The 115343-nt window shown below is 62.6% G+C and carries 99 protein-coding genes, 2 tRNA genes and 11 pseudogenes (1 of these 112 only partly in view); 33 read left to right on the top strand and 79 right to left on the bottom strand.

Annotation, left to right across the window (positions count from 1 at the left end; all coding sequences use genetic code 11):
* From IPK59_01450 to IPK59_01430, 5 genes are all read right to left on the bottom strand, one after another.
* Positions 1–471: the 5' portion of a segregation/condensation protein A gene (locus IPK59_01450; GenBank protein ID MBK8157513.1), read on the bottom strand. The gene continues 468 nt to the left of window position 1, outside the view; only the first 471 of its 939 coding nucleotides appear in the window; its start codon is at positions 469–471; its stop codon lies off the left edge, out of view.
* Positions 471–1145, bottom strand: coding sequence for a site-2 protease family protein (locus tag IPK59_01445; GenBank protein ID MBK8157512.1), 675 nt, complete (start codon positions 1143–1145; stop codon positions 471–473). The genes IPK59_01450 and IPK59_01445 overlap by 1 nt, the downstream gene beginning before the upstream one ends.
* A 98-nt stretch (positions 1146–1243) precedes the next feature.
* Entirely contained in the window at positions 1244–2248 is a 1005-nt protein-coding gene (gene nagZ / locus IPK59_01440; protein ID MBK8157511.1) for a beta-N-acetylhexosaminidase, read from the bottom strand.
* A gap of 24 nt (positions 2249–2272) precedes the next feature.
* A complete protein-coding gene (locus IPK59_01435; GenBank protein MBK8157510.1) occupies positions 2273–3454 on the bottom strand; it encodes an SPOR domain-containing protein in 1182 nt (393 codons plus the stop codon).
* A gap of 129 nt (positions 3455–3583) precedes the next feature.
* The gene (locus IPK59_01430) at positions 3584–4777 is read right to left on the bottom strand and encodes a deoxyguanosinetriphosphate triphosphohydrolase (protein ID MBK8157509.1); all 1194 of its coding nucleotides are present in this window, start codon (positions 4775–4777) and stop codon (positions 3584–3586) included.
* 234 nt (positions 4778–5011) lie between these two features.
* On the opposite strand from IPK59_01430, the gene erpA reads away from it, so the two are divergent.
* Positions 5012–5353, top strand: a complete 342-nt coding sequence (gene erpA / locus IPK59_01425; protein MBK8157508.1) for an iron-sulfur cluster insertion protein ErpA — start codon at positions 5012–5014, stop codon at positions 5351–5353.
* Positions 5354–5368: 15 nt separating this feature from the next.
* A pseudogene (gene xth / locus IPK59_01420) lies at positions 5369–6162 on the top strand (exodeoxyribonuclease III).
* Positions 6163–6238: 76 nt separating this feature from the next.
* Here xth and IPK59_01415 read toward each other — a convergent pair.
* Positions 6239–6963: pseudogene (locus tag IPK59_01415) on the bottom strand (phosphocholine cytidylyltransferase family protein).
* A 249-nt stretch (positions 6964–7212) separates the two neighbouring features.
* On the opposite strand from IPK59_01415, the gene IPK59_01410 reads away from it, so the two are divergent.
* Positions 7213–7288, top strand: a tRNA-Asn gene (locus tag IPK59_01410).
* A gap of 51 nt (positions 7289–7339) precedes the next feature.
* Here the strand turns inward: IPK59_01410 and IPK59_01405 are convergent.
* Positions 7340–8121: pseudogene (locus IPK59_01405) on the bottom strand (class II glutamine amidotransferase).
* Between the two features lie 16 nt (positions 8122–8137).
* Complete coding sequence (locus IPK59_01400; protein MBK8157507.1) at positions 8138–8710, bottom strand: cysteine dioxygenase family protein; 573 nt, start codon at positions 8708–8710, stop codon at positions 8138–8140.
* 203 nt (positions 8711–8913) lie between these two features.
* On the opposite strand from IPK59_01400, the gene IPK59_01395 reads away from it, so the two are divergent.
* The 3 genes from IPK59_01395 to IPK59_01385 all read left to right on the top strand — a co-directional run bounded on the left by IPK59_01395 (position 8914) and on the right by IPK59_01385 (position 10296).
* The gene (locus IPK59_01395; protein ID MBK8157506.1) at positions 8914–9351 is read left to right on the top strand and encodes a hypothetical protein; all 438 of its coding nucleotides are present in this window, start codon (positions 8914–8916) and stop codon (positions 9349–9351) included.
* A gap of 112 nt (positions 9352–9463) precedes the next feature.
* The gene (locus IPK59_01390) at positions 9464–9805 is read left to right on the top strand and encodes an EamA family transporter (protein ID MBK8157505.1); all 342 of its coding nucleotides are present in this window, start codon (positions 9464–9466) and stop codon (positions 9803–9805) included.
* The gene (locus tag IPK59_01385; protein ID MBK8157504.1) at positions 9802–10296 is read left to right on the top strand and encodes a GNAT family N-acetyltransferase; all 495 of its coding nucleotides are present in this window, start codon (positions 9802–9804) and stop codon (positions 10294–10296) included. The genes IPK59_01390 and IPK59_01385 overlap by 4 nt, the downstream gene beginning before the upstream one ends.
* Positions 10297–10313: 17 nt before the next feature.
* Here IPK59_01385 and IPK59_01380 read toward each other — a convergent pair whose 3' ends face one another.
* From IPK59_01380 to IPK59_01295, 18 genes and pseudogenes are all read right to left on the bottom strand, one after another.
* Positions 10314–11576, bottom strand: coding sequence for a diaminopimelate decarboxylase (locus IPK59_01380; protein ID MBK8157503.1), 1263 nt, complete (start codon positions 11574–11576; stop codon positions 10314–10316).
* A gap of 114 nt (positions 11577–11690) precedes the next feature.
* Complete coding sequence (locus tag IPK59_01375) at positions 11691–12620, bottom strand: phosphotransferase family protein (protein MBK8157502.1); 930 nt, start codon at positions 12618–12620, stop codon at positions 11691–11693.
* A 14-nt stretch (positions 12621–12634) separates the two neighbouring features.
* A pseudogene (locus IPK59_01370) lies at positions 12635–15055 on the bottom strand (FAD-dependent oxidoreductase).
* Between the two features lie 127 nt (positions 15056–15182).
* Positions 15183–15896, bottom strand: a complete 714-nt coding sequence (locus IPK59_01365) for a DeoR/GlpR transcriptional regulator (protein MBK8157501.1) — start codon at positions 15894–15896, stop codon at positions 15183–15185.
* 47 nt (positions 15897–15943) lie between these two features.
* Entirely contained in the window at positions 15944–17920 is a 1977-nt protein-coding gene (locus IPK59_01360; GenBank protein MBK8157500.1) for an ABC transporter permease subunit, read from the bottom strand.
* Positions 17917–18891: an ATP-binding cassette domain-containing protein gene (locus tag IPK59_01355; protein MBK8157499.1), complete on the bottom strand. Its 975-nt coding sequence runs from the start codon at positions 18889–18891 to the stop codon at positions 17917–17919. Before IPK59_01355 ends, IPK59_01360 begins: the two co-directional genes overlap by 4 nt.
* Before the next feature lie 92 nt (positions 18892–18983).
* Positions 18984–19951 (bottom strand): annotated as a pseudogene (locus IPK59_01350) (ABC transporter substrate-binding protein).
* A gap of 229 nt (positions 19952–20180) precedes the next feature.
* Positions 20181–20522, bottom strand: a complete 342-nt coding sequence (gene grxD, locus IPK59_01345; protein ID MBK8157498.1) for a Grx4 family monothiol glutaredoxin — start codon at positions 20520–20522, stop codon at positions 20181–20183.
* A 187-nt stretch (positions 20523–20709) separates the two neighbouring features.
* Positions 20710–20946, bottom strand: coding sequence for a BolA family transcriptional regulator (locus tag IPK59_01340; protein MBK8157497.1), 237 nt, complete (start codon positions 20944–20946; stop codon positions 20710–20712).
* 19 nt (positions 20947–20965) lie between these two features.
* Positions 20966–23170 carry a phosphoribosylformylglycinamidine synthase subunit PurL gene (gene purL / locus IPK59_01335; GenBank protein ID MBK8157496.1) on the bottom strand — a complete coding sequence of 735 codons (2205 nt, stop codon included), beginning with the start codon at positions 23168–23170 and terminating at the stop codon, positions 20966–20968.
* A complete protein-coding gene (gene purQ, locus IPK59_01330) occupies positions 23167–23856 on the bottom strand; it encodes a phosphoribosylformylglycinamidine synthase subunit PurQ (protein ID MBK8157495.1) in 690 nt (229 codons plus the stop codon). Before purQ ends, purL begins: the two co-directional genes overlap by 4 nt.
* Before the next feature lie 3 nt (positions 23857–23859).
* Positions 23860–24102, bottom strand: coding sequence for a phosphoribosylformylglycinamidine synthase subunit PurS (purS, locus tag IPK59_01325; GenBank protein MBK8157494.1), 243 nt, complete (start codon positions 24100–24102; stop codon positions 23860–23862).
* Between the two features lie 83 nt (positions 24103–24185).
* On the bottom strand, positions 24186–24950 hold the full coding sequence (locus IPK59_01320) for a phosphoribosylaminoimidazolesuccinocarboxamide synthase (protein ID MBK8157493.1): 765 nt from the start codon (positions 24948–24950) through the stop codon (positions 24186–24188).
* 161 nt (positions 24951–25111) lie between these two features.
* Positions 25112–26080: a hypothetical protein gene (locus IPK59_01315; GenBank protein MBK8157492.1), complete on the bottom strand. Its 969-nt coding sequence runs from the start codon at positions 26078–26080 to the stop codon at positions 25112–25114.
* Positions 26077–26661, bottom strand: a complete 585-nt coding sequence (locus IPK59_01310) for a DUF1007 family protein (protein MBK8157491.1) — start codon at positions 26659–26661, stop codon at positions 26077–26079. The genes IPK59_01315 and IPK59_01310 overlap by 4 nt, the downstream gene beginning before the upstream one ends.
* 6 nt (positions 26662–26667) lie before the next feature.
* Complete coding sequence (locus IPK59_01305; protein ID MBK8157490.1) at positions 26668–26958, bottom strand: hypothetical protein; 291 nt, start codon at positions 26956–26958, stop codon at positions 26668–26670.
* A gap of 38 nt (positions 26959–26996) precedes the next feature.
* Positions 26997–27926: a zinc ABC transporter substrate-binding protein gene (locus IPK59_01300; protein MBK8157489.1), complete on the bottom strand. Its 930-nt coding sequence runs from the start codon at positions 27924–27926 to the stop codon at positions 26997–26999.
* Between the two features lie 97 nt (positions 27927–28023).
* The gene (locus IPK59_01295) at positions 28024–28773 is read right to left on the bottom strand and encodes an NRDE family protein (protein ID MBK8157488.1); all 750 of its coding nucleotides are present in this window, start codon (positions 28771–28773) and stop codon (positions 28024–28026) included.
* A 144-nt stretch (positions 28774–28917) separates the two neighbouring features.
* Between IPK59_01295 and IPK59_01290 the strand changes: the two genes are divergently transcribed.
* Positions 28918–29247: a DUF1476 domain-containing protein gene (locus tag IPK59_01290; protein ID MBK8157487.1), complete on the top strand. Its 330-nt coding sequence runs from the start codon at positions 28918–28920 to the stop codon at positions 29245–29247.
* A gap of 6 nt (positions 29248–29253) precedes the next feature.
* On the opposite strand, the gene IPK59_01285 is transcribed toward IPK59_01290, so the two are convergent.
* Positions 29254–30108, bottom strand: coding sequence for a GNAT family N-acetyltransferase (locus tag IPK59_01285; GenBank protein MBK8157486.1), 855 nt, complete (start codon positions 30106–30108; stop codon positions 29254–29256).
* On the bottom strand, positions 30074–31372 hold the full coding sequence (locus tag IPK59_01280; protein ID MBK8157485.1) for an adenylosuccinate lyase: 1299 nt from the start codon (positions 31370–31372) through the stop codon (positions 30074–30076). The genes IPK59_01285 and IPK59_01280 overlap by 35 nt, the downstream gene beginning before the upstream one ends.
* A 170-nt stretch (positions 31373–31542) precedes the next feature.
* Between IPK59_01280 and IPK59_01275 the strand changes: the two genes are divergently transcribed.
* Positions 31543–33507: an FAD-dependent oxidoreductase gene (locus tag IPK59_01275; protein MBK8157484.1), complete on the top strand. Its 1965-nt coding sequence runs from the start codon at positions 31543–31545 to the stop codon at positions 33505–33507.
* Positions 33508–33514: 7 nt separating this feature from the next.
* Entirely contained in the window at positions 33515–34564 is a 1050-nt protein-coding gene (locus tag IPK59_01270) for an AbrB family transcriptional regulator (protein ID MBK8157483.1), read from the top strand.
* Here IPK59_01270 and IPK59_01265 read toward each other — a convergent pair.
* The gene (locus tag IPK59_01265) at positions 34544–37945 is read right to left on the bottom strand and encodes an MFS transporter (protein ID MBK8157482.1); all 3402 of its coding nucleotides are present in this window, start codon (positions 37943–37945) and stop codon (positions 34544–34546) included. The genes IPK59_01270 and IPK59_01265 overlap by 21 nt on opposite strands.
* A gap of 115 nt (positions 37946–38060) precedes the next feature.
* On the opposite strand from IPK59_01265, the gene IPK59_01260 reads away from it, so the two are divergent.
* Positions 38061–40073: a molybdopterin-dependent oxidoreductase gene (locus IPK59_01260; protein MBK8157481.1), complete on the top strand. Its 2013-nt coding sequence runs from the start codon at positions 38061–38063 to the stop codon at positions 40071–40073.
* A 1-nt stretch (position 40074) separates the two neighbouring features.
* Here IPK59_01260 and IPK59_01255 read toward each other — a convergent pair.
* From IPK59_01255 to IPK59_01245, 3 genes and pseudogenes are all read right to left on the bottom strand, one after another.
* A pseudogene (locus IPK59_01255) lies at positions 40075–42533 on the bottom strand (FAD-dependent oxidoreductase).
* 10 nt (positions 42534–42543) lie between these two features.
* Complete coding sequence (locus IPK59_01250; protein MBK8157480.1) at positions 42544–43419, bottom strand: phosphotransferase family protein; 876 nt, start codon at positions 43417–43419, stop codon at positions 42544–42546.
* Between the two features lie 257 nt (positions 43420–43676).
* Complete coding sequence (locus IPK59_01245) at positions 43677–45578, bottom strand: HAMP domain-containing protein (GenBank protein MBK8157479.1); 1902 nt, start codon at positions 45576–45578, stop codon at positions 43677–43679.
* Positions 45579–46363: 785 nt separating this feature from the next.
* Between IPK59_01245 and IPK59_01240 the strand changes: the two genes are divergently transcribed.
* Both IPK59_01240 and gcvA read left to right on the top strand, forming a co-directional pair.
* Positions 46364–46543, top strand: a complete 180-nt coding sequence (locus tag IPK59_01240; GenBank protein MBK8157478.1) for a hypothetical protein — start codon at positions 46364–46366, stop codon at positions 46541–46543.
* A gap of 204 nt (positions 46544–46747) precedes the next feature.
* Entirely contained in the window at positions 46748–47671 is a 924-nt protein-coding gene (gcvA, locus tag IPK59_01235; protein ID MBK8157477.1) for a transcriptional regulator GcvA, read from the top strand.
* A 1-nt stretch (position 47672) separates the two neighbouring features.
* Here gcvA and IPK59_01230 read toward each other — a convergent pair.
* The 10 genes and pseudogenes from IPK59_01230 to IPK59_01185 all read right to left on the bottom strand — a co-directional run bounded on the left by IPK59_01230 (position 47673) and on the right by IPK59_01185 (position 59777).
* Positions 47673–49189, bottom strand: a pseudogene (locus IPK59_01230) (GMC family oxidoreductase).
* A 93-nt stretch (positions 49190–49282) separates the two neighbouring features.
* Positions 49283–50191 carry an NAD(P)-dependent oxidoreductase gene (locus IPK59_01225; protein ID MBK8157476.1) on the bottom strand — a complete coding sequence of 303 codons (909 nt, stop codon included), beginning with the start codon at positions 50189–50191 and terminating at the stop codon, positions 49283–49285.
* An 11-nt stretch (positions 50192–50202) separates the two neighbouring features.
* Positions 50203–51205 (bottom strand): annotated as a pseudogene (locus IPK59_01220) (fumarylacetoacetate hydrolase).
* Between the two features lie 19 nt (positions 51206–51224).
* A complete protein-coding gene (locus IPK59_01215) occupies positions 51225–52184 on the bottom strand; it encodes an ABC transporter permease (GenBank protein MBK8157475.1) in 960 nt (319 codons plus the stop codon).
* On the bottom strand, positions 52181–53119 hold the full coding sequence (locus tag IPK59_01210) for an ABC transporter permease (GenBank protein ID MBK8157474.1): 939 nt from the start codon (positions 53117–53119) through the stop codon (positions 52181–52183). Before IPK59_01210 ends, IPK59_01215 begins: the two co-directional genes overlap by 4 nt.
* Positions 53120–53121: 2 nt before the next feature.
* Positions 53122–54594 (bottom strand): sugar ABC transporter ATP-binding protein, encoded by a 1473-nt coding sequence (locus IPK59_01205; protein MBK8157473.1) that lies wholly within the window; start codon positions 54592–54594, stop codon positions 53122–53124.
* Between the two features lie 22 nt (positions 54595–54616).
* Positions 54617–55630, bottom strand: coding sequence for an ABC transporter substrate-binding protein (locus IPK59_01200; protein MBK8157472.1), 1014 nt, complete (start codon positions 55628–55630; stop codon positions 54617–54619).
* A 25-nt stretch (positions 55631–55655) separates the two neighbouring features.
* Entirely contained in the window at positions 55656–56486 is an 831-nt protein-coding gene (locus IPK59_01195; protein MBK8157471.1) for a FadR family transcriptional regulator, read from the bottom strand.
* 209 nt (positions 56487–56695) lie between these two features.
* Positions 56696–58819 (bottom strand): mechanosensitive ion channel family protein, encoded by a 2124-nt coding sequence (locus tag IPK59_01190; GenBank protein ID MBK8157470.1) that lies wholly within the window; start codon positions 58817–58819, stop codon positions 56696–56698.
* Positions 58820–58832: 13 nt separating this feature from the next.
* On the bottom strand, positions 58833–59777 hold the full coding sequence (locus IPK59_01185; protein MBK8157469.1) for a LysR family transcriptional regulator: 945 nt from the start codon (positions 59775–59777) through the stop codon (positions 58833–58835).
* A gap of 144 nt (positions 59778–59921) precedes the next feature.
* Between IPK59_01185 and IPK59_01180 the strand changes: the two genes are divergently transcribed.
* Together IPK59_01180 and IPK59_01175 are read left to right on the top strand one after the other, a co-directional pair.
* Entirely contained in the window at positions 59922–60620 is a 699-nt protein-coding gene (locus tag IPK59_01180) for a pirin family protein (GenBank protein ID MBK8157468.1), read from the top strand.
* Between the two features lie 46 nt (positions 60621–60666).
* Positions 60667–61767, top strand: coding sequence for a L,D-transpeptidase family protein (locus IPK59_01175; protein MBK8157467.1), 1101 nt, complete (start codon positions 60667–60669; stop codon positions 61765–61767).
* Here the strand turns inward: IPK59_01175 and IPK59_01170 are convergent.
* Positions 61764–62264: a host attachment protein gene (locus IPK59_01170; GenBank protein ID MBK8157466.1), complete on the bottom strand. Its 501-nt coding sequence runs from the start codon at positions 62262–62264 to the stop codon at positions 61764–61766. The two genes, IPK59_01175 and IPK59_01170, sit on opposite strands and share 4 nt — an antisense overlap.
* Before the next feature lie 107 nt (positions 62265–62371).
* On the opposite strand from IPK59_01170, the gene IPK59_01165 reads away from it, so the two are divergent.
* Positions 62372–63925, top strand: a complete 1554-nt coding sequence (locus tag IPK59_01165) for an AAA family ATPase (GenBank protein ID MBK8157465.1) — start codon at positions 62372–62374, stop codon at positions 63923–63925.
* A 38-nt stretch (positions 63926–63963) separates the two neighbouring features.
* Positions 63964–64951, top strand: a pseudogene (locus IPK59_01160) (zinc-dependent alcohol dehydrogenase family protein).
* Here the strand turns inward: IPK59_01160 and IPK59_01155 are convergent.
* Together IPK59_01155 and IPK59_01150 are read right to left on the bottom strand one after the other, a co-directional pair.
* Positions 64948–65541: a hypothetical protein gene (locus IPK59_01155; protein ID MBK8157464.1), complete on the bottom strand. Its 594-nt coding sequence runs from the start codon at positions 65539–65541 to the stop codon at positions 64948–64950. The pseudogene IPK59_01160 and the gene IPK59_01155 sit on opposite strands and share 4 nt — an antisense overlap.
* Before the next feature lie 71 nt (positions 65542–65612).
* Positions 65613–67108 (bottom strand): annotated as a pseudogene (locus tag IPK59_01150) (thymidine phosphorylase family protein).
* Positions 67109–67258: 150 nt separating this feature from the next.
* On the opposite strand from IPK59_01150, the gene phnN reads away from it, so the two are divergent.
* Positions 67259–67816: a phosphonate metabolism protein/1,5-bisphosphokinase (PRPP-forming) PhnN gene (gene phnN / locus IPK59_01145; GenBank protein ID MBK8157463.1), complete on the top strand. Its 558-nt coding sequence runs from the start codon at positions 67259–67261 to the stop codon at positions 67814–67816.
* Between the two features lie 4 nt (positions 67817–67820).
* On the opposite strand, the gene IPK59_01140 is transcribed toward phnN, so the two are convergent.
* Positions 67821–68483, bottom strand: coding sequence for a phosphoribosyltransferase (locus tag IPK59_01140; protein ID MBK8157462.1), 663 nt, complete (start codon positions 68481–68483; stop codon positions 67821–67823).
* A gap of 426 nt (positions 68484–68909) precedes the next feature.
* On the opposite strand from IPK59_01140, the gene IPK59_01135 reads away from it, so the two are divergent.
* The gene (locus IPK59_01135) at positions 68910–69200 is read left to right on the top strand and encodes a hypothetical protein (protein ID MBK8157461.1); all 291 of its coding nucleotides are present in this window, start codon (positions 68910–68912) and stop codon (positions 69198–69200) included.
* A gap of 65 nt (positions 69201–69265) precedes the next feature.
* The gene (locus tag IPK59_01130; GenBank protein MBK8157460.1) at positions 69266–70387 is read left to right on the top strand and encodes a pentapeptide repeat-containing protein; all 1122 of its coding nucleotides are present in this window, start codon (positions 69266–69268) and stop codon (positions 70385–70387) included.
* A gap of 74 nt (positions 70388–70461) precedes the next feature.
* Here IPK59_01130 and IPK59_01125 read toward each other — a convergent pair whose 3' ends face one another.
* Positions 70462–70599, bottom strand: coding sequence for a hypothetical protein (locus IPK59_01125; GenBank protein ID MBK8157459.1), 138 nt, complete (start codon positions 70597–70599; stop codon positions 70462–70464).
* 234 nt (positions 70600–70833) lie between these two features.
* Between IPK59_01125 and IPK59_01120 the strand changes: the two genes are divergently transcribed.
* From IPK59_01120 to IPK59_01105, 4 genes are all read left to right on the top strand, one after another.
* A complete protein-coding gene (locus IPK59_01120; protein MBK8157458.1) occupies positions 70834–71196 on the top strand; it encodes a transporter substrate-binding domain-containing protein in 363 nt (120 codons plus the stop codon).
* A gap of 113 nt (positions 71197–71309) precedes the next feature.
* The gene (locus IPK59_01115; protein MBK8157457.1) at positions 71310–71525 is read left to right on the top strand and encodes a hypothetical protein; all 216 of its coding nucleotides are present in this window, start codon (positions 71310–71312) and stop codon (positions 71523–71525) included.
* A gap of 17 nt (positions 71526–71542) precedes the next feature.
* A complete protein-coding gene (locus tag IPK59_01110; protein ID MBK8157456.1) occupies positions 71543–71713 on the top strand; it encodes a hypothetical protein in 171 nt (56 codons plus the stop codon).
* A gap of 282 nt (positions 71714–71995) precedes the next feature.
* The gene (locus IPK59_01105) at positions 71996–72871 is read left to right on the top strand and encodes an OmpA family protein (protein MBK8157455.1); all 876 of its coding nucleotides are present in this window, start codon (positions 71996–71998) and stop codon (positions 72869–72871) included.
* Between the two features lie 44 nt (positions 72872–72915).
* On the opposite strand, the gene IPK59_01100 is transcribed toward IPK59_01105, so the two are convergent.
* The 5 genes from IPK59_01100 to IPK59_01080 form a co-directional block, all read right to left on the bottom strand.
* Positions 72916–74142 carry an NAD(P)-binding domain-containing protein gene (locus tag IPK59_01100; protein ID MBK8157454.1) on the bottom strand — a complete coding sequence of 409 codons (1227 nt, stop codon included), beginning with the start codon at positions 74140–74142 and terminating at the stop codon, positions 72916–72918.
* 240 nt (positions 74143–74382) lie between these two features.
* Positions 74383–74458: transfer RNA gene (locus tag IPK59_01095), tRNA-Glu, on the bottom strand.
* Between the two features lie 141 nt (positions 74459–74599).
* On the bottom strand, positions 74600–76450 hold the full coding sequence (ilvD, locus tag IPK59_01090) for a dihydroxy-acid dehydratase (GenBank protein MBK8157453.1): 1851 nt from the start codon (positions 76448–76450) through the stop codon (positions 74600–74602).
* Between the two features lie 102 nt (positions 76451–76552).
* On the bottom strand, positions 76553–77596 hold the full coding sequence (locus IPK59_01085) for a low specificity L-threonine aldolase (GenBank protein ID MBK8157452.1): 1044 nt from the start codon (positions 77594–77596) through the stop codon (positions 76553–76555).
* Positions 77597–77616: 20 nt separating this feature from the next.
* Positions 77617–77892 (bottom strand): hypothetical protein, encoded by a 276-nt coding sequence (locus IPK59_01080; protein MBK8157451.1) that lies wholly within the window; start codon positions 77890–77892, stop codon positions 77617–77619.
* 47 nt (positions 77893–77939) lie between these two features.
* Between IPK59_01080 and IPK59_01075 the strand changes: the two genes are divergently transcribed.
* Both IPK59_01075 and rpoH read left to right on the top strand, forming a co-directional pair.
* The gene (locus IPK59_01075; protein MBK8157450.1) at positions 77940–78920 is read left to right on the top strand and encodes an RluA family pseudouridine synthase; all 981 of its coding nucleotides are present in this window, start codon (positions 77940–77942) and stop codon (positions 78918–78920) included.
* Positions 78921–79100: 180 nt separating this feature from the next.
* On the top strand, positions 79101–79997 hold the full coding sequence (gene rpoH, locus IPK59_01070) for an RNA polymerase sigma factor RpoH (GenBank protein ID MBK8157449.1): 897 nt from the start codon (positions 79101–79103) through the stop codon (positions 79995–79997).
* Positions 79998–80207: 210 nt separating this feature from the next.
* Here rpoH and IPK59_01065 read toward each other — a convergent pair whose 3' ends face one another.
* From IPK59_01065 to IPK59_01050, 4 genes are all read right to left on the bottom strand, one after another.
* Positions 80208–80714, bottom strand: a complete 507-nt coding sequence (locus IPK59_01065) for a YHS domain-containing protein (protein ID MBK8157448.1) — start codon at positions 80712–80714, stop codon at positions 80208–80210.
* Between the two features lie 179 nt (positions 80715–80893).
* Positions 80894–81517 carry a pyridoxamine 5'-phosphate oxidase family protein gene (locus tag IPK59_01060; GenBank protein ID MBK8157447.1) on the bottom strand — a complete coding sequence of 208 codons (624 nt, stop codon included), beginning with the start codon at positions 81515–81517 and terminating at the stop codon, positions 80894–80896.
* 29 nt (positions 81518–81546) lie between these two features.
* On the bottom strand, positions 81547–82014 hold the full coding sequence (locus IPK59_01055; GenBank protein MBK8157446.1) for a nuclear transport factor 2 family protein: 468 nt from the start codon (positions 82012–82014) through the stop codon (positions 81547–81549).
* 98 nt (positions 82015–82112) lie between these two features.
* Complete coding sequence (locus tag IPK59_01050) at positions 82113–82658, bottom strand: peroxidase-related enzyme (GenBank protein ID MBK8157445.1); 546 nt, start codon at positions 82656–82658, stop codon at positions 82113–82115.
* 129 nt (positions 82659–82787) lie between these two features.
* On the opposite strand from IPK59_01050, the gene IPK59_01045 reads away from it, so the two are divergent.
* Complete coding sequence (locus tag IPK59_01045) at positions 82788–83708, top strand: LysR family transcriptional regulator (GenBank protein ID MBK8157444.1); 921 nt, start codon at positions 82788–82790, stop codon at positions 83706–83708.
* 148 nt (positions 83709–83856) lie between these two features.
* Here IPK59_01045 and IPK59_01040 read toward each other — a convergent pair whose 3' ends face one another.
* The 4 genes from IPK59_01040 to IPK59_01025 form a co-directional block, all read right to left on the bottom strand.
* On the bottom strand, positions 83857–84363 hold the full coding sequence (locus IPK59_01040; protein ID MBK8157443.1) for a hypothetical protein: 507 nt from the start codon (positions 84361–84363) through the stop codon (positions 83857–83859).
* Between the two features lie 21 nt (positions 84364–84384).
* Positions 84385–85581: a hypothetical protein gene (locus IPK59_01035; GenBank protein MBK8157442.1), complete on the bottom strand. Its 1197-nt coding sequence runs from the start codon at positions 85579–85581 to the stop codon at positions 84385–84387.
* Positions 85578–86417: a hypothetical protein gene (locus IPK59_01030; protein MBK8157441.1), complete on the bottom strand. Its 840-nt coding sequence runs from the start codon at positions 86415–86417 to the stop codon at positions 85578–85580. The genes IPK59_01035 and IPK59_01030 overlap by 4 nt, the downstream gene beginning before the upstream one ends.
* A gap of 266 nt (positions 86418–86683) precedes the next feature.
* Positions 86684–87163, bottom strand: coding sequence for a DUF992 domain-containing protein (locus IPK59_01025; GenBank protein ID MBK8157440.1), 480 nt, complete (start codon positions 87161–87163; stop codon positions 86684–86686).
* Between the two features lie 185 nt (positions 87164–87348).
* Between IPK59_01025 and IPK59_01020 the strand changes: the two genes are divergently transcribed.
* Positions 87349–88791, top strand: coding sequence for an aromatic amino acid lyase (locus tag IPK59_01020; protein ID MBK8157439.1), 1443 nt, complete (start codon positions 87349–87351; stop codon positions 88789–88791).
* Positions 88788–89246 (top strand): MaoC family dehydratase, encoded by a 459-nt coding sequence (locus IPK59_01015; protein MBK8157438.1) that lies wholly within the window; start codon positions 88788–88790, stop codon positions 89244–89246. Before IPK59_01020 ends, IPK59_01015 begins: the two co-directional genes overlap by 4 nt.
* 20 nt (positions 89247–89266) lie before the next feature.
* Here IPK59_01015 and IPK59_01010 read toward each other — a convergent pair whose 3' ends face one another.
* Positions 89267–89875, bottom strand: a complete 609-nt coding sequence (locus IPK59_01010) for a Crp/Fnr family transcriptional regulator (GenBank protein ID MBK8157437.1) — start codon at positions 89873–89875, stop codon at positions 89267–89269.
* Between the two features lie 369 nt (positions 89876–90244).
* Between IPK59_01010 and IPK59_01005 the strand changes: the two genes are divergently transcribed.
* Positions 90245–92236 (top strand): PAS domain S-box protein, encoded by a 1992-nt coding sequence (locus IPK59_01005; protein MBK8157436.1) that lies wholly within the window; start codon positions 90245–90247, stop codon positions 92234–92236.
* Positions 92237–92268: 32 nt separating this feature from the next.
* Positions 92269–92598, top strand: coding sequence for a hypothetical protein (locus tag IPK59_01000; protein ID MBK8157435.1), 330 nt, complete (start codon positions 92269–92271; stop codon positions 92596–92598).
* Here IPK59_01000 and IPK59_00995 read toward each other — a convergent pair whose 3' ends face one another.
* From IPK59_00995 to IPK59_00980, 4 genes are all read right to left on the bottom strand, one after another.
* Positions 92599–93894 (bottom strand): adenylosuccinate synthase, encoded by a 1296-nt coding sequence (locus IPK59_00995; protein ID MBK8157434.1) that lies wholly within the window; start codon positions 93892–93894, stop codon positions 92599–92601.
* 16 nt (positions 93895–93910) lie between these two features.
* Positions 93911–95059: an ATP phosphoribosyltransferase regulatory subunit gene (locus IPK59_00990; GenBank protein ID MBK8157433.1), complete on the bottom strand. Its 1149-nt coding sequence runs from the start codon at positions 95057–95059 to the stop codon at positions 93911–93913.
* A gap of 176 nt (positions 95060–95235) precedes the next feature.
* Positions 95236–96039, bottom strand: coding sequence for a PhzF family phenazine biosynthesis protein (locus IPK59_00985; GenBank protein ID MBK8157432.1), 804 nt, complete (start codon positions 96037–96039; stop codon positions 95236–95238).
* Between the two features lie 39 nt (positions 96040–96078).
* On the bottom strand, positions 96079–96318 hold the full coding sequence (locus tag IPK59_00980) for a DUF1127 domain-containing protein (protein MBK8157431.1): 240 nt from the start codon (positions 96316–96318) through the stop codon (positions 96079–96081).
* A gap of 112 nt (positions 96319–96430) precedes the next feature.
* Between IPK59_00980 and IPK59_00975 the strand changes: the two genes are divergently transcribed.
* The 3 genes from IPK59_00975 to IPK59_00965 are packed head-to-tail and all read left to right on the top strand — an operon-like array spanning position 96431 to position 98907.
* Positions 96431–97828, top strand: coding sequence for a PLP-dependent aminotransferase family protein (locus tag IPK59_00975; protein MBK8157430.1), 1398 nt, complete (start codon positions 96431–96433; stop codon positions 97826–97828).
* 4 nt (positions 97829–97832) lie between these two features.
* Positions 97833–98570: an AzlC family ABC transporter permease gene (locus IPK59_00970; GenBank protein MBK8157429.1), complete on the top strand. Its 738-nt coding sequence runs from the start codon at positions 97833–97835 to the stop codon at positions 98568–98570.
* A gap of 10 nt (positions 98571–98580) precedes the next feature.
* Positions 98581–98907: an AzlD domain-containing protein gene (locus IPK59_00965; protein MBK8157428.1), complete on the top strand. Its 327-nt coding sequence runs from the start codon at positions 98581–98583 to the stop codon at positions 98905–98907.
* On the opposite strand, the gene fabZ is transcribed toward IPK59_00965, so the two are convergent.
* The 14 genes and pseudogenes from fabZ to IPK59_00895 all read right to left on the bottom strand — a co-directional run bounded on the left by fabZ (position 98904) and on the right by IPK59_00895 (position 115289).
* Positions 98904–99365, bottom strand: coding sequence for a 3-hydroxyacyl-ACP dehydratase FabZ (gene fabZ / locus IPK59_00960; protein MBK8157427.1), 462 nt, complete (start codon positions 99363–99365; stop codon positions 98904–98906). The two genes, IPK59_00965 and fabZ, sit on opposite strands and share 4 nt — an antisense overlap.
* A 91-nt stretch (positions 99366–99456) precedes the next feature.
* Positions 99457–100023 carry an OmpH family outer membrane protein gene (locus IPK59_00955; protein ID MBK8157426.1) on the bottom strand — a complete coding sequence of 189 codons (567 nt, stop codon included), beginning with the start codon at positions 100021–100023 and terminating at the stop codon, positions 99457–99459.
* Positions 100024–100074: 51 nt separating this feature from the next.
* Positions 100075–102402 (bottom strand): outer membrane protein assembly factor BamA, encoded by a 2328-nt coding sequence (gene bamA / locus IPK59_00950; GenBank protein MBK8157425.1) that lies wholly within the window; start codon positions 102400–102402, stop codon positions 100075–100077.
* A gap of 49 nt (positions 102403–102451) precedes the next feature.
* The gene (rseP, locus tag IPK59_00945) at positions 102452–103588 is read right to left on the bottom strand and encodes an RIP metalloprotease RseP (protein MBK8157424.1); all 1137 of its coding nucleotides are present in this window, start codon (positions 103586–103588) and stop codon (positions 102452–102454) included.
* 47 nt (positions 103589–103635) lie between these two features.
* A complete protein-coding gene (locus tag IPK59_00940) occupies positions 103636–104853 on the bottom strand; it encodes a 1-deoxy-D-xylulose-5-phosphate reductoisomerase (GenBank protein ID MBK8157423.1) in 1218 nt (405 codons plus the stop codon).
* Positions 104844–105779: a phosphatidate cytidylyltransferase gene (locus IPK59_00935; protein ID MBK8157422.1), complete on the bottom strand. Its 936-nt coding sequence runs from the start codon at positions 105777–105779 to the stop codon at positions 104844–104846. Before IPK59_00935 ends, IPK59_00940 begins: the two co-directional genes overlap by 10 nt.
* A complete protein-coding gene (uppS, locus tag IPK59_00930) occupies positions 105763–106434 on the bottom strand; it encodes a di-trans,poly-cis-decaprenylcistransferase (GenBank protein ID MBK8157421.1) in 672 nt (223 codons plus the stop codon). The genes IPK59_00935 and uppS overlap by 17 nt, the downstream gene beginning before the upstream one ends.
* A 103-nt stretch (positions 106435–106537) precedes the next feature.
* On the bottom strand, positions 106538–107095 hold the full coding sequence (gene frr / locus IPK59_00925) for a ribosome recycling factor (GenBank protein MBK8157420.1): 558 nt from the start codon (positions 107093–107095) through the stop codon (positions 106538–106540).
* Positions 107096–107121: 26 nt separating this feature from the next.
* Entirely contained in the window at positions 107122–107928 is an 807-nt protein-coding gene (locus IPK59_00920) for a UMP kinase (protein ID MBK8157419.1), read from the bottom strand.
* A 156-nt stretch (positions 107929–108084) separates the two neighbouring features.
* Positions 108085–109008, bottom strand: coding sequence for an elongation factor Ts (locus IPK59_00915; protein ID MBK8157418.1), 924 nt, complete (start codon positions 109006–109008; stop codon positions 108085–108087).
* A 108-nt stretch (positions 109009–109116) separates the two neighbouring features.
* Positions 109117–109878, bottom strand: coding sequence for a 30S ribosomal protein S2 (gene rpsB, locus IPK59_00910; protein ID MBK8157417.1), 762 nt, complete (start codon positions 109876–109878; stop codon positions 109117–109119).
* Between the two features lie 659 nt (positions 109879–110537).
* Entirely contained in the window at positions 110538–110903 is a 366-nt protein-coding gene (locus IPK59_00905; protein MBK8157416.1) for a hypothetical protein, read from the bottom strand.
* Between the two features lie 45 nt (positions 110904–110948).
* Positions 110949–114381 (bottom strand): annotated as a pseudogene (dnaE, locus tag IPK59_00900) (DNA polymerase III subunit alpha).
* A gap of 194 nt (positions 114382–114575) precedes the next feature.
* The gene (locus tag IPK59_00895) at positions 114576–115289 is read right to left on the bottom strand and encodes a hypothetical protein (protein ID MBK8157415.1); all 714 of its coding nucleotides are present in this window, start codon (positions 115287–115289) and stop codon (positions 114576–114578) included.
* Positions 115290–115343: the final 54 nt, after the last annotated feature.

Genomic DNA, 115343 nt, shown 5'->3' with positions numbered 1-115343 from the left:
CAGGCGCTGCAGCTGGAACGCCAGGGCGGCCGCCAGCTCGACGCCGCTCGGTTCGCCATCGGCCGGCGGCTCAGGCAGCAGCAGCCTTGATTTGAGGTAAGCCAGCCACGCCGCCATGACCAGATAATCGGCCGCCAGTTCGAGGCGCAGCTTCCGTGCATGGTTGATGAAGGCGAGATACTGATCGGCCAGTTCCAGGATCGAGATCTTCTTCAGATCGACCTTCTGGTCGCGGGCCAGGGCCAGCAGGATATCGATCGGCCCTTCATAGCCATCGAGGTCCAGGCGCAGCTCGGCGTCGTCATTTGCGGCAACCGGGGGCAATTCCTCGCCTTCGTCCGGCGCTGTCGGCTGGTCCCCGGATTCCGGGCCGCTTTCAGGGGTGATTTCTTCGCCTGGCACGGCCGTGCCCTCGGCGACAATCGGTGTCTCCGGCGCATCCGTCTCGTCGTCGGCGGTCCAAGGCGCCATCAGCTTTTCAGCCCCGTCAGGGTTGCGATAAGTTGCACGAGATAGTCGGAAGCCGGGCCCAAGAGCCAGCCCAAAGTATTGAGATCCACGCCCAACTGATTGCCGATCATCGGCAGGATGAAGATGAGGGCAAGCAGGATGAACATGCCGTAGCGTTCGGTGCGGTAGAAGGGCCGCGCCAGCGACGGCGGCAGCAACCCGGCGAGCACCCGCCCACCATCCAGCGGTAATAAAGGCAGCATGTTAAAGACTGCCAATATCACATTGAGAATGATGGAATTTAGCAGGGTGAGATGCGCCCACTCCGCCACGCCCGACGGCGCCAGATCGACCACATGCAGCAGCAAGGCCGAGATGATCGCCAAAGCAAGGTTCGTCCCTGGACCGGCCGCAGCCACCAGGATCATGTCGCGCCGGAAGTGCTTCAACCGGCGAAAATTGACCGGCACCGGCTTGGCGTAACCGAACATGAAGGGCGAATGCAGGAAGAACAGCATGGCCGGCAGCAGGACCGTCCCCACGGGGTCGACATGCTTCAAGGGATTGAGCGTCACCCGGCCGAGCTTGTAGGCCGTGTCGTCGCCCAGGCGCCAGGCGGCGAAACCGTGCGCGGCTTCATGCAGCGTTATGGCCAGCAGCACGGGCAGCACCCAGGTGGAGGCCACCCGGATCATCTCGCCGATATCGGCTTCGTTCACAGCAAAACTCCTAGAATGAGCGGTTCCGCCGATATGATATGCGCCCGCGTCGATTCCAGGCTAATCATTCAATATCAGGCCATTAGCGCGGAAAGCTCTTCTGCAAGATCAGCCAGATCGAAATCGGGCTCGGCATTGAGGCGCTTTTGGCCTTGTTCATATCGGGCGAGTCCGACCGCTGACAAGGGCTTTGCACCGCGGACGACCAGCTCCATCTCGGCCATGTCCCCATTGCAATGGAGCACCACGTCGCAACCTGCCTCCAGGCTGCTCTGGGCGAGCTCGTCGAGACCGCCTTTGAGCGCCTTCATGGAAAGATCATCGGACAGGAGCAGCCCGGCAAAGCCGATCTCGCCGCGGATGATCTCGGCGATTACTGTGGGGCTCAGCGTCGCCGGTTGTGCTGGGTCGAGGGCGGTGTAGACGATATGGGCGGTCATCGCCCAGGGAATGTCGTGGAGCGCCCGGAAGGGCACGAAATCGGTGTCCACCAGGGTGTCGAAATCCGTGTCGACCCGGGGCAGTTCAAAATGGCTGTCGACCGCCGAGCGGCCATGCCCGGGGATGTGCTTGATGATCGGCATCACCCCGCCCGCCAGCAGCCCCTCCGCCGCCGCGCGGCCGAGATCAGCGACCAGGAACGGATCGGTGCCGAAGGCCCGGTCGCCGATGATGTCATGGGCACCCACCGCGCGCACATCGACCAGCGGCGCGCAATCGACATTGATGCCGAGTTCCAGCATCTCGCCGGCCATCAGCTCATGATTGAGACGCACGGCCTGCGCGGCCCGGGCGCGATCCTGTGCCGCGATGGCGCCAAAGCGATCGGCTGCCGGCGGATGCCGCCAATGCGGCGCTTTGAGGCGCGCGACGCGGCCACCCTCCTGGTCGATGAGGATCGGCGCGTCCGGCCGCCCCACGCAATCGCGGAGATCCCGGGTCAGGCGCCGCACCTGCTCGGGCTCGATCAGGTTGCGGGCAAAGACAATGAAGCCAAGCGGATCCGTGGCTTTGAAGAACGCCCTCTCCGCCGCCGTCAGTTCCGGACCGGCGCAGCCTAGAATCGCCGCCAATGGCATTGTCGCTCTCCCCGATGTATCGCTTTAGGTAGCGACGATACACGCTTGATTTTTTTGCTTTAATTGGCCGCAAACTTCTTTCGCCGCGGCCTTGTCCTGGAACGGACCAGCCTGGATGCGGAAGAACACCTCGCTGGCCGATTTCTCGAACCTCTCGACATGGAGGCTGAGCCCGCCCAGAACGTCCGGGTGCAGCTTCTGGAGCCGCGCCCATTCCGTCTTGGCGGCCTCTTCCGTCTTGACCGCGGCAAGCTGGATCCGCGCATTGCCGCTGACGCCTGGCTCGGCAGTAGCCGTTTGGGTCGGTGCCGTTTCAGCGACGGGCACCTCGGCCACAGGTGCAGGCTCAGCGACGGCCGGCGTGGTGTCCTCAGATGCCGGCGCGGCGGCAGGATCGGTCGCAGGCACTGTGCCTGCATTGTCCACAGCCGCGGTATCAGTCGGCGCAGGCACGGTGGGAATGGCATCGACGGCTGGCGCCGTGACCGTCGGGATGGTTGTCTCGGCAGCGGGCGCCGTGACCGCCGGGACCTCGGGTTCAGGCACCACCGGCGGGGTCGCCGGCTGTTCCGGCGCCGGCAGGACTGTTTCGCCCTCGACTGGTGCCGCAGAGTTCTCGCCATTAAGGATGGCGACATCCTGGTTCGGCACGTCGAGGCCGCCCTCGTCGGCGGGTTTCACCTTTTCGGGCGTCGCCTCGGCCGTCACGACCGGGATCGGTTCATTACTGTCGTCACCGCCACCGCTGAGATACCAGAACCCGGCCAAGGCAATGACCAGCACGCCACCTGCCAGCAGGCGATTGCGCAGGCGGCGCTTGCGATGCGCCGCTTCCGCATCCGCATCCGGGAGATCGGCCAAGGGCGGCGGCGTGGTGCCGATACCGGCCAGGAGATCCGGCTGCTCGGTGGACTTGAGGCCAGTCATGCGCGCAAACGGCGTGTCCAGCATATCGCCGCCGGATTTCCCCTGGTTGAGCGCCATGCTGGGATCCGGCGCCTCTAGCCCCGGTCCCACGTCGAACAAGGGTTCCGGCGCCGTCAGGATGGGTTCAGGCTCGCGCGCGACCTGCTGCGGCTCAGGCGCGGGCGCATGGCCAGGAGCGGGCGCGCTCGGCGGCGTCGGGGCAAGCTCACCGCGCAACCGGCTGAGCGCTGCTGCGACATTGGCTTGGATCTGATCTGGCCGGGGTGGTTCCGTCGTCATCTAACGCTGTCCTTGACGCCATTCATGCGCGACGGGAAAAACCGCGCCGCAATGACGAATCAAACCAGTTTTATCCCGAGTCGGTCAAGACAAAGGCCTGTGATGGCTTGGGTTAAGATATAGATTTGCTTAGGATTTTTCTGAAACAACCATGCTGCCGGGCAGCAGCCGGGCATGGGTTTCAAGGGCGAATTTGTCGGTCATGCCTGCGATGTAATCGGCCACTACCCGCGCACGCTGGCGGCGGTCCGTGCTGGTGGCCTCCCGCGACCATTCCGATGGCAGCAGATCGGGCTGATCGAGATGCAGCCGAAAGAGATCCGCGACCACCTCCTTGGCATGGGCCATGGTCCGGTTGATTCGTTCATGCCGGTACATGCGCTCGAACAGAAAGCGCTTGAGTCCGATGTCATGTCCACGCATCTCAGGCGAAAAGGCGATGATCGGTTCGTCGCGCTGGCGGACATCAACGGGCGACAGCAGATGGCCAGCCGCGATCCGCCGCTGGCTCTCGGTGAGCACATCGCTCACCATCACATTGATCATGCGACGCACGGCTTCATGGATGAGCCGCGTCGTCTCAAGCCCCGGATAGATCTTCCCCACCTCGGCAAAGACCGGTCCTGCCAAGGGCACGTCCGCAAGATCCTCGACCGCGAACAGTCCGGCGCGGAGACCATCATCGATGTCGTGATTGTTGTAGGCGATGTCGTCGGCCAGGGCCGCGACCTGGGCCTCGGCGCTCGCGAACCCATCCAGTTCCAGCGACCATTCCGCATCGAAATCGGCAATCGTCTGCGGCACGCCATGGGCGAGGCTGCGCGCCCCTGCCCGGCTTCCCGTCAACGGCCCGTTATGCTTGACGATGCCCTCCAGCATTTCCCAGGTGAGGTTCAATCCGTCGAACAGCGCATAGCGCCGCTCCAGGCTGGTCAGCACACGGAAGGTCTGCTCGTTGTGATCAAACCCGCCCAGTTCCACCATGCAGGCATTGAGCGCCTCCTCCCCGGCATGACCGAAGGGCGGATGGCCAAGGTCATGCGCCAGCGCCAGCGCCTCCGCCAGATCCTCGTTGAGGCCCAGCACCCGCGCGATGGTACGCGCGATCTGCGCCACTTCCAGGCTGTGGGTCAGGCGCGTCCGGTAATGGTCCCCCTCGTGATAGACGAAGACCTGGGTCTTGTGCTTCAGGCGCCGGAACGCCGCCGAATGCACCACCCGGTCGCGGTCGCGCTGATAGACCGAGCGCATCGGGCTTTCCGTCTCGGCCAGGCGGCGGCGGCGACTCTGCTGCGGGTCTGAGGCATAGGGCGCAAGTTGCATGGCGGCGACCGTATCAGGCGATATCCCGGCTTGCCACCAGGATTGGATGCCGATCTTGATATGGCCGCCCCTGCCCCTTGATCAGGCTGGACAAATGGCCACCGAGGGGAAAAAACACAAGCGGGGGAAGGGCATAGATGCCAGCCATGCAGGACAGGCGTTTGACATTCTTGGGCAACGCCCTAAATACTGCCTCAACCGATGAAACCTACTGAAGTGACCCCCATGGGCAACATGATCGAAGCACCGCACCAGGTGACCGTCAGCGACAATGCGGCCAAGCGCATCGCCACCCTAATCCAGATGGAAGGCGACGCGGATTTGATGCTGCGCCTCTCGGTCTCGGGCGGCGGCTGCTCGGGCTTCCAATATGGGTTCTCCTTCGACAAATCCCAGCAGCAGGACGACCGCGTCTTTGAACGCAACGGCGTCAAGGTCGTGATCGACGACACCTCGCTTGAACTGCTGGCCGGCGCCGAGATCGACTTTGTCGAAGACCTGGTCGGCGCCTCGTTCCAGATCCGGAACCCGAACGCCTCCTCAAGCTGCGGCTGCGGCAACTCCTTCTCCGTCTGACCGCCGTCTTCTCCAGTGAAGATCGCGACCTTCAACGTCAACTCGCTGCGCGCGCGTCTCGCCAACGTGCTCGACTGGCTGCGTGACGAGAAGCCGGACGTGGCCCTGCTGCAGGAAATCAAATGCAGCGACGCGGAATTTCCGCGCTTAGAAATCGAGGCCCTCGGCTATCACGCCCAGGCCCTCGGCCAGAAGAGCTATAACGGCGTCGCCATCCTATCGCTGACACCGTTAACGGTCACGCAACGAGGTATGCCCGGCGACGATACCGATGAGCAGGCGCGCTACCTTGAAGCCATCGTCGATGTGCCGGACGGCAAGCGCTGGCAGAAGCTCCGCGTGGCCACGATCTATCTCCCCAACGGCAACCCGGTCGAGAGCGAGAAGTATCCCTACAAGCTCGCCTGGATGGAGCGCTTGCGCCGCCACGCGGCCGAGCTTCTGAAACTGGAAGAGCCGACGGTGCTGGGCGGCGATTACAACGTCATCCCGACCGACAAGGACGTCTACGATCCGGTCGCCTGGGCCGGCGATGCGCTCGCCCTGCCGCAGACCCGCGCCAAGTTCCGCGAGATTTTGAACCTCGGCTACACCGAGGCCTTCAATCTCCTCCACCCCGAAGGCCATCGCTACACGTTCTGGGATTATCAGGCCGGCGCCTGGTCGCGCGACCACGGCCTGCGCATTGATCACTTGCTGCTTTCGCCGCAGGCCGCCGACTGCCTCGAAGCCTGCGAGATCGACAAGAAGCCCGCGCGAAGGAAAAGCCCAGCGACCACACCCCGATCTGGTGCGAACTGAAGTTGTAAAGCTCACGCAGTTCTAACTCGTGGATGGTCCGCCTGCGCAGACCATGACAAGTTGTAGTTGGTACCAAACGAGTTTCTAGAACTCCGTCACCAACTGCGACACCCGCTCATGGTCGGCGGGGAAATCCACCTCGCCCCAGAGCTTGCCTTCGATGCTGCAGGTCTCGACCTGGTGATGCTCGGCGATCTGGCCGATGGCGCGGAGGTACCACCACTTCACACCTTCCGGCGTGTACATCAGGCTATCCAGCGTGTCGGTGAATAGCTTCGGGCCTTCTCCACGGAACAGCAGCATGCCGATCGATTCACCGTTTGTGCGTTCCGGCGGCAAAGTCTTTCCGATCTCGAGGAGGCGCGTGCCCTTGAGGTGCACTTTCATATCGTCGGAGTCATACGACTCCTTCTTGTCGATGGTGACGGTGATGGGCGCCTTGGGGCTTGCCATCAGGGTCTGGAAGATCTGCGGCTCGATCACGGTATCGCCGTTGAGGATGACGAAATCGCTGGCCATCTCATGGCGCGCCATCCAGCAGGAGGCGAGATTGTCGGCAAGCTTGTAGAACGGGTTGTAGATCGTGCGGATCTTGAGCTTGGGGCTCTCCAGCTTCTTCAGCAGGTTGACCACATCCTGCGCGTGATAGCCGACCACCACCGCGATCTCGTCGACGCCGCCTGGGTCAGCGCCCAGATCTGCCATTCGATGAGCGTCTTGTCGCCGAGCGGCAGCAGGCATTTCGGCCGACCTTCGGTCAATGGCAACAGACGCGAACCCTGGCCCGCGCTCAAAATGACGGCCTTCATGGAAACTCCGATGGCTAGCTTTGCCCAGGCCGAACGCCCGGGCATCTGGATGGCGCCGGAGAATCGTGAATGTGGCGCCTGCTGTCAACCCCTGGCGGTCCTGGGTGTGACAATTGGCGCCGCCAAAAATGGTCGTGGAATCAGGCGGTTGACGATGCGATACGGCCGAAAGAAAGCTGTTGGCATCGGGCCGGGGCTTCTGCTATATGCTGGCCCATCGCGCCGGACCGCAAGGCCCAGGCAGCGTATTCCTCGATAGCTCAGTTGGTAGAGCGTCGGACTGTTAATCCGCAGGTCGCTGGTTCGAGTCCAGCTCGAGGAGCCAATTCACTACGGCGCGCCCCAAAGGCGCGCCGTAGTCGTTTGGCCCCCCCATTCAGGCGGAAAGCGCTGGCCTGAACGGCACCATGTCGACCCGCACATTGCGCTCGGTCACCAGCATCTGGCCGGCCGGCACTTCGTGCCAGCAGCGCTGGTCGTCATCGAGCGGCTCCGAGACGATCAGCAGCTGATCGTCCTCATAGCGCCAATAGAGCGAGGTGGCGTCTCGTCGGTGGCAAAGCGAATGGCATAGATCGAGGCGCCATCCGTCACCACCGAGGTAAAGCGCAGTGGCTCGCCGATATCGGCCGCCTTCATAATCTCGACCACCGCGCCCAGCGTGCGCTGGATGGCATTAACCGGATCGGTGTCGAGGCCCATCGACAGCATCAGATAGAAGATGAGCTCGCTATCCGTCGTCCCCAGCCGGTGGACATAGAAACTGTCATCGACCAGGGCTTCGATGCGCCGCCGGATGCGGTCATATCCGCCGATCTGCCCGTTATGCATGAACAGCCATTTGCCGTGGCTGAACGGATGGCAGTTGGCGCGCGAAGTGGCTGTGCCGGTCGAGGCGCGCACATGGGCAAGAAACAGGCCCGAACGGATCTGATGGGCGATCGAGCGCAGATTGGCATCGTTCCAGGCCGGCAGGATGTCGCGGTATGTCCCCGGCACCGCGCGCTCCGCATACCAGCCGATGCCGAACCCGTCGCCATTCGTGGTGACATGGCTCTGGCGCGCCCGCATGCTCTGATGGATGAGCGAGTTCTCGGTTTCGAAGATGATGCGGTCGAGATAGATCGGGTCGCCGCAATAGGTCAGCCATCGGCACATGAGTTGCTGTTCTCCTTCAACCGGCACTTTCGTAATGCGGCACCTCGATGAGGCGGCGCGTGCCGGCGGCGACGTCGTAGATGTGAAACGAATCCATGTTGCGCCCATAGAGGTGCAGGCTGACACACATCTGCCGCTCGTCCGGCACGCCGGTCATGTGGATATGATCCGGATTGGGCACGAAGCTCGATATCGCCGAGGGGCACAGCAGCGTGACACCACCGCGCTTGAGGCCGATGCCGCTGTCGCCGTGGATCTCGCCCGCAACAGACATGTAGGCGCGCTCCTCCAGCATGCCGCGCACCACACCGACCACACCCCAGCTGCCATGGTCATGCACCGGCGTCCATTGGCCGGGCAGCCAGACGAGAGCAAAGAGCGAGAGCTCCCCCTTCGGACAGATATAGATGGCATTGCGCGCATAGTGATCCGGGTCGGATCTGTAATGCTCGTCCGAGAGAAACGCGTCGGCATCCTTGATCAGCTCATGCATCAAGGGTGCTATGGCCGTGACCCGGTCCTGCGGCGCCGGCATGCTGGCGACCACGCCATTGCATGCGGCGATAAAGTTGGTCAGAGACTCATGCATCACATACCCCGGATGGGCCCGTTCCGTGCCGGGCTAAGCGTTCCTTGCCCGGCAATTTGAAGAACCGCCCTGATTCACGCAAGCTTATATGTAAAATAGTTAACGCGATATCAAAGGGATAAGCCGCCTCGCCCCCTGGAGGGCGTCTGGCACGGGACATGCTTCTGAATTGCCAGGAAACTCACCCATCCGAGGCTACCGCCATGCGCATCGCCCATCTGTCCCTCCTCCTGCTGCTCGGCACAGGCGCCTGCACCTCGACCGATCTGCTGGCGAAGCCCGACATCACCGCCCGTCTCGACCAGACCCCGGAGGTGATGGCGAACTGCCTCACCACGGCCCTGGCCAATGAATTCCGCGGCACGATGCCCGACCTCCTCTTCTTCGGCCCGAAGGCCGAGATCAGCGTGTACGCCCCGCGCGGCGGCCTCATCGCCTTCATGACGGTCGAGCCCCATCCCAACAACAAGTCGATGGTGAAATTCTACAACGGTGACCTCTATTGGCCGACCCATCAGGTGAGCGGCATGTTCCCGGACATGGCTCGCGACAATTGGCACCGCGCCGACGCCGCGATCCGCGCCTGCGCCCCCGTCGCCGCCCAAGTGCCGAGTGATGCATTTGCGGCCCCGGCCAGCTGAGTCCCGTCCACTGGAACCCAGGCGACCTCATCCTCGGTTGCAGCGCGAGGCCCGATCAGTCAGGATCGGGCACGCAGCACCGGGTGGGGAGAAAGCCGTGATCGGCAAGGAAATGCTGGCCGCCTTGGGCCTCTATGTCGTCATTCTGTCGTCCGGCCAATTGCTGTTCAAGAAGGCAGCGCTGAGCACCGGCACGATCAGCGCCCTCGCCGACGTGCGGATGCTGTTCCAGAATTACTGGCTCTGGCTGGCGCTTATTCTCTATGGCGTCGCCACCGTTTTGTGGGTCGCCATCCTGCAGCGCGTGCCGCTCTCGACCGCGGTCCTCTTCAACGCGCTCTGCTTCGTCCTGGTGCCCTTGAGCGCCGCCCTCTTCTTCGGCGAAGGCCTTGGCTGGCGGCATGCGGTCGGCATCACCCTCATCGTCTCAGGCTTGGTCGTCGTCGCGCGGTGAGTGCATCGGTTACCGTCGAAGCACTCACGCCGGACTCAGCAGATCTGTTGACCGTCGCCGCCTGGCTCAATGCCGAATGGGGCCGCGAACTTGGCTATACACTTGACGAGACCATCGCCTGGTGCCGCGACGTCGCCAACTCGTCTGTCGAGGATCTTCTCGTGGCACGCCAACAGGACATTTGCGTCGGCTCGGCGATGCTCCTCAAGGATGACCTTTATCGGGGCGATGAACTGTCGCCCTGGCTCTCCAGCCTCTATGTCCGACCAGAAAATCGCGGCAAGGACGTGGGTGCAGCCCTTGCGTCGGCAGCGATCGAATGCGCAACCAGGCACGGTATCGATATCGTCTATCTCTACGCCGAGAAGGGCAAATTGATCGACTATTATCGCCGCCTGGGCTGGTTTCCCTACGCCATGTTCGAGCGCGACGACAAGACGTTCATCATCATGCGGACCCGACTGCCCGCCGGTGTAATGCCCATGTCGTGATGCCCATGTCGTGATGCCTATGTGAGCGCGTGCTCCTGCTGCATCACCGTGAAGCTCAGATCCTGGTCCGGCCCGGACACGCCATAGACCGTGATCGCCGGCAGGCTGTTATAGACAAAGGGCGTCGAGAAATAATAGGCGGCGGTATCGTGCAGCATCACGAAATCGCCCGGTACCAGCAGCGGCAGCGGCCGCGCGTGTGCCACGACGTCGCCCGCAAAACAACAGGGCCCGGCCACGTCCTGCGCGATCCTGGGACCCGATTTCGGCCGCGCCTTGCCGTCCAAGGCACTGACGCGGATCTTCCACATCTCCGGCATGAACACCGTGCGCGTCGCCACCTGCGCGCCGGCATGGGTGATGGCGATGGGATGTCCGCCCTGCTCCTTGGTGTACTCCACCCGCGCCAGCATGAACCCGGCCTTGGCCAGCACCGACCGGCCGAACTCGGTCACGATCCGGAACTCGCCCGAAAACAGCCCCGGCACGCCGCCGCGCAACGCAGCAACATAATCGGCAAAGCTCGGCGTCACGAGATCGTTCTCGAAATTGACCGGCAGCCCACCGCCGATATCGAGAGTCGTGATCTGCTTGCGGCCGAGCGTCACGTTGATCTCATGGGCGAGGGCAAAGGTCTTGGCGATGCCGGCGACGATGAGATCGAGCGGGCAGCCTTGCGACCCCACATGGGTATGAAGGCAGCTGAGCCAGGGGCGGCTCGCATAGGCATTCATGATCTGCTGGCGGTTGTCGCCATCCTCCAGCCCGATTCCGAACTTGGAACTCAGCGTCGCCGTGCTCATGGCGGCGATGCTGCCGCCGCCCACCTGCGGATTGATGCGGAGGCCGACGATCGAGCGTGACGTGTTCTTGGCAAGCCAGGCATCGACCCGCGCCAGTTCCTGGAAATTGTCGATATTGAGGGTCGCCCCATGGCTGAGCGCCGCGTCGATTTCCCAATTCGTTTTCGCCGGGCTGTCGAACACGATCTCACTACCACTGAAGCCCGCCGCCACCGCCGCCTTGTACTCGCCGGGGCTCGCCACTTCGCAAGCCATGCCGAGGCTCCGGATGAGTGACAGCACCGGCGGCATCGTGTTGGCCTTGGCGGCGAAGGCATGCTGGAAGAAATTCGGAAAGGATGTTCGGAGGTCGTAGATCGCCGCGCGCAACGCATCGGTATCGATGATGCCGATGAGGGCCGCATCCTCGACCATAAAACCATTCTCGAAGGCGCTGGCCGCGATGGCGGCCTTGCGCGGTGAAACGGTGTCATCCATCTGGGATATCCCTATGACGCATATTTTGGCAGCGCCATAGAGACCGGAAACACCCGGGAAAGGCAACCCTGCTGACGTACTCTCAGGCTTGCAGGGATGGCATGGCAGCCTGGATCAGCCGTCGATGGTGGCCTGGATGCTGCGCCCGAATGCCGGCGATCCCATCAGCGTCTTGCAGCGCTCGAAGCGACCCACCGCATAGGCCCAGAAATCATCGGCCGGATTCTCGTTCACATGCTGGATGATGCCCCACAGCGTCCACAGCAGGTCGCACATGGCCTTGTAGAGCACCACGCGCCCCCGCTCACCGGCCGGGACACGGCCGTCGAAATAGGCTTCCAGCAGGGCCGCCTCCTGGTCCGGGCCGAACCCGGCCTCGACCGACAGATCGCCCAAATCCCACATCGGGTCATTGTTGCCGGCATATTCCCAATCGATCACATAGACCATCTCGCCCGTGTCGAGGAAGTTCTCCGCCAGGGGATCGCAATGGCACGGCACCGATGGCAGCGGCCGCGTGGCCAGCGCCCGCCGCACGCTTTCCGCCTCGCGTTTCACATCATGATAGCCATCCGGCAAGGGTGCCGCCTTGCGGGCGAGGATCTCGAGATATTCGTCGATCATCTGGAACAGCTCGAACCGGTTGAGGAACGGCCGCGTCGAGCCATGCACCTTGCGCAGCGACTGGGCCGCGCGCCGGACCGAGCCCAGATCCTTGAACCGCTCGGTATTCATCGTCTGGGCCTGGTCGATAAAGCCGGCGAGCTGAATGCCATCCGTGTCATCGAAGAAGATGAGCGGCGCATTGACCCCGATGTCCGACGTCACCCGGGCCGCATGCCCTTCATTCCTGCGCGAGATATACTCGCTCGTCCCCTCGCCGGGAATGCGCAGCACGAACTTGCCCTTGGGCGTTCCCAGCAGATAGTTCCTGTTGGTCAACCCGCCCAGTCTTTCTGTCGTGACGTCATCGACACCGAGACCGGCCAGCAGCGGAATCCGCCGCAGGGCATCCGCGATCGCCTTGCTCTCTCCTTGTTCCATCGAACAGCCCCCCATCAAGCCTTCAGGCGTTCATTTTTCGGATCGTACAGCGGTCCATCATGGCGCGTTGCCGGCGATTGCTCGGTGAAGGATTCCACCTCGAAACCCTGGGCAGCGCAGAGCGCCAGCGGCAGATAGGCATAGGCAACAGACCGCTGCGTCGTGTAGCTGAAATTCCCACTCGTGGTGACACCCACCACCTTACCCTCATGGATTACCGCTTCGCCGCCATAAAGCGGCAGCGGCTTTTCAAGCGTGAAGCTGCAGAGCTTCTGCCTGACGCCCTCGGCCTTCTGTTTCGCCAGCACGTCGCGGCCGATGAATTCGCCCTTCTTCAGATTGACGCGGAAACCGAGCCCCGCTTCATAGGGCGAATAATCCGGCGTGATATCGCTCGACCAATAGAGATAGCCCTTCTCCATGCGCAGGCTGTCGATGGCGCGGTAGCCCACATCGCGGATGCCGAACGCCTCGCCCGCTGCCCGCAACACCTCATAGACATGGGCTGCGTACTCGGTGGGAACATGAAGCTCCAAGCCCAACTCGCCCACGAAGCCGATGCGGATGGCAAGCACCGGTGCCGCCCCCACCGTGATCTGGCGGCAGGTTGAGAAGAAAGCCCGCGTTCGAGATATCCTCTTCCGCGACCTGCGCCAGCACGTCGCGCGATTTCGGTCCGCAGATATTGATGACGGCCCTGGCCGAGGTCACATCGACGATCTGCGCCGACCCGTCGCGCGGCAGATGGCTCTCGATCCATTGCCGGTCATGGAGCCCGAAGGCGCTGCCGGTCACGAAATAATAGCGATCTTGCGCCACGCGCGAGAAGGTTAGGTCGCATTCGATCCCGCCCTTCTCGTTGCAGAGCTGCGTATAAATGGTGCTGCCGACCGGCTTGTTCATGTCGGAGACCGCGAGCTTCTGCAGCGCCGCCATGGCGCCCGCCCCGATGATCTCGAACTTGGCAAAGGATGTCTGGTCGATGAGGGCCACACCCTCGCGCACAGTCCTATGTTCGGCGCCGACATGGGCGAACCAGTTGGTCTTCGCGCGGTCAAAGGCCGGTTCGTCGACCGGCTTGACGCCCGAGGGCGCAAACCAATTCGGCCGTTCCCAGCCACCGCGCGAGCCGAACACGGCGCCTCTGCCCTTCAGCGTCTCATAGAGCGGCGAGCGGCGGATGCCGCGCATCGTCTCATGCTCATCGCCCGGCCGGTGCAGCTTGTAATGATGGCCGTAAAGCTCGACCGCGCGCGGATACATGAAATGGCGCGTATTGTGGTGGAAGTTGAACCGCCGCACATCGAGCGGCCACAGATTGAGGCTGGGCGCCCCGTCGACGATCCATTCCGCCATCATGCTGCCGGCCCCGCCACCAGCGGCGATGCCATAGAGGAACCCCGCCGAGACAAAGAAATTGTCGAGCTCCGGCGATTTCCCCATGACGAAATCGGAATCGGCCGAATAGGGGATCGGCCCGTTGATCAGCTGCCGCACCCCGACCGTGTTGATGATCGGCGTCCGCTTGCCGCCCAGTTTCGCCAGCAACTCGAACCGCTCGAAATTGCCCGGCAGCAATTCCTGGGCGAAATGCTTGGGGATCCCACCCGGTGCAAACGGCAAGGTATCCGGCTCATAGCCGCCGATGACCAGCCCGCGCACTTCCGCCTTGTAATAGACCAGGTGATCCGGGTCCCGCATGGTCGGCATGCGCTTTGGCACATCCGGCAGCGGATCGGTGATGAGGTATTGATGCTCGACCGCAAAGCTCGGGACCCTTATGCCGGCCATCTCGCCGATCTCATGCCCCCACATCCCGGCGCAATTGACCACCAGGTCGCAGGTCCAGGCACCCTTGTCCGTCTGTACGCCGACCACGCGGCGGTTCTCGACCGTCATGCCGGTGACACGTTCGCCGACGATGATGCGCGCACCCTTGTCCTTGGCGCCCTTGGCCAGGGCCTGACAGACGCCCGCCGGATCGATATAGCCGTCCGACGGGATATAGACTGCCGAACGCACATCATCGAGGCTCATGATCGGAAACAGGTCCTGCGATTCGCCTTGGGCGATAGTTCATGCATCTCCAGGCCGAAGCTCTTCGCCATGGTGAGCGAGCGCTTGTTCTCCATCTCGCGCTCGGTCGAACAGGCAAGGCGCAGGCTGCCATACTTCTTCCAGTCGATGGCCATGCCCGTCTCGGCCTCGAGCTTGTCATAGAGCTCGACCGAGTGGCGCAGCATGCGCGTCACATTGCGCGACGAGCGCAGCTGACCAACTAGACCCGCCGCATGCCAGGTGGCGCCATGGGTGATCCCGCTCTTCTCCAGGATCACCACATCCTTTTTGCCCATGCGGGTGAGATGATACGCGATCGAACAGCCGATGATACCGGCACCAATGATCAGGATTTCCGCATGTTGCCGGCCGGTCATCGTCTTGCCTCAGCTCCGTCTTTCAATTCAGTGAAAATAGATGTCAGGCCGGCTCAGCGACCAGGATCTCGACATCATGACGCTCCAGCTCGTCACCGAGCTCGCCCGGAAGGATTCTGGTCGGTGATCAGCAAATCGACGTCGGCAAAGCCCACGGCCGCCACCAGGCAGCGCCGCCTGAACTTGCTGTGATCGGCCCGACGATCACCCGCTCGGCATGTCCCAGGACCGAGCGCGACACATCCGCTTCACAGAGATGATTGTCCATGACGCCGAGCTTGGCATCGAGGCCTGACGCACTGATGATCGCCGTCTTCACCATGAATTGCTGCAGGAAGGCGATCGCCGCCGGCCCGAATGCGGCACTGTCATCGGCCCGCAATTCGCCACCGGCAAGATAGACCCGGTTCCCCTCCCCCGTGCTCAGATGCTGCGCGATGGGTGCCGAATTCGTGACGACAGTGAGGTTGCGCCGGCCTTTCAGCGCCTGTGCCACATAGATGTTGGTCGAGCCGGTATCGAGGAAGACGGATTCCCCGTCGCTGATCTCATCGGCGATGACCAAAGCGATGATCTGCTTGGCCGCCATGTTGTCCAGCAGGCGTCGCTGCAAGGGCTGGTCGTCGCTGCGGTCGCGCCAGCGCACATTACCATGGCTCTTCTCGACCAGACCCTTGGCCGAGAGCAGCCGCAGATCGCGCCGGATCGTCTCCCCCGACACGTCCAGCGCTTCGGCCAATTGAGTCACCGCTAGCAGCTGATCGCGGCGCAGCACCTCAAGAATTCGCGCCTGCCGCGCATTCAACCTCAGGTCCGACATCACTTCCGGCGACTGAGCCATGATCTTCCTCACTTAACTCTGTTCAGGCGATGGCCGTTTGGGGGCCATCACTCATCAGGCAGCCCGAGGCGCCGCCGCACGCGCTTCGCACCGGCAACGATCAACCGATCCGCGACAATACCCAGGAAGGCAACACAGAATCCGGCCACGATACCGCGACCGGCATCGGCCTTGGCCAGGGAAATGTAGACCTCCTGACCCAGATCCCGCGTTCCCACCAGCGCTGTGATCACCAGCATGGCCAGCGCCATCAGCAAGGTCTGATTGATGCCCAACATGATTTCGGGCATGGCGAGCGGCAGTTTGACCCGCCAGAAGATCTGCCGCGGCGTGCAGCCGATGGCAACTGACGCCTCGATGAGATGCGGCGGTACCTGCCGCAGGCCGTGATTGGTATAGCGGATCGCAGCTGCGACGGCGAACAGCACGATGGCGATCATCGCCGTCACGTCGCCGATACGGAACAGCATTACGACCGGGATGATGAAGACGAGGCTTGGCATGGTCTGCAGCACATCGACCACCGGCGTCACCAGCCGGTTACCCCAATCGCGCGTCGACGCCCAGGCACCGATTGGAATGCCGATCAATGCGGATACGAAGGCCGAGATCGAGCAGAGATAGACCGTGATCATGGTCTTCTCCCACAACCCCGTCAGAACAGGAAACAGCATGAGAAGGGTGACGAGAAGCGACAGGCGCCAACCGGCCAGCTGATAGCCCAGCAGCCCGGCCGCCGCCACGACGACGACCCAGGGCAGATCGACCAGAAAGTTCTTGAAGGGGTTGAGCACGTTGATCAGCAAGGCGGCCCGGAACGCCTCGATCAGATCGAAGAAGTTGATATTGATCCATTTGATGATCTCGTCGAAGAACGTCTTCGTGGAGAAGGTGAGCGCCTCCGGCACATTGGCAAAGCCGGCAATGCCAACGCCCAGCGCCGTCGTAACCGCCAGCCAGACGGCTGCCATCACGATATAGGGATGCCGACGCGCCCAGCCGGCTCCCGGTTCCGGCGACCGGCGTCCATCGTCATGCGCGGCGGCGATGCTCATCCGGTCGAGGGCGATGGCGACGACGACGATAGCAAGGCCCGCCTCCATCGCCGGGCCGATATCCAGCCGTCGCAGGGACACCAGCACGTCAAAGCCCAGGCCGCCCGCGCCGATCATCGACGCTATAATGACGAAATTGAGCGTCATCATGATGACCTGGTTGACGCCGACCATCAGCAGTGGCTTCGCAGTCGGGATCATCACCCGCCACAGACGCTGCCGGCGCGTGCAGCCGAACATGTCGGCCATGCTGGTGATTTCTTCGGGCACCTGTTCGAGCGCTAGCTTGGTCGCCCGCACCATCGGTGGCGTCGCGAAAATCACGGTGGCGATCATCGCCGGCACCGGGCCGAAGCCGAACAGCAGTAGAATAGGCACCAGATAGGCAAAGGCCGGCATGGTCTGGGCGACATCCAGCGAGGGGCGAATGACCCATTCATCGAGCGACTTGAAACGGAAGCACAGAATGCCGAAGACCAGGCCGCAGACGATGCCGATCGGCACGCATAGTGCCACCGACGCCAGGGTCAGCATGGCGCTGTCCCATTTGCCGACGATGGCGATATAGAGAAAGCAGAAGAAGCTCAAGATACCGAGGCGCAGACCGCCCAGCGCATAGCCGGCGATCGACATGGCGCCGACGATGCCGACCCAGGAGAAGCGCGGAAAGACCACTTCCTGGCTGACATTCGTGAAGCCCTTGGCAAGCAGCGAAATGACCAGTTGGAACGGCACGTCGATCACGGCCGCCACGGCGCGGGTGAAGGGGCTGAGATTGTCGACGCACCATTTGGAGGCGACACTGATCCACGCCATCAGCGGCACGAACAGGCTGCGCGGATACTTGATCAGCGGCTTGGCAAGCTCCGGATGCGACCACAGCACGTAGGTGGCGACCACCAGCAGCAGCCACAGCAGCCAGTAATAGGACCGCGGCGCGCTACCCAGCCTGAGGGCGAGCGCCGTCATGCGCGCACGTCCTGCCCAATCAACGTGTCGATCACCGCCTGCGGCGCCAGGGACCCGATCACGGCACCCGCCTCATCCACCACGGCAAGCGGCTTGCCGGCATTGATGACCATGGGCGCCACATCGGCGATCTTGTCGCCGGCGCGGATGGCACCCGTCGCGGCGACACCGCCCGCCGGCCCCATGACGCTGCGCGCGGTCAGCACCTTGGCGCGCTGCACATTGCGCGTGAAGGCCGCCACGTAATCGGTGGAGCGGTCTGCGAGCTGGATCGCCTCGTCGAAATCATGGGTTACGAAGATCATCGTCTTCTTCAGCACCCGCTGCAGGCGGATGAGCTCGTCCTGCATTTCGCCGCGGATGAGCGGATCGAGCGCCGAGAATGGCTCATCGAGGAACCACAGCTCCGGCTTCACCGCCAATGACCGGGCGATGCCGACGCGCTGCTGCTGGCCGCCCGACAATTGCCGAGGATAGGCATTCTCGCGACTGCCGAGACCCACCAGTTCGATCACCTCGCGCGCGCGCTGTTCGCGTTCCGCCTTCGAGATCTTCTGAATGGCCAGCGGAAAGGCCACGTTGTCGAGCACGGTCAAATGCGGCAGCAGGGCGAAATGCTGGAACACCATACCCATCTTGTGGCGGCGGATATCGATCAGTTCCGCTTCGCTGGCCTTCAAAAGGTCCTTGCCCTCGAGCAGCACTTCGCCGGCGGTGGGCTCCACGAGACGCGACATGCAGCGCAGCAGGGTCGATTTGCCTGACCCCGACAGGCCCATCACGATGAAGATCTCGCCTTCGCCGATCTCGACCGTGACGTCGCGCACGCCGGCCATCAGCCCGGCCTTGGCCATCGCGTCCGGTGCCAGTGCTTCCGGCGACGGGTTTCCCGCCATGAAGGCTTCCGCCCCGCGCCCGAACACCTTCCACACGCCGCGACAGGCGAGTTTCACCTTGGCGACGTCATTCATTCTCTTGTCTCATGATCTTTTTTGGGAAGCGACCGCGCCGATGTTTGTCACACCGGCGCGGTGTCTTGCATGATCAAGCTGTTGCTTGGGCTTTACTGCGCCCAGGCGTCGACTTTGGCCTGGTTGGCGGCGATCCACGCAGCCGCCACTTCCTCGATCGGCTTGCCGTCGAGATCGACCTGGCCGGAGAGCGCATTGAGCTCGTCGGCGCTGATCGAGTAGTTGGTGGCGATCTTGTGGGCGAGCGGCCACTTGTCCTTCATGCCGGCCCAGCCATATTTCCAGATCTCGCCGAACGGCTTGCCGCAATCATAGGCCATGTCCGGATTGATCCCGACCGATGGATCCTCATAGCAGGCCTTCGAATATTCAGGAAACTCGACCCACTCGCCCTTGTATTTCGCGGGCGCCCAATGCGGACTGTAGATCCAGAGCATCACCGGCGCCTGCCGCTGATAGGCAGATTCCAACTCCGCGAACATGGCGGCGTCCGTGCCGGCATGGATCACTTCGAAGGGTAATCCCAGCGCTTCGACACGTTCATCGTCGAAACCTTCCCAGGTCACCGGACCACCGACATAGCGACCCTTCGGCGCCGTCTCCGGCGTCGAGAAAGCCTCGGCGCAGGCCGGTTCCTTGAGCGCTTCCCAATTAGGCAGGCCCGGGCACTTCTCCTTCATATAGAGCGGATACCACCATTCTTCCTTGGCCTTGGGACCAAGGGCGCCGAGCTTTCAGTTTTGCCGCTGGCATCTGCCGCCGCCATCGCTTCGCCGGCGGTCGTATCCCAGAACTCCATGCCGATGGTGAGATCGCCGGTCTGCAAGCCGGTCTGGAGACTGGACAGATAGTCCGAGGTCACCAGTTCCACATTGTAGCCTTTGGCCTTCAACATCTGCGACAGGATGGTCGCGTTGAGGTTCACACTGGTCCAATCGAACATCGCGATCTTGATCGGATCTGTACTCTCTTGTGCCAAAGCCGGTGTTGTCGACACGCCCAAACCGAGGCCGAGGACAATGGCCGCACCGAACGCCTGACGGCGGAACGTCTCCTTCATCTCACCTCTCCCTGTTGCCGATGGAGCCCCTTATGGTCCGGGGCTTTTTTATTGAGACACAAATCTATCCACAGCGATTCGGAAGTCGCAAGTCAATTGTGCGGAATTCGTGGAAACGATGTTGATTTGACCAACCGGGAAGGACGGCGCGGCGACCATGAAGGGTGGCCATGAAAAAGCCCGCCGACTTGCGCCGGCGGGCTTTCTCGAACCTCTCGGATGGAGGAGATCAGGCAGCCTGGCTGGTGCTGACGCCCTTGTCCTTCAGGAGCTGCTGGAGCTCACCCGATTCATACATTTCGCGGATGATGTCGCAGCCGCCGACAAACTCGCCCTTCACATAGAGCTGGGGGATGGTCGGCCAGCTGGCGAATTCCTTGATACCCTGACGCAGGCTGGGGTCTTGCAGGATGTCGATGCCTTTGAACTTGACGCCCACATGGCTCAGCACCTGCACGACGGCGGCGGAGAAGCCGCATTGCGGGAATACCGGGGTGCCCTTCATGTAGAGCACGACGTCATTGCTGCCGATATCGTCGCGAATCCGGTCGAAAACGGGGTTGTCACTCATGGGCTGGAGTTCCTTTCTGCCTTTGCTCGCGATATGGCGGCAATCAGTTGGAAAGTCAATTGTCGAGGCTGATTACAAGCTCAGCCGACACCGGGGCATTTTGCCGCCACCGCAGGAAAGGCGCCAGTGGGAATACGCCCAATCCCAGCCAAATTGCCCGGAAAGTGATCGCATGTCCGGTGGCCGATCAGGCCGTCGGCGCCGAGGTCTGCAAAGCCAGGGCGTGCAACTCGTCGCCCATCCGACCCTTCAGCGCGGCATATACGATCTGGTGCTGCTGCACGCGCGACTTGCCGATGAAGGCCGAGGAAACGACCTGTGCCGCATAATGATCGCCATCGCCGCGCAGATCCTCGATCGTGACGGCGGCATCCGGCAGGGCTTCCTTGATCAGCCGGGCGATCTCGCTTGCTTCCATGGCCATGGTGGCAACTCCCGTAAAACTACGCCGCACCCATGAGGGTCGGCAAAAAGGCTTCATGCGATTGCCGCAGATCGGCAATCGGCATCTTGCGACCGTCGAGTACCACGGCGTCGCCACCGGTGTCGCCCAACCGCGAGATCGGCACACCCGCCGCCTTCGCCTTGGCTTCGATCGCCGCCGCGTTCGCTGGCGACACCGCGATCACATAGCGCGCCTGGTCTTCGCCGAACCAGTAGCCGTGGGCAGGCACATCCGATGGCGGCGTCGTCAGTGTCACACCGACATTGCCGGCCATCGCCATTTCCGTAAGTGCCACCAGCAGCCCACCATCCGAGACGTCATGGCAGGTCACGATCTCGCCCGCGACGATCAGCCCGCGCACGAAATCTCCATGGCGACGTTCGGCGGCAAGATCGACCGGCGGCGGCGCGCCCTCTTCCTTGCCCTGCGTCTCACGGAGGAAGATCGACTGGCCGAGCCAGCCCTTGCTTTCGCCGAGCACCAGCACAGCATCGCCGGCCTGCTTGAAGGCAACGGTCGCCATGCGGTCGACATTCTTCATGACACCCACGCCACCGATGGTGGGGGTGGGCAGAATGCCCTTGCCGTTGGTCTCGTTGTAGAGCGAGACGTTGCCGGAGATGACCGGATAGTCGAGCGCACGGCAGGCATCCGCCATGCCTTCGATCGAGAGCGCGAACTGCCCCATGATCTCCGGCCGCTGCGGATTGCCGAAATTCATGTTGTCGGTGATGGCGAGCGGTGTCGCCCCCACCGCCGTGATGTTGCGCCAGCTTTCCGCCACCGCCTGCGCCCCGCCCTGCTTCGGATCGGCAAAGACATAACGCGGCGTGCAATCGGAGCTCATGGCCAGCGCCTTGCCCGGCACACCCGGCACGCGCACGACAGCTGCATCGCCACCCGGGCGCTGCGCCGTCTGGCCCATGACCAGGTGATCATATTGTTCCCAGACCCAGCGGCGGCTGGAGAGATCGGGCGAACCCACCATCTTCTTTAGCGTTGCCAGCAGATCGTTGGGCGCCGGCACGTCCTTCGCATTGATCACCGGCTGGGCCGGCGTCGGAATCCAGGGCCGCTCATAGACCGGCGCCTTGTCGACGAGCGGCGCCACCGGCATATCGGCTGCAACTTCGCCATCCTTCTTCAACACCAGATGGCCGGTATTGGTGAGCACGCCGATCTCGGCGAAATCCAACTCCCATTTCGTGAAGATGGCCCGCGCCTTCTCCATCGCCGCCGGCTTCAAGACCATGAGCATGCGCTCCTGGCTTTCCGACAGCATGATTTCATAGGCCGTCATCCTGGTCTCGCGCACCGGCACCTTGTCTAGATCAAGCTCGATGCCGAGCCCGCCCTTCGACGACATTTCGACCGACGAAGAGGTAAGGCCGGCCGCACCCATGTCCTGGATGGCGACGATCGCATCGGTCGCCATCAGCTCAAGGCAGGCTTCCAGCAGCAGCTTTTCGGTGAACGGATCGCCGACCTGCACGGTCGGGCGCTTCTCTTCCGAATCCTCGGTGAACTCAGCGGACGCCATGGTGGCGCCGTGAATGCCGTCACGCCCGGTCTTGGCGCCAACATAGATCACTGGATTGCCGATACCGGCCGCCGCCGAATAGAAGATCTTGTCGGTGTCGGCAAGACCCACCGTCATCGCATTGACGAGGATATTGCCGTTATAGCTGGCGTGGAAATTGACCTCGCCGCCCACCGTTGGCACACCCATGCAATTGCCATAGCCGCCGATGCCGGCGACGACACCGCTGACCAGATGGCGCGTCTTCGGATCATTGGGCTCGCCGAAGCGGAGCGCATTGAGATTGGCGATCGGCCGCGCACCCATGGTGAACACGTCGCGCATGATGCCGCCCACACCAGTCGCCGCCCCCTGATAGGGTTCGATGAAGCTCGGATGGTTGTGGCTTTCCATCTTGAAGATCGCCGCCTGCCCGTCGCCGATGTCGATGACGCCGGCATTCTCGCCCGGCCCCTGGATGACCCAGGGGGCCTTGGTCGGCAGCTTCTTCAGATGCACGCGGGATGATTTATAGGAGCAATGCTCCGACCACATGACCGAGAAGATGCCAAGCTCGGTCATGCTGGGCTCGCGGCCCATGATCTCCAGCACGAGTTTGTATTCATCGGCACTCAGGCCATGTTCGGCCACGATTTCCGGGGTGATCTTGCTCTGCACGCTCACGACACGGCCTCCACCAGGCTGTGGAACAAGGCCTTGCCGTCGGTCGAGCCGTGCAGCGGTTCAATGGCGTTCTCAGGATGTGGCATCAGCCCCAGCACATTGCGCTTCTTGTTGAGAATGCCGGCGATGTGCCGGGTCGATCCGTTGGGATTGTAATTGCTGTCGAGACGACCCTCGGGCCCGCAATAGCGGAACGCGATCCGGTCTTCGGCTTCCAGCTCATCCAGTGTGCGCGCGTCGGCGAAATAATTGCCGTCGTGATGCGCGACTGGAATGGAGAGGACCTGGCCTTTTTTGTAGCCGGAGGTGAAGCGCGAATTCGATGTCTCGACCCGGAGGCCCACATTGCGGCAGACGAATTTGAGATTGGCGTTCCTGAGCAGCACGCCCGGCAGCAGGCCGGCTTCCGTGATGATCTGGAAACCATTGCAGACACCGATGACGGCCATGCCAGCTTCCGCCCGCGCCTTCACTTCGCGCAGAACCGGCGAGTTGGCGGCGATGGCGCCGCAGCGCAGATAGTCACCATAGGAGAAGCCGCCCGGGACCAGCACGAGGTCGACCTTGGGCAGTGTCGTGTCACGATGCCAGACCATGACCGGCTCGCTGCCCATCGCCTGGGTCAGCGCCGCCTTGGCATCGTTTTCGCGATTGGAACCGGGGAATACGACGATCGCCGCCTTCATGGCTCAATCCACCAGATCGATGCTGTAATTCTCGATGACGGTATTGGCCAGCAGCTTGCCGCACATCTGGTCGACCGCCGCCTTGGCCTTCGCCTTGTCGCTCTCCTTGAGATCGACTTCGATGTACTTGCCCTGGCGGACATCATCGACATTGTTGAAGCCCAGCGCATGCAGCGCGCTGGCGATGGCGCGGCCCTGGGGATCAAGAACGCCGGATTTGAGGGTGACGTGGATGCGAGCCTTCATAACGGTCCCTTTATCGCAAAAAGGTCAAACAATCGAAACGAGAGGGGCGCCAAACAGGCGCCCCAATTATCCGGGCCAAGGCCCTATTGCATCGTACTCGGGCCCTTCATGTCGCGCGGGCCCCCTTCCGGCAGAATCCCCAGACGCCGCGCCACTTCCTGATAGGCCTCTTCCACATTGCCGAGATCGCGGCGGAAACGGTCCTTATCCAACTTCTCGCCGGTCTTCACGTCCCACAGGCGGCAATTGTCGGGGCTGATCTCGTCAGCCAGCACAATGCGCATTTCTTCATTTTCATAGAGCCGGCCGAACTCCAGTTTGAAGTCGACCAGGCGCAAACCGACACCCAGCAGCAGGCCGGTCAGGAAATCGTTGATGCGCAACGACAGTGCCAGCATCTCGTCGAGGTCCTGCGGCATGGCCCAGTTGAAGGCGGTGATATGCTCTTCCGAGACCATCGGGTCGCCGAGTTCATCCGACTTATAGTAATATTCGATGATCGAGCGCGGCAGCTGAGTCCCCTCGGCAATGCCGAGGCGCTTGGCCAGCGAACCGGCGGCCACATTGCGGATCACGACCTCAAGGGGGATGATCTCGACCTCCCGCACCAGCTGCTCGCGCATGTTGAGGCGGCGCACAAAATGGGTCGGGATGCCGATCTCGCCCAGCTTCACCATCAGATATTCGGAAATGCGGTTGTTGAGGACGCCCTTGCCGGTGATGGTGCCCTTCTTCTGGTTGTTGAAGGCGGTCGCATCATCCTTGAAATACTGCACCAGAGTACCTGGTTCCGGCCCCTCGAACAGGACCTTGGCCTTGCCTTCATAAATGCGGCGACGGCGCGACATTTGGGGGTTCTCCAATGCTACTCGACGCAGACGGTCGACTCATGTCCGCCGCGCTATCGAGATTCGGCCTTCTTCTAGCAGCATGGGGCCGGCAATACAATGATGGCCGGCCCTCGCCGCGACGCTGCCGGTTCATCAAATTACTTATTTATTACAGTATTTTAGAGGCTGCTATGCGTCATCAGGGTGGCTACCAACAGAATGCCGCCGATGCCGAGCACAAAAACCGGCCCGGTGAGGGCCAGCCAATGCCCGGCGCGCCCGCCATCGGGCAGCCGCAAAGCCACCTGCCGGCGCAGCAGGATGCTGGCGACACCCAGCCCGGCCAGGGTCAGCCCCATGCCAAAGGCGATCGCCCCCGCCATGGCGATCCCGGCCAGGATCAGGCCGTTGGCCATGGTAAAGAGCAGGATCAGGATCGCCCCGGAACAGGGCACGAAGCCCGCCGCCAGCGCCAGCACCCGCTGCTCCATCGGCGCCCGCCGGTCCAGCCAGCTGGTATCACCCGCATGGCAGGCGTGCCCTTCATGATCATGCGCGTGATGTTCATGCCCGGCATGATGGTGCTGATGCCCGCCGCGCAACCAGTCGCGCAGCATGACCAGGCCGACCAGGATGATGGCGCCGTAGCTCGCCAGGCGCAGCCACAGGAATTCGTTGGTCGGCGACACCAGGCTCCTCGAGAGAATGAGATGCGCCACGCCGACGATGACCACCGCCCCCACCACATGGCTGAGCGCGATCCAGCTCGCCATGGCGACACCGCGCCAGGGCCGCGCCGTCCGTCCCAGGAAATAGCCGATGACGACGGTCTTGCCATGCCCTGGCCCCAGGGCGTGGAACACGCCATAGAGAAACGCCACCAGCAGGCCGCTTAACAGCGCGCCCTTGTCCTCGCCGCGCTTGATCGCCATGAGGCGCGCATTGATGGCGCGGTTCACATCCCGCTGCGCGGTCACAAAGGCGCGACCGATCGTGGTGACGATGTCCTGGCTTGCGGCCTGCGATGGCGCATCACTGCTGGCAGCCGGCGCCCCGTTGCTGAAGGGCGACGCGTTCTCCTGGGCGGACGCGGTTGACCACATCAGGACTGCCAGGAACAGGCAGGCAAGCAGCGCGATGAGCCTCATGGGCAGCCGACCGCGACCATCTGCGGAATGACGAATCCTTCGTAATAAGCGTGCTCGGGATCGTCTGCGACGGTCGCCTGGCAGCCGCCGGCATCACCGTCGATCGCCAGCGGTTCGGTCGCCGCCATCAAGACCTCGACATAATATTCATGATCATAGATCGAGACCCCGAACTTGCTCTTGCGCGGATCGACCGGACTGGGCAGCGCGTAGGTGAACCGGAATCGCGCCACGCCATCGACGATATCGGCCTTGAACGCCGCTGGCTCAAGCTGCCCCAGATCCTCGCCACCCACATAGGCGTAAGTGAAATAGCGAAAGCCCTTCAGATTGGGCAATGTCCCGTCCCGCACCTGGTCGCTTTCGGCGGCGTTGAAAACGCCGTCACCATCAGCATCATATTGCGCCAAAAGATCCGCGCTGAATATCTCGTCAAAGCGCCATTCGGTGCGGAAGCCGGTCACCGCACCATCGGCGAACAGCAGGGTGACGCGGTTGTCGATAAAGACGTGGGGATGGGCCATCGCGGCCTGCGGGATTGCGGCCGACATCACCGCGACGAGCCAGGCGAGGACGCGCATCGCCCGCTAGAAGCTGATATCTGGGGTGACCTGGATTGAACATTGGCACAGCGGGCAGACCACGACTTCGCTGTCGGCCGTATTCTTGACGCCGCGCTTGATTTCTTCATCGAGCAGCCATTTGGCATCTGCGACCAGCTGCCGATGTGACGCCTCGCCACTGCAACCCAAGGCAAAGGCCTTGAGATCCGACGGCGCCATCGGCTCGCTCGACAGCGCCATCGCCCGCACCCCGCCGACGGCCAACAAGGACGTCCCGGCCGCGGCACCCAGCAGAATATTGCGTCTCGACAGCATGGCCAGCTCCCAGCTCGGAATGATGCCTGAAAGCTATGTTATTGCAGGGCTTTGATCAATTCCTTTTGGTTATGTCGAAAGAGTGACAAGAGGTCGCTGGCCGGGCCATCGGCGGCGGACAGGGCGTCTGAGTAAAGGTCCCCCCCGACCTTGATGCCGGTATCGGCGGCCAGGGTCTCGACAAAGCGCGGATCGTTCATGTTCTCGACGAAGAGCGCCGTGATCTTGCCGGCGCGGATCTGATCGACGATCTGTTTCAGATCCTGCGCCGACGGCTCCGCATCGGTGCTCACCCCCTGCACACCCACAAACGCGATGCCATAGGCATGGCCGAAATACTGGAAGGCGTCATGCGAGGTAAGGATGCGTTTCCGCTCCGCCGGCAGGGCGCCGATCGTCGCCATGAGGTCCGCATCGAGATCGCGGAACTGCTGCTTCAATGCCGCGGCATTGCGCTCAAACGCCGCCGCCTGCGAGGGCGCCGCCGCAGCCAATGCCGCCGCGATATTGTCGATATAGGTCAATACCAGCTTGGGATCCTGGAAGGCATGCGGATCGACTGCGCCATGGTCATGGTCATGCCCCGCCTCGGCCGCCTCGCCCTCATGTTCCTCATGTTCTTCACCCTCATGCGCCTCTTCGCCACTGGCCAGCGGCTCGATGCCCCGGGTCGCCTCGACCAGCACGCCCTTGAAGGCCGCGGCATCGACCAGGCGCCCGAGCCAGGGCTCGAATCCCAGGCCATTGGCGACCAGGACCTTGGCCCCGGCTACCGCCCGCTGCGCATCCGCGGTGGGATCGAAGGCATGGGCGTCCTCGTCCGGCCCGACCAGGGTGGTAAGGTCGATGGCATCACCCCCGATCTTCTCGGTGAGGTCGCCCAGAATGCTAAAGGTAGCCACCACCTTCAACTTGTCGTCGGCCAGTGCCGGCGCCGCCAGCGCCAGGCAGATAGCCAGCAAGGCCATAAATTTCGTCAGCAGGCGCGTCATCGATCGTCTCGCATGATATGTTATACTATAACATTCATAGCGCCGGCGGCGGCTACCCGCAAGGCCAAATGCCTCAGCCGAGGTCGATATCGGTCCAGGAAATGGATTCGGGCCGTCCGCCCAGGAATCGCCAGCGCGGCAGCAGTTCCGAATGATTGACCGACGGCAACGCCATCAGCGAGGACGACATGGTACCGAAACCCGTGTTGGATACGATGTACATCGCATCGAACACATCGCCCTCGGGCTCATATTCACGGGACTGCAACAATCCAGCCCAGGAATCCCATTCGCCCGCCCCTGGATCCGGCGCCTTGGCCTGCTGCCAACGTGGCAGGAAATGGCGCGTCCGCGGGCTTTGGAGATCGTTGAGATCCATCGCCGTGATCATGGAAATGCCCGGCTGGATCGGCATCGCCTCGATCTCCTGTCCCGCATTGCGCAGCCAGTAGGCATGGGTGTTGTCGGCCACCACCATGTTGAACGGCCGATAGGCGCCAGCATCCAGTTCCTGCAGCATGGCGACCGCCGCCTCGGCATCGGCAAAATCAAGCGCATCCAGCACCAATTCGCCCCGCGAGCGCTTGCCGTCCTGCGGCCCGAGCGTGTTGCGGCGATTGAGAATACCGGCCACCACGCCGAAATCATTGATTCCCAGCCAGGATCCACCTGCCAGATTGTCGCGCCCCGCCACCACTTCCGGCCGGTCCGGCCAGTGTCTTGCTGGCGGATCCCAGGGCCGCTCATGCATTTCGTCGCGATTGGCGGCCACCAGGATTGGCCAATCATGGTCCGGTCGGGAAAGAATGATTACGCTGCACATGGGCCTAACTGGCGAAAGACGGTGAAAATGGCGGATTTGCCAGCGCGCTGGCGCGGCCCTATTAGACTTGACTGTGAGGCGTCGGCCAACCATTTTTCAGGCGAGTTGCCACTGCCTAAGAACCAGTCGAGGGATTGCACGGTTATGACCACTTTCAACGAGCGCGAATCCGCTTTCGAGAACAAGTTCAAGCACGACAAGGAGTTGGAGTTCAAGGTTACCAACCGCCGCAACAAGCTGCTGGGCCTTTGGGCCGCACAATTGCTCGGCATCGACGGTGCGGAAGCGGAAGCCTATGCCAAGAGCGTGGTCTCGGCCGATTTCGAGAAGCCGGGCGACCACGACGTGCTGCTGAAGGTCCTCGCCGATTTCCAGGCGAAGAAGATCGACATGAGCGAACATCGCCTGCGCAAGCAGATGGACGAATTGCTGGGTACTGCCAAGCAGCAGATCATGACGGAAGTGAAGCTCTAGATCCGTTCAGAAGCGGCGGATCAGCACCGCCATCTGTTTGTCGATCTCGAAATTACAGCGGCGATAGAGCTCTATCGCCGCTGTATTCGTATCCACCACCGTCAAACTCATCGGCGCAGGGTTCTTGCCATAGGTGACGAGGCAGCGGCGCGCCTCGTCCATGATCAACCGCCCGATCCCCCGGCCGCGCTGCCCGCCCGCCCGCACCACCGCGTTGATGTAATTGTTGGGGTTGGTGTAGCGCAGCAGGCCGATGGCTTGTCTGCCTTCAATAAGGATGCGTGCGCGGATGTTCGACTGCGCCAGATAGCGCCGGATTTCCTCGGGTGGCGGCACGAAGGCGCCGGGCACATCGGCAAAGCCCGACCTCAGCACCTCGATATAAGGTTCGACCCAATCCGGCGCCGCATCGGTCCAAAAGGCGCCTTGCGGCAGGGGCAGATCCGGCCCCCACGCGGCATCGCGGCAGGTCATGTCGCAATCATGATACGAATGCTGATACCCGACCGCCAGAGCGAGCGCCTTGTGCGGCAGCCAGGCCTCGTTGAGCGCCAGTTCGTTGGCGCTGGCGCCCAGCGCCGGCGCGCGCAATGCCAGTTCGGAAAGGAGGTCGGCCGCCAAGGCCGGCGACATCGCTCCCTGGGCAACACCGACCAGTTCCACCGGCATCGTGCCGCTCTGCCCCATCACGGTATCGAGCAGCACCGCGACCACGCCCCGGTCACGCCAGTCGATGATGGCGCGGGGTCCCGAATTCAGGCGCGCAAGAATCCGCGGTGCATCGGCGTCCGGGACCGGATGCGCCGCGCAGAAACCGATGAGCGTCTCAAGAGCGGCCGAAGACCCGCTGGAAGATGTCATCGACATGCTTGTAATGATAATCGAGGTCGAAACAGACCTCGATCTCTGCCGGCGTCATCTTCTTGGCGACTTCCGCATCGGCCTTGAGTTCGGTGAGGAAATCCTTCCCCTCCAGCCACACCTTCATCGCATTGCGCTGCACCGCCTGGTAGGAATCCTCGCGGCTCATTCCGGCCTGTGTCAGCGCCAGCAGCACGCGCTGCGAATGGACAAGGCCGCTATAGCGGTCGAGATTGGCCTGCATCGCCTCCGGATAGATGATCCATTTCTCGACCAGGCCCACGAGGCGGTTGAGCGCAAAATCTAGGGTGATGGTCGCATCCGGCCCGAATACGCGCTCGACCGAGGAATGGCTGATATCCCGCTCATGCCACAGCGCAACGTTTTCCAACGCCGGATTGACCGCCGCGCGCACGACGCGGGCGAGGCCCGTGAGGTTCTCCGAAAGCACCGGGTTGCGCTTATGCGGCATGGCGCTGGAGCCCTTCTGCCCCGGCGAGAAGAACTCCTCCGCCTCGCGCACTTCCGAGCGCTGCAGGTGCCTGACCTCGATCGAGAGATTCTCGACCGAGCTTGCGACGACACCCAGCACGGCAAAGAACATGGCATGGCGGTCGCGCGGAATGACTTGGGTCGAAACCGGCTCGACCTTCAGCCCCATCTTGCGCGCGACATGCGCCTCGACCCGGGGGTCGATATTGGCAAAGGTGCCGACGGCACCCGAGATGGCGCAGGTCGAAATATCTTCGCGCGACGCGGAGAGCCGCTGCTTGGCGCGGGCAAAGGCCGCGTAATGCGACGCTAGCTTCAGGCCGAAGGTGGTGGGTTCGGCATGGATGCCGTGGCTGCGCCCGATGGTCGGCGTCATCTTGTGCTCAAAGGCGCGCTTCTCCAGCGCCTTCAGCAGCCGGTCGAGATCGTCGAGCAGCAGATCGGCCGCCTGGCGCAACTGCACGGCAAGGCAGGTGTCCAACACGTCCGACGATGTCATGCCCTGATGGACGAAGCGCGCCGACGGGCCTACATGCTCGGCCAAATTGGTGAGGAACGCGATCACGTCGTGCTTGGTCTCGCGCTCGATCTCGTCGATGCGGTCGATCTCCCATTTGCCCTTGGACCAGATCTCGGCGGCGGCTTCCTTGGGAATGACCCCCAGTTCCGCCAGCGCATCGCAGGCATGCGCCTCGATCTCGAACCAGATGCGGAATCGGTTCTCGGGATCCCAGATCTTGGTCATTTCGGGGCGGGAATAGCGCGGGATCATCGGAACCTCGTCAAATGGCGTGATTGGCGCCAAATCAACGGCAAAGGCGCCCAAAGTCAACCTCGTTTTGCCGGTCCGGGAGCAATTGCCGGCAAGATCGCCCTTCAAACCCTGCCTCAGGCGGGATAGGTTCGCCCCAGTTCCCGCCAGTTGACCAGAACGAGCCGAACATGACCGCCAGTACCGCCCGCCTGTTCCAGCCCCTCGACATCCGCGGCTGCCGCATCAAGAACCGGATATTCTCCACCGGCCACGACACCACGATGCCGACCCATGGGGTGCCGAATGCGCCGCTGGTCGCCTATCACAAGGCAAGGGCCGAGGGTGGGGCCGGCCTCATCATCATGCAGGTGGCGGGCGTCCATGAAACGGCACGCTACACCTCGCATCTCATCATGGCGACGACCGACGATTGCATCCCCGGCTACCAGGCCGTGGTCGATGCCTGCAAACCCTACGGCACCAAAATCTTCGGCCAACTCTTCCATCCCGGCCGCGAGATCATGGAGAGCCAGGACGGGACGGCACCCGTGGCCTATGCCCCCTCCGCCGTGCCCAACGAACGTTTCCACGTCATGCCGCGCCCGATGTCCAGGCGCATGATCAAGGAGATCGTCGCCGGTTACGCCGATGCCGCCTATCGCCTCCGCCGCGGTGGCCTCGACGGTGTCGAGATCGTGGCGAGCCACGGCTATCTCCCGGCCCAGTTCCTCAACGAACGCACCAACCGACGCACCGACGAATATGGCGGCAGCTTCGAGAACCGCCTGCGCTTCATCCGCGAGGTGGCCGAGGCGATCCGCGCCAAGGTCGGGTCGGAGATGATCGTCGGCCTGCGCATCAGCGGCGACGATCACGACCATGACGGGTTGCAGGAAAGCGAGAGCCTCGCTGCCATCATCGCCCTCGACGGTGTCATGGATTTCTTCAACGTCATCGCCGGCTCGTCGGCAAGCTTCGGCGGCGCTGTCCACATCGCCCCGCCGATGGCCATCGCCAACGGCTATGTGGCACCCTTCGCCGCCGCCGTGAAGGCCAAGGTGAAGGCTGCGGTCTTTGTGGCCGGCCGCATCAACCAGCCGCAGGATGCCGAGAAGATCCTGAGCTCCGGTGCCGCCGACATGATCGGCATGACCCGCGCCATGATCTGCGACCCCGACATGCCGCGGAAGGCCGAGGCCGGCAAGCTCGACGACATCCGCGCCTGCATCGGCTGCAACCAGGCCTGCATCGGCCATTTCCAGCTGGGCCTGCCGATCTCCTGCATCCAGCATCCCGAGACCGGCCGCGAACTCACCTACGGCACAAGGAAGCCGCTCCTCAAAAAGAAGAAAATCCTCATCGCCGGCGGCGGCCCCGGCGGCATGAAGGCCGCGGCTGTCGCTTCCGAGCGCGGGCACGAGGTCATCCTGTGCGAAGCCGGCGACCGTTTGGGCGGCCAGGCGTTGCTCGCACAGATGCTGCCTAGCCGCGCCGAATTCGGCGGCATCATCACCAATCTCACCCGCGAAGTGCAGCTGGGCGGCGCTGAAGTTCGGACCCGCGCGAAAGTCACCCGCGCGCTCATCGAGGCCGAGAAGCCGGATGCCGTCATCATCGCCACCGGCGCCAGGCCGCGCAGTGCAGTCACGGCGGGCATCGAAGGTGTCGAAGGTGACCATGTGGTCAGCGCCTGGGCCGCCTTGCGCGACGAGGTCAATATCGGCAGCTCCGTCATCATCGCCGATTGGCGCTGCGACTGGATCGGCATGGGCCTCGCCGAGAAGCTCGCCCGTGCTGGCTGCCGCGTGCGCCTCTGCGTCGACGGTTACATGGCCGGCCAGCGCATCCACCAATATGTCCGCGACCATTGGGTCGGCGAGTTGCACAAGCTTAATGTCGAGATCATTCCCTATGCGCGCCTATACGGCGTCGATGGTGACACGGCCTATTTCCAGCACGTCACCAGCAACGAGCCGATCATCTTCGAAGGCGTCGACACGGTGGTGGCCTCACTCGGCCACGAACGCCAGAGCGAGCTTGAGGATGAACTGGCCGACTGGACCGGCGAACTACATGTGATCGGCGACTGCCTGACCCCGCGCACGGCCGAGGAAGCCGTGCTTGAAGGGCTCAAGGCCACGGCGGAGATCTGACCCCAGGATGCAGCTGCCCTTCTCGCCCGAAATACGCGCCCGCATCCTCTGCCTGTTGCTCGGCACGATCGGCGGTTTCGTGTTCTACCTGCTGCATCTGCCGCTCCCCTGGATGATGGGGGCCATGACCTTCACCACCGTGGCGGCGGTGTCCGGCGTCCGCATCGCGTTGATGCCGCGCGTGCGCATGATCTTTGTCGCCGTCCTCGGCATCATGCTGGGCAGCGCCTTTACCCCGCTCATCATTAACCACCTGCAGTTCTGGGCCATCAGCTTTGCCTGGCTGGCGCTCTATGTGATCGTCACGACCTATATCGTGCGCATCTATTACGTCCGCGTCGCCGGCTACGATCCCGTCACCGCCTATTTCGCGGCGGCCCCCGGCGGCCTTTCCGAAATGATCATGGCGGGCAGTGCGTTTGGCGGTGACGAGGCGCGCATTTCGCTGGCCCACGGCTCCCGCATCCTCGTCTCCGTCTTTGTCCTCTCCTTCGCCTATCGCTGGTTCGGCGGCTATGCGCCACCCACCACAGGCATCACCACACATGCCGTGCCGATCGAATGGATTGATGTGCTGTGGCTGCTCGGTGCCGGATTTGTGGGCTATTTCGGCGCGCGGCTCCTGCGCATGCCGGCCCATGCCCTGGTCGGGCCGATGATCGCCAGCGCCGCCCTCCATGTGCTGGGCGTCACCGCCTCGACCCCGCCCGCCGAACTCATCGCCATCGCCCAGATCGTGGTCGGCTCGATGATCGGCGCGCGCTTCACCGGCCTGCCGCTGCGCCTGGTCGTGCGCGGCATCATCCTCGCCATCGGCGCCACTTCTGTGCTGCTGGCGGTGGCCGTTGGCTTCGGCTTCATCGTCGAGGCCACGGCCGATATGCCCTTCGGCTCGGCCCTCCTCGCCTTCGCCCCCGGCGGCCTTGCGGAAATGAGCCTCATCGCCTTGGCGCTGGGCGTCGATTCCGCCTATGTCTCCAGCCACCACGTCGTGCGCATCTTCATGATCGTCGTGGCGGCCCCGCTCGTGTTTCGCCTATGGGGCACCAAGCGTTAGCGCCATCGCCTTCAACCGCTTGAGGTCGGTTTTGCCGGTTCCCAGCACCGGCAGCTCCTCGATCCGGTGCATGTCGGCAGCCTTCGGCACCCAGATCTTCGGCAAGCCCGAACCGTTGAGCCCCTGCCAGACCAGTTCCGGCGCCATGCTCTCATCGGCCACATAGAAGCCGACCAGCCGCTCGCCCTTCGCCGCATCCGGCACCGCCGTCACATTGGCGCCGTTGATGCCGGGAATCTGCAGCATCGCCTCCTCGACCTTGAGATGCGGCACCATCTCGCCGCCGATCTTCGAAAAACGCGACAGCCGGTCGGTGATGCGGATGAAGCCGTCCTCGTCGAGGACCGCGATATCGCCGGTCACATACCAGCCATCCTTGATCACCTCGGCGGTCTTCTCCGGATTGTTGAGATAGCCGACCATGCGGCCGGGGCCCTTCAGCAGCAGCAATCCCTCCTCGCCTTCCTTGAGGTCGGCAAGTGTCTCTGGGTCGACGATGCGCGCGGCCACACCCGGCACCGGGTGGCCGACCGTGCCCGGCTTGTGGCCGGTCTGGCTCTCCCCCGCCTCGATCACATTGGGCACGTTGACCGACACGACCGGCCCCATCTCCGTAGCACCATACCCTTCCAGCATGTCGAGGCCGAACTTCTCCTTGAAGGCAGCGGCGAGATCCGGCCGCAGCCGTTCCGCCCCCACCACCACATGCTTGAGGCTCGCGAAATCCTCCGCCGGGCAGATGCGCAAGTAAGCCTGGCAGAAGGTCGGCGTCGAAATGAGGATCGTCGCCTTGTACTTGCGGATGAGGCCGCCGATCGTCTTCGCATCCAGCGGATTGGCGTGATAGACGGCACCGATGCCGATCACCAGCGGCAGGCACAGCGTCCCCGTGAAGCCGAAGGAATGGAAGAACGGCAGCACGCCGATCACCCGGTCCTCCTTCTGCACCCACAGGATCTGCGCGATGGCCTCGAGGTTCGAGACCACATTGTGCTGCGAGAGCATGACGCCCTTGGGCTCTCCCGTGGAACCCGAACTGAACATGATGGTGCAGAGATCATCGACCGATTGCCCCTTGGGTCCGGCAAAGCGCAGCAGCAGCGATGTGGGCGTCAGCAGCGTCGCCACATACATGACAAGCTGCGCGACCTTGCCTTGCTTGGCCAGCAGCTCCTCGACGAAGATCATCTCCGGCCGTTCCTCAAGCTTCGCCTTGGTGAGGAAGGCGCGCGCCGTCACGATCGACTTGATGCCGCATTGCCTGATGGCGGAATCCATCGCCTCGGCGCCGATGGTGAAGTTGAGGTTGACCGGTACCTTGCCGGCCAGCATCAAGCCCATATTGACCAGGGCACCCGCGACCGAGCTTGGCAGCAGCACACCCACCATCTTGTCGGCCGCCCGCTCGCGCGCGAACCAGCGCCCCAGCAGCCTTGATCCCGTCAGCGCCTGGCCGAAGGTCAGCTCCCGGCCCAGCGAATCCGCCAGCGCCATGCGGAACCAGCGCTTCTTCGCCGATTGCATGAAGCGGTTGACGACCAGGTCGTCCTTCTTGCGGCGCACGCGGAACGCATCGCCGCCCAGCTCCAACAGTTTCTGGCGCACCTGCCAGGCCTTCGTCGTCGAAGGCAGCGGCTTCCCGAAGGTGATCGTGACCGGATAGAACAGGCGGCTCGGCCATTTCCAGAAGAATTTGCCGTCCTTGAAGCTGAAGATCGACCCCCAGACCTGGTCGAGATGGACCGGGATCACGGGTGTCTCGATCCCGTCGATGATGCGTTCGAAACCGCGCTTGAAAGGCAGCATGTTGCCGGTGCGGCTGATGGCGCCCTCGGCGAAGATGCACACCACATGCCCGCCCTGGAGTTCGGCCCGCGCCCTCTTGATCGGCTCCAGCACCTTGCCGCCGCCGGTGGGGATGGCGCGCATCGTCTTGAGGAAGCGGCCAAGCCCCGGAATGCCGAAGAACGGCGCATAGACCATGAAGCGCACGAAGCGCTGCACGCAGGACCCGACCAGCAACCCATCGACGAAGGAGAGATGATTGCACACCAAGAGCGCCGGCCCGTTGAGCGGCACATTCTCGGCGCCCTCTATGCGGATGCGATAGATCGAATGGGTAAACAGCCACAGCACGAAGCGGATGAAGAAATCCGGCAGCAGGAAGAAAATATAGCCGGTCACCAGGAAACTGAGGATGCCGCCGGCGAAGATCACCTCATCCGGCCGGAAGGCAAGCAGGCTGCCGAACAGATAATTGGCGCCGGCCGCGAGCAGGATGGCGATGAAGTTGAGCACATTGTTGGCGGCGATGATGCGGCCGCGCGAATCCGCGGCCGATTTCTGCTGCAGCATCGCGTTGAGCGGCACCACGAAGAAGCCGCCGAAGAAACCCAGCAGGCCAAAGCAGAAGATGGCCCCGCCGGTGCTGTCGGCCGTCACCAGCAACATGGCGCAAAGCCCCATGCCGACCGAACCGATCGGCACCAGGCCGAGTTCCACCTTGTGGCCCGAGAGGCGCCCCGCCGCCATGCTGCCGATACCGATGCCGATGGCAACCGCCGCCCACAATGTCCCCGTCGCACCCTCGCCCAGACCCAGTACCTGCGTGCCATAGAGCGGGATGGAGATCTGCAGCAAGGCGCCCAGGAACCAGAACCAGGAAATGCCGAGCACTGTCAGCCACAACCGCCGATTGGCGAATAACTCCGCCATGCCGGTATCGATGCCGGCCAGGGGGTTGAGTTGGAACGGCGCCTGCACCACGGGATGGGGCGTGCGCCCGATGCCGAAGCTGGCCAGCGTCCCGATGATGGCGATGCCCAGCACGACCAGCCCCAGGGTCGCCGGTTGGTCGCCCACCGATTCAAATAACTGACCGCCCGCCCAGGTGCCGATAATGATGGCGAGGAACGTGCTCATCTCGATGAGCGCATTGCCGCGCGAGAGGTCCCTGTCCGGCAGCAGTTCGGGCAGGCAGGCATATTTCGCCGGACTGAAGAAAGTCGACTGCAGGGCCATGAGGAACATGACCACCATCATCAGGTTGAGATCGCCAAGGATGAAGGCGACGAAGCCCAACGACATCGACACGACTTCGAGGCTCTTGGTGGCGATCAACACCGATCGCTTGGGATACCGGTCGGCCAACTGGCCGGCATAGCCTGAAAAGAGCAGATAGGGCGCCACGAACAGGGCCGCGATGACCGAGAGATAGGTGGCGGCATCCAACCCATCCGCCTGCTTTGACGCCAGCGCGATCGCAAAGAAGCTCACCACGAAGCGATAGATATTGTCGTTGAGCGCCCCCAGGAACTGGGTCAGCAGCATCCAGGCAAAGCCGGGATCGCGCACCAGGCGCAGATAGGACCGATCGTTCATGTTTGAGCTACCCCTTCAATTCTCCTCCAAAATCAGGTTGCGGCGCGACCAAGTCAAGCAACGCTATGCGAGTCCTGTTCACAATCGGCACTTGTCCCTCTAGACTGTGTCCATCATGACCCAGAAAACCATCATCAAGACCACCTGCCCGCGCGATTGCTATGACGCCTGCGGCATCGCCGTTGTGACCTCCGAGGACGGCCGCGTGAAAATCCTCGGCGATCCCGACCATGCGGTGAGCCGCGGCGCACTCTGCGGGAAATGCGCCATCGCCTATAACGGCGCCTATCTGGACCCAAAGGCGCGCCTCACCCAGCCGCTCCGCCGCACCGGCCCCAAGGGCAGCGGCCAGTACGCGCCGGTCAGCTGGGACGAAGCCATCAGAATCATTGCAGAACGGTTACAGCAAATCGTGGGCGAAAGCGGCCCGGAAGCCATCTGGCACACCCATTACACCGGCACCTGCTCAGCCATCGCCGGCGGCTTCCCGCAGCGCTTCTTCCACAAGCTCGGCGCCAGCGAAGTCGACCCCGACAGCATCTGCAACGCCGCCGGCCACGCGGCCATTGGCTATCTCTATGGCACATCCACTGACGGATTCGATCCGCGCATGGCCAAGGACGCGGTCTGTATCCTGGTCTGGGGCGCCAACCCGTCGGCGTCGGCCCCGCACCGCCACAAATACTGGCTCAAGGAAACGCCGGCCAAGGTGATCGTGGTCGATCCCGTGCGCCACGAGACGGCCGAACAGGCCGACCTTCACTTGCAGCCATTCCCGGGTTCCGATGCGGCGCTGGCCTACGGCCTCCTCCATGTGCTGGCGCGCGAGAAGCTCATCGACCGCGCCTTCATCGATGCCCACACGATCGGCTGGGACGAAATCGCCCCCACGATCGCCAAGGCCGATCCGGCCGCGACCGAGGCCGCGACCGGGGTGCCAGCTGCGGACATTATCGAAGCTGCAAGGCTCTATGGCAGCGGACCCGCGCTCCTGTGGCTGGGCCAGGGCCTGCAGCGCCAGCCCATGGGCGGCAACATCTTCCGCGCCATCGGCTTGCTGCCGGCCGCGACCGGCAACTTCGCCAAGCCCGGTGCCGGCCTCCTCTATCTCAACGGCGGCGCGCGGCGCGGCATCGACGGCGATTATCTCGACGCACCTTATCTGCGCACGAACGAGCGCCAGGTCGTGAGCCACATGGATCTGGTCGATTTGCTGCGCGACCGGAAGCGCGCCCGGTCGCTCTTCACCTGGAACATCAACATCGCCGCCTCCAACCCGCGCCAGGCGGACCTCCGCGCGGCGCTCCAGAGCGACGATCTGTTCCATGTCGCCATCGACCTCTTCCCGACCGACACGGTCGATCATGCCGACATCATCCTGCCCGCAGCCTCGTTCCTCGAATTCGACGATCTGGTCATGTCTTATTTCGACCTCACCGTCTCGCCCCAGGTGGCAGCACACGCACCGATCGGCGAAGCGCTCCCCAACCAGGAGATCTTCCGCCGCCTCGCCCAGGCCATGGGCTACAGGGACGCCGACCTGTTCGAGAGTGACGCCGCGATCCTCGATACCCTCGCCCGGCAATTGGGCCAGACGGATTTCGCGGCACTGAAAGCAAGCGGCACCGTCCAGCGCTGGGAAAAGCCGGTCCTGCAATTCCCTGACCTCAAATTCCCCACCCCTTCCGGCAAGATCGAGATCGCGAGCCAGGCCGCCGAGGAGGCCGGTTTCCCGCGCGTTCCCACCGCCGAGATCGACAGGAAGCCCACTGGCACGAAGCTGCGCCTCTTATCGCCGGCCTCGAAATGGCTGATGAACAGCTCCTATCACAACGACCCCAAGATCGCCGCCAAGCTTGGCCCGCAGCATGTCACGATGCATCCTGCTGACGCCGCCGCCCGCGGCCTCCTTGATGGCCAGCAGGTCCGCGTCTCAAATGCGACCGGCGCCATCGACATGGTGGTGGAACTGGCCGACACGCTGCCGCGCGGCGTGGCACTCGCCGCCAAGAGCCGCTGGCCAAAACTGGGCGGCCTCACGGTGAACGCCCTCAACCCCGGCACCAAGAGCGACATGGCCGAAAGCTCCAGCGTGCACGGGATCGAGGTGGAGATCGCCCGGCTATAGCTCAGACCTTCACCCGTTCCATCTTTGGATCGTAAAGCGGCTGCAGGCTGACCTTGGCCGGATAGCGCTGGCAGGCGATCTCCAGTTCATAGGTGCCGCTCAGCACATCCTCGGCGCTCACCCCGTTCTCGCGGTCGCGCACATAGCCGATGCCGATATTGGTGCCGAGCGTATAGCCATAGCCCCCAGACGCCAGCCAGCCGACCTGTTTGCCGTTGCGGAAGATCGTCTCCCGCCCCAGCAGCACGACGCTCTGGTCATCAACCGTGAAACAGGCCAGCAGCTTGGGCAGCTTCTTCGCAGCCATCGCTGTCAGCGCTTCGCGGCCCAGGAACGGCACGTTCTTCTTCAGCTTCACCGCCCAGCCCATACCGGCCTCGAGCGGCGAATGATCCGGCGTGATGTCCGACGACCAGGCGCGGTAGAATTTCTCCAGCCGCAGGCTCTCGATCGCCCGGTACCCGGCATTGGCAATGCCATGGGCTTGTCCCGCCGCCCACAAGGCATCATAGACCGCGACCATGGTCTCGACCGGAATGTGCAGCTCCCAGCCCAGCTCGCCCACATAGGTCACACGCAAGGCCCGCACGATGGCGCCACCAATGGCGATCTCCTGCGCCGTGCCGAAGGGAAAGGCCGCGTTCGAGACATCGCTGGGTGTCACCGCCGCCAGCACATCGCGCGCCTTCGGCCCCATGAGCGACAACACGCCATAGCCCGAGGTGACGTCGATCAACCTTGCATCCAGCCCCGCCGGGATATGCGACGCGATCCAGTGGAAGTCATGGGTCGCATAGCCGGTACCCGTCACAATGTAATAGGCATCCACCGCCACGCGCGTGACGGTCAGATCGCATTCGATGCCGCCGCGCTGGTTCAGCATCTGAGTGTAAATGATGGTGCCCGGCGCCTTCGCCACGTCGTTGCTCGCGATCCACGACAAGGCCGCTTCCGCATCGCGGCCGACCAGCATGAATTTCGCAAAGGAGGTCTGGTCGATGAGCACCACGCGTTCCCGCGCCGCCTTGTGCTCGGCCTCCACATGCTCGAACCAGTTCTGCCGCTCGTAGGAATACTCGTCCTTGGGTGCCACGCCCTTGGGCGCAAACCAGTTCGGCCGCTCCCAGCCGAGCTTCCAGCCGAACACGGCGCCCTGGTCCTTGAGCTTGGCGTAAAGCGGCGAGACACGAACCGGCCGCACGCTCTCCAGCTCCTCATGAGGCCAAGCCATCGAATAATGATGGGCATAGGCTTCCAGCGTCCGCGTCAGCACCCAGTTCTTGTCGCGGTGGACCGAGCCGAAGCGGCGGATATCGACCGGCCACAGATCCATCGGCGGCTCGCCGCCGGCGACCCATTCGGCGAGTGCGCGGCCCGCACCACCGCCCGAGGCGATGCCGAACGCGTTGAACCCGCCACCGACATAGAAACTCTTCACCTCCGGCGACTCACCCAGGATGAAGTTCCCGTCCGGGGTAAAGCTCTCCGGCCCGTTGATCATCTGCTTGACGCCGGCCGTCTCCAGCGACGGTACCCGCGCCAGGGCCTGCTCCATCAGCTGCCCGAAATGATCCCAATCATTGTCGAGGAGCTGGAACGCAAAATTCCCCGGCAGTGCAAAGCGATCTTTCCCCGGCAGCCACGGAATGGGGTTGTGCTCATAGCCACCCATCACCAGCCCGCCCACCTCTTCCTTGAAATAGATGAGCCGATCGGGGTCGCGCAGGGTCGGCAAATTCTTCGGCACGCCGGCCATCGCTTCCGTGACGATGTACTGATGCTGCACCGATTGCAGCGGCACGTTGACGCCGGCCAGCGCACCGATCTCACGCGCCCATTGCCCGCCGCAATTGACGATCACGTCGGCGGCAATCCGCCCCTTGTCGGTGACGACGGCAACAGCGCGGCCCTTCACCACCTCGATGCCGGTGACAGCCGTCTCCTCGACGATCTTCACTCCAGCCTGCCGCGCGCCCTTGGCCAGCGACTGCGCGATGTCGGCCGGATTGGCCTGCCCGTCGGTCGGCAGGAACGCCGCCCCCACCAGGTCGCCGATATCCATGATCGGCCACAGATCCTGTGCCTCTTTGGGGCTGAGCAGATGCATCTCCAGCCCGAAGGAATGCGCCGTCGTCGCCTGCCGCTTAATCTCGGTCATGCGCGCCTGGTTGCAGGCGAGCCGCAACCCGCCATTCATCTTCAAGCCGGTGGCAAGACCCGTTTCAGCTTCCAGCTTGTTGTAAAGCTCGACCGAATACTTCAGGAGCTGCGTGATGTTGGCCGAGGTGCGCAACTGCCCCACCAGCCCCGCCGCATGCCAGGTCGATCCGCTGGTGAGCTTGTGCCGCTCGACTAGCATCACATCCTTCCAGCCCAGCTTGGCGAGGTGATAGGCGGTGAACAGCCGATGATGCCGCCGCCGATGATGACGGCGCGTGCGGTAGTCGGGAAATCGCTCATGGAAAACTCCTCACATATTCCGGAAATCGCCGAGGGCGCGCTCGAAGCGCGCGAGATTCTCGGCGGTATAGGCGACGTAATCGAAATCCAGCGTCGAATGGATTTCGGAAATCATGCTCCACATGGTCTCGCGCAGCAGCGAGGCGCATTTCATCGCGTGATAGCGCCGCAGCAATTCAGCATCGGCCTTGCGCTCGAAATAGTCTTCGAGCAGCCGTATCTCGTCGGCAACCGCGACCTCGTTGTTGGAGCAGAGATTGGCCAGATCGAACAGCGGCGAATTGAAACCGGCATAATCCCAGTCGATCAGCCACAGCTTGGATCCGGCATCGATGAAATTGGTCGGCAGCAGGTCATTATGGCCATAGACGATCTCGACGGCGCCCACCGCCCGCTCCAGCTCCGCCGCGATCGCCAGCAGGCGCGGCAAGCTGGCCAGATGCCGGCTCTTCCCCGCTTCCAGCGAATGGCCATAATCGCGCAGCACGTGGAACACCCAGAAAATAAGCGCCGGCCCGGTGACATGCAGCGGCATCTCGCGGTGGCATTTGCGGATGAGCGGCAGGATGCGCGCCAGCATCGCGGGCTTTCGCACATCTTCGGCACTGAGCGTCTTGCCCTCGACGAACTCGAACACCAGGGCGCCGGGCTCGGCATGCACCACCTTGGGCGACAGGCCGCAATCCGCCGCCGCCCGGCTCGCCGCGAGCTCGTTGAACCGCATCACGCCATGAACCGGAATGTCGTCGCCGATGCGCACGAAATAGCGCCGGCCGGAATCCTCGACGCGGAAATTGGCGTTGGTGATCCCGCCCTTGATGATCTCAGGCTGTACCTTGCCCGACCAACAGGTCAGGGCTTCCACCCGCGCCATCGCCTCCCGCATTTCCCGCCCCCTCGAAGTCCTTTTGCCCTCATCATTCGCCATTGATCGGGCTCAAAGTCAACAAGGAAAGCGCACTGTTTGTTGATTTAATGTTGTAATTTGCGAGAACCGCAACCTGCCGGCCCCGTTCGCTCATCCGCAAACGACAACGGCCGGCATCTTGTGCCGGCCGCTTCCGCGATTCTCGTCTTTCCGGACAGGGGCGAGGCTCGCCGGAACGGGGTATCTAGGCCAGGATGGAGGGCAACGCCCTGATGCTAAAGCACCCGGACATTCTGCAGGAAGCCCTTCACCAGCTGGTCGAGCTCCGCCGATTGCCTGGCAAGCGCGCCGGCCGAAACTCGCACCGTCGTCGCTGCCTCATTGCTGGCCTGCGCCGCGTCATTGACCACCGAGATGTTCTGGGTCACGTCATCGGTTCCCCTGGCGGCTTCTTCGACATTGCGCGCGATTTCGCGCGTCGCCGCCGTCTGCTCCTCGACCGCAGCGGCAATGGTCGCGGAAATTTCATGACTGCGCTTGATGGTCTGCGAGATCTGCTGAATGGCATTCACCGCCGTGTTCGTGGAACTTTGCACATCGCCGATCTGCTGGCCGATTTCCTCGGTGGCCCGCCCGGTCTGCTGCGCCAGATTCTTTACCTCGCTCGCCACCACCGCGAAGCCACGCCCCGCTTCGCCGGCGCGTGCAGCCTCGATCGTGGCATTCAAGGCCAGCAGATTGGTCTGGTTGGCAATGTCCTGGATTAGCGTCACCACCTGACCGATCCGGTCCGTTGCGGCCGCAAGGCCGGTTACCACGGCGCTGGTGCGCTCTGCCTCGCTCACCGCTTCCTCGGCGACCCGCGTCGACATCGTTACCTGGCTGCCGATTTCGCCGATCGAGGCATTCAACTCCTCGGTGGCCGCGGCCACGGTCTGGACGTTGGCCGACGCTTCATTGGCGCCGGCTGAGACCGCCTGGGCCCCGGAACTGACGGACTGCGCGGATTCCGCCATGGATTGCGCCGTCCGCTCCATTTCGGCCACGGCCTGGTTGACGGTGCCAAGCGCCGCCGCGACGTCGCGGTCGAAACTGCGCGTCAGTTCCTGCATCTTCTCGCCGCGTTCCACCTGTAGCCGCTGCGCATCCGCCTGTTCCTTGGCCAAGCGTTGCGATTCCAGCATGGAATTCTTGAACACCTCCACGCTCTGCGCCATCTGGCCGATTTCGTTCTTGTAGTCAGTGGCAGGAATCGACGTGTCCTGCCGCCCGCTCGACAAGGCGAGCATTGCCTTGGTCATGGCAGCGATCGGTCGAACGATCCGTGTACCGATCAGGGCGGCAACGCCGACCGCGAGCGTGGCGATGATCACTATGGAGATGAGAATGATGTTCTTGGTCTGCGCGCTGAATTCCTCAGCACGCTTGCTCCCGGCGACGAACTGCTCGTTGATCTTGTCGATCATCGCGGTCACCACCGGATCGACCTTCGAGAATGTCTCCGACAGGGACTTTTCATCCTGGATGAGGCTGAGCCGCGTGCTGGCGACTGACGCGAAATCCTTGCCATACGCGGTCATCAGCACCGCGATCTGCTCCTTATCCGCCGGCGGAACTGCGGTCAGTTCCAGATCGGCGATAAAATCCGCCGACGCCTTGGCATGGGCCTCGACATATTTGGGGTCGAGCCGCAGCAGGAAATCCTTTTCCACGCGGCGCAGCATCAGCATCGAAATGGTCAGCTTGTCGAGCGAGAGGGCCTTCAGCTTCTCTTCGACATCATGAACCGACTTGCGCAGCTTGGCGCGCAGTCCCAACTCGTCGTTGAGGCCGATGGCAATCCAATCGCCCGTCGTGGTGGCAAAAGCGGATTTGTACGAATCGACCCCGGTACGGATTTCCGTGATGGTGCCGGCATAGGTCCCGTCAGAATCCGCTGCCTGGAGCTCATCCAGATGATCGGTGATGCTGACCATGACCTCGGCATGTTGAGATATGTATTTTTCATCGAGGCGCAGCAGGAAGTCTTTTTCGCGCCGACGCGCATTCAGGAACTCGTATCTCAGGTCCTGGGCAATGACATAGATGTTCGTCGCCTCATTCGCCTTGGCTTGCTCCCCGCCGCGCGCGCCGTCGGCAATGAGATAGGCCGTCAGAATGACCAGAAACCCGACCAATGCTACAAGACTTACAAGTAAAATTTGTCAGAGAATCTTGAACGATTTGAAAACACTCATCGGGAAGACATCCTTGCTCGGTCACTGCGGGGCCTTCCGAAGGGAACTGCTCCAGTCCGCTCCGAGAAGAATCCAATAAAAATACTTATTATATATTAATGACTTAGTAAGGACGACAAACCTAGATATCACATCTATCAGGCCTCGCCTGGAGGCATTCCAGCCTAAGTCCTCCATTCATTCCTTTTCTCCCGGTGAAGTAGGATTATTCTGCTGTTCTATGATCTTCTCAACATCGATCTACTGTTGCGGGCATCCTGCGATTTGCGTGAGCATAACTTAGGCTATCGTCGACCTATTCTCGTTTGTCGGACTGACGCTCCCTGACTAGGTTTCATCGAGCCGATGACATCGCATCGGCTGGTTCGATCGACGGACCCGCGGCATTTGATGGGAGCAGCTTGCACCGCGATACCAAAGCTAAAGCGCCACGACGGAAGTCGTGGGTTCCCCTTGTGACAGGAGCACCCGATATGAAGGCCGAGCGCCCGACATTTCCCAAAACCCGACTCTGTTGCAGCCGCGGAACCTGTTGTTGATCAGACTGTTGTCTGGCCTATCGCGAAGCATGTCGCTTCATCTTGCTGTCATCGATACCGGTTAAAAGCCCGAGCCTGAAGCCGGTAAGGAGGTTTCCCGTGACCGACATTTCCGTGTCCAATTCGTCTGGATCCAACGTCACCCAGTCCAACATTTCCATCAGTCGTTCCGCCGCCAACGAAAATATCCCAGCCTTTGCGATCGAGGTCGGCGACGTTTCTGCCGGCCTGGCGCTACGGGAACGCGGCGGCTTCTCCTTTGTCGCTTCCGATCCCCGCTTTCGCACCCTCGACGGCAGCCGCTTCCGGCGGCTCAACCAGCTGGAAGAAGCTGCCCGCAATCTGGCCCGGGCGACCGGCATTTAGCCGGCAGGGACATTTCATTCCGCGCGCAACAGCGCGGGTCTCCGGACCCGCGCTGTTTCCGCATGCTGTGCGACAGCGCTCTAACTGACTGTTATAAATCGGGAAATTCACCTGCGGTGCGATCGCCGAGAAATCGCGCTTGACAGGACTCTTTATACCTAACTAATTTGATAGAGATAATGTTGTAAGCGGGATGAGGGTTCTATGTCCGGGAAAACACGCCGCCTGCCACCGCTCAATTCGCTGCGGGCCTTTGCCGCCGCCGCCGAGCGTCTCAGCTTTGCCGCCGCCGCCGAAGATCTGCATGTGACCCCGTCCGCGGTCAGCCTGCAGATCCGCCAGTTGGAGGACCAGCTTGGCCTGCCCGTCTTCGTGCGCACGAGCCGCGGCTTGCAGCTCACCAATGAAGGCAAGGCGATCCTTCCCGGCATTCTCGAAGGCTTCGACCAGCTCCGCATGGCCATTTCCCTGCTGGCGCCACAGGGCGAGGAGAATGTGCTGACCCTCTCCGTCGCCCCCTCCTTCGCCGCCAAATGGCTGTCGCCGCGCCTTGATGCCTTCGCGCAGGCATATCCCAACATCGACATCCGCATTCTCGCCACCGACCAGCTCGTTGATTTCGCGGTCGATGATGTCGACATCGCCATCCGCTATGGCAGCGGCATCTATCCGGGCCTCACCGCCGACCATCTGCTGGCTGAACGCGTCTTCCCGGTCTGCGCGCCGCATTTGCTTGCCGGTGCCGCCGCCGACCATGCTCTCGAACTGCTGCGCAGCCAGACCCTGCTGCATGACGACAGCCCCGACCAAGACAAGACCTGCCCGGACTGGCGCATGTGGCTGCGCGCGGCGCGCCTCAGCGGCGTCGACTGGCGCCGTGGCCCTCGCTTCAATCAATCGAGCCTGGTGCTGGAGGCAGCCGTCGCCAGCCGCGGCATCGCACTTGCCAAGGCGACGCTCGCAGCGGCCGACCTTGCCGCCGGCCGCATCGTGAAACTGGCCGAAATCGATCAGCCGGTCGAGTTCGCCTATTACCTGGTCTATCCCGCCGAACGCCGCCAGAGCGCCAAATGCAACGCCTTCCGCGACTGGGTCATGGCCGAGGCGAAGGCGACCGCCACCGCGTGATCTAGCTCAGCTTATCCGTCAGGATCATCTCAGACCCTTTCTCGGCGATCATGATGACCGGCGAATTGGTGTTGCCCGACGTTATGGTCGGCATGATCGAGGCATCCACCACGCGCAGGCCGCCAAGGCCATACACCCGCAGCCGCGCATCCACAACCGCCATCGGGTCAGAGCCCATCCGCGCCGTGCCCACCGGGTGAAAGATCGTGGTGCCGATATCACCGGCCAAACGCGCGAGCGCCGCATCGTCGATATGTTCGGCACCCGGCTTGAATTCGCTGGGTGCAAAGGGCGCCATCGCCCGGGTCGCCATCAGGCGGCGGGCATGGCGGATCGATTCCGCCGCCACCAGCCGATCGGCATCGGCCGACAGGTAATTGGGATCGATCGCCGGCATGATCGTGGGATCGGCCGAGGTCACGCGCACCTGCCCCCGGCTTTCCGGCCGCAGATTGCAGACCGACATGGTGATCGCCGGAAAGCGGTGCAGCGGCTGGCCGAACGCATCCAGCGACAAGGGCTGCACGTGATATTCAAGGTTCGCCGTGGCAAGGCTCGGATCTGATTTCGCGAAGATGCCGAGCTGGCTCGGCGCCATGGTCATCGGTCCGCGCCGCCGCAGCAGATAATCCGCCGCGATCTTCGCCTTGCCGATGAGGCTGCCAGCCATCTGGTTGAGCGTCATGGCACCGCTGATCTTGAAGATCGTCCGGATCTGCAGATGGTCCTGCAAGTTGCCGCCCACCCCGGCAACTCGTGTACAACATCAATGCCGACGCCGCGCAGATGCTCCGCATTCCCGATGCCCGACAATTGCAGGGATCTGCGGCGACCCGATGGCACCCGCCGCCAGGATCACCTCGCCCGCCGCAAGCACCCGCGCTGGCACACCTTCCACCCGGCACTCGAGACCGATCACGCGCTTCCCCTCCAGCGTCAGCCGCTCGACCGTGACGCCGGTCATCACCTTCAAATTCGGTCGGTGCAGCACCGGTCGCAGGAAGGCCTTCGCCGTGTTCCAGCGCACCCCGCGCTTCTGGTTCACCTGGAAATAGGACGAGCCTTCATTGTCGCCGCGGTTGAAATCCTCGATCTTCGGGATGCCCAGTTCCGCCGCCGCCTCGCGCACTGCATCGAGGATGCTCCACTGGATGCGCGGCTGCTCGACCCGCCATTCGCCGTCACCGCCATGGAAGCCCGCCTCCGGCGCATAATGATGCTGTGACTTGATGAAATAGGGCAGCACATCGTCCCACGCCCAGCCGGCATTGCCGAGCTGCCGCCAGCCGTCATAATCCTGCGCCTGTCCGCGCATATAGATCATGCCGTTGATCGAGGACGATCCCCCAGCACTTTCCCGCGCGGATAATGCAGCGCACGACCGTTGAGGCCCGCCTGCGGCACGGTCTTCAATCCCCAATCCGTCCGGGGATTGTTCATGCAATAGAGATAGCCGACCGGGATGTGGATCCAGATATAATCGTCCTTGCCGCCGGCCTCCAGCAGCAGCACGCGCATCTTCGGATCGGCCGAGAGGCGGTTGGCGAGCACGCAGCCGGCCGACCCCGCGCCGACGATGACGTAATCCCAATCCCCAGGTCGCGCCGCAAGCTATTTCCCCTTGGCGAACGCCTTGTCGCTGAGGTCGGTAATCAGATCGATCACTTCCGGCACATAATGCTGACCGAGCCCAGCTCCGTTCGCCATGCTGTAGAGCTGGTGAATGGCCGAGGCGACAAAAGCCGTCATCGGCAAGGCTTCCGCCATCTGCAGGAAATAGCGCACATCCTTCTGCGCATTGGCGATGGCAAATTGCAGCTGCGTGTTGTCGCCGTCGATCTGATAGGCCGCCAACCGCTGGAACATGACGCTGTTGGCGCCACCCGCGGTCACGATCTGCCTGAGCGCGTTGAGGTCGACGCCGGATTTCTTGGCGGTGGCCAGCGCCTCCGCCGTCACCGCGGCATAGCCCAGCGACAACATGTTGTTGATAAGCTTCGCCTTGTGCGCGGCACCCACACCACCGCAATAGACGATCGTATCGGCAAAACATTCCAGCACCGGATTGATCTCCGCCAGTGTCGCCTTGTCGCCGCCGGTCATGAGACCGAGCTTGCCGGCCTCCGCTTCCTTGGGTGTCCTGGTCATCGGAATATCGACGAAACGCCCACCCTTGGCCGCGATCTCGGCGGCGAGCTGGATGCTCGATTCCGGCTGCGCCGTCGTCGCATCGGCGATGATCGTGCCGGGTTTCAACCCGGCGATGAGGCCATCAGCCTTGCGCACAATCTCTTCCATCTGCAGCGAATTGCCGACCACCGTGATCACCATATCGCAATTGGCGGCGAGCTCCTTGGGGCTCTTTTTGCTTCCTTGCGCCCTTGGCGAGGAGGTCGTCGACCGGCTGCCGGTTGCGATGCGCCAGCACCGAGAGCTTGAAGCCCTTGGCGAGATATTCTTGCCGATGCCATGGCCCATGAGGCCGACACCGATGAGGCCGACATGTTCGATCTTCGCCATCTTGCAGCTCCCTACTTGCGCGCCAGCAACCCGCGCTGGGCCAGATTTTCCATGAGCGCCCCGGTCCCGAAGGTCCACGGCGCCACCTCGTTCGTGTAGCGCACCCGGTTGACCAGCGCGCCCAGCTGCGGCGTCGCAATGGTCACAATATCGCCGATCTTGTGCGTGAAGCCCATGCCCGGCGCGTTGCGATCCTTGACGGGGGCGAACATGGTGCCGACATAAAGCACCAGCCCATCCGGGTACTGATGGTTCTTGCTGAGCGTCTGGCCGGCAAGATCCGTCACGTCGCGGCTGATCTGGTTCATCGAGGATTTGTCCCGTCGCCCCGACGATCTCGCCGCGCGGGTTGATCACCAGCACGATTTCAGGCTCGGGATTGTTCCAGCTCGATTCCGGATGGATGCCGACATCGGCCCCCGTCCCCACCGCCGACATCGGCTGCGACTTGGTGAACACCTCGGCATAAGGCCCGATGCCGACCTCGAGATATTGCGACCACATGCCCCGTTCGATCAGCGCCTGCTTCAGCTTCTCTGCTTCCGCCGATCCCGGCTTGATGCGCCGGAGATCGCCGCCGATCTCCTTGGCGATCACCTGGCGGATGCCCTCGGCGGCGGTGGGATCCCCCTTGGCCCGCTCCTCGATCACCCGTTCCAGCATGCTGGCCGCGAACGTCACGCCACACGCCTTGATCGCCTGCAGATCCGTGGGCGCCAGCAGATAAGGCTTACCCGCATAGCGCCCATCGGGCGGCGTGTTGGCCAAGCAATCATCGAGGCTGCACAGCACCGGCGCCTTCTGCGCCGCCATCCGCACCGCCGCCACCGGATCGGCCTCGGCCAGCAGCCTCGACATGGTGGCGAAACTGCCCGAAAGATCCTTGAGATCCTTGCCGCTTACCAGCACCACGCTGGGCCCGGCGGGATTGCCCGGCACCCAGGCGCGACCGATGAGCGTGCCGGCGCTGCCGTCGACCGGCAACACATTGGCGGAAGTGAGCGTGATTTCCATCAGCAGATCCTGTCTTTCCCTAGCGCTTCTGTTCGCCGCTGCCGGCCAGCGTGATAACACCGATGATGATCAACCCGGTCATGATCAGGCGCAAGCCGGCACTGGCGCCAAAGGTGTTGAGCATCGTGACCAGCAGATAGAGGAACAGCGCCGCTCCCCAGATGCCCGGCACATTGGCGCGCCCGCCGGCGACCGAGGTGCCGCCGATCACCACCACGGCGATCGAGGCCAGCAGATATTCCTCGCCCATGTTGAGCGACGAGCCGCCCGAAAAGCCCGAGAGCAGCAGCCCGCTGAGGCCAGCCAGCATCGCGCTCAAGCAATAGGTGATGAGCCGCGTACGCTCGACCGGGATGCCAGCGAGCCAGGCTGCGCGCATATTCTGCCCCACCGCCAGCACCGAGCGGCCGTAGAAGCTGCGCGCCAGCACCACGCCCATCACGGCTGTGAACACCATGCCGCCAATGGCAAGGATCGGCACCCCGCCCACCTCCGCCGTGGTGAATTCGGCCAAAGCCGGCGGCGGCTTGATGCGCAACCCGCGGCCATAGGCGATGGCGGTCGACTGCACCAGGAAGCTGGCCGACAAGGTCGCGATGATCGGCGGAATGCGCAGCAGGCGGATGAGCCCGTAATTGAAGAGCCCCACCAACAGCCCGATCCCCAGCGCCACGGCGAGGCCCGTGAGGATCATGCCGTCCTGCGTGTCCATGATCTTGGTCGTGACCGCCCCTGCCAGCGCCATGGTGGCCGGGATCGAGAGATCGACATTGCCCGGCCCGGTGGTGATGACGAACATCTGCCCGGTGCCGACGATGATGGTGAAGGTCGCAAACGACAAGGCCGCCGTCAGCATCTGCCCGCCGCCATGGCCGCCGGTAAAGAGGATGGTGGCGATCCACACGGCGGCCGTCGCGATGAACGACCAGATCCAGGCCCGCGTGCGCAGGTAATAAAGCGTGCTGCCGACCGACCTCATCGCCGTTCTCCCCGGCTGATGAGCGCGCGCAAGGCCAGCACGATGATGAGGATGGCGCCCTGCGCCCCGATCTGCCAATCGGGCGAGATGCGCAGGAAGATGAGGAACGAGCCGGTGAGCGTCAGCGTCAAGGCACCCAGCACCGCCCCCATCGGCGAGACGCGGCCACCCACGAATTCCGCACCGCCCAATATGGCGCCGGCGATCGAATAGAGCGTGTAGCGGTCGGCGATATGCGCATCGCCCGAAGTGGTGAGGCCGATGAGCGAGAGCCCCGACAGCACGCCGAAGAAACCAGCCAGCGCAAACATCGCCATCTTGATATGGAGCATGGACCAGCCGGCCCGTGCCAGCGCCTTCGGATTGCCACCCGCCCCGCGCAGCACGGCGCCATAGGAGGAATGCATGAGCCCCGCCTGCACGATGAGCGCAATCACCACAGCGGCCACGATCGGGAACGGCACGGCCGGCACTTTGAGCGCCATCAGCGCCTTGATGACATCGGGCGACTTGCCGCCCGGCGTCGGCAGGATGAGCACCGCGATCCCCAGCCAGACAAAGGACATGCCCAGCGGCACCACGATCGACGGCAGGGCGCGGAGATGGATGAGCGCCCCCATGCCCGCATAAACCACGATGCAGCCGGCCAGCATCAGGAGGCCGAGGATCGGCGTGTCATGGAGATAGGTGGCACCGATGCAGGCGACCAATCCCACGAAGGCGCCGATCGAGAGATCGAGATCGTTGACCGTGATGACGAACATCTGTGCGAGCGTCGCCAGTGCGATCGGCACGGCATATTGCAGCATCAGATTGAGGCCGAAATAGCTCATCGCATTGGGCTGGATGATGAAGATGGCAATAAGCAGCACGCCCAAAGACAGGGCCGGCAAAGCGCTACGCAACAACTGCGCGTTCAGGAAGGCTGGCAGCATCGTCACGCCGCCTCATGAAACGAGGCGCGCAGCACGCGCTCTTCGGTCAACTCGGATCGCGGTATGTCATCGACGATCTGTCCGTTGCGAAACACATAGACATGGTCGCAATTGCTCAATTCCTCGATCTCCGTCGTGTACCACAGGAAGGTCCGGCCACCCTGCGCCTCCGCCTTTACCTGTTCATAGACCTCGAGCTTGGTGCCGACATCGACGCCGCGCATCGGATCGTCCATCAGCACGATCTCGGCATCCGAGCCCAGCGCGCGGGCGAACAAGGCCTTCTGCTGGTTGCCGCCCGAGAGCGACAGGATGTTGTGGTCCATGTCCGGCGTCTTGATGCGCATGCGCTGGTGCCAGCTCTCCGCCATCGCGCGCGCGGCGTCGCGGTCGATCAGCAGGCGCTTCACCAGGCGACCCAGCGACCCCACCGTGATGTTCTCGGCAATCGACCAGAGCGGAAAGATACCGTCGCTCTGCCGGTCGCCCGCGATGAGCGCCACGGGGGCCGCGACCTTGGTCTCGGTGTAGCGCTTCTTCGCATTCGAAAAGATCTGCAGCAGCATGCGCGTCTGCCCATGCCCGGCCAATCCAGCGAGGCCGACGATCTCGCCCTTATGGGCGATGAGCTTCCGGTCATCCATCTGCGCCGCCGGGCGCGCATCGATCATCGCGGTACCGGATTTGCGGAATCCGGGCGCCGATATCTGCTGCTCGGATTTCGCCGCAGCGACCGTGCCCATCGCCGCCACCAGGGAATCCCTGGTGAACGCATCGGCGGCCCGTGCCGCGACCACACCGCCATCCTTCATCACCACGATGCGGCTCGATGCCCCCAGCACCTCGCCCAGCATGTGGGAAATGAGAATGACGCTGAGCCCGCTTTGCACCTCGCGGCGCACGAAGCCCAGCAATTGTTCCGCCGTCACCGCATCCAGCGACGAGGTGGGCTCGTCGAGGATGACGAGGCGCAAGGGCGCATCGGTCACCGTAAAGGCGCGGGCGATCTCCACCATCTGGCGCCGACCGATCGGCAGGTCACCCACGATATCGCCGGCCAGAATGTCGTGGCCCGGGAAAATCTCGTCAAGCTTGTCCTGGATGAGCTTCGCCGCCCGCTTCTTCCAGCCGAACCCCTTGAGATTGCGATGGAAGATGCGCGCATTCTCGGCCACTGTCAGGTTCGGGCACAGCGACAATTCCTGGAACACACAGCGAATGCCGTGATGATGCGCCACCACCACGGAATAGTTATCGGAGAGATCGACACCGCCCACGGCGATGCTGCCCCGGTCCGGGACAAGGGTGCCGGCAAGTGCGCCCATCAAGGTCGACTTGCCGGCCCCGTTATGCCCGACCAGTCCCAGGCACTCGCGCGGCCGCACCGTGAGATCGACGCCGGCTAAAGCGCGCACAGCGCCATAGCTCTTGGCGACGCCCGCCAGATTGACGATCTCTCCGGTGGTCTCGGTCATGCGCGTGCCCAAGGTAACAGTCTTACTTGCCTGCGATCACTTTCTGCGAATCCTCGAGCGAGTATTCGACATTGGCGACGCCGCCCTTTTCCGTGGTCTCCAGGCTCTTCTCAAGATCCGCCTGGTTGATCTGCAGGAACGGGACGGTCAGATCCTTCGGCACTTCCTTGCCATCGAGAATCTGCTGTGCCACCCAGAAAGCGAGCGTCGAGACGCCGGGCGCGATCGAGACCGACATGGTCTCATAGCCGTTGGCATCCTTCTGCTCCTTCCACCAGGCAAGCTCGTCCTGGCGGTTACCCATGATGATGAGCGGCGTCGGGCGGCCGGCGGCCTTGAACGCCTGGGCGGCGCCATAGCCGTCACCACCCTGCGTCACCACGGCCTTCACCTCGGGGAGCGACGGCAGCAAGCCGGCAACCGCCTTCTGCGCCACTTCCTGCGCCCAGTCGCCATGGACCGAGCCCACGACCTTGAACTGGCTGTGCTTGGCGACACCGGCTTCGATGCCCGAATGGATGGCATCGTCGACGAACACGCCGGCGAGGCCCCGGATCTCGAGGAGATTGCCGCCGTCCGGCATGCGCTCGGCGAGGTAATCGAGCTGGATGGCGCCCATCTGCTTGAAGTCGACGGCGATGCGCCAGGCGCAGGGCTCGGTCACGATGCCGTCGAACGAGACAACGATGATGCCGGCATCGCAGGCCTGCTTCACGGCGCCGTTGAGGGCGTCGGGCGAGGCCGCGTTGATGACGATGGCGTTATAGCCCTGCAGGATCAGGTTCTGGATCTGCGCGGCCTGTTCCGTCACCTGGTTCTCGGACGTCGTGAAGGCCGAGGCCTCGGCGACGATGCCGTCCTTGACGGCCTGGCCGGTGACTTTTTCCCAGCTCTTCAACATCGCCTGGCGCCAGGAATTGCCGGCATAGTTGTTGGACAAGGCGATCTTGGCGCTGGTGGTGTCCGCCAGCGCGGAGCCGGCACTCAAGGCTAGGCCAATGGCCGCGACCGACAGCAGTTTTACGCGAAAGCTCATATCATTCCTCCACATACTTTGTTGGTCATCTGTTTCGCCCCGGAACCATGACCGGCGAGATGACTGCGCCGGTCCTGAAGAAATCCTCAACCCAGCAGTCCCGGCGCCGCCGTCTCGCTGAGTGCCGCGTCGCGCTTCTGCATGAACTCCTCGATAACGCCCCACGCCTCATCGAGCAGCAACTGCATCGCCTGGCGGGCGGCACTGGCATCGCGGATCTCGATCGCCCGCAGAACCTCGCGGTGGCGCGGCAGCGATCCGTGCGCGCGCCCTCGATCTGGCTGGCGAGCTTGAAGCTGAACAGCAGAGCGGATTCGATCACATGGCCGGTCGAGGCGATGAAGGGATTGCCGGTCGCCTCCAGGACACCCTGGTGAAAGCGCAGATCGTGGACGAAATGCTCCTGCGTATCCTCCGGCGAGGCTTCCATGCCGGCATAGGACGAGGCGATCTGCGCCACCTGCGCCGGACTTGCCCGCAGGGCCGCCAGCGCCGCCGCCTCTGGCTCCAGGACCCGCCGCATTTCCGACAGATGGATCGCATACTGCTCCGCCTCGCGCGAGGCAAAGCTCCAGGTCATGATGTCTGGGTCCAGCATGTTCCACTGCTCGCGACCGCGCACGCGGGTACCGATCTTGGGGCGCGGGTCCACCAGCCCCTTGGCTGCCAGCACCTTGATCGCCTCGCGCATCACCGGGCGGCTCACTTTGAACTCGTCGGACAGGGCGTTTTCACTGGGCAGGATGTCGCCCGGCATGAACTCGCCGCGCAGAATCCGCTCGCCGACTTCATGCAGGATCTGGTTGTGAACGGTGCGACGCAGAAACGGCCGACCGGGCTCGCGCTTGATGAGCACGCTTGTCTCCTCCCATGACAGATACCGATCTGTCGCCATCGCCCTTGTGACGATGACGTGACCGGGAGCGAAACTCGTTTTTGGCAGGCGCGAAGGCGTCGCTCCGCCTCGGCCATTTTTTGTCCTCCCATATGTCTTATTGCCCCAGCGCCCATGACAGTGTCAAGCCATCGCGCGCGCTGATACCAACGTCGCACGCACCGTAGCTGTCACGCCTCCTTCGGCGCGGCGCTGGCAAGGTCCAGCACCTGCTTTGCGGCGGCCGATGTCACATGTTCGCCGCCACCCGCGACCTGCACGGTGGGCTGCGCGAAATTGATGCCGTTCTCGTTGAAGGTCTTCCGGATCAAGGCCAGCGCCTTCCGCCGGATCACGAATTGCTCACCCGGCTTGGTCATCATCTTCATGCGGATCTGGATCGCATAGTCGCCGAACTGTTCGACACCCTGCATCTTCATCGGCTCCAGGATATTCGGTCCATATTCCGGATCGGCGGCGAGTTGCTTGCCCACCTCCTTGATCAGTTTGCGCGCCTTCTCCAGGTCGGTGTCATAGGTAACACCGATGGTCAACTTGTCGATCACCCAGTCGCGGCTCATGTTCTGTACGGCGCCCAACTCGCCGAACGGTACGGTATAGAGCGGCCCGCGATGATGCCGCAGCTTGACCGACCGCAGGCTGAAGGACTCGACCGTCCCCTTATAGCTGCCGCTCTGGATGTACTCGCCGATGCGAAAGGCGTCATCCAGCAGGAAGAACATGCCGCTGATCACGTCCTTGACCAGCGTCTGCGCACCGAAGCCGACCGCGACGCCGACCACGCCGGCACCGGCGATGAGCGGCCCGATCTCGATCCCCATGGAGGAGAGAACCATCAGGACCGCGATCACCAGGATGATCACGAACAGAATGTTGCGCAGGATCGGCAGCAAGGTGCGCAAGCGGGCCTGTTTGCGCACCGCCTCGCTGTCGACGGGCCCGCTACCGGCCGGGACGGTCAGTTTGGAATCGATGAGGGCGCGGACAAAATGCCACAGGAACTCCGCCACCAGCGCGATCACGATGGCGCTCAGCAACCCACGCACGATGCGGGTGCTGATATTGTCCTGCATGGTCATGGCGACCAGGTCGATATGCCAGGCCTTGGCCAGCAGCAAGGCCGCCGCGATGATGAGGAGCGCGCGCAAGCCGCGTTCAAGACACACCTCCGCCACACCGGGTGCGCTGCCGGCGGCACTGGCCGCACCCGCCGGGCGCAGGATGTGATTGACCGCGCGCTTGACCCCCGTGATCGCCGCCGGCAATGCCACAACCGCCACGAACAGCCAGAAGCTTGGCATCGCGGACGCGACCCACAGCAGCCACAGGGCAATAAAATAGGCCGTCACCAGCCAATTTATCAGGCGCCGGTGTTCCTGGGGTGGCGTGAGGTCCGGGTGCAGCGAGGAAGGCGGCCGCCGCCAACAGGCCTCGATGCCGATCGCCAGCAGCATCAGCCCCAGCAGATAGGCGATGAAACCGCGCGCGCCGATGGACAGGCCCAGCGTGCCCAGCAGCCCCACTGTCACCCAGCCGATGGCCAGCCAGCCGATGGCGACAGCGATGCGGCGATACCAGAACCAGGCGGCTGCCGTGTTCATCGGCACCAGTCGAAAACGCTCGCCCCCCGGCGCCAGCACGAAGCGGCCGAACACCAGCGCGATGCGCAGCACCAGTATCGCGCTGAGATAGCCCAGCACGATCTCGCGCAGCAGTGGCGGCCAGGTGAAGATGAGAAAGGCGCCGACACTGCCAATTGAAAAGGCGATCACCAACCCCAGGCCGAAGCACAGGCGGATGCCGGCGGCGCGCAGGCGATCGCCGACCGTGTCGAGCGGCACGGTCACGATCCAGTTCTGCAGGTTCCGTGTCGCCCGCCGGAACAGCCATTCGACGAACAGGCCCAGTGCCAGGAAGCCGATGATCAGCGACAGGATCCGGATGATGCCGCGATCCTCGAACTCGACCATCAGGATGTCGCGGGCACGGGCGAACTCACCAGGCAATTGCGGCACGGCAACGATCAGGTTCGTAAAATGCAGGCGGATGTCAGCCAGCCGCTTGTCCATAAAGCTGCTGGGTGACATCTCGACGCCGCTCGGGGCGACGCCGGCGGCTGGCGCCTTCTGCGCTGCCACCCAGTCGCGGATCACTGGATCATCGAGCAATCGCAGCAATTCCTGCACCTGCGGCGGTGCCTCGGTCGCCGGCGCGGCGACCGACTGGGCAAGCGCCGGGACGGCGCCAAGCAATCCCGTTATCAGGCAGAGCAGCACGATCAGCCGGTGCAACATGGCGAGTCCTTTGTCACGCTGAGGCACGCATGCTGCCCGTTTTTCCGTCCCAAGCCCAGGGGGCTTTCGCAAAGCGCCGCGTCAGGAAATCGATCAGCACCTCGACCCGCGCCGGGCGGATGCCGCTGGGCGGCGTCACCAGATTGAGCGAGATGGGACGCGGCGCCCATTCCGGCAGCGCCACCTCCAGCATGCCGGTGGCAAGATCGCGCCAGACCAGGAATTCGGGCTGCAGTGCCAGGCCGAGGCCTGCATGGAGCGCCGGCATCAGCGCATCGGCGTTGTTGACCCGGAGCGGCGAACGCACCGTGACCGTGTAATCGCCCTGCTCCGCATGGAAGAACTGCCAGGCATCGCGCGAGCGGCCCAGCGTATAGAACAGCGCCTGATGCGCGCCGAGATCCTGCGGATGCTGCGGATAACCATGCTGCCGGAAGTAGCCGGGCGATCCCACCAGCAGGATGCGCACCTCGCAGAGCCGCCGCGCGATGAGCGATGAATCGACCAGCGTCGCGATGCGCAAGGCAAGATCGTAATTGTCGCTCACCAGATCGATCTGGCTGTCGCTGAAGTTGAGCTCGATCTGGATATCGGGATAAAGCGCGAAGAAGTCCGGCAGGGCCGGGGCCAGATGCGCTATGCCGAACGACATCGGGGCTGCCATGCGCACGAGGCCCGATGGCGCCAGCGACCGCGCGCCGACATCGGCTTCGAGGGCCAACCCGTCAGCCAGAATCCGCTCCGCCCGCTCAACCGCGAGCCGCCCGCTCTCGGTCAAGGACAGCCGGCGCGAGGTGCGGTGGAACAGCGGCGTCAGCAGCATCTCCTCCAGCCGCGTGATGGCTTTCGACACCGTCGCCTTCGAGAGACCGAGGTCCTCCGCAGCCCGCGAGAAGGACCCCATATAGGCGACCTTGGCAAAGATCGCCCAGGCTTCAAAATCGGGAATGCGGCGCATCGCTCGTCCGGGACTGTGTGACCCATTAGATCAATATCAGAAACAATAGGTTTCGTTAATTTCTATTTTAATGCCGATCAATATCCCCCATCTTCTCGTCATTATCCCCCGAAAACACGACAATATCCCCCAAGGATTGACATCATGATCGACCTTCGCCCCCTCGCCTCCCTCGGTGCCGCCAACCACGGCTGGCTCGACGCCAAGCACCATTTCTCGTTCGCGAACTACTATGACCCGGCCCGCATGGGCTGGGGGGCGCTGCGCGTCTGGAACGACGACACCATCGCCGCCAACAGTGGTTTCCCGGCCCATGGCCATGCCGACATGGAGATCGTCACTTATGTCCGCGAAGGCGCCATCACGCATCAGGATAACCAAGGAAATCAAGGCCGTACCGTGGCTGGCGACGTCCAGGTGATGAGTGCCGGCACCGGCATCCGGCACTCGGAATACAATCTGGAAAGCACCACCACGCGCATTTTCCAGATCTGGATCCTGCCCAACCAGCGGGGTGCGGCACCCGCCTGGGGCGCCAAACCCTTCCCCAAAGCCGACCGGTCTGGCCGCTTCGTGACGCTGGCCAGCGGGTATGAGACCGACACGGACGCCCTCCCGATCCGGGCCGACGCGAGGGTCCTGGGCGCCAGTTTGAAGGCCGGCGAAACGGCGGAATACGCCCTGGGCGACCAGCGCTTCGGCTACCTCGTCCCCTCCAAGGGTGTCGTAAATGTCAATGGAATCAAGGTCTCAACCCGCGACGGTGCGGCCATCCAGCACGAGCCGGTCATCCAGGTGACCGCCCTCGAAGACGCCGAACTGGTGATGGTGGATACCGCTTGATCTAGCTCAACACGGCGGCCGGTCCCGGCAAGCAGAGTGGCGATCCATGAACAAATCATCGATCGTCCTCCTGCTCGCCGCCAGTCTCGCAGCCTGTTCCAACGCGGTGCCGGTGACGGCGGCACCATCCCCGCCACCAGTGCTGGAAGCCGTCGCCCCGCCGGCCGCGTTACCGCCTGAAATCAAGACTTTACCGGACGACCAGGCGCGCCTCGTCACAGTGATCGCCGCCTATCAGGCGATCGCCGCCGCGGGTGGTTGGCCACTGGTGCCGGAAGGCCGGACGCTGCGCCCGGGCGACCGCGACGCCCGGATCTTCGAGCTCCGCAACCGGCTGTTGGATCAAACCGATAGCGACCTCTTCGACCCGGATCTCGCCACCATGGTCCGGCACTTCCAGCATCGCCATGGGCTTGAGGAAGACGGTATCGTGGGTTCCAAAACCCTCGCGGCCCTCAACATCCCCATCGACCAGCGCATCGCGCAGCTCCAGCATAATCTGAAGCTTATTCAAGTCGGTCACCGGCAATGGGACGACCGCTACATCGCCGTCAACGTCGCCGCCGCGACCTACCGGCTGGTTGAAAACGGCCAGACGGTCTTTGAGCGCCGGGTCATCGTCGGCCGACCGAATTGGCCAACGCCGCTGCTCAACAGCGTCATCAACGAGATCGTGCTCCACCCCACTTGGACCGTGCCACCCCGCATCGCCCAGCTGGAACTGCTGCCCCGCATCAAGCGCGATGCCGGCTACCTCGCCGATCATGACATGCGCTGGGTCGACGGCATGATCCGGCAGGCCGCTGGGCCAAGGAACCCGCTCGGCAAGGTGAAATTCGTCTTTCCGAATGACGAGAGCGTCTATCTCCACGACACCAACGCGCCGTCGCTGTTCAACGAGGCCGAGCGCCACCTCAGCCATGGCTGCGTCCGCCTCTCCAATGCCGTTGAACTGGCTCGATATTTACTGCTGAAGGAACCCGGCTGGAACGAGGAAGGGCTGGCGGCACGCCTCGCCGAAATCCGGACCGAGCGCATCAGGCTCAGCCGGCCGATCCCCGTTCACCTGGTCTATGACACCGCCTGGGTCGACCCCGACGGGACGGTCCATTTCCGTGACGACGTCTACGGACGCGACCGCCCTTAGCTGCCCTCGCGCGACTTCTTGATCTGCGTACCAATCGGCCCGAGGCGGCCAAGAACCTCCGGCACGGACATCCATGTCATATCCGAATTGCGGGTCATGACGATCTTGGCAGCCACCGCCGCCGGCAGCGCGGCGCGGAGGGCCGCCCCGATCTTGCTCGGCGCCACCACGACCAGCTGGTCGAACCGGCCACGGCCACCTTTCAGGTAGTCCGCCAGCCGCGCGACGAAGAGGTCCTTTTCATGCTGCTTCAGCGAAACGCGCGGCTCGATACCATGGCGCGCCGAGCCAACGCTTTCCTGGCCGCGCGGCAATGGACCCGAAGCCAGTTTGCCGCCGGTCAGGCGCGCATCGGAGGAAATGTCGAGGCGCACGGACACGCCGGCATGGGCGGTCTCGCTCTCCAGAATGCGCGCATGGCCGCCATCTGCGACGATGACCCAGATGCGCTTGTTCTTGTTCTTCCCCGGACTTGCTGCAGCAATCGCGCGTTTCATGCTTCACCTCCTGTTTGAACCTCATTAACCTAGTGTTCCGGGTCTCAAGCTGCATTGCGCTAGGTCAATGTCAGGTCGGAGACATCTCACGAGATCGGAAAGCTCTTATGTCGGCGACAGATGACCAGACCGCCGTCATCGATTTCCTGTCGCGTCCCGGCAGCTATCCAGATGGGGTAACTACGGTCGAGACTATCACCACCCATGCCTCCGTCATCATTCTCGCGGGCGACCTTGCCTATAAGTTGAAGCGGGCGGTCAAATACTCCTACCTCGATTATTCAACCGTCGATGACCGCCGGCGTGCCTGTGCCGCCGAACTGGCGCTCAACCGGCGCACAGCACCCTCCCTTTACCTCGATGCACGGCCAATCGTCCGAAATTCGCGCGGCGATCTGCAATTCGGCGGTGCCGGCGCGACGTTGGATTGGGTCGTTGTCATGCGCCGCTTCCCACAGGAGGGCCTCTTTAACAATCTCGCCGAGCAGGGCGCATTGTCGCCCTCCCTGCTCCGCCAACTCACCGATCGTATCGCCGCTTTCCACGCCGCGGCAGAGATCGATACAGAATATGGCGGAGCCGCCGGCGTTGCCGCGGTCCTCGATATCAATGACGAAAACCTGCGCCGCACGCTGAGCGATCCCGCCTCGATCAGCCGAACGGACATCCTGCGTACACTGACCCAGGCAAGCCTTGATCGATACCGAGCCCTGCTGGACCATCGCCGGGCAAGCGGCCGGGTTCGGCAATGCCATGGCGACCTCCATCTCGGCAATATCTGTCTGGTGGAGGGCCAGGCCACTCTGTTCGATTGCATCGAATTCAGCAAACTCATCTCCTGCATAGATGTGCTCTACGATCTTTCGTTTCTACTGATGGATCTGCGGCATCGAGGCCTGCGGCGACAATGCGGCCAGGTCTTTAACCGCTATCTTGACCTTACCGGTGATGAGGACGGCCTGCCATTGCTGCCACTCTTCATGTCGCTGCGCGCTGCCGTCAGGGCCCATGTCACAGCGGCGGCCGCAGGGGCGGATGAGAAACATCAGCGGGAACGCCTGACCGAAGCAAGAAGCTATCTCGAACTGGCCATCGAACTGCTGCGACCTGTTCCGGCGCGGCTTATCGCTATTGGCGGTTTGAGCGGCAGCGGCAAATCCACCATAGCCGCCGACGTCGCCGGTACGATGGGCCTAGCTGCCGGCGCGCGCATCCTGCGCAGCGACATCATTCGCAAGCAACTTTTCCATGTACCGCCGGAACAGGCCCTGCCAGCCGAAAGCTACGTGCCTGAGGTCAGCCGTCAGGTCTATGCCGCGGTTTGCGCGCGCGCTCACTCAGCCCTGCAGCACGGCCAAAGTGTCATTGTCGACGCTGTCGCCGCAAGACCCGAGGAGCGCGATGAGATCGAGGCCGTTGCACGCCGACATGATGTCACCTTCAGCGGTATCTGGCTTGACGTAGCTCCAGCGACAATGCGTGCCCGCATCGGCGCCCGCCGGACCGATGCTTCGGACGCCGATGTCGCTGTGCTTGAGCGTCAACTGGCCTACGACCTAGGCGATATGCGGTGGTACAGAATGGATGCCAATGGCGCCCCAGAAGCTGTCGCCAAAGCGGTGCTGGATTTTCTGCATGCCACGCGAGGTTTATCTGAATGAAGGTGACAACTCCCGCTACCGGCGAGCAATCAGCAGGCATGGCCATGGTCCTCACCAAATGCAATGCGCCATTGGTGGGGCAACGACGGATCTGGCCCACCCCTACCGGACGCGATGTGCTCATCAGGATTCATGCCTGTGGTGTCTGCCGAACCGACCTCCATGTCGTCGATGGAGAACTACCTGCCATATCGCTACCACGCATTCCGGGCCATGAGGTCATCGGCACGGTGGTGGCCCTGGGTTCCGATGTTGAGGAACTACAATCGGGCAATCGCGTCGGGGTGCCCTGGCTTGCCTATACCTGCGGCATCTGCGACCACTGCCGTGCCGGGCGTGAAAATCTCTGCGCGTCAGCTGCCTTTACCGGCTATCAACGCGACGGCGGCTATGCCGACTTCATGATTGCGGATGCACGCTATTGCCTGCCGATTCCGGCCGTTTACAGCGATGCCGAAGCGGCTCCTCTGATGTGCGCCGGCCTGATCGGCTACCGTGCGTTGCGCAAGGCAGGTGATGCCCGGCGCCTTGGCCTCTATGGCTTTGGCGCTGCCGCCCATATTGTCATCCAGGTGGCAAAGTATGAAGGTCGGGCGATCTATGCCTTCGCGCGGTCTGGGGATGACACGGCGATGGCCTTTGCCCGCGACCTCGGTGCCGACTGGGCCGGGCCATCTGACGCCATCCCGCCCGAGCCACTTGATGCCGCCATCATCTTCGCCCCGGTCGGCGCCCTCGTGCCCATGGCGTTACGGGCCATACGTCCTGGCGGACGGGTGGTGTGTGCCGGTATCCATATGAGCGACATACCGAGCTTTCCCCTACGAGTTGCTCTGGCATGAACGGGAAATCGTCTCGGTCGCCAATCTGACGCGTCAGGACGGTATCGACTTCCTGGCCCTCGCCCCGCGGATTCCCATCAGGACCCACACCACAACCTACCCGCTGGCAGAAGCCAACAAAGCCCTCAGCGATCTACGCGACGGCACCATCCGCGGTGCCGCCGTGCTGATTCCGGCATTCTAGGCGGCTTCGCCGTTCCGCAGCCTATCCCGGAACTCCTCAAGCCGGGCGCGATATCCATCTGCGTCGCCATATTCCAGGAATTCGTAATAGCGCTGATGCGGATCCGGAACCCGCAAAGCATGCTTGATTGGACACCAGAACTGCTCGGTACGGCTGCCAATTTCCCGGATATAGCCGATGACGCCATTGGCATAGCCGCAATAGACGCAGTTCAAAGCCTCTATCCAGTTGAGATAGGCAAGGTGCCGTCGATCAAAGGTTACGTAATCCGCTCGCCTGACCTGCGGAACGCGATAGATCCGAAAACAGATCGCCTGATAGAGACTGGCCCACAGATCCACGAGCACCAAAGGCACGATCAACGAGTAAATTATCGGCACGCTCAGCATGTATCCGATCGGCGCCTGCGCAATGAAGACGCCCACGGTCTTGCGCAAACGTCTGTGCTGCAGCACGATCCCGTGCTCGAACTCGATAAACTTTTTATTGACGTTCCAGCCTAACGCTTTGCGTCGCTGTTCGATCTCGCGGTCGAGTTCGGCATGGAGCCTGATGATTTCGTCAGCCAATTCCTGCAGTCGATTTGGCATGCCTCGTTCCCTCCAGATGGGGCAGGATACGACGGCACCACCGCGCAAGGCCCAAGTGAAATTGCTGATTTCTACCCTAGGCTACCGCTGAGTTCATAGCCAGTGCCTTCCGCTGCCATTCCTGTCGCGAAGCGGAAGTCGGTAGCATGGGCGGCGTGAATTCGATAAAGAGGTTCGCCCTTTTCAACCGGGTCACCGACCTTTTTGAAGAGATCAATGCCGGCACCCTTGTCTGAAGGCGCGCCGGCAATACGCGCAAGGCGCGCGATGCGGTAGCAGTCAATACTTCCGATGGTACCATCGGCCGGCGCAACTACCTCATGGGTCAGTGGACCGAGATCAGTCAGCGATGGGCTGGCGCCTTGCGCCCTCATGATCTCCGCCATCTTCCTGGCCGCGGCTCCGGATCCAGCAATTCGCGGGCTCGGTCACGGCCATGTCCACCACGCAAAGCGGGGTCAAACTCCAGAATATGTCCCGCCAGCAGCAAAGATCGCTGACGCAGGTCCTGCGGCGCGTCCGCTTGGCCCTCAAGCACACGCATCACATCCCGCGCCTCAAGCTTCGGGCCGACGCCATATCCCACCGGCTGCGACCCATCGGTGATTTCCACCGTCAGGGTCAATCCCAACTGGTCACCTACGAACTCGAACAGCTTGCGCATGCGGATGGCGTCGACATGGGTGCGCACCTTGGCTGTCGGCCCCATCGGAATGTCGATGATGAGATGGCTAGAGCCAGCGGCAAGCTTCTTGGACAGGATCGAAGCCACCAACTGCTCGCGTGTGTCGATGCCAAGGGGCCGCTCGACGGAAATGAGAATGTCATCAGCTGGGGCAAGATTGACATGGCCGCCCCAGACGATGCAGCCCTTTACCGCTCCGACGATTTCGCGAATCTCGTCGATGCCGATTTCGACTCTTGCCAGCACTTCCATGGTGTCGGCAGTTCCGGCCGGCGAGGTGATGGCCCGCGACGACGTCTTCGGGATGGTAAGGCCATGGGCAGCCACGATCGGCACGACAATCATCGAGGTGCGGTTCCCGGGAATGCCGCCGATGCAATGCTTGTCGACGATCGGGCGCTGCGGCCAGGTCAGCCGGTTGCCCACCGCGGCCATCGCCTTGGTCAGGCCGAGGACCTCGCCAGTGGTGAGGAAGCTCGCGGAAGCGATCAAAAATGCCGCGATTTCCATCTTTGAATAGCGGTTCGAGGCGATGTCGCGAATGATCGCCTCGAATTCGGCATCGTTAAGGCTCTGCCCCAACACTTTCGCCCGTATCGCCTCGTGGCTCGCCGGGGGCCTTGCCTGTGCCACCGTCACGGTTTGACCTTCGGGGATGTTCAGTTGGCGGAAGCTCTGCTCCGACAGACCAAGTTCGTCGCGTCCGAGAAGATTGGGGTCATCCACGATATTCAGCACCGCGAGAATCGACCGGCCATCTTTCGAGACTTCGATCTTCGCCAAGCCTTGAAACTTCTCGGCCCGATAGAGCGGGCAATCGCGCGACAAATAGGCCACGTTTTCATGGTAGGTGTCGATGGCGACGCGACGCAGCTTCAGCATGGGGCATCCCTGTTCTTGCGATATTGGGGAGCTTGCGGGGCTTTTGCCCCACACCATTTGACCTGGATCAAACTATCCGGTCAGGTTGTCCCGATGATATGGGAAATTGCCCTTTAGCCCGATCCATTCTGCAAAGAGGCAGGCTCAGCAATGTCGTCAGGCCGGTTGGTTTATCTCATGGGGGCGTCCGGTTCGGGCAAGGACAGCGTGCTCAATCACGCCCGCCAGCGTCTAGACGGACGGTATGATGTTCTGGTCGCTCACCGCTATGTAACCCGTCCGGCGCAACTCGGGCACGAGAACTATGTCTCGCTCAGTGATGGTGAATATGATCTCCGCCGCGACAAGTCGCTGTTTATGCTGGATTGGGGCGCACACGGTGTTCGCTATGCGGTAGGCGTTGAGGTCAGGCACTGGTTGTCGTGCGGCCTCACGGTGGTGATGAATGGCTCCCGTGCCTACTTGCCGACTGCCGCAGCCCGCTTGCCGGACTTGCTGCCCATCCTGATCGATGTCCCCATAGCTCGCCTGCGGCAACGGTTGCTGGATCGTGGCCGCGAGTCACTGACCGAGATCGACGCCCGCCTGCAACGTGCCGAGGCCGTGACTGTCTCACATCCTTCCCTGATCAGGATCGACAATTCGGGTCCAATTGCGCTGGCCGGAGACCGGCTGACCGATATCCTCACGCGCGAGGCCAAGCAGTAATGGGCTATCGTCCGACCGGTTGCTGACAGCGCGCATGCGCCTCGCTTAGAATGGCAACGACCTCGTGATCGGTCACTTGATCAAAGACTCTGTAATATGCGCCGACAGCGTCGAAATCTTCGTGCGCCTCCAGGCAGATCACTTCGTCGACCTCCGCCGCCATTTCTGAAATGCTTTCAGTCGACGCCACGGGCACCGCCAGGACAAGGCGCGCTGGATGCTGGCGACGCAAGGCACGAATGGCGGCGCGAGCCGTGGCGCCAGTGGCAAGCCCGTCATCGATCAGGATCGCCGTGCGGCCCTCGGCGGGCTGCGGGGCGCGTCCGCACAGATAAATTACGCGACGGCGCGCGATCTCTTTCAACTCCAACGCGACCGCTGCGTTGATCGCCTCTTCGCTCGGCTCCAGCCTCCTGGCAAAGTCGTTGAGAACGATCTCCGGATGATCGCCATCCACCACGGCCCCCAGGGCCAGCTCCGGCTGGAATGGCGCGCAGATCTTGCGCACCAGAATGATGTCGAGGGGGCAGCGGAGGGCCTTTGCAACCTCGAAGCCGACCGGCAGGCCGCCGCGCGGCAGGGCATAGACCACCACGTCCTGGCCCGCGAACTTCTCAAGGGCCTTGGCGAGCTTCTGACCGGCGTCAATTCTGTCTCGAAACGGCATGACACATCTCCCGAGAAGCTCGCATGTTCGACCTTTCAACCTGGCGCGCCATTGATCTGGATCATGCGATCGTTCAAGGGGTGGTCTCAAAGAGCTCCGGAAAGCAGCTCCGGCACCTTCCGCCACGCCTGAAACAGCCTCGCGCGGTCCACAAACCACGATGGCGTCAACGGCAGGCAATCAATAGCCAATTTGTTTCAGGGGGATAGGATTGGCAAACGCAGTGGCGACTCGGGCGACAGGCACGGTCAATCTCGACCAGTGAACTCTCCCACGGCGCGAGGTGACTTCACATCGCTCATTTCACACGTTACTTTGTGCAAAAGCTAGGTACGCTGAGTGTGCGACCGGGGAGTCGCTGGGGAGACCATTTACATCAGGTGCGGTAGAGAGATGATATCGGAATGGCGTCGCTTGACTTTCTCGATGGATGAACTTGCTACGGCACTGCTCCAGTACCTCATTACCACCGAAAAAATCGGGGAAAAGGAGATGCTCGGCCGCATCACCATCACCGATGCACCGGACATCGAAATCTCCGCCGTGGTCAAAGGCGGTCCAGATGCGGCCGGTCGAACCATCAATCTGAAGAGTGAAATACTTGGCGCCCTGTTGCTGACCCATTGTATCCGCAACAAGATCCCGGTCGCCAAGCGGGCCAAGAAATCCATCATCAAGCATGAGGACAAGCTGGCGCTCGTCCTGGCCATCGAATAGAGCGGATTTGTGGACACAAGCATGGACGTCGACGAACTCTGGGGCGCACTTGCCGCACACAGGCTATGGCTGGCCAAGGAAAGGGCGGGCGACGGGTCGATCTCAACAAGTTCAACCTGGAGGGCGCCTCCCTGCGCGGCGTGAACCTGACGGGCGCCAAGATGGTGGGGGCACGCCTGGTGAATTGCGACCTGTCCGACGCCAAGCTTGATGGCGCCGATCTGTTTGGCGCCGATCTTTCCGGCAGCAATCTCACCGGGGCGAACTGCCAGGATGCCAATCTGCGCGGCGCTCAGCTCAAAGGCGCCAATTTCAGCAAGGCCCAGTTATCGGGCGCCGATCTGCGCAGTGGATCACTCCTGGTCGAAGGCGGCAGCAAGGGCAACCGCGACAATTCGGAAATGAACGAGCTCAATCTCAGCGGCGCCAATCTTGAGCGCGCCAAGCTCAACGGGGCCGTCATCCGCAATGCCAATCTGAGCGGCGCCAGCCTGCGCAACGCCGAAATGCAAGGCGCCGATCTCACCGGCACCCAACTCAAGGGAGCCGACCTCAGCGGCGCAGATCTGTCGCGCAGCGATCTGAGTGGGGCCAGGCTGGATCATGCCAAGGTCACCGGCGCCAAGCTCGACCACGTGACACTGAAGGATACCAACCTGTTTGGCGTCGACCTGTCCACGGCCATGGCGCGCAATGTCGACATGTCGCATGCCCTGCTGGTCGATGATTCGCCCGATGCCATCGGGCGCCTGAAGGCGCTGATTCAGTCGCATAGTGAATGGGTGGAGACGGGTGGCGAGAAAGGCCAGCGCGCGGATTTTTCGGGCGCCGATCTTTCCGGCCTCGACCTCGCAGGCATAAAGCTCACCGGCGCCACCTTCACGGACGCGAAGCTGCGCGGCACCATTCTGCGCGGTGCCAAGAGCAATCTTGCCAATTTCACCCGCACCGATCTCACGCGCGCCGACCTTACGTCGGCCGAATTGTGCGGTGCCAAGTTCACCGAGAGCAATCTCGAAGGGACAATTTTCCGGAACGCTGATCTCAGTCCCGAGATCATCAAGCGCAAGGGGCCAAGGATGCGGTCTATCCGACCGTCATCGCCGATTGCCGCCTGGTCAAGACGGATTTCACCGAAGCCAATGCGGACGGTATCATTACCGAGAATTTCAATCTCGCAGGTGTGATTGCCGATATGGCATTCCTGGACCAGGTGTCCGGCGCCAAGGAAGATACCGACGAGACAAAACCCGCCTGATGCCTACGAGATGTAGCTCAGGAGCGAGACGCACAGGCTCCCGATCACCACAAACGACACAAAACTCCAGGCGCTCGCAACCAGACGGTGGCCTGACTTTGCTTCCTGAAGGGTGTCTTCGTAACTGTTGATGATGTTCATGGCGCACTCCGCAGCTAGGGGCCTGGGCCTCCAAGTGGGTCAAGTGACAAAAGGTTCAAGGCGCGCGACGGCCAAATGCCGAGACTGTGCGCGCCGTCACAGTGTTAAAATTGCGGGAACATGTTGGGAACGTCAGGAGCACCATTTAGGGATAGTGCGCAGCCACCGGCGGTTTCCCAAACTTCAACGGTCAGAACGATCGCCATGAAGGACTGATGTCACAATTGCCGGCACTTGAAACGGGAGGTACGAAATGACGGTCAGCTTCACCTGCTTGCATGCTCTTGCCCTCACGACGCCCTTGTTTTGACGGCAGCCGCCGCGGCGTCAGCCGATGTGCTGGAGCAGATCAAGAAGGACGCGACCATCCGCCTTGCAGTCCGGGCCGATGCTCCCCCCTTCTCATCCAAGGGCACGGACGGTGCTTACACCGGCTACTCCGTGGCGCTCTGCCAGGCCGTTGCTGCGCAGATCAAGGTCGATCTGAAACTGCCAGATCCCAAGATCGCGTATATGCCGGTGACGGCAGAGAACCGCTTCGACGCGATCGCAAAGGGCGACGCCGACCTCCTCTGCGAGGCCACGACAACTACCTGATCCAGCGCGCGGCCATCTATCTTTCGCTGCCCACCTTCGTCAGCGGTGCGGGCCTCGCCATTCAGAGTGACGGTCCAAAGGACCTTGAGGCACTTGCCGGCAAGAAGGTTGGCGTGCTCGGCGGCACCACGACTGAGGTGGCGTTGCGTACCACCCTGAAGGACAGGAAGCTGTCGGCGGATGTCGTCCTCGCCAAGACCCATGACGAAGGCCTTGCTGCTTTGGAGGCCGGTGAGGTCTCGGCCTATCCTTCCGACCGTACCATCCTGATGTACTTGCTGGACGCCCGCACCTTGCCGCAGAAACTGCTTCTCGCCGACAGTTTCTGACGATCGAACCCTATGCATTGGGACTGCCCCATCGCGACAATGCTCTGCGCCTCGCGGTGGACCGCGCCGTCAGCCATCTCTATCGCTCAGACGCCGTGGGCAAGATCTTCAAGGACTCGTTCGGCGCCAAGGCGAAGCCAACGTCGCTGCAACGGGCGCTCAACACGATCTCCGACCTGCCGGAATAGCCCGACAGCTGGGCTTCAGTTCCTGGGCATGCCCTGCTGAACGGACAGCGCGTTGGAAAGACTGTGCTAGCTCGCCTGGAACAAATCCGCGCCTCCGTGGTTAACAGATCGTAGCGGTAACCGACCCTGGCCAACCATTTTGCGATTGCTGGCGTCATGCGCCTTTTGCGCATGGGGGAAATTCTCCGCTTCTAGTTTTGCCTTCATGAGTAGCAGGAGAATTCAATGAAACGCGTTTTGGCCCTATGTGTCGTTGGCTTGATGTCCTCGACAGGCGCAGCGATGGCCGAGGACTCCGCCCTCCTGCAAACAGCCCAGGCGAATGCGGGCGCCTTTGTCGTCCATTTCGCATTCGACCAGGCGACCCTTGATTCCGAGGCTCTCGGTGTGATTGCAGCTGCGGCACAGGAATTCCAGCGCAGCGGATCGGCCCGCATTGCAGTCCGCGGCCACACCGATACCTCGGGCAACTCAGCCTATAACCAAGCGTTGTCGGAACGTCGCGAACAAGCAGTCGCCGACGAACTTCTGCGCCAGGGCGTACCTGCTACGGCGCTGACCAGCGAAGCCGTGGGCGAGACCGACCTCGCAGTGGCGACACCTGACGGGGTGCCGGAACAGGCCAACCGTCGTGTCGAAATCGTGATCGACCAGCCGCCGGCCCTGGTCGCGGCGGTCGCCCCGGCGCCAGCACCGGCACCTGCCCCCGCACCCGTTGAGGCGGCACCGCCACCCCAGAAGAAGCACGATCGCATTTTCAGCCTAGGTGGATTCTACGGCTTTAATCTGGAAGATGAGGCCGGCCATACCAGCCATCTTGGCGGCCTCAATTTCGCAGTCGATGTTCCTGTCATGCCCTGGCTGTCCGTGGGCGCTGAGCAGGCCGGCTTCTACCATTTCGACACGCCGAATGACGGGTTCGGCGGACGCACTGTCGCCAGCCTGGATTTCACCATGGGCGATAGTGACGATTTCCGTCCGTATATCGGCGGTAACTTCGGCTATCTCTATGGCTCGGGTTTCAACGATGATTTCATCGCCGGTCCGGAAGTTGGCCTTCTCTCAGGCCCCTTCATCGCCAAGCTTGCCTACGACATCCCGTTCAACCGGGATATGGACGAAGGCATCATCAATACCACGATCGGCTTCCGCTTCTAAGCCATCCCACCGCGCCGGGTGATCCCGGCGCGGTGCCTCGTGTGTCATCGGCGCGCGGCGATCTGCTCCGCCAGATAGTCGGCATCGTGCCAGACGCCCCAGATGAACGCTGACGCCCGCCGCGACAGCCAGCTCAACCCCAGGAAATAGAGACCAGGTACCTCGGAGACGCCACGCTGGTGCAGCGGTACGCCCTTGGCGTCGTATGTGCCCGCCTTCAGCCAGCTGAAATCGAGGGCAAAGCCGGTCGCCCAGATGATCGAGTTGACACCAGCCTCGCGCAGGTTGAGCTCAAGAATGGGATCGGTGACGCAGGCAGGATCCGGCTCCATCTTGCGGGCCTCCGGCTCTTCCGGAAGATCGAGCCCGTTCTTCTTCGCATAGGCATCGGCCGCATTCAGCACGGAGAGATAGTTCGCATCACCCTGCGCGATGTTGCGCGCCAGATCAGGCGCGAAATGCAGCGCGCCGTCCTTGAACATCCCCGCCCGTCCCAGCAATGTCATCCCGCGCGCGGCAAGGCGCCGGAAGTCAACGGTGTGGCCGCCATAGGCGCCGCTGACCGAGATCGTGACATGCTCCATCCCAGGCTCGCGCGCCTTGGCATCCCAGAGGCCCAGCGCACCCAGCCACCAGCAGAAATCCTTGCCGCGATAGGTCCTGGGCGGCCGGTCATGCGGGCCGATGGACAGATAGACTCGCTTTCCCGCGCGCAGCAATTCGTCGGCGATCTGCCCGCCGGAAGACCCCGCCCCCACCACCAGCACGGCACCTTCGGGCAACTGGCCTGGATTGCGGTAGGCGTTGGAATGGATCTGCAGGATGCCCGTCTCCGCCGGCACGACGGCCGGGATGATCGGACGCTGGAACGGTCCGGTCGCTGCCACGACGTTGGCTGCATCAATGCTTCCGGCCGAGGTCTCGACGAGGAAGCCGGACCCGTCTTCTTTGCGGTGCACCGCCTTCACCTCGACGCCGCAGCGGATCGGGGCCGAGATCTGTTTGGCGAATTCCTCGAAATAGGCCACGACCTTGTCCTTGGCAGCGAAGCTGTCGGGATCGATGTCGGCAAATGTCTTGCTCGGAAACCGATCATGCCAGGCCGGCCCGTTGGCAACGAGCGAATCCCACCGCTCCGACCGCCAGCGCTCGGCGATCCGGTGCCGCTCGAGGATCAGGTGCGGCACGCCGCGCTTGCCGAGATGCTCACTCATCGCCAACCCGGCCTGCCCCCCGCCGATGATGAGCGTATCCACCTTTTCAACCTGCATCGCGATTCCTCATTCAATCCGGCACATTCGAACGGCATCGACCGTCATGATGCAGTTGCGTGGCGACATATTGCGATTGATGACGAGTAACAGGGCGCCCAGCGCCTGCCAATTACGAAAGTCCAAAGCCAAAGATCGGAAAAACCGACCCAAGGGCCTCGGCTCGGGATAGTGGCCGTGAGGTATTGGCGGATTTACGAGGCAAAATTCGCCCGCGGAGCGAGCGACGGTCGGCGCGCTTGGCGTCCCCAACGGGATTTGAACCCGTGTTACCAACGTGAGAGGCTGGTGTCCTAGGCCACTAGACGATGGGGACGCAGAGGCCGGCGACTTGTGGCTGTCGCGGCGGCCGAACTTCTAGAGGATCGGCGGCTTTCGATCAAGCCCGATCTAATGGATTGGCCTGATTAGGTTATTTAGCCCGCCTGACCTCCCGGACAACTCCTGATGGCCGCTCCTACCGCTGCTGGTCCACATCGCGGATGGCGCCGCGCGCCGCACTGGTGGTGAAGGCGGCATAGACCTTGAGCGCGTCGGAGACCTTGCGGTTGCGCTTCACGGCGGGCTTCCAACCCTGGGCGCCCTTCACGTCCATCGCCGCACGACGCGCGGCGAGGGTCGCTTCCGGCACCGCCAGCGTGATTGTGCGATTGGGGATGTTGATCTCGATCCGGTCGCCCTCCTCCACCAGGCCGATCATGCCGCCTTCGGCCGCTTCCGGCGAGACATGGCCGATCGAGAGGCCCGAAGTGCCGCCCGAGAAGCGGCCGTCGGTGATGAGCGCGCATTCCTTGCCCAGCCCCTTCGACTTCAGATAGCTGGTGGGATAGAGCATCTCCTGCATCCCGGGGCCGCCACGCGGTCCCTCATAGCGGATCACCACCACGTCGCCGCTCTTCACCGAGCCCAGCAGGATGCCGGAGACGGCATCGTCCTGGCTTTCGAACACGCGCGCGGGACCGGCGAAAACATGGATGCTCTCATCGACACCCGCCGTCTTCACGATGCAGCCGTCGAGCGCCAGATTGCCCTTCAAGACTGCGAGGCCGCCATCCTTGGAGAAGGCATGCTCAGCATCGCGGATGACGCCAGCGCTGCGGTCGAGATCGAGGGCGTCCCAGCGCTCTGCCTGGCTGAAGGCGGTTTGTGGCGGCACACCACCCGGCGCCGCCATTAAGAAGCGCTGCACGGGCTCGCTGTTCGACTGGCGGATATCCCAGCGCGCCAGCGCCTCGCGCATCGTGCCGGCATGGACGGTGGGCTCTTCGCCATGCAGCAGGCCGGCTCGGTCGAGTTCGCCCAGGATCCCCATGATGCCGCCGGCGCGGTGCACGTCTTCCATATGCACGTCGGATTTGGCGGGCGCCACCTTGCACAGGCACGGCACCTTCCGTGACAGGCGGTCGATATCTTCCATGGTGAAGGCCACACCGGCTTCATGTGCGGCGGCCAGGAGATGGAGCACCGTGTTGGTCGAGCCGCCCATGGCGATGTCGAGGCTCATCGCATTCTCGAACGCCTTGAAGGTCGCGATGTTGCGCGGCAGCACGCTCTCGTCATTCTCTTCGTAATGGCGCTTGGTGATGTCGACGATGAGACGACCGGCTTCCAGGAAAAGGTTCTTGCGGTCGGCATGGGTCGCGAGCGTCGAACCGTTGCCCGGCAGCGACAGACCCAAGGCTTCCGTGAGGCAGTTCATCGAATTGGCGGTGAACATGCCGGAGCAGGAGCCGCAGGTCGGGCAAGCCGAACGTTCGATCGATTCCACCTCGGCATCGCTGTATTTGTCATCGGCCGCGGCCACCATGGCGTCGACCAGATCGAGCGCCACTTTCTTGCCCTTCAGCGTGATCTTGCCGGCTTCCATCGGCCCGCCGGAGACGAACACCACCGGCACGTTGATGCGGAGTGCCGCCATCAGCATGCCCGGCGTGATCTTGTCGCAATTGGAGATGCAGACCATGGCGTCGGCGCAATGGGCGTTGACCATGTATTCGACGCTGTCGGCGATGAGTTCGCGCGAGGGCAGGCTGTAGAGCATGCCGTCATGGCCCATGGCAATGCCGTCATCGACCGCGATCGTGTTGAACTCCTTGGCCACACCACCCGCCGCCTCGATCTCGCGCGCGACCATCTGCCCAAGGTCCTTCAAATGGACATGGCCCGGCACGAACTGGGTGAAGGAATTCACCACCGCGATGATCGGCTTGCCGAAATCCCCATCCTTCATACCCGTGGCACGCCACAGGCCGCGGGCGCCGGCCATATTGCGGCCGTGCGTAGTCGTGCGGGAACGATATGCGGGCATGGTCTCGTACTCCTGGAGATCGGTCTTTGGCCGGATTAGTTCATAGGGTCGGTGGTATCACAAATGCGGTTTCGCCATGCGGCTCCCCGCTATCTGCATGGACTAGCTTGCTACCTTCACGAGCTTGTTGGCGGTCTGGATGAAGGCCTCCACATCCTTGGCCGCCGTGGCGAAGCTGGTGACCAGCCGGATCGTGCCCGGCGCGGCACCTGGCCAATCGTAGAAATCGAAGCCGGCCTTGCGGAGGCCAGCGACGATCTCAAGCGGCAGGCGGATGAAGATCTCATTGGCCTCGACCGGGTGCAGCAGCTGGACGCCGGGGATGGGTTTGAGCCCGCCCACCAGGCGCTGCGCCATGGCATTGGCGTGGCGGGCGAGCGTCAGCCACAGATCGTTCTCGAAATAGGCATCGAGCTGGGCGGAGACAAAGCGCATCTTGGAAATGAGGTGCCCTGCCCGCTTGCGGCGGAAGCCGAAGGTCTCGGCGAGCGCCTTGTCGAAGAACACCACCACCTCGGCCGCGAGCGCCCCGTTCTTGGTGGCGCCGAAGGAGAGCACATCGACACCGGCCTGCCAGGTCATCTGCGCCGGGCTGACATTGAGATGCGCCACCGCATTGGCAAAGCGCGCGCCGTCCATGTGCAGCTTGACCTTGTGGTGCCGGGCGATCTCGCCGATGGCTGCAACTTCGGTCGCGGTATAGGCGGTGCCGCACTCGCTGGCCTGGGTCAGGCTGATGGCGGCCGGCTGTACGTGATGCACATCGCCGGCGCGTGCATTGTCGAGCGCATCGGCAACCGCGCCGGCGCTGAGCTTGCCGCCGGCACCGGCGATCGGCACCAGCTTGGCACCGCCCGTGTAAAGCTCGGGCGCGCCGCATTCATCGACCATGATATGCGCTTCGGGATGGCAGTAGATGGCGCCATAGGGCGGCGTCAGCGTGGAGAGGGCCAGCGCATTGGCCGAGGTGCCGGTGACGACCGGGAAGGCCGCGACCTCGCGCTCGAAGATTTCGGAGAGGCGCTGCTCGACCCGCGCGGTGATCGCGTCGGCGCCGTAGGACGGCATGGCGCCCTGGTTGGCCTTCTCAATCGCCGCCATGATCTCAGGGGCGATGCCGGCCACATTGTCGCTGCAGAAATTCATGGTGCTGCTCTCGGGTGGATTTATTGGGGGGAAGTGAGGTCGAATTGGCCGATCATCTGGCCGCTCTTCATATCCGCGATCAGCACCTGGCGGCAATCGTCGCGGCCACCGATGGAGAGGATCAGGCGGTCGCCCTCGGCCGTCATCTGCTCGACCCGGCAGCCGGCCGGCACCTCCAATTTGGTGAGATCGAAGCCCGTCCCGCCCAGACGATTGGCGCCAAAAGCGATCAAGGTCACCGCCGCCACGAGGAGGAGGACGGCAAAGCCGATCACCAATGTCTTGAGTACCAGCATCTGGCGGGGTACTTCCCTGCTGACATGATCCATATGGCACCCTTGAAATGACCGATTACCCCACCCCGCTCCAGCTCAACATCCCTGAAGAGGCCGCCGGCGAGCGCCTCGACCGGGCGCTGACGGCGCTCATCCCCGAGATGTCGCGGAGCCGCATCAAGGCCTTGATCGAAGGGGGTAATCTCCGCTTTGGCGAAACCGGCGCGACCATAGACGACGCCAGCTACCGGGTCAAACCGGGCCAGGTCTTCGCGCTCACTGTGCCGGATGCGACGCCGCCCGTGCCGCTCGGCCAGCACATCGACCTCGATATCCATTACGAGGACGCCGACATCATCGTCATCGACAAACCGGCCGGGATGGTGGTCCACCCTGCCCCCGGCAACCCCGACATGACCTTGGTCAACGCGCTCATCGCCCATTGTGGCGACAGCCTGTCCGGGATCGGCGGCGTGAAACGGCCTGGCATCGTCCACCGAATTGACAAGGATACCAGCGGCTTGCTCATTGCGGCGAAGAACGATGCCGCACACCATGCGCTCTCGGAAGCCTTCGCCGCCCATGACATCACCCGGGCCTATAAATGCGCGGTCTGGGGCCTGCCCAGCCCCAAGGCCGGCACGATCGAGACGCTGATCGGCAGGCATCCCGTGCACCGGCAGCGCATGGCGGTGGTCAACCGGCTCGGCAAGGATGCCGTCACCCATTACCAGGTCGAGCAGGTCTACGGCCTCGGCGCTTCGCTGGTCGAATGCCGGCTGGAAACTGGGCGGACGCATCAGATCCGTGTCCACATGACCCATATCGGCCATCCGCTCATCGGCGACCAGACTTATGGGCGGGCCACGATCGCAAGGCGGGCGCAGCTTTCCGACACCGCCAGGGCCGCGGCCAAGGCCTTCCCGCGCCAGGCACTCCATGCCGCCATCCTGGGTGTAACCCATCCCCGCACCGGTGCGTATATGGAGTGGGAGTCGGAGATACCAGCCGATCTTGCCGACTTGTTGGAGCAGCTCGGAACAAAGTAACTCCTTGATCTGTTAAGTAAATCACAGGGACTTGAAACCCGACTTCGTTAACCTATTTTAATTATATCTATAACCGACTTGCCCGGTAGGACTTAGGGCGGCTTGGGGGCGCTGAATGCCTTAAAGCCGCCAAGATTGGGCGCCACAGTCGGCAGATCGAATGGTGGACTGGGGAAAAAGATGGCAACTGCGACGACGACACTTCCCGCCCTTGTTGGCGAGAACAGCCTGGGCCGATACCTCTCGGAAATCCGCAAGTTCCCGATGCTGGAACCCACGGAAGAATTCATGCTGGCCAAACGCTGGCAGGAGCACCAGGACCCGGAAGCGGCGCACCGCATGGTGACCAGCCATCTAAGGCTCGTGGCGAAGATCGCCATGGGTTATCGCGGCTATGGCCTGCCCATGTCGGAAGTCATCTCCGAGGGCAATGTCGGGCTGATGCAGGCGGTGAAGCGCTTCGATCCCGAGCGCGGCTTCCGCCTGGCGACCTATGCCATGTGGTGGATCCGCGCCGCCATCCAGGAATACATCCTGCATTCGTGGTCGCTGGTGAAGCTCGGCACCACGGCTGCGCAGAAGAAGCTGTTCTTCAATCTCCGCCGCGTCAAAGGTCAGATCAAGGCGCTGGAAGAAGGCGACATGACGCCGGAGAACGTGACCGAAGTGGCGACGCGCCTCAAGGTCAGCGAAAGCGACGTCATCGACATGAACCGCCGCCTGATGGCACCGGATCATTCCCTGAACGCACCCTTGCGCATCGACGGCGAAGGCGAGTGGCAGGATTGGCTGGTCGACGAGACCGAGAGCCAGGAGACCCGCGTCGCCGACGACCAGGAATTCGGCATGCGCAAGAAGCTGCTGGACAAGGCAATGCTGACCTTGACGCCGCGCGAGCGCAAGATCCTGGTGGAACGCCGCCTGAAGGACGAACCGACGACGCTCGAGGATCTTTCGACCGAGTTCGGCATCAGCCGCGAACGCGTCCGCCAGATCGAGGTGCGCGCCTTCGACAAGATCCAGCGCGCGATCCGCAAGCAGGCCATCGACCAGAAGCTGATCGGCGAGATGGTCTGATAGCACTTCAAGCATTCGACAGATCAACAAGAAAGGCGGGCTTGAGCCCGCCTTTCGCGTTTCTACCGTCGACTCATCGGCGGACCTCTCTGGCAAGAGCGATGATCCCTTCCGTTCACCTCGCTAGATATCCGGCACCGAATCCGACCGGACATCAGGTCGGGGGCGTCGCTGGTCGCTGTTGCGACGTCCCCTCCCCAGCCACCATCATTAAAGATCTTTCGGTGCCTTGTTCTCAATCGTCGGCCAGGTTTCATTGGCCGTCTTGATGTTGCCCGGGATGTCCTGGACCCACTTCTTCTTCACATCGGCATTGACGTTGAGATAGAGCTTGCCGTCCACGACCTCAAAGACCGAAGGGTCGACATCGAGCTTCTTGCCAAGCGCTACGCCCATTGCACAGAACCCGCCGAATGCCGGCGTATATTTCGCTGGATCTGCCTGAAACATCTTCATGTTGTCGGCCGACGCGAAATGATAAGTGGCACCTTCGAACTCGGCGGCATAGGCGTCCTTGCCCTCGACCGGCTTGCCGACCGTGAAATAGGCGATCGGATCAAAGCCATGAAGAATGACGTTGCTGCCTTCGACATTGATAGCGGAAGTGGATGCTTCGTCATAAGCGAAAGCCCTTGGCGTGCTACCTGAGATGGAACCGAGGACCACGGCAAGCGCGACGAATGCCGGAACCAAAATCGACCTGGACTTGATATTCATTTGCTTTCCTTGTCTGCAAAATTGAGGGGTTCAGTGAAATTAAGACAGCTGCGGAACTTCGAGCCGCCCGAGGCGGCCGAAATCACGTCAGTGTTCGTCAAAACTTAGAGGCCGTTGGCACGCAGGAGAATGTGCATTGGCCGAAACAGTTTCTTCCGCCCTGCGAAAACGAACGGGCATTAGGGGGCGATTTGGTCTTCCGTTGCCGCCTTCAGATGCGCCTCCAGTTCAGCGATGCGAGTCTGCAAAGGCGCCACAGCGCTCTCGATTTCCGCTAACGTAAAGCGTTCAACGATATGCTGCGGACAGTTCCAGTCAAATGCCTCGACGTCGATAACAATGCCTCGCTCGACCCGCGCCCTGTAGGTCGGCACTTCGAGTTTGGACAACAGGTCGCCGTCCGACAAGTCGACCGTTCTGGCGCGGCCGAGCAGTTTGAGTCGCGTGCGATGTGCATAGTCCATGAAGAACAGCGATACACGGTTATCCTTCATGACATTGCCGACGCTGATGTATTGGCGATTGCCGCGAAAATCCGCAAAGCCGATCGTCTTCTCGTCTAGCACACGCACGAAGCCGGCCGGCCCGCCGCGATGCTGCACGTAAGGCCAACCGGTTTCGCTGACCGTTGCCATGTAGAAGCTGTCTCGGGCACCGATGAAGCCGGCCTCATTTGCGCCCAGAACCTGATTCACGGGCTCGTCCATTTCCTCCATGTGCTGATAGCTAGATCGGCTGCCCATGGCTTCCTGCATGGCCTTCACGCTGTCCGTGAAGGCAATTTCGGCAAAACGATGGCCCATGGCGATGACTCCTCTGCGTGCTGAAGCAGTTAGAGACCAAGATCGGAGAGACCGGGGTGGTCCAGCGGTCGCGGTCCCTGCGGCCAGCGGAACTTCCGCTGCGACTCCGAGATGGCGAGATCGTTGATGCTGGCGAAGCGAAGGCGCATCAATCCGTTCTCGTCGAATTCCCAGTTCTCGTTGCCGTAGGATCGAAACCAGGCGCCATCCTCGCTTTGCCACTCATAGGCAAAGCGGACGGCAATCCGATTGTCGGCAAAGGTCCACAATTCCTTGATCAGGCGATATTGGTTTTCCCGTGCCCATTTGGCGGTGAGGAAGGCTTTGATGGCATCCCGGCCCACCGGGAAATCGGCGCGGTTGCGCCAGCGGCTGTCGACGGTATAGGCAAGAGATACCGCGACAGGATCGCGGCCGTTCCACGCATCTTCGGCCTTGCGAACCTTCTGGATGGCGGTCTCCCGCGTGAAGGGCGGCAGGGGTGGTTTCTGGGTCATGTGGCAAGTACCTCCTCGATCGAGTGGAAAGATGGCGGATGGATCCATCGGAGCATCGGTCCATCCGCCGTTCGGATCGAAACAGAAACGCTGGCCAATCAGGCGGCGCGGCTCAATTCGATCTTGGGAAAATCGATCTCGACTTCGGTCGCCTTGCCAAGAAGATTGGTGAAGATGTTCATGGCGACGTGGGCAATGATCTCGACAATCTCGGCATCCGAATGACCGCTGGCTCGGACGGCGTTGAATTCAGCCGAGGTGACCTGGCCCAGATTGTCGACCAGGGCGCGGGAGAAGACGAGAGCCGCCTCGGCCTTCGCGTCCGACGACTTGCCCTGACGGTTGGCCAGAATTTCGTCATTGTCGAGACCGGCCTTGCGGCCAATCGCGGTGTGGGCGGAGACGCAATACTGGCAGGCGTTCTGCTCAGCCACCGATAGGGCAATGCGCTCGCGCGTCTTGGCATCAAGGGCGCCAGCGCCAGCGATGCCGTGAAGGCCGAGAAAGGCATTGAGCGCCGCCGGTGAATTGGCAAGGACTCGAATGAAATTCGGCACCATGCCAAGCGCGCCTTGGACAGCATCCAACAATTGCTTGGCTTCGCCGGTAGCCATCTTGGGATCAACGACCGTGACGCGGGACATGTTCTTCCTCCAACCTGATTTTCCTCGCCGACGACACTTCGCCTCGGCTCCCCAACAATTTGGCTTCAGCGCACTCTTGAAAGAATAGGCATTTTGTGGAATTAATTATTTCTTCAAGAGGAATAATAAGTGGATAAATTTCATGAATTGGAGGTGTTCGTGGCCGTTGCCGATGCCGGCAGCTTTGCCAAGGCTGGCGCGCGCCTGAACATTTCTCCACCGGCCGTCACGCGCGCCATATCTTCCTTGGAGGGGCGCCTGGACGCACAGGTGTTCAATCGGACGACGCGTTCGCTCAACCTCACCGAAGTCGGCGCAAGATTCCTGGAGAACGCGCGGCGGCTCCTGGCTGAAATGGAGACGGCCGAAAAAGAAGCCGTCGGTGAAACGGCCGTGCCGTCGGGACACCTTGCCCTTACGGCTTCGGTGACATTCGGTCGACTCTGGCTGGCACCCGTCGTTTGCGCGTTCCTTGAGGCCAACCCCCGGATCACCGCGTCGGTCGCCTTGTTGGATCGGGTCGCCAATATGGTTGAGGAAGGTTTCGATGTTGCGATCCGGATCGGTTCACTTCCGGACTCAACCGTCATCGCACGCCGCGTCGGCGAGGTGAGGCGCCTTCTTGTGGCAAGCCCCGCCTATTTGGCAAAGCGGGGTGTTCCGCAATTCCCGGCAGACCTCAAGCTCCACTCAATCATCGCCTTTACTGGCCTCATGCCCAACCGGGAATGGCGGCACGTCGCCGATGGCGTTGCCAGCCAAGTATCATTGATACCGCGCCTGGAAATCAACGATGCCGCTTTCGCTCTGGCGGCGGCCGAGAAGGGTGACGGTATCACAATTGCCCTCTCTTATATGGTGGCAGATCATATTCGAAAGGGCCGCCTTGTTCCGGTCCTGGAAAAGTTCACACCACCGCCGGTGCCGGTGCAGATCGTCTACCCTCAAGTCCGCATCCTCGCCCCTAAAATCCGCGCCTTCGTCGACTTCGCCACACCGAGACTGACAGCAGCACTGGGTAAACTCTGGGTTCCGGCCGACCTCAAATAGCGATCCAGGTCAGTGCGGACACAACTCCTTCGCGAACGCTCGAATAGCCCGCCTAAAGGATGAAGCAACGACGATCGAGGATAGAGCCTGGGGCCGGCCGCTCAATTGCTTGCAAGAGCATGGCGGCGGCCGCTCTAGCGGCCCTTTCCTATTCCCCGCCCTCTTCCTTGGGCACGACCTGGACGCCGTACACACCGCGCACGGTTTCGCCCCATTCCTTGACCAGCCTCTCCTGGTCACCGGTGATGCGACGGAGACGCAGCGCGGTCTGGGTTTCGGCGATCTTGCCGATAATCGCCGGCATGGCGCCGAAGATGACCCACCCAGCACCGGCACCGCTCAAGGCGGCGAGCCAGCCATAGCTGTCGGCCAACACGATCTGAATATCGCCGACGCTGTGACCGGCGGCCCAGATGCTATTGAGGAAATAGAGACAGCCAACAAGGTTGAGCGAACCCACCGTGATGGAAAGGCGACGGCCAGGCGAGCTGTCGACCAGCCGCGCCACCAGGGTCGGCAGCATACCGGCGCAGACGACGGCAGCGCTGGGCATGAAGATCAGGCCGATCAGCACGACAGGCACGATCAGGCCCCATGGCTTCACCCCGAGGCCCTCATAGGTCGTGACGGTTTTTGTCTTGCTGTTCTTGGCCACCTGCCCGTTCCCCCTTTCCTGCTAGAACAACACTGAGACGACGCCATAGGCCGCGAGGCAGGCACTGGAGGTGAGCGTCGCCGTTATGGCCGCCGTACGCTGCGCAATTCCGCGCACACGCGAAATTTCAGTGAGGCCACCATTTGCCAGCCACGCCCGGCCGCGCTCGAGACCGGCATATTCCAGCATCGCTTGGGCAAAGCCGTCGGTATCGGCGCGGCGCAGCGATCCGTCACCATCAAGCAGCAGCAACATCTCGTCAAAGCGGCAGCCCTGGGCATGCGTTTCGATCTGACTACGGATATGATCGCGCATGCCGGAATTGTGGAAGGCGGCGATCACCGGCTCCAACATTTCCACCACAACCTGGGAGAGGCGCGGCAGATCATATTGCTGGTGAACGCGCTGCACGATCGCCAGCGAGCGCAGGATCGCCGTGCGATAGGCAATATCATCGTCCTTGTCGGCGAGGCCGATGAGCTCATTGTCCATCGAGCGCTTCATGTTGACGGCAATGAAGGCCGCGATGTGCCGGTCCATTGGCAGCGTCCCGTGAGGCGCTCCCGGAATGGCGGCGTCGATCGCCGGCAGCAAGTCGGCCGAGTTGACGACATAGTAGTCAGCGATGAGGGCCGATTTGCACGGCGTGCCGCGGTCGAGTTCGTAGAGCACGCGCTCGATGCCGTAGCCGGGAGCGGCGCGGTCGATGACCTTGTCGATCATCTCCAGGGAGCGGCGCAACTGCATCTGGTCGGGCCGCAGATTGGGTTGTTCTTCAAGCCAGGCATGGGGCAGCCGCGCATTCATCAGCTCGGCGATCTGCTGAACCCGCTCCGAGCGCTCGAAATAATGCGACAGCATCGAGCCCAGTCCCATCAGGCTGGTGCGGATATCCTTGTAGCAGATCGGCAGATTGCCACCCATCAGGATGATGTAGCGTGAGACGGTGCGGTCGCGGATGCCCGATTGCGGACCATAGGCGTTGGCGAGTCCGACGATGCGCAGCATCTTGTCGGCCGCCTTCTCGTCACCGAAGCCGCGCTTGAACCAATTGTCGAAATCGCCATCGGCAATCAGGGCGATGGCCTCGTTCCAGTGACGCGACATGGCATGGGCCAGCGCCGGCTTGTTGAGGAACTCGCCACCGCTGAATTTCAGGGGACGCGAGGCACGCTGCGGGATGCTGGGCAGCGTTGGATTGAAATGCGCGCCGGTCATCCAGCCTTCGAGCTGCTTGATCGTCCAGCGATCGGCGATCTTGTCGCAGAGCAGGCCGCGGAACAGTTCGGCCAGGCTCGGAGCCAGTTTTCGCCACCGGCCAGGGTTGAAAACGAGCCCATGTTGATCTTGGCGTTGATGATCTGCTCATCACTGAGATTTGCCACAGGATCACGGCCGAGAAAGAGCATGATCGCCGTTGCGCCGATGGCATAGAGATCGTCGGCCACCGAACCCACGCCGCGCCCAACCGGATCCGAGATCGCGTTGTCGACTGTTTCGCAGGATGCTGGCTGGCCGGTGCCGGGTGGCGAGGCGAGGCAATCGCCGAACATGAGGTCGCCGCTGTTGCCGTTCTGGAAGTAGATATTCTGCGGCCGGATGGCGCGATGCGGACATCCGATGAGGATGAGGTCGCGCAACATCTGGATCGCCGGCTGGATGAAGGATTTGATCAGCTGCGATTCCGACATCTGCGGAATCTGTCCATTGGCACCCATCAGGCGCTCGCCGGTGGGGATCGAGTAAATGAAAGCTGGTCGCCGGCCCCAGAGAACATCATTGCCCTCGACGCCGACGGGCCAATCGACGATACCCGACGCCAGCGGCCACATCAGATAAGCGCCGGCGGCATTGCGCGTGGGGGCGATCGCGAGGCCCCTGATGGCGAGATGACCCGGCGAGATGAGGGCAATGACCTTCCGCGACGCGTCGACCCGGTCGGTGGCCGCATAGGCCTCGGCCATGCCGCTGTCGAAGGCCGGCAGACGCTGGCTCGGCGCAATCTCGTAGCGCTCGCCCAGTTCCACCGCTTCCTTGACGCTCAGCACGGCCATAAATCAGTCCAGATCAGGCAAGAATTGCCGCTCCACCGGGGGGATTCCGGGCGGTCGATACCTCATATGCAGTTTTGATGCCGGAGTGGTTAATAAGGGGTTAGAGCGCGGTCGGATTGCGGCATGCCATGGCATGGCTGACACTGTCTGCGCGTGGATAGGCAATGACGATGAGGGCGTGCAAAATCTGTGACGATCCCGCCCCGAAAAGCAAAATGTTGGCAGTCTGGGTCAGGTCGCGTTTCGTCCTCAACCAGATGCCCCGGTTACATCCCGGGCGCCAGAGTCAGCTTGGAGACGCCGGCGGCGACGTTGACACCCACATTGCCGTTCACGCTGACCGGCTGCAGGGCGATCTGGCTGTTGCCGCCGCCAAAGAGGGCATTGGCGCCGACGCCCAATCCCGCTGCCACGTCGGCACCGGCGCCGGCATAGGTGCCGGCCAGGGCGCCCCGCGCCACATTGCCCGGGGCCACGACACCCCAGAACATGCGGGTTTCGCGGGTGAACCCGATATCAAGTCCATAGCGGGTGATCTCGCCGCGATAATTCTCCTGGCTGCCGTCCGGCCGCTTGAAGACGCAGGTCATGGTCTTGTCCGACCCGATCAGGTAGCCGACGCTGCCGCTGACATGGCAGTCGAGAACGCCGACATTGACCCCGCCTTCGGCCTGGGCCGCGGGCATGACCGGCACCATCAGAAAGGCGGCCATGGCCAAGGTGGCAAGGTTTCGGCAATTCGTCATGGCAGGCTCCCACGGCTGAACGATGCGGATTGACGATCCGGCGCGCTATCTAAGCTTCCAGACGCGTGCCCAAACAAGTGGTTTCGGAGAAAGTTCCCGTTCCGGCTGGGCCAGACGCGATCAGGCGCTGTTTCCGGACCAGGAATCAATTAAGAAATTGGGGCAAGGTCAGGAGAGGTTACCCCATGTCGCTCAGTCTGAATGTGCGCGCCGATATCACACTCGATGCCTATCGCCGGGTCGCCTGGGAGAGGGAATCCGTTGCCCTCGGCACGGTCGCGATGGCTCGGATGGCCAACGCCCGGGCCGCCTTCATGCATCTCATTGATTCCGATCCCGGTCTGACCATCTACGGCGTCACCAGCGGTTATGGTCAGCATGCGAACAAACGCCTGACCGGCGAAGCGCGGCGCCAGCATGCACAGCGCCCGCCAAGAAGCGCCGCCGTCGCCTTTGGCCCGCCGGCACCGGAACGGGTCGCGCGCGGCATCATCCTGGCCCGCCTCGCCAACTTCATCGAAGGCCATGCGGCGGTGACGCCGGCCCTGGCCGAAGCTGTGGCGGACCTGCTCTCCGGTGGCGCCTTGCCGAAGGTCTCGATTGCGGGGCAAGGCGGCGCCGGCGAAATTCTCTGGATGGCGCCGCTCATCATCGACCTTGCCGAGACTTTTCCGCTGGGCGAGAAAGATGCCCTCTCGCTCATCAACGGATCGCCGGCCGCCAGCGCTCTTATTGCCGACGGCGCTATCGCCATGCGGCGGCGCCTCGATCTGGCTGAACGCGTGTTTGCGCTCTCGGCCGAGGCCATCAGAGCACCGCTCGAAGCCTATGACGCAGCTTTCGAGGAACTGTGGGGTGATCCCTATGAAGCGGCGACATTGCGGCACCTGCGCGAGTTGCTCCAAGGCGGTGTCGCGGAACGCCGCCCCTATCAGGCGCCGGTCAGCTATCGCATCCTGCCGCGTGTACTCGGCCAGATGCGCCGCGCGGTGGCACAGGCCGAGGAGATTGCCGCGTCGTCGCTGATATCCGTTACCGACAATCCCGTCTTCCTGATGCCCGACGCACAACACCCTACGGGCCGGGTCTACAGCAATGGCGGCTATCACAATGCGCGCGCCTATCCCGCACTCGACAACCTGGCCGCGGCCTGCACCGATCTTTGCATCCTGGCCGAACGGCACTGCACAAAGCTGCTTGACGGCCGCTACTCGCTGCTGCCGGATCAATTGCAGGCAGCTGATGACGCCTATATCGGCATCGTCGGATTCGTCCAGGTCGGCTATGCCGAGCAGGCAAGGCGCGCAGCCCAGCGCACCTTCCTGCCCGGCAGTGAAGCCGGCGGCTTCGGCCAGAACGACGTCGCCCCCCTGACCGGACTTGCCTGGCGCGCTCAGGAGGAAACTGGACTTTGCCTTGAAGCTGCACTTGCCATGCTGGGTGCCGTGGCCTCGCAGGCTCTCCAGATGACAGGTCGCGCGGCACCGCCCGCTTTGCAGGCAACACTCGACAAGATCCGCGCCGCATTTCCCCCGATGACCGCCTCACGGGTGTTCGGGCCGGACCTGCAGACCCTCGCCAACAGATTCCATGCCGAGATCTACGGCGACGACGAGGTGACGCGATGACCGTGCCAGCGCCACTCTATCTCGAAGACCTCGCGATCGGACAACGGTTCTCCAGTCCGACCCATGCCCTCGATGCGGGTCAGATCAAGGCCTTTGCCAACCAGTTCGATCCACAGCCCTTTCATCTTGACGAGGCAAGGGCGAAAGACACCTTCTTCGCCGGTCTGGCCGCCAGTGGCTGGCATACGGCGGCCCTCACCATGAAACTTCTGACGTCGACCACACCAGGCATAGCGGGCGGCCTGATCGGTGCGGGCGGAGAGATCTCGTGGCCGCAGCCGACGCGACCTGATGACATCCTGCAGGTAGAAAGCGAGATCATCGAAATCAAACCATCGCGCTCCCGGCCCGATCGCGGCATGGTGACCATGCGCAGCGAGACCCGGAATCAGCGCGGCGAACTCCTGCAGACGCTCACATCGACACTCGTGGTTCCACGGCGTCCAGTTGTCTAGCTGGCGCCTCACACTCCCGCTCAGATGCGTTGCAATGCCGCCCGGTCCAAAATCTCAAGACGACCGCGATGCAGCGACAGGATGCCGTCACGCCGCAAACGGCGCAGCACACGCCCGGAATGGATGGCGGTGAGTCCAAGCGCATCGGCGATATGCGTTTGGCCAAGGGGGAAATGCATCGGGCTGCGCGTCGTCAACGCCTTCGCCTCCATGCGATTGAGAAGCTCCGATACCAGACGAGCAACTCGTTCATAGGCAGATCGACGCCCGAGGTCGGTCAGCCTGTCATCCGCCATGGCGTTGGCTGCCAGGCAGTAAATCTCCGCCTGCCGCATAAGCGCAGGCTGCGCGCTCACAAATTCGGCGAAAGAGGCACGATCAAAGGCGCAGGCCGTAACATTCGTCAGGGCCTGGACCGAGAACGGCAAACGGTCCGTTATCAACAGCGGCAGGCTGACTGGATCACCTGGCAAGAGGAAGGAAAGGATTTGCCGGCGGCCACCTGGTAGTAGTTTGTAGCGGAACGCCCACCCTTCAAAGAGCATGTACATCTCGCGGGCAACATCGCCTTCACGATAGATAGTTCGCTTCGCTGGAAAGATGCGATGCCCGATCCGCAGACTCTCCATCTGCGCGACGATCTCTGTATCCCTGCTGCAATAGAATGCCGTCTGAAGCCGAGGACATTGGAGGCACGAACGCGGAAGTGGCGACAAGAAGTTCATCTTCAACCCGCAATTACACGATCGACCGCACCGACTTTCATCAACATTTCTCTTCTCTGCATAACCCAGATACTTGTCAATGCGTCAGGTCAGCCCAAACTGAAATCTCCTGCGTACCTAAGTACGTATTTTCATCTGCCATCGTTGCTCATACAGCACTTCCGAAGGTAACTATTCTATACAAATGCAAACGAGACGGGGCAAGGTCGCCACTCGGATTTGCCGCGCTTCACGATTGGTCGCCATCTCATCGAGGGTACCTGGGAATCGCGAATGACAACACGGCATCCGGAAAAGCCCCTGCGATCCACCAAAAGACATACCTCCACCCGCATCTCTTCCCGTGGTGCCGTCAACCCATTCGATCCGTGCCTCGTCATCGACGGCGCATCGACAGCGACCATCATTCTGCATCTTGATGGGCGTGTCGCGCATTGCGGCAAGGCCGCAGAACGTCTGTTCACGTATCGTCGGGAAGACATCCTCGGATCTGACTTCAATCTGTTGGTACCAAAGATCAACGAGGTTCTGGAAAGCTGCCTCCACAATTCGGCGGCGGACGACGCCACCAACTGGCGCCGGATGAGTGGCAGGAGCCGCCCGGGCAGACGTCTCAATCTAAAGGTGAGCGTCAGGCGACTCAGGTTGCAGCGCAAACACTATTTTGTCGTGACTGTCGACAATGCCGCCCCCGAGAGACGCATGCAAGAACGTCTCCGTGCGTCGCAGATTCAGCTGGCCAAGATTGTCGAGTTGAGTGATGACGCCATTGTCTCGGTAGATGTTCACGGCACCATCACGCTGTTCAGCGACGGCGCGGAACGCATGTTTGGCTACAAGGCTCGGGATATCATTGGCCGATCACTCGACCTACTCATTCCAAAAGCATCGCGCGACGCGCACAGGCAGCGTATTTCTCAGTTTGTCGAGCACAAGGGCAATACGCGTCGCATGGGTCAGCGCGGAGAAATCATGGCCTTGCGGAAAGGCGGCGGCGTATTTCCGGTCGAAGCCTCTATCATGCATTTCAACCTCGGCGGCGAGACTGTCCTGACGGCGGTGATGCGCGACATCACCGAACGCAAACGCAATGAACAGGCCCTCAAAGCCAATGAGCGACTGTTCCGCGGCGTCTTCGAGCAGACGTTCCAGTCTGTCGGCCTGTTGACGCCGGAAGGCGTGGTCGTGGAGATCAATCGCAGTGCCCTGGAGTTTGGCGGCCTTGCCCGCAGCGATATGATTGGGCGTCCGATTGCCGAGACCGACTGGTGGCACAATCTCCTCGAAGCGGCACGCCAGCTCCGCGACGCAATCGGGCGCGCGCGAGCCGGAGAAACCGTTCGTGCCGAGCTGACCGTAAGGGACGCCGCGCAGCAAACCCATGTCATCGACACCTCGCTGAAGCCGATTCTCGACGACCAGGGTTCCGTCGCTTTGCTGATCTTTGAGGGACGCGACATCAGCGAGCGGGCCGAGGCTGAGATCGCCTTGCGCGAAGCGAAGCGACATGCCGAGTTGGCCAATCGTGCCAAGTCCGAGTTTCTCGCCAATATGAGCCACGAGCTGCGCACGCCGCTCAATGCCGTCATCGGGTTTGCGGAGGTCATGGAGCGAGAGACCTTTGGCACCCTGGGCTCACAGCGCTATCGCAGCTATTGTGCCGACATCCGGGACGCCGGGATCCATCTCCTCAGCGTCATCAATGATGTCCTCGACGTATCCAAGATCGAGGCGGGACGGCTCCTCGCCCATCTGGAGGATGTCGACGTCAACCAGACTATCCAGTCCTGCATTCAGATGGTTCGCGACCGCGCGGCCAATGCCGGCCTGTTCCTGGTCCTGGATGTTGCCGACAAACTGCCAACCTTGCGGGCGGACGAGCGTTTGTTGAAGCAGATGCTCCTCAACCTCCTCTCGAACGCCATAAAGTTCACACCCCATGGCGGTATCACCGTCAGAGCGCAAATGGATGTCGACGGCGCTTTGTCGATCAGTGTGGGCGATACCGGCATCGGCATGGCTGAGGCTGATATCCCCAAGGCCATGCAGCCCTTTGGGCAGATCGATAGTGCCATCACGCGAAAGTTCGGTGGTACGGGCCTCGGCCTCCATCTGGTGAGATCCATGGCGGAACTGCAGTCGGCGACGCTGACTTTGGAGAGCGCGCCCGGAATCGGCACGACCGCATGGCTCACTTTCCCGCGCCAGAATGTTCAACCCGTTCTGGCCTTGCCGGAACCGGAGGTGCGCAGCTGCGGCCGCTGACCGGCCTGGCGAGCGATGACATTGGCGGCCAGGTGCATGCCATCCAGGAGGAAACACGCAAGTCGGTCACCCTCATCGACAGCATTGCCGGAACCATCGCCCGGATGGGTGAGGTCACCACCACCATCGCCGCGGCGGTCGAGGAGCAGAGTGCGGCGACACAGGAAATCGCCCGCAACGTCCAGCAGGCCGCCGACAGCAACAGCGCAATGACAACGCATATCGATAGCGTCAGTGCGTCTGCCGCCGAGGCCGGCACCGCCGCCGCGCGCGTTCAGAAGGCATCGAGCGAACTCAACCGGCAGACCGACCTGGTCCGTCAGGAAATCGAAACATTCCTGAAACGGGTGACGGAGGGTTGATCAATCCGCGAACGGATCCTTGACCAGGATCGTATCGTCACGTTCCGGGCTGGTCGAAAGCAGCGCCACCGGCACCTCGATCAACTCCTCGACGCGGCGGACATACTTGATCGCGGTTGCTGGGAGCTGCGCCCAGGAACGCGCACCTTGCGTCGATTGCGACCAGCCTTCGAGGGTTTCATAGACCGGCTTGGCCCGCGCCTGCAGGTCGGAGCCTGCCGGCAGATAGGCATAGGGCTTGCCGTCGATCTCATAGCCCGTGCAGATCTTCAGTTCCTTCATGCCGTCGAGCACGTCAAGCTTGGTGAGGGCGATGCCGCTGATGCCGGCAACCTTGGCGGCACGGCGCACGAGGGCGGCGTCGAACCAGCCGCAGCGGCGCTTGCGGCCAGTGACGGTGCCGAACTCACGGCCGCGCTCGCCGAGCAGCTGGCCGATCTCGTCGGTGAGTTCGCTGGGGAACGGGCCCGATCCCACGCGCGTCGTGTAGGCCTTGGTGATGCCGAGCACATAGCCGATGGCAGAGGGACCAAGGCCGGAGCCGGTCGCCGCCTGCCCCGTCACCGTGTTGGAAGACGTGACATAGGGATAGGTGCCGTGATCGACATCGAGCATGACACCCTGGGCGCCTTCGAACAGGATACGGTCGCCACGGCGCCGCGCGGTGTCGAGCATTTCCCAGACCGGCTTCACGAAGGGAGCGATCTGCGGCGCGATCGCGCGCAGCTTGGCCAGCAACTCGGCGCCATCGACCAGGGGCGCGCCCATACCTTTCAAGAGAGCATTGTGGTGGCGCAGCAGATTCTCGACCTTGGCATCAAGACCCTTGCTGTCGGCAAGGTCACAGACACGAATGGCGCGGCGCGCGACCTTGTCTTCGTAAGCCGGGCCGATGCCGCGGCCGGTGGTGCCGATCTTGGCGCTGCCCTCGGCCGCCCCTTCGCGCAGCAGATCGAGCTGGCTGTGAAGCGGCAGGATGAGCGCAGCATTCTCTGCCAGGACGAGATTGTCCGGCGAGATGGCAACACCCTGCCCGCGCAGGCCTTCCATCTCCTTCACCAGATGCCAGGGATCGACGACGACACCATTGCCGATGACCGAAAGCTTGCCCGGCCGCACGACGCCCGAGGGCAAGAGCGACAGCTTGTAGGTGTTCTCGCCGATGACCAGCGTATGGCCGGCATTGTGGCCGCCCTGGAAGCGCACGACGACATCGGCGCGTTCAGAGAGCCAATCGACGATCTTGCCCTTGCCCTCGTCGCCCCATTGCGAGCCGATTACCGCTACATTGGCCATGATGTTCCTCTAGAGATCAGGTGCCAGTGGCCACGGCGCGGCCATCCAGCAGGAAATGAGAGCAACGCAGACGCTTTGCTTCGGCGCTGGCATCGGCAGGTTGAAGCCCCTGTACCGTGACCCAACCCTCTTCACGCAATTTGAGAGCGGCCGCCGCCTCGGCGCCGAAGGGGACGAAGACACGCTTCGGTCCCGCCGGCATCGGCAAGGTGTTGAGCAAGGTATCGAGATAGAGGGAGAAGCCGGTCGCCGCTTCACCCGCATGGTTGACATAGTGACCGCCGCGGCCGAATTCGCCGCGCACGCCGCGTCCCAGCAATGTGAAAGCGATCCCGTTGTGATACTCGAAGCCGCGATGGTCGGTGGCGTCGATGGTGAGGGTAAGGTCCGGCGCCGATTTGCGGATGAGCGCGACCGTCGCAGCAAGATTGGCGCGCACATCGGCGCCCAGGGCCGGCAGCGCCAGACTTTCCAGAACGGGCAGCGCGGTTTCGACCGGTCCCACCGCGCGCAGCAGGCCCAGCAGAAGCTCGCCCTGATCGCCGGCGAGTTCGGTGACTTTCGCGGTATCCTTGCGGTCGAGCGCTGCAATGAGATCGGCGCGGCGCTGAGGCGGCAGGTCCCGGAGAATGCTCGGCGCAAGGCGCGGCACGTTGAGATCGACGGCAAGACCAGGGACGCCAAGGCCCGTCAGGGCCTCAACCGCAAGAAGCACGACCTCGGCATCGGCGGCGGGACCCTCAGCACCGATCAGTTCGACGCCGACCTGGCCCAACTGGCGTTCCGGGCGCATCTGTTCGCCTTTCATGCGCAACACCTGGCCGGCATAAGAGAGGCGCAATGGGCGCGGCATGTTCTGGAGGCGGCTGGCGGCGATACGGCCAACCTGCGGCGTCATGTCGGCGCGCAGGCCCATCATGCGCTGCGAGACCGGATCCATCAGGCGGAAGGTGTGGGCGGCCATCGCCTCGCCGGGGCCGGCCAGCAACGAATCCTCGAACTCGATGAGCGGTGGCTTGACCCGTTCATAGCCCCAGCGCGCAAAGCTCGCGACCAGCCGTTCGACCATGGCAGCCTCGAAGCCCGCTTCCGGCGGCAGGCCATCGCCCAGGCCCGCAGGCAGCAGGAACTTCTCACCGGTGTTATTCGTGGGCGCGCTGGTCATGGATGCTTCGGCTCGGCTAATCCGGGGGTCAACCCCAAGCCGATTAAGCGCATGGTCGACAGGACCATATGGCATGACCGCTTGGGCAAGGGCTATTAGCGCAAAGCCTTCCGCGGTGCAAGAGCAGCAGGCGTCGCAGCGGCCCCGATGGGCTACCGCGACAGGCCACTAACCCCTTATGCCAGATCGATTTCTCCGGTCAGCACGCAGACCGCATGGCCGGCGATTTTGAGCCGGTCGCCAGCCAGCGTCAGCCACAGATCGCCGCCACGGCGCGACACCTGGCGGGCGTGGAATCGCTGCTTCCCGGTAAGCCCTCCCCAATAGGGCACCAGCACGCAATGCGATGAGCCGGTCACCGGGTCTTCCGGAATCCCGTGGAGGGGCGCAAAGAACCGGCTGACGAAATCGACGCCAACCTCCGCGCCATCCGCCGTGATGATGAGATCGCGGCCCAGCGCCTCCAGCGCCGGGAAGTCCGGCCTCGCCGCCCGCACGGCGGCGACATTGGCAAGACGGGCAAGGTAGGAATCGTAGACCGGACTCACCACGACATCGACCGGCGCCTGGCCAATGGCTTTGGCGATCCGGTCGGGTATCGTCGACTCAGTGTTGACCTCGAAGCTCAGCACCGGGAAATCGAGCTCAAAGCGGTCGCCATCGGCGCGCACGTGGAGTGGGCCGGAGAGACTGTCGAAGCGCATCTCCTTGATCGACGGATCGATCAAGCGGTTGAGCACAAAGGCCGAGGCCAGGGTGGCGTGGCCGCACAGCTTTACCTCCACCGTCGGCGTGAACCAGCGCAGATGGTAGCCACCTTGGTTGGGCACGAAGAACGCGGTCTCGGCGAGGTTCATCTCGGCGGAGATCGATTGGAGAAGCTGGTCAGGCAGCCAGGTGTTGAGCGGCATCACCCCGGCCGGGTTACCTGCGAACGGTCGGTCGGTGAAGGCGTCTACCTGATAAATGGGATGTTTCATCTTCCAGCTCTCCAGATCCTGGCAGCTTGTGCTATCGCCTCATCGCCAGAACGGGCGCGAGACTTCGGCTTCGACGTCGCAGCGGCTCAGACCGATGTCCTTCAACATGTGATCGTCGAGGGCCGCCAGCGCACGGCGCTGACGATAGATCTCCAGATAGTCGAGCAAGAGGGTCGCGACGATGCGCGGCAGCGCAAGGCCGGTGAGCCTAAAGCCCGAGAATCTAGATCGCGCATAGGACGGCCGCCCTTCCAGGGCAGACAATTTGTATCGAGACATTTTGGACATTCCTTCTGTCATATTTGGCTGCGTCCGGTACATTGTTCTACATTGTACCCGCGACCGCATAATTGTTTTGACAGCCATTCAAGTCAATCGATACATTGTCACCATGACAAACTGGCAACCAGATATCTCGACGTTTCCAGGACCGCGCTATCTCGCGATCGCCGATGCGCTGTCCGACGATATCCGACAGCAACGCATGGCGCCGGGAACGCGCCTGCCGACGCATCGGGAGCTTGCCTTTCGCCTGGGCGTCACGGTTGGGACGGTGACCCGCGCCTATGCCGAAGCCGAGCGCCGCGGTCTCATTGGTGGTGAAGTGGGCCGCGGGACCTTCGTGCGTCCCGACGTGCGCCGCCGGCCCGAGATGCCGGTCGAGCGCGAAGCGGAAATCGAAGAAGGCGGCTTTGTCGATCTCTCCATCAACTTCCCGACCCCGCGCGCCAACGACGCGCTGCTCTCGAATGCCCTGCAACGCATCGCCGCGCGACCGGGTATCGATTCACTGCTGGATTACCATCATCATGTCGGCATGCCCCGCCACCGCGCTGCGGGTGCCCAGTGGCTGGGCGAGCAGCGCTATCCGGTGCCGGCCGATCGGGTCATCGTCACCGCCGGCGGCCAGCACGCCATGACGGCAGCCCTTGGCGCCATTACCGAACCGGGCGATGTGGTGGTGACTGAATGCGTCACCTATCCGGGCTTGCGACGCTTGGCCGACTTCCTGCGCATTCGGCTGCATGGCGTGCAGATGGATTCCGACGGCGTCGATGTCGAGGCGTTTGAAGCAGCCTGCATCAATCTTCGGCCCAAGGCATTCTATTGCGTCGTCAACATGCACAATCCGACCGGCATCGTCGTCTCTGTCGAGCGGCGTCGGGCGCTTGCCGCGGTCGCGCGCAAGCACGGGGTCAAGATCGTCGAGGACGATGTCTATGGCTTTCTGCTCGGCACGCGCACGATCGAGCCACTCTCGGCCCATGCGCCGGAGCTGGGGCACTACTTCACCAGCGTTTCCAAATCCATGGCGCCGGGCCTGCGCGTGGGCTATCTCGCCATTCCCGAAGGCGCTCTCGACATGTTCGCGCAAGTGGTCCGCTCGACCACCTGGATGGCGGCGCCGCTGACCGCCGAGATCGCCGCCGATTGGGTCGAGGACGGCACTGGGATGGACTTGGCCGAAGCGCACCGCATCGAGGCCATCGCGCGACAACGCATGGCACGCCGGATCCTCAGCGATGTCGAAATCTGCGGCGATGAATCGAGTTATCATATCTGGCTGAAATTGCAGGAGCCCTGGACCGCCGATGGCTTTGCCTTGCAGGCGCGGCTGAAAGGCGTCGGCGTGTCACCAGCCACCATCTTCTCGCTGACACGCAACGCGCCCAATGGCGTCCGCCTGTGCCTGTGCGCCCCGGCCGACCGACGCATCCTGGAGAACGCATTGCAGCGTATCGCCGATATCCTGCGCACGCGCCCCGGCGGCTCCTACGGGATCGTGTGATCCGATGACATCCGAAACACAGACCGATCGGACGATCGGGTCCGAGATCGGCCGTGGCCTGCTGGCCACATTACCGGTCATGATTTCAGCGTTTCCGTTCGGGTTGATTTTCGGCGCGCTGGGAATCGCCAAGGGCCTGTCGCCGATCGCCGTCATGTGCATGTCGCTGTTTGTCTTCTCGGGATCGGCCCAGTTCATTGCCATCCTGCTGCTCGGCACAGGTTCCGGTCTCGGCGTCATCTGGCTGGCCACACTCATTCTCAATCTGCGGCACCTGCTCTATGCGGCGACGCTGGTCGACCATGTGCGCCATCTCAATCAGCTCTGGCGTTTCGGCCTCTCTGCCTGGTTGACCGACGAAACTTTCGCCGTGATGGAACGACGCTATCGCATCGAAGGCGATGCACCGCACGCGCATTGGTACTATCTGACATCCTGCCTCGGCATGTATCTCAACTGGGGCTTCTGGACCTTTATCGGCATCGTGCTTGGGACACAGTACGAGGGGATCGAGAAATGGGGGCTCGAATTCGCCATGGTGGTGACCTTTATCGGCATCGTCATGCCGGCCTTGCGCTCGCGGCCTTATTGGGTGGCCGCCATTGTCGCGGCGGTGGTGGCGACATTGGGACATGCCCTGCCCTTCAAGCTCGGCCTGATGCTGGGTGCGCTTGCCGGCATCGGCGCCGGGCTGGCACTACAGGAAATCAAGCGCCGCAATGCGGCCAGCGACGTGGTGTGACATGAGCGAGATCGAAATTGTCATGATGATCGCCGGCATGGCGCTCATCAACCTGGCCATTCGCTGGCCGGTCTATCTGTTCGCGGACCATGTGCGCTTTCCGCCCATCGTCGAGCGCGCCCTCGCCTTCGTGCCGGTGACGGTGCTGACCGCGATCATCGTGCCGATGGTGCTCTATCCGACAGATGGCGGTGATATTCAACTGAGCTGGCGCAATCCCTATCTGATCGGCGCCATCGTGGCGGCGATCGTCAGTTGGCGCTGGCACAAACTGATGCCGACGATCCTCATCGGCATGGCTGTGTTCTTTGCGGCGCGCTGGGCGTTGGGCGTCTAGCGGTCGCGGATCATGGCCGCGAAAGTGGCTTCCGCGACGACCTGGCCGTCAACCTTGGCTACGCCCATGAAGCGCCAGACCGGGCCACGGGCACGGTCCTTCTTGACTTCGAGGCGCAGCTGGTCGCCGGGCGTGACAGGCCGCCGGAAGCGGCAATCGTCGATGCTCATGAAAAGAACGATCTTGCCCTCGGCTTCCGAACCCAGCGCATGAACCGCGATGACCGCCGCCGTCTGCGCCATGGCTTCGACGATGAGCACACCCGGCATGACCGGGGCGCCAGGAAAATGTCCGGGGAAGAACGGTTCATTGACTGTCACATTCTTGATGCCCGTGGCGCTCTCGCCGGACACGACGCCAATGACCCGATCGATCAACAGGAACGGATAACGATGCGGGATCATGCGCATGATCGCCGCGATATCGATTACCCCGCCCGTCGGCACATCATCCGCCATCCAGAAGCCCTTTTCCCCGCAACATATGATCGCTGATCGCTCTGCCCGGCACAACCTGTCGGCGCGATCCCGGATTCACTCAACGCCTGCGTCACATCTTGACGGAGGGCAGAAGCTTGTTGAGCTGCACCAGCACGACATCCGTAATATCCCAGGCCTGGGCGCTGGCAACTATGACAGATTTCTTAATAACGAGTGTCAGGCCGCGTTTCTGGGAAACATCCAGGACAGCCTTGTTGAGGGCGTCGAAGATCTTCTTGCGAGCGCCGTTGTATGCGGTGTCGAGCGATTTGCGGCGCGCTTCGAATTCCTTGCGGCTGGCGGCCTCATTCGCCTGCAGCGCCTGCAGTGCCTGCTGGGCCTGCTCTTCGGTCATGGTCGCGCGCTGCTTCTTGAACTTCTCGCCTTCGGCGCGCAGCTGCTTTTCCTTGGCGAGGACGTCCGCCTGGAACTTCTTGCGCAACTGAGCGGACTGGGTGTCTAGCGCCTGACCCGCCGTGGAGCTGCGCAGAATTTTTTCGACGTCGACCACGCCGATGAAGATCGGGATCGATTTGGGTTCGGAGGCCGGGGCTGGAGCTGCTTCCTGAGCCAACACCGGGCGCATCGGCGTCAATACAATCATGGCAGCCACCAAGGCCATCGCGGCCTTCGTCATCAATCGGAATCTAAACACGCGCGTAACTCCACTGAACAAATCGGTTAAGGCCTAGAAGGAGGTACCGACACTGAAACGGAACCATTCCGTATTGTCGTAGTCCTCTTTCATGAGCGGATAGGCAACGTCGACGGCGATCGGTCCGAATGGCGACACCCAGGTCACCCCCAGGCCCGCCGAGACGCGCAGGCTGGCATCATCGTCAACATCGACATCAACATCGTTGTCGAAATCCGTCCCGGTCAGGACGCCGAAATCGGTAAAGGCACGGCCGCGGAGATTGAACTCCTCAGGCAGGCCGAGCGGGAAACTCGCCTGCAGAGTGCCGTCGAAAATGTACTGGCCGCCGAGCGAGTCGTTGGTGTCGGCATCCCGCGGGCCAACGCCGGAACTCTCGAAGCCACGTAGATTCTGACCACCCAGGGAGAAGGCATCCGTGACCCGCAGATGGTCGCCAAACAGCGGCTGAATTTGACCCGCCTCCGCCGAAAGTCCGATCGAGATATCGTCGTTGAAGGGATAGAAGTAGCCACCGCGCACCACGGTCTGCAGTGCCGTTACATCACCGCCGGCACCGATGAAGTCTGTCGACAGGCTCACGAAATAGCCATCGCGCGGATCGGCCACGCTGTCGCGCCGGTCATAGATGATATCAGAGCTGATGGTCGACCGGATCGTATAGCCCTTCTCGTCCTGGATCGCTTCCGAGAGATCGTTGTCGACGTCAGAGATCTTGTCGACGCTGAGGCGATAGCCAAGGGTCTGGCGCATATACTCGGTCAGTTCGTAGCCCATGCGCAGGCCAAAGCCGGACTGCGTCAGATCGTAATCGTCGCCGCGCACATCGTTGTAGCGGCGATGGAACAGATCAACGCCGGCCGCGAGATCCTTGTCGAGGAAGTAGGGGTCGGTGAAGCTGACATCAATCTGCGATCGCTTGCCCGAGAGGGTAAAGTTGGCGCGCAGATCCTGCCCCTTGCCGAGCAGGTTGCGCTCGCGGATGCCGATGTTGCCCAAGGGACCGTCGGCGGTCGAGAATCCGGCACCGAAGGTCAATTCGCCGGTCGACTGTTCCGCGACCTTCACCTTGATGACGGTCTTGTCGGGCGCGCTGCCCGGCGTGGTCTGGATGTCCACCGCCTCGAAGAAACCGAGATTGCGCAGGCGCTGTTCGGTTCGCTTCATTTTGGCGGTCGAGAAGGCATCGCCCTCCGCAAGTCGGAATTCGCGGCGGATCACCTTGTCCTGGGTCCGGATGTTGCCGGTGATCTCGATGCGCTCGACATAGACCTTGGGCCCTTCCTGGATGTCGTAGGTCAGAGTCAGGATATGTTTTTCGGCATCGCGCTGGATGCGCGGGCGGACATCGACGAAGGCGTAGCCAAGGCTGCCGACGCGGTCGGCAATGGCCTGGACCGATTTGTCGACCAGTGTCGCGTTGTACCAATCGCCTTCTGACGTCAGCACGACATCCCACAGGGATTCTGCCTCGAGATCCTTCAGCGTGGATTTGACGTCGCCCTTGCCGCGCGTATAGCGCTCGCCCTCTTCCACCGTGAAGGTGATGTAGAAGGCTTCCTGGTCCGGCGACAGCTCCGCCACGGCCGAGATGACGCGGAAGTCGGCATAGCCCTCTTCCAGATAGAATTTGCGCAGGTTTTCCTTGTCGACCGTCAGGCGGTCGGGGTCATAGGTGTCGCTCGTGCTAAGGATGCGGAACCACGCGCTTTCGCGGGTGATGACCACGTCGCGCAGATCGTCATCATCGAACACCTTGTTGCCGACAAAATCGATGCGCTCGATGTCGGTCGTGTCGCCTTCCTTGATTTCAAAGACAAGGTCGACGCGGTTCTGATCGAGCTTGATGACCTTGGGGTCGACGGTCGCGGCGAAGCGGCCGTTGCGGCGGTAGAGGTCGAGCAGGCGCTTCACATCCGCCTGCACGCGCGCCTGGGTATAGACGACGCGAGGGCGCAACTGGATTTCGGTCTGCAACTGCTCGTCATCGAGGCGGTCGTTACCTTCGAAGGCGATGCGGTTGATGATCGGGTTCTCCGTCACCTGGACGATCAGCGAACTGCCTTCGCGGCGGAAATTGACGTCGGCGAACAGGCCCGTCGCAAACAGCGCCTTGAGGGCCCGGTCGATCGATTTGGCGTCGAAGGGATCACCCGGGTTGATCGCCATATAGCTGCGGACGGTGTCCGGCTCGATTCGCTGGCTGCCCTCGATCCGGATTTCCTGAATCGCGTCGCCGGAACTGATCGACTGGGCAAGCACCGGATGTGTCGCCAATCCGATCGCCGGTACCAGCAAAAGCGCCAGCATCATGGCCTGAACAAGGCGCCGGCTTGGCAGAAAAGGCCGGGCGATCGCCATCGGGGCGCAAAGCAGCTTACGCAAAAGAGCCATTTTACGCATCATCCGATCAGGTGAAGAGCCCATGGAAAAAATCGACTACTTTCAGATAAACCAAGTCGTTCCATGTGGCAAATAACATGAGGCTAAGTACCATGGCGAGGCCGATTTTCAGGCCCCACTCCTGGGCACCTTCGCTGAGCGGACGCCCGCGCACGGCTTCGACCGCGTAGAAGGCCAGATGGCCGCCATCCAGCATCGGCACGGGAAAGAGGTTGATCAGGCCGAGATTGATCGACAGCGTGACGGCGAGCAGGACCAGGGATACAAAACCGAACTCGGCAACCGCGCCAGATACGGTCGCAATCCGCAGAACGCCGCCGATTTCGCTGGCTGGTCGGGCACCGGATATCATCTGCCAGATACCTGTCAGCATGTTGCCGGTCATGTCGTAGGTATCGGCGACCGCATCTGACAGGGCCTCGAGGGGACCGAGGGTAATCACCGGCCCCGGCCGCTTGGAAATGATGCCAAGGCGCGCCGTGCGCATTTCCTTACCCAGAATATCCTTGTCGGTAACAATCTGCGGCGTCGCGGTCAGAGTGAGCTGGGTTCCATTGCGCTCGATGACCAGCACCAGCGGCTGGTCGAGATTCATCACGATGATCTGCGCCACATCCTCGAACGTGGTGATTGACTGGCCGTTGGCTTCGATTACCCGGTCTCCCGGGAGAATGCCGGCCTCGGCTGCGCCCGACCCGGCCATGACTTCGTCGATAACCGGCGCACGGTAGGTCTTGCCATAGCTGATATAGAGGATGCCCAGGACCAGGATGGCAAAGATGAAGTTCGCAGCCGGGCCCGCAGCGACGATGGCGGCACGGCGCCCGACACTCTTGTGCATGAAAGACACAGCGCGATCCGATGCCGGCATCTCGACCGGCTTCTCACCACCTTCAAGCTCATTGGGCGCCTGGCCGAACATGCGGACGTAACCGCCCAGGGGCAGCAGGCTGAACTTCCAGCGCGTGCCATGGCGGTCGGTAAAGCCGAACAACTCGCGGCCAAAGCCGATCGAGAATACCTCGACCCGGACACCGCACAGGCGGGCGACCAGGAAATGCCCCAGCTCGTGGACGAACACCAATGGCGTCAGCAGAACCAGGAACCAAAAGCCATTGCGCGAGATTTCCGCGACGATATCCATACCCGTTCCGCTTCCTTTTCCTGGACCGTGTTCCGCCGGCCGCTCGCTTAGTGAGTGCTGTTCTTGCGCCGGGCTGCGACCTGGGATGTTGCGACGATGCGCGCTTCCCCATCGGTTTCCAGCACGTCATCTATGCTGGCAAGCGAACCGGCTGGCATTTGTTCCAGGACCGCTTCGACCACGGCGGCGATGTCGGTGAAACGGATACCACCGTCGAGGAAGGCCGCCACCGCAATTTCATTGGCCGCGTTGAGGATGGTCGGCGCCCGGCCACCCGCCTTGAGGGCCGCCCGAGCCAGGCGCAACGCCGGAAACCTCACGGGATCAGGGGCTTCGAAAGTAAACTGAGCAACCTTGGCGAAATCCAGACGCGCCGAGGGCGCCTCGATCCGGTTAGGCCAGCCCAGCGCGAAGGCGATCGGTGTGCGCATATCCGGTGTACCCAGCTGCGCCAGCACAGACCCGTCGCGATAGGCGACCATGGAATGGATGACAGATTGCGGATGCACCAGGATCTCGATCTGATCCTCAGGCAGGCCGAACAGGTGGTAGGCCTCGATCAACTCCAGGCCCTTGTTCATCATGCTGGCGGAATCGACCGAGATCTTGGCACCCATCGACCAGTTGGGATGGGCCACGGCCTGGGCCGGCGCCATCTCGGCCATCTCCGCCACTGTCCTGGTCCGGAACGGACCACCCGACGCGGTGAGGATGATTTTTTCGATCGCCTCGACCCGGTCAAAATCGAACACCTGGAAGATGGCGGAATGCTCGGAATCGACTGGCAGCATGGTGGCCTTGTGCTTGGCCACCTCCTTCATCATCAGGGACCCGGCGCAGACCAGGGTCTCCTTGTTGGCAAGACCAATGAGGGCACCGCGGCGGACGGCGGCGAGGGTCGGCTCCAGTCCCGCAGCCCCGACGATGGAGGCCATGACCCATTCGGCCGGGCGTTGCGCCGCCTCGATGACGGCCGCGCGACCGGCCGCGACCTCGATCCCCGTGCCGGCAAGGCCGGCTTTCAGGGCCTCGTAATTGTCGGGATTGCCGCTGACGACAAGGCGTGGCTTCAGGCGTTTGGCCTGTTCGATGAGCAGATTGACATTGTTGTGGGCGGTCAGCGCCTCGACCCGGTAGGCGCCGGGGTTGCGCTCGATCATGTCGATCGTGTTGCAGCCGACCGAGCCGGTGCAACCCAGGACCGTGACACTGCGGGGCTCATTTGCGGGAGCGCGCAGCTCCGTGACCGTTCCGCTCATAACCATGAGAGCACACTACCTTCGCCAAAATAGTCCAACGCTGCCACGGCAACCGATACCGCGAGCAGTCCATCCACCCGGTCAAGCACGCCCCCATGCCCCGGGATTATATGGCTGCTGTCCTTCATGCCAAAGCGCCGTTTGAAGGCGGATTCGAGAAGATCGCCGACCTGCTCTATCACAGCCAGTCCCGCACTCAAAATCATTAATTTCCAGATGCTTGGCAGGTTCAGGAAAAGCCCGAAAACCAACCCGACCAGGGCTGCCGAGACCATGCCGCCAAGCAACCCCGCCCAGGTCTTGTTGGGCGAGATGCGGGGCGCGAGCTTGGGGCCGCCGATCGAGCGGCCGGCGGCATAGGCGCCGGTATCCGTGGCGATCACCAAAGCGAGGATCCAGGTCAACAGCAAGATACCCTGCCCCGTCACCGGATCGTCGCGGACCCAGAGGACGGCCAGCGAGGGAGCCAGGATGTAGATGGCGCCGATCCCAAACCAGATAGCTCGGCTGCGGTTTTCATACAGAGCGAAGATCGTGGCGCCGACGACCGCCGCGATCAGGAGTTTCAGAATATTCCAAAGAGAGTAATCGAACTCGGCCGGCCAGTTTTCAATCAATGGCCCCCGAACCATCACGAGAACATTAACAACCACAAAAATCAGACCAATCGATCCAAGTGTCCAGTTGCCTACCGGCAATCTCGCCGCCGGGCTGGGATCGGCGGGGTTCCGCCGCCGCCCGGCGATGCGCGCCCATTCCCAGGCCATGATGCCCGCGAACAGGATCACGAACAGGTCGAACCAGGGATGACCGATGTAGCCAACTGCGAGGACAATCGGGATCAGCACCAGGGCCGAGATGATCCGGACGGTGAGGTTGCTCGGCTTTTTGGCCGGCCTATCATTGGACGGTGGGCTACTCGGCGGCGCCATAGCGCCGGCTCCGGCCGAGGTACTCCGCAATGGCGGATTTGAGATCGTCCTGGCCGAAATCCGGCCAATGCTTGTCGATGAAAACGAACTCCGCATAGGAACATTGCCAGAGCAGGAAATTGCTGATGCGCTTCTCGCCGCTGGTGCGGATGAGGAGGTCCGGGTCGGGCATGCCGGCCGTGAGCAGGAAGCCGCCGAAGCGGTCTTCGTCGACGTCTGCCGCGGTGAGTTCGCCGCGCTGCAGCGCCTCCGCCATGCGTTTAGCGGCGAGCAGGATCTCGGCACGCGCGCCGTAGCTCAAGGCGATGGTGAGCGTGAGGCGCTGGTTGGCAGCGGTGCGGGCTTCGGCCGCTTCGATCAGCTTCACCACATCGGCGCCCAGGCGCGAACGCTCGCCGATGATCTGGACGCGCACACCGTTCTGATGCAGTTCCTCGATCTCGCGGCGGAGATAGAGCTTCAACAGCCCCATCAGATCGTCGATTTCGGCGGCCGGCCGCTTCCAGTTCTCGGACGAGAAGCCGAACAAGGTGAGGTATTCGACACCGCAGGCGACGGCGCCCTTCACAGCCTGGCGCACTGCCTCGGCACCGCTGTTGTGCCCAACCGTCCGCGGCAGGCCGCGCGCGCGCGCCCAGCGGCCATTGCCGTCCATGATGATGGCGATGTGACGCGGCGGGCGCCCTGCCCCATTGGCAGCGCGCAAGGCGTTGTCACCGCCCGCCAGGGGCTCGGCTATGAGGCGTGGCTGGCTCACATCAAACCTGCAGGATTTCCTTTTCCTTGATCGCCAAGGCTTCGTCGACTTTTTTCACATGCTCGTCGGTGAGCTTCTGCATCAGATCGGCGAGCTTCTTGTGCTCGTCTTCGGAGATCTTGTGGTCCTTTTCCTGCTTTTTCAGGAAGTCCATGCCGTCGCGGCGCACATTGCGCATCGAGACGCGGGCGTGTTCGGCGTACTTATGGGCGACCTTGGTCAGTTCCTGGCGGCGCTCCTGCGACAGTTCCGGCAGTGGCACGCGGACCGTGCTGCCATCGCTGGCCGGGTTGAGGCCAAGGCCGGAATCGCGGATCGCCTTCTCGACGGCGCCCACCATGCTCTTGTCCCATACCTGGACCGAAATCATGCGCGGCTCGGGGACGCTCACGGTGCCCACCTGATTGAGCGGCATGTTGTTGCCATAGGCGCTGACCTGGACCGGATCCAACAGGCTGGCGGAGGCTCGGCCCGTGCGCAGCCCGCCGAACTCCTTGCGCAGCGCTTCCAGTGCGCCATCCATACGGCGTTTGAAATCTTCCAAGCGCGGATCACTCATGGGAAACCCTCTTTTCGCGTTTAGCCTTAAAGCTTCTCAAGCCTGTTGCCGATCACCGTGAAGCGGCCGCGATCCTGCAGCACCTCGGCGAACATGCCCGGCGAATGGATCGAGAAAACAATGATCGGGATACCGTTGTCACGCGCCAGCGCAATGGCCGTCGCATCCATCACCTTGAGGTCGCGCGACAGCACGTCCTGGTGGCTGAGTTGGCTGTAGCGCTCCGCATCCTTGTGCACCTTCGGATCGGCGCTGTAGACACCATCGACCTTGGTGCCCTTGAGGAGGGCCTGGCAGCCCATTTCCGAGGCGCGCAAGGCAGCCGCCGTGTCGGTGGTGAAATAGGGGTTTCCGGTACCAGCGGCAAAGATCACGATGCGGCGCTTTTCCAGATGGCGCACGGCACGGCGGCGGATATAGGGCTCGCACACTGATTGCATCGGAATGGCGGAGAGGACGCGCGTATCGACGCCCAATTGCTCAAGCGCGTTCTGCATGGCCAGGGCATTCATGATGGTAGCCAGCATGCCCATGTAATCGGCCGATGCGCGCTGCATGCCTTCGGAGGCGCCGGCAATACCGCGGAAGATGTTGCCGCCGCCGATGACCAGGCAGCATTCGACACCGAGCGCATGGACCGCCTGGACTTCCTTGGCGACGCGGTTGACGGTCGCCGGCTCCAGGCCGTAATCGCGCTGGCCCATCAGGGCCTCGCCTGAGATTTTGAGGAGGACGCGCTTATAGAGCAGTCCGGCAGGCGCCGGGGTCGGCGCATGTGCGGCGGCGGGAAGGTCGATGCTTGCGCCCGTCGACGATGCACCTGCACTGGACATTCGCAATTCTCCCCGCTTGATATTTTATGATCTTCGCCCGGCTTTCTGTCGAAAGTTGGGCGGGAGGCGGGCAATGCAAAGTCCTCAGGAGGACAGCATCACCCGCCGAACTATACCCCGATTCGGGGGAGCAGGAAGCACCCCCGAATCCGGCTTTCAGGCGCGGAGCTGGGCCGCAACCTCGGACGCGAAGTCCTTTTCTTCCTTCTCGATGCCCTCGCCCAGCGCCATGCGGGCAAAAGCGACGAGTTTCACCGGCGCGCCGATCTCCTTGGCGGCCTTTTCCACCACCTGCTTCACGCGGCTTTCGCCGTCGATGACGTAAAGCTGCTCGAGAAGGACGACGTCTTCGTAATATTTGCGCAGACGCCCTTCGACCATCTTGCCGATGATCTCCTCGGCCTTGCCCGAGGCGCGGGCCTGTTCGGCCAGAACCGAGCGCTCACGCTCCAGCATGGCCGGATCGACCTGGTCGATGCTCAACGATTGCGGGTTGGCGGCGGCCACATGCATGGCGATCTGCTTGCCCAGCGCCTGGAGCTTCGCGGCATCGCCGGTCGATTCCAGCGCGACCAGCACGCCGATCTTGCCCATGCCGGGAGCAGCCGCATTGTGGACATAAGAGGCCACGACACCATTCGGCACCGACAGGCGAACCGCACGGCGGAGGTTCATGTTCTCGCCAATGGTGGCAACCAGATTGGTCAGCTTCTCGGTGACGGTGACACCGCCATCAGGATACTTCGCCGACTTCAGGGCCTCGACATCGCCATTGGCCAGAGCCAGACGCGTGACGGCCGAGACGAAGCCCTGGAACTGCTCGTTACGGGCGACGAAATCGGTCTCGGAGTTCACCTCGACCAGCGCGCCGGCAGTGCCGTCGGCAACCGCGCCGACCAGACCTTCGGCGGCCACGCGGCCGGCCTTCTTGGCGGCGGCGGCGAGGCCCTTCTTGCGCAGCCAGTCGATCGACGCTTCCACGTCGCCATTGTTCTCGGCCAGCGCCTTCTTGCAATCCATCATGCCGGCGCCTGAGGCTTCGCGCAGCTCCTTTACGAGCGCAGCAGTAATCTCGGCCATGGTCTCTTCCTTCCGTCTAAATTCGGTATCTTCAGGTGATGCATGAATGTGGCACTGGGGTCCGGGGCTTTCAAGCGCGCCCCGAACCCCATTCAACGCCACAAGCTCTTAGGCCGACGCGTTGCTCTCGGCGCCTTCGGCAACCGGCAGCTGCTCGGCCGGCAGTTCCTCGGATTCGCCGATATCGGCACCCGAAGAGATCGCTTCCTGCTGCAGACCGTCGAGCACGGCGCCCGAGAACAGGTCGCAATAGAGCGTGATCGCGCGGATCGCATCGTCATTGCCCGGAACCGGGAAATTGATGCCTTCCGGCGAGGAGTTGGAATCAAGGACAGCGACGATCGGAATGCCAAGCTTGTTGGCTTCCTTCACCGCAAGCGATTCCTTGTTGGTGTCGATGATGACGAGGATGTCGGGCTGGCCGCCCATGTCCTTGATGCCGCCCAGCGCGCGCTCAAGCTTGTCGCGGTCGCGGGTCATCATGAGGAGCTCTTTCTTGGTCAGACCGACCGTGTTGGTCGAGAGCTTCTCTTCGATTTCGCGCAAGCGCTTGATCGACTGCGAGATGGTCTTCCAGTTGGAGAGCATGCCACCCAGCCAACGATGGTTGACGTAATACTGGCCGCAACGCTTGGCTGCTTCCGCGACCTTATCGGCGGCGGCGCGCTTGGTGCCGACGAACAGCACACGACCACCTGCCGCGGCGACATCGCGCACGGTCTTGATCGCCTGCTCAAGCATCGGGGCAGTGAATTCGAGGTTGATGATATGCACACCATTGCGAACGCCGAACAGATAGGGAGCCATCTGCGGATTCCAACGACGTGTGTGGTGACCAAAGTGAACGCCAGCTTCCAAGAGCTGGCGCATGCTGAAACTGGCAGCGCCATGTTATCAAGTCCTTTTCCGGTTGAGCCTCTGCGGGTTTTGCGGCCCCCGAAAGGGCCACCGGAGCGAAGTCTGATGGGATTTCTCCCCACCAGCGCGCAACCCGCATGCGGTTTTTAGTGGGCGTGTGATAGAGGGTTCCGGCGAAAATGGCAAGGTTTCCGCGAAAGCCGCTGCTATCTCCGTCCAATCTATTGATCTGCCTTGTTTAATTCAATCCGCCGATGTGGGATCGCTTGGCCGGTATGCTGGCCGGCTGCCCGCCGGTCCGAAGGGGACCATTCACCCATTGGTCGGGGGGATCGGTTTCCCAAGCCGATCCTCGGGGGAGCCGGTCATCCATCCGGTCCTGGAGGACCGGCTAACCCGCTCGGTCCAGGGGGGATCGCTCTTCCATCCGATCCAGGAGGCCGGTTGACCACCGGCCGAGGCGCTCTGGCCGGGACCGTGAGATCCCGCCACTGCATGGGTCCGGCTTGTCCCGCCGTGGGTGACCAAACGATCCCGCATCGGCGGGGATGTGTGCACCCTTTCTTGGTATCATATTCCTATACCGGCTGTCAAGAACAAATTAGGAACAACGTCGGGCCGTCATGCCCCGCTTCAGGCTGGGCATGACAGTTTAGGCAAGGGCGGCGGGATCAGTCGTCAAAGCCAACATAAGCGACCAAACCCTCGATCGTTCTAGGAAGGCGGCCGGATTCATCGTGAATGCCCAGGATGCTCTTTCCTTGAGTTGCCCGCACCCGGCGCGCTTCCAGAACGGATTCTGCCAACGCACTGAGCCAGCTCAAGACGATGGCACCGCCGTCCGCATGCGGCTCGGTCGCCGTGACAATCACGCTTCCATTTGAATCAACGCCAAGCACTAAGTGGTGGCCGGTGGCGCTGAAGGCGAAGCCTTCGCTGTTTTCAACCCACCAGTGCTCGAGATAGCGGCACGCTTCGCCGGCGCTCCGAAACACGCTGACGGCGCCTGCGCTGCTCACGTCACGGCTCTCGTTCACGAGTACGACGTCCTCAAGCCACGCTAGGTCAGGCATGCCGGCGCCTCACGTATCCATCACTTCCGCCACACCGTGCATGGCGCGGATGGCGCCGCGGACGGCGGGGGTGACGGAGAATTGGTCGCGGAGCACGATGTCGACCTCACGCTTTTGTTCAGGTAGGTCGATGACGAATTCGATACGGCCCTTGCCCCGGCCCGCCTTGCCGAGGATCTGCTTGATCGATTCTACCGGGCCTGCGTCCTTGAGGAAGATCTTGAGGCCCGCGGCAGTGGCGGCGGCTGCCTGATCGAGGCTCGAAACTTCGTTGACCATGAGGCGCAGGCTGTCTTCCTCCTGGCGGCAATCGACCGACAGCAACAAGGCCCTGCCCGGCTCCAGCATCTCGCGCGCGGCGGTGAGGCGTTCCGAGAAAATGGTTGCCTCATACATGCCGCTGGCATCGGTCAACTGGATGAAGGCAAAACGGTTGCCCTTCGCTGAGGTGCGCTCCTGCTTGCCGACGACGAGACCGGCGACGCGGGCGCGGCTGGCGCCCTTGGCTTTCAACCATTGCGGCAGGTCGGCAAAGGAGACGACATTGAGCCGCTTCAGGCTGGCGCCATAGGAATCCAAGGGATGCGCGGAGAGGTAAAACCCGATCGCCGCGAATTCGTGCTGCAGCCGTTCCATCGGCAGCCAGTCCTGCAGCGGCGGCAGGGTGAGGCGCACCTGGGTCGTCTCGGCGAACATGCTGGACTGATTGCTGCCGCGCGATTCATGGGTCGCCTGCGCCTGGCGCAGCATCTGCTCGACACTGTCATGCACCTGGCGACGATTGGGATTGATGCTGTCGAAGGCACCGGCCAAGACCAGGTTTTCAAGTTGCCGCTTGTTAAGCCCCTTGGGATCGATGCGCTCGCAGAAATCCTCGAGGTTCTTGAACGGCCCGCCCTCTTCGCGCGCCTTCACCATACCCTGCACCGGGCCCATGCCGACATTCTTGACAGCACCCAGGGCATAGCGCACGGCGAGCGAGCCGTCGGCCTGGCTCTCCACCACGAAGGTCGGTTCCGATTTGTTGATGTCGGGCGGCAGCAGCTTGATGCCGATGCGGTCCAGCTCCTGGCGGAAGGAGTTGAGCTTGTCGGTATTGCCCATGTCGTAGCGTCATCGACGCCGCCAGGAACTCGACCGGGTAGTTGGCCTTCAGGTAGCCGGTCTGATAGGCGACCAGCGCATAGGCCGCGGCATGGCTCTTGTTGAAACCGTAGCCGGCGAATTTGTTGACCTGGTCGAAGATCTCGGCGGCCTTGTCGGCGTTGACCCCACGCTCGACGGCACCGTCGACGAACAGTTTGCGCTGGGCTTCCATCTCCTCCTTGATCTTCTTGCCCATGGCGCGGCGCAGCAGATCGGCGCTGCCGAGCGAATAGCCGGACAGGACCTGGGCGATCTGCATCACCTGTTCCTGATAGATGATGATGCCGAAGGTTTCCTTGAGGATGCCTTCCAGCGATGGATGCAGGTAATCCGGCGCCTCACGGCCGTGCTTGCAATTGATGTATTTCGGGATGTTGTCCATCGGGCCCGGGCGATAGAGCGCCACGACCGCGATGATATCCTCGAACCTGTCGGCCTTCAGCTTGCGCAGCACATCGCGCATGCCGGAACTTTCCAGCTGGAACACGCCGGTTGAATCGCCCTTGGCCAGCATCTCAAACGTGTTGGCATCGTCGAGCGGCAGATGGTCGATATCGAGCTCGATGCCACGCTTCCTGAGCAGCATGTCGGCAGTCCGCAGGACGGAAAGCGTCTTCAGGCCGAGGAAGTCGAACTTGACCAGGCCGGCCTTCTCGACATCCTTCATGTTGAACTGGGTCACCGGCATGTCCGAGCGCGGATCGCGGTACATCGGCACCAGTTCATCAAGCGCCCGGTCGCCGATGACGACGCCCGCCGCATGGGTCGAGGCGTGGCGGTAGAGGCCTTCGAGCTTCTGTGCGATCTCCATCAGGCGCTTGACGCTGGGATCCTCGTCCATCGCATTGCGCAACTGCCGCTCGCCCTCGATCGCGTCCTTGAGGGTGATCGGGTTGGCGGGATTGTTGGGGATGAGCTTCGACAGGCGGTCGATCTGGCCATAGGGCATCTGCAGCACGCGCCCCACATCGCGCACGGCTGCGCGGGCCTGCAGCTTACCGAAGGTGATGATCTGCCCGACCTTGTCGCGGCCATAGCGTTCCTGTACATGGCGGATCACCTCTTCGCGGCGATCCTGGCAGAAATCGATATCGAAATCAGGCATCGAGACGCGTTCGGGATTGAGGAAGCGTTCGAACAGCAACCCCCAGCGCAAGGGATCGAGATCCGTGATGGTGAGCGCCCAGGCGACCACGGAACCGGCACCCGACCCACGGCCCGGCCCCACCGGAATCCCTTCGGCCTTGGCCCATTGGATGAACTCGGCAACGATCAGGAAGTAGCCGGGGAAGCCCATCTGGATGATGACATTAAGCTCGAAATCCAGCCGGTCGTAATAGGGCTTGGCTGCGTCGCCCGACACGCCCATCGCCTGGAGGCGTTCGTCGAGGCCTCTCCGCGCCATGTCGCGCAGGACGTCATCCTCGCTCTTGCCGTCAGAGAAAGCCGGCAGGATCGGCTTGCGCGAGGGCGGCATGAAGGCGCAGCGGCGCGCGATGACGAGCGTGTTGTCGATCGCTTCCGGCAGGTCGGCAAACAGCGCCTTCATCTCGGCGCCGGTCTTGAAGCGATGTTCGCGCGTCACCTTGCGCCGGTTGGTCTCAGCCACATAGGTGGCGCCGGCAATGCACAGCAGCGCGTCATGCGCCAGATACATGCCCTCGTCGCTGAAGAAGACATCGTTGGTGGCGACCAGCGGCAGGTTATGAGCATAGGCAAGGTTGATGAGGCTTTCCTCGATGCGAGCCTCTTCCTCAAGGCCATGGCGCATCAGCTCGACATAGAACCGGCCGGGAAAGAGCTCGGCCAGGCGCATCAGCGCAGCTTCCGCGGCGGCATCCTGGCCTTCCAGCAGCAAGCGGCCGACGAGGCCTTTGGTGCCGCCCGAGAGCGCGATCAGCCCCTCGGCATGGGCGGCGAGATCGGCAAAGGCAACCTGCGGCGAGGTGCCCGGCTCGTTTTTCAGATAGGCATCGCTGGAGAGCTTGGTGAGGTTCGCATAGCCCATTTCGTTCTGCACCAAGAGGACGAGCTGGTCGGGCGCCGGGATCTGGGTCTGGTGCGGATCGCGCTCACGGGCAAGCCCCAGCTGGCAGCCGATGATCGGCTGGATGCCGGCATCCTTGGCATAGCTGGAAAACTCCATGGCGCCGAACAGGTTGCCGGTATCGGTGACCGCCACGGCCGGCATGTGATTGCGGCAGCAAAGATCGACCAATTGCTTGTTCTTGATGGCGCCTTCCGACAGGGAATAGGCGGAATGAACGCGCAAATGGACAAAGTCAGCATGCGGCATGGGGGCATCGGCGGAGTCGTGAACGGGTCCGCCCGACTCTAAGGCAGCGGTCCCGCCGGGGCAAGAAAAAGCCCTCCGTGGACAGGACGGAGGGCTCTAGTGAAGCCGAGATAGATCGTTCGGGGGACAATCTCGGCGTGGCCCGGGCAGATGCCCGGGACGGGAACGGAGGAAGAAGGTTGTAAAGGCCCCGGCTACTGCCAGGGTTGCGAAAACAAAGCGGCGAGCCCGATCGGCATCTGTTCGGCAGCCGGCGCGCCGAAACCATAGCTCATCGGCGCGTCCTGCTCCGCCCAGGCGAAACGTCGGGCATGAGGATAGCGATGCTGCCCGATATTGGGCGGCGTGAGGTCGAGGGTCAGCGGCTCATTGCCGCCGGTCGACATCATGCGCAAGCCGCCCTCGGTCCGCAGGGGCGACAAGGCAAAAATCGTGCGAAGGGGTGTGGCGCCGAGCCGGAGCGCTTCGTTGCGCACCTGCCCCACATTGCCGGCGGTCCGTACCGGAACCCATTCGAGGATACCGTTCGCGGCAAAACGCGCGGCCGCGACTTCACCCGACGCGATCAGTGCCTCAAGCCCAAGATGACGATCCAGTTGGCGCGCCGCGATCACGCGGTAGAGGAAAATTGCAGTCCCCACATCGACCGCATAAGCCAAGCCATTGGGCACATCGACCAGCGCCATGCCGATACCCAGGCGCTGGCGCGCCAGCCGCTGCCAGGCAAGATCGGCATCCTGATCGGATGAAACCATGGGTGCTACATGATCGACCGAGGCGGTTGATTCCGGCCCGTCGAACCAGCGGTCGCGACGCAGGGCCACGATTTCAGGCAAGCCTGGCGAAAGGCCGATCGCGGGGCTGACCGATTTGCTGTCGATCCCGATAACGGTCGCATGCACGGTCATGGCGGCGCCTCCCTAAATCCTGCGATGCGCCGGCTCCAACGGCAGAACCTTGAC

This window comes from Rhodospirillaceae bacterium, assembly GCA_016712715.1.
In the GTDB taxonomy this organism is placed as follows: domain Bacteria; phylum Pseudomonadota; class Alphaproteobacteria; order Dongiales; family Dongiaceae; genus Dongia.
Note: the sequence above shows the minus strand (reverse complement) of the source record. Positions and strands in the feature narration are given on the sequence as shown.

Coding starts and splice junctions, on each gene's coding strand:
- IPK59_01445 (MBK8157512.1), bottom strand. CDS start 1,145: ATGATCCGGGTGGCCTCCACCTGGGTGCTGCCCGTGCTGCTGGCCATA.
- nagZ (MBK8157511.1), bottom strand. CDS start 2,248: ATGCCATTGGCGGCGATTCTAGGCTGCGCCGGTCCGGAACTGACGGCG.
- IPK59_01435 (MBK8157510.1), bottom strand. CDS start 3,454: ATGACGACGGAACCACCCCGGCCAGATCAGATCCAAGCCAATGTCGCA.
- IPK59_01430 (MBK8157509.1), bottom strand. CDS start 4,777: ATGCAACTTGCGCCCTATGCCTCAGACCCGCAGCAGAGTCGCCGCCGC.
- erpA (MBK8157508.1), top strand. CDS start 5,012: ATGATCGAAGCACCGCACCAGGTGACCGTCAGCGACAATGCGGCCAAG.
- IPK59_01400 (MBK8157507.1), bottom strand. CDS start 8,710: ATGCATGAGTCTCTGACCAACTTTATCGCCGCATGCAATGGCGTGGTC.
- IPK59_01395 (MBK8157506.1), top strand. CDS start 8,914: ATGCGCATCGCCCATCTGTCCCTCCTCCTGCTGCTCGGCACAGGCGCC.
- IPK59_01390 (MBK8157505.1), top strand. CDS start 9,464: ATGCTGGCCGCCTTGGGCCTCTATGTCGTCATTCTGTCGTCCGGCCAA.
- IPK59_01380 (MBK8157503.1), bottom strand. CDS start 11,576: ATGGATGACACCGTTTCACCGCGCAAGGCCGCCATCGCGGCCAGCGCC.
- IPK59_01375 (MBK8157502.1), bottom strand. CDS start 12,620: ATGGAACAAGGAGAGAGCAAGGCGATCGCGGATGCCCTGCGGCGGATT.
- IPK59_01365 (MBK8157501.1), bottom strand. CDS start 15,896: ATGGCTCAGTCGCCGGAAGTGATGTCGGACCTGAGGTTGAATGCGCGG.
- IPK59_01360 (MBK8157500.1), bottom strand. CDS start 17,920: ATGACGGCGCTCGCCCTCAGGCTGGGTAGCGCGCCGCGGTCCTATTAC.
- IPK59_01355 (MBK8157499.1), bottom strand. CDS start 18,891: ATGAATGACGTCGCCAAGGTGAAACTCGCCTGTCGCGGCGTGTGGAAG.
- grxD (MBK8157498.1), bottom strand. CDS start 20,522: ATGAGTGACAACCCCGTTTTCGACCGGATTCGCGACGATATCGGCAGC.
- IPK59_01340 (MBK8157497.1), bottom strand. CDS start 20,946: ATGGCCATGGAAGCAAGCGAGATCGCCCGGCTGATCAAGGAAGCCCTG.
- purQ (MBK8157495.1), bottom strand. CDS start 23,856: ATGAAGGCGGCGATCGTCGTATTCCCCGGTTCCAATCGCGAAAACGAT.
- purS (MBK8157494.1), bottom strand. CDS start 24,102: ATGAAGGCTCGCATCCACGTCACCCTCAAATCCGGCGTTCTTGATCCC.
- IPK59_01320 (MBK8157493.1), bottom strand. CDS start 24,950: ATGTCGCGCCGTCGCCGCATTTATGAAGGCAAGGCCAAGGTCCTGTTC.
- IPK59_01315 (MBK8157492.1), bottom strand. CDS start 26,080: ATGAGGCTCATCGCGCTGCTTGCCTGCCTGTTCCTGGCAGTCCTGATG.
- IPK59_01310 (MBK8157491.1), bottom strand. CDS start 26,661: ATGCGCGTCCTCGCCTGGCTCGTCGCGGTGATGTCGGCCGCAATCCCG.
- IPK59_01305 (MBK8157490.1), bottom strand. CDS start 26,958: ATGCTGTCGAGACGCAATATTCTGCTGGGTGCCGCGGCCGGGACGTCC.
- IPK59_01300 (MBK8157489.1), bottom strand. CDS start 27,926: ATGGCCTTGCTGGCTATCTGCCTGGCGCTGGCGGCGCCGGCACTGGCC.
- IPK59_01295 (MBK8157488.1), bottom strand. CDS start 28,773: ATGTGCAGCGTAATCATTCTTTCCCGACCGGACCATGATTGGCCAATC.
- IPK59_01290 (MBK8157487.1), top strand. CDS start 28,918: ATGACCACTTTCAACGAGCGCGAATCCGCTTTCGAGAACAAGTTCAAG.
- IPK59_01285 (MBK8157486.1), bottom strand. CDS start 30,108: ATGACATCTTCCAGCGGGTCTTCGGCCGCTCTTGAGACGCTCATCGGT.
- IPK59_01280 (MBK8157485.1), bottom strand. CDS start 31,372: ATGATCCCGCGCTATTCCCGCCCCGAAATGACCAAGATCTGGGATCCC.
- IPK59_01275 (MBK8157484.1), top strand. CDS start 31,543: ATGACCGCCAGTACCGCCCGCCTGTTCCAGCCCCTCGACATCCGCGGC.
- IPK59_01270 (MBK8157483.1), top strand. CDS start 33,515: ATGCAGCTGCCCTTCTCGCCCGAAATACGCGCCCGCATCCTCTGCCTG.
- IPK59_01265 (MBK8157482.1), bottom strand. CDS start 37,945: ATGAACGATCGGTCCTATCTGCGCCTGGTGCGCGATCCCGGCTTTGCC.
- IPK59_01260 (MBK8157481.1), top strand. CDS start 38,061: ATGACCCAGAAAACCATCATCAAGACCACCTGCCCGCGCGATTGCTAT.
- IPK59_01250 (MBK8157480.1), bottom strand. CDS start 43,419: ATGCGGGAGGCGATGGCGCGGGTGGAAGCCCTGACCTGTTGGTCGGGC.
- gcvA (MBK8157477.1), top strand. CDS start 46,748: ATGTCCGGGAAAACACGCCGCCTGCCACCGCTCAATTCGCTGCGGGCC.
- IPK59_01225 (MBK8157476.1), bottom strand. CDS start 50,191: ATGGCGAAGATCGAACATGTCGGCCTCATCGGTGTCGGCCTCATGGGC.
- IPK59_01215 (MBK8157475.1), bottom strand. CDS start 52,184: ATGAGGTCGGTCGGCAGCACGCTTTATTACCTGCGCACGCGGGCCTGG.
- IPK59_01210 (MBK8157474.1), bottom strand. CDS start 53,119: ATGCTGCCAGCCTTCCTGAACGCGCAGTTGTTGCGTAGCGCTTTGCCG.
- IPK59_01205 (MBK8157473.1), bottom strand. CDS start 54,594: ATGACCGAGACCACCGGAGAGATCGTCAATCTGGCGGGCGTCGCCAAG.
- IPK59_01200 (MBK8157472.1), bottom strand. CDS start 55,630: ATGAGCTTTCGCGTAAAACTGCTGTCGGTCGCGGCCATTGGCCTAGCC.
- IPK59_01190 (MBK8157470.1), bottom strand. CDS start 58,819: ATGTTGCACCGGCTGATCGTGCTGCTCTGCCTGATAACGGGATTGCTT.
- IPK59_01185 (MBK8157469.1), bottom strand. CDS start 59,777: ATGCGCCGCATTCCCGATTTTGAAGCCTGGGCGATCTTTGCCAAGGTC.
- IPK59_01180 (MBK8157468.1), top strand. CDS start 59,922: ATGATCGACCTTCGCCCCCTCGCCTCCCTCGGTGCCGCCAACCACGGC.
- IPK59_01175 (MBK8157467.1), top strand. CDS start 60,667: ATGAACAAATCATCGATCGTCCTCCTGCTCGCCGCCAGTCTCGCAGCC.
- IPK59_01170 (MBK8157466.1), bottom strand. CDS start 62,264: ATGAAACGCGCGATTGCTGCAGCAAGTCCGGGGAAGAACAAGAACAAG.
- IPK59_01165 (MBK8157465.1), top strand. CDS start 62,372: ATGTCGGCGACAGATGACCAGACCGCCGTCATCGATTTCCTGTCGCGT.
- IPK59_01155 (MBK8157464.1), bottom strand. CDS start 65,541: ATGCCAAATCGACTGCAGGAATTGGCTGACGAAATCATCAGGCTCCAT.
- phnN (MBK8157463.1), top strand. CDS start 67,259: ATGTCGTCAGGCCGGTTGGTTTATCTCATGGGGGCGTCCGGTTCGGGC.
- IPK59_01140 (MBK8157462.1), bottom strand. CDS start 68,483: ATGCCGTTTCGAGACAGAATTGACGCCGGTCAGAAGCTCGCCAAGGCC.
- IPK59_01135 (MBK8157461.1), top strand. CDS start 68,910: ATGGATGAACTTGCTACGGCACTGCTCCAGTACCTCATTACCACCGAA.
- IPK59_01130 (MBK8157460.1), top strand. CDS start 69,266: ATGGCTGGCCAAGGAAAGGGCGGGCGACGGGTCGATCTCAACAAGTTC.
- IPK59_01125 (MBK8157459.1), bottom strand. CDS start 70,599: ATGAACATCATCAACAGTTACGAAGACACCCTTCAGGAAGCAAAGTCA.
- IPK59_01105 (MBK8157455.1), top strand. CDS start 71,996: ATGGCCGAGGACTCCGCCCTCCTGCAAACAGCCCAGGCGAATGCGGGC.
- IPK59_01100 (MBK8157454.1), bottom strand. CDS start 74,142: ATGCAGGTTGAAAAGGTGGATACGCTCATCATCGGCGGGGGGCAGGCC.
- ilvD (MBK8157453.1), bottom strand. CDS start 76,450: ATGCCCGCATATCGTTCCCGCACGACTACGCACGGCCGCAATATGGCC.
- IPK59_01085 (MBK8157452.1), bottom strand. CDS start 77,596: ATGAATTTCTGCAGCGACAATGTGGCCGGCATCGCCCCTGAGATCATG.
- IPK59_01080 (MBK8157451.1), bottom strand. CDS start 77,892: ATGCTGGTACTCAAGACATTGGTGATCGGCTTTGCCGTCCTCCTCCTC.
- IPK59_01075 (MBK8157450.1), top strand. CDS start 77,940: ATGACCGATTACCCCACCCCGCTCCAGCTCAACATCCCTGAAGAGGCC.
- rpoH (MBK8157449.1), top strand. CDS start 79,101: ATGGCAACTGCGACGACGACACTTCCCGCCCTTGTTGGCGAGAACAGC.
- IPK59_01065 (MBK8157448.1), bottom strand. CDS start 80,714: ATGAATATCAAGTCCAGGTCGATTTTGGTTCCGGCATTCGTCGCGCTT.
- IPK59_01060 (MBK8157447.1), bottom strand. CDS start 81,517: ATGGGCCATCGTTTTGCCGAAATTGCCTTCACGGACAGCGTGAAGGCC.
- IPK59_01055 (MBK8157446.1), bottom strand. CDS start 82,014: ATGACCCAGAAACCACCCCTGCCGCCCTTCACGCGGGAGACCGCCATC.
- IPK59_01050 (MBK8157445.1), bottom strand. CDS start 82,658: ATGTCCCGCGTCACGGTCGTTGATCCCAAGATGGCTACCGGCGAAGCC.
- IPK59_01035 (MBK8157442.1), bottom strand. CDS start 85,581: ATGACCGGCGCGCATTTCAATCCAACGCTGCCCAGCATCCCGCAGCGT.
- IPK59_01030 (MBK8157441.1), bottom strand. CDS start 86,417: ATGGCCGTGCTGAGCGTCAAGGAAGCGGTGGAACTGGGCGAGCGCTAC.
- IPK59_01025 (MBK8157440.1), bottom strand. CDS start 87,163: ATGACGAATTGCCGAAACCTTGCCACCTTGGCCATGGCCGCCTTTCTG.
- IPK59_01020 (MBK8157439.1), top strand. CDS start 87,349: ATGTCGCTCAGTCTGAATGTGCGCGCCGATATCACACTCGATGCCTAT.
- IPK59_01015 (MBK8157438.1), top strand. CDS start 88,788: ATGACCGTGCCAGCGCCACTCTATCTCGAAGACCTCGCGATCGGACAA.
- IPK59_01010 (MBK8157437.1), bottom strand. CDS start 89,875: ATGGAGAGTCTGCGGATCGGGCATCGCATCTTTCCAGCGAAGCGAACT.
- IPK59_01005 (MBK8157436.1), top strand. CDS start 90,245: ATGACAACACGGCATCCGGAAAAGCCCCTGCGATCCACCAAAAGACAT.
- IPK59_00995 (MBK8157434.1), bottom strand. CDS start 93,894: ATGGCCAATGTAGCGGTAATCGGCTCGCAATGGGGCGACGAGGGCAAG.
- IPK59_00990 (MBK8157433.1), bottom strand. CDS start 95,059: ATGACCAGCGCGCCCACGAATAACACCGGTGAGAAGTTCCTGCTGCCT.
- IPK59_00985 (MBK8157432.1), bottom strand. CDS start 96,039: ATGAAACATCCCATTTATCAGGTAGACGCCTTCACCGACCGACCGTTC.
- IPK59_00980 (MBK8157431.1), bottom strand. CDS start 96,318: ATGTCTCGATACAAATTGTCTGCCCTGGAAGGGCGGCCGTCCTATGCG.
- IPK59_00975 (MBK8157430.1), top strand. CDS start 96,431: ATGACAAACTGGCAACCAGATATCTCGACGTTTCCAGGACCGCGCTAT.
- IPK59_00970 (MBK8157429.1), top strand. CDS start 97,833: ATGACATCCGAAACACAGACCGATCGGACGATCGGGTCCGAGATCGGC.
- fabZ (MBK8157427.1), bottom strand. CDS start 99,365: ATGGCGGATGATGTGCCGACGGGCGGGGTAATCGATATCGCGGCGATC.
- IPK59_00955 (MBK8157426.1), bottom strand. CDS start 100,023: ATGACGAAGGCCGCGATGGCCTTGGTGGCTGCCATGATTGTATTGACG.
- bamA (MBK8157425.1), bottom strand. CDS start 102,402: ATGGCGATCGCCCGGCCTTTTCTGCCAAGCCGGCGCCTTGTTCAGGCC.
- rseP (MBK8157424.1), bottom strand. CDS start 103,588: ATGGATATCGTCGCGGAAATCTCGCGCAATGGCTTTTGGTTCCTGGTT.
- IPK59_00940 (MBK8157423.1), bottom strand. CDS start 104,853: ATGGTTATGAGCGGAACGGTCACGGAGCTGCGCGCTCCCGCAAATGAG.
- IPK59_00935 (MBK8157422.1), bottom strand. CDS start 105,779: ATGGCGCCGCCGAGTAGCCCACCGTCCAATGATAGGCCGGCCAAAAAG.
- uppS (MBK8157421.1), bottom strand. CDS start 106,434: ATGGACGGCAATGGCCGCTGGGCGCGCGCGCGCGGCCTGCCGCGGACG.
- frr (MBK8157420.1), bottom strand. CDS start 107,095: ATGAGTGATCCGCGCTTGGAAGATTTCAAACGCCGTATGGATGGCGCA.
- IPK59_00920 (MBK8157419.1), bottom strand. CDS start 107,928: ATGTCCAGTGCAGGTGCATCGTCGACGGGCGCAAGCATCGACCTTCCC.
- IPK59_00915 (MBK8157418.1), bottom strand. CDS start 109,008: ATGGCCGAGATTACTGCTGCGCTCGTAAAGGAGCTGCGCGAAGCCTCA.
- rpsB (MBK8157417.1), bottom strand. CDS start 109,878: ATGCGCCAGCTCTTGGAAGCTGGCGTTCACTTTGGTCACCACACACGT.
- IPK59_00895 (MBK8157415.1), bottom strand. CDS start 115,289: ATGACCGTGCATGCGACCGTTATCGGGATCGACAGCAAATCGGTCAGC.